Genomic DNA, 115343 nt, shown 5'->3' on the forward strand with positions numbered 1-115343 from the left:
AGGCCCGCGTCGATCAGCCGCCAACACAGGTCGACGTCCTCCCCGACCCGCATGCCGTCGTCGAAGCCCTCCCCCAGCATGTCCACCCGCGCCACCACGCAGGCCGAGGACGCCCAGGAGACGGGCGTGCCGGGGTGCACAGGCGCCGGATGTGCGCCGAGGTCGAGGGAGGACCGGCCGTTCTCGTACCGTTCGATCCAGGTCGTGGCGGTGGTGGGCAGGCCGGTGATGCGTGGTACGGCCATGGCGACCCGGGGATCGGCGAAGTGCCGTAGCAGGGTGGGGACCGTGTCGGCGTCGAGCACGATGTCGGAGTCGGCGAAGACCACATACGGGGTGGTGACGAGCCGGAGCCCGGCGTTGCGGGCGCCGGCGGGTCCGACGTTCGCGGTCAGGGCGACCAGCCGGGCGCCGTGCCGGGTGGCGACGGCGGCCACGGCCGCCGGGCGGCGTGAGGCGTCGTCCACCACGATCACCGGATGGTCCGTGCCGATGCTCCGCAGCAGCCGGTCCAGTTGGCGCGGTCGGTCCCGGACCGGGATCACGACCGTGCAGCGGGGGTCCGGGGGTGCGGGCAGCGATGCGGCCACGGGGTGGGCCATGCGGCACGCGAGCAGCCGGTCCGCGAGGAGCGCGCTCGCCGCGCTCCGTACGGGGATTGTCCGGTCCACGAGGAGCCGCCGGGCCCGCGGTGTCAGCCGCAGCAGCCGGGTCGGGAACCCGCCGAGGAGAGCCCTGCCCCCGTCGACGACCCGGGTGTGCCGGTCCAGTTCGACCAGGAAACCGATGGGAAGTGTCATGGGTCCACCGCCTCCGGGCGGGCCGGATCGCCGAGACGGCCCCGGTCGTCGCAGGTCCACGCGCTGATCCGGCCGACGGTTGCGGACACCATCGCTGCCATCGCCCCACGGCCCTCCTCGGCCGAGGCACCGGCGGGATCGCCGAGCACACCGGAGGAGGAGACCTCGCGGACGCCCCGGGCCATCAGCTCCGGCAGGAGGACGGAAAGTGGCCGCGTGTCACCGGCGACAGCGTCGTCGAGGCGTACCCGGTCGGGTGTCAGGTACAGCAGCAGTGCGGTCTCCGCTCGGCCCGCGTGCGCGTCGCCGCCCGGTACCTCGCAGCAGATCCAGGCGGCGTCGTGGCCCTCGGCACGCAGCAGGCCGACGGCCGTGCCGAGGGTGGCCGTGTTGCCGCCGTGGCCGTTGACGAACACGACGCGGCCCGCCCACAGCAGCAGCGAGCGCGCCAGCTCCACGATGACCGCGTGCAGCGCCTCGTGACCGATCGAGACGGTGCCCGGGAAGTCCGCGTGTTCGCCGCTGGCGCCGTACGCGAGCGGCGGTGCCACCAGCGGTGGACCGTACGGTCCTCTGGCGAGGGCGTCGGCCGTCCGCCGGGCGACCGCGTGGGCGACCACGGTGTCGGTGTCCAGCGGCAGGTGCGGGCCGTGCTGTTCGGTGGACCCGACCGGAACCAGGACGAGCGCACCGGACGGTACGGCCGGCCAGACGGCGTCCGAGAGATCTCGCACGCCGGTGTCCTCCGGCATGCTCAGGCGACCGGTGATTCGAGGTGGGCCGGGACGGCCTCGGGCGGCACCGGGAGGTCCCCGCCGCCCAAGGTCAGTGAGAAACCCGGTGGTATCACCAGATCCCCGGGCCCCAACTCGTCGACGCCGGAGTGCCCGAGGCCCAGCACGGCCGAGTCGAGCCCGCCACGCAGGATGTCCAGCACGTTCTCGACACCGGCCTGTCCGTTCGCCGCGAGGCCCCAGAGGTAGGCACGGCCGATCAGCACGGCGCGGGCGCCGAGGGCGAGTGCCTTCGCCACGTCCCCGCCGCGCCGTATGCCGCCGTCGAGGAGGACCTCCACCTGGTGGCCGACCGCTGCCGCGATGGAGGGCAGGACCCGGATGACGGCCGGAGTGGTGTCCAGGTTGTTCCCGCCGTGGTTGGACACCGACAGGCCCGACACTCCGGCGTCGACGGCCCGTTTGGCGTCGTCCAGCCGGGTCACGCCCTTCAGGAGGAAGGGCCCGCCCCACTCCTCCCGCAGCCACTTGACGTCCTCCCAGGTCGGCGGCGTGGTCCGCATCCATTCGCCGTAGGCGCCGAAGAACGTGGGGGCGTCGCCGCCGGGTGGCCGCAGGTTGGGCACCGTGAGGTCGGGGACACGGCCGGACCTCGCATACCTCCACAGCCAGCCCGGGCGGGGCAGGACGTCGGGGGTGAGGCGCAGCGCGGTTCTCCAGTCGACTCGGTCCGGGATGGCCGGACTCCCCCAGTCGCGTCCGTGGGAGAAGGACCAGTCGAGGGTGACGATCAGCGCTTTGGCGCCCGCCGCCCTGGCCCGCTCCACGCGCTGCACCATCGCGTCCCGGGTACCGCTCCAGTACAGCTGGAAGAAGGTGTTCGGGTTGGCGGCGGTGACCTCTTCCACCGGTCTGCTCGCGAACGAGCTCAGGCCCATGATGACGCCCCGTCCGGCCGCGGCGCGTGCCACGGCCACCTCCCCTTCCGGGTCCACCGCCTGCACGCCGGTCGGTGAGATGAGCACGGGAAGGGCCGTCGGTACGCCCAGCACGGTCGTGGACAGATCGCGCTCCGCGTGGTGGCCCACGAGCCGCGGGGCGAAGCCCAGTTCGGCGAAGGCCGCGAGGTTGGCGTCGATCGTCCGCCCGCGCTCCGAGCCCGCGACGAGCGCGCCGTAGACCGTGCTCGGCAGTTTCTTCTCGGCCCGTCGTTGTGCCTCGGCGACCGATTCGAACCAGGGGTTCCGGCGTCGCATCTGCCACTCCTCGGAGATCGGGTCCTCAGGTCAGTCGGAGCCCGGCCAGCGGGTCCTGGGCGCAGTCGCTCACCGGAGGCCGGGCCGGGTCCTCGCGGCGGGTGAGGACGAGGTCCACCGGCCGCGGGCGCCGGGAATGGTCCGCGGACGGGCGTGGACGGCCGCCCCGGCCCGCGAGCGCCTGCTCGCCGTGTCCCTGCACGCACTCGGGATCGGGGCCGTCCAGCGGAAGGCCGGTGAAGAACTTCGCGGCCATGCATCCGCCCTTGCAGGTGTCGTAGAACGCGCAGGAGGCGCAGGCTCCGCCGTGCTGCGGGGCGCGCAGCCGCCGGAACAGCTCGGAGTTCCGCCACACTGCGGCGAAGCCGCCCGTCTCGCGGACGTTGCCCGCGAGGAACTCCTCGTGGAGGGCGAACGGGCAGGCGTACACGTCGCCGACCGGGTCGATCAGGCAGACGACCCGCCCGGCACCGCACAGGTTCAGGCCGGGGAGCGCCTGACCGTAGGCGGAGAGGTGGAAGAAGGAGTCTCCGGTCAGCACGTTCTCGCCGTGGGCGAGCAGCCAGTCGTACAGCTCGCGTTGCTGCGCGGCGGTCGGGTGCAGGTCGTCCCAGACGTCCGCGCCGCGTCCGGAGGGGCGCAGCCGGGTCAGGCGCAGCTGGGCTCCGAAGCGGTCGGCAAGGGCCTTGAAGTCGTCGAGCTGGGGGATGTTGTGCCGGGTGCAGACCACGGAGATCTTGAAGTTGCGCATTCCGGCGGAGGCGAGGTGCTGCAGCGCCCGCAGCGCCGTGGCGTACGAACCGGGCCCGCGTACCGCGTCGTTGACGTCTGCCGTCGCGCCGTCGAGCGAGATCTGTACGTCCACGTAGTCGTTGCGGGCGAGACGCCCGGCGGTCTCGTGAGTGATCCGAACGCCGTTGGTGGAGAACTTCACCCCCACGTGGTGTGCCGTGGCGTAGTCCAGGAGCTCCCAGAAGTCGGGTCGGACGGTGGGCTCGCCGCCGCCGATGTTGACGTAGAAGACCTGCATGGCCTCCAGTTCGTCGATGACCGCCTCGGCCTCCGTCGTGCTCAGCTCCCGGGGGTCGCGTCGGCCGGAGCTGGACAGGCAGTGGGCGCAGGCCAGGTTGCAGGCGTAGGTCAGCTCCCAGGTGAGGCAGATCGGGGCGTCGAGTCCGTGCTCGAACAGGTCGACCAGCCGTGGCGTCCGGGGCGTGGGCCCGAGGGCCGTGGGTGCGGTGGTCATGTGATCCTTCCGACGAGCATCGACGCGTCGGCGAGTGCGGCCAGGGCACGGCCGTACCGGGCCAGTTCGCCCTCGTCGACGCCGGCGGCCAGACAGGCGGCCCGGGCCGTCCGGGCGTGGGCGAGGTGCTGTACGACCGCGAGCAGCCGGCGGTCCTTGAGGAAGGTCAGCCTTCGGGTGCCGAAGTGGTAGAGCAGCGCACCGAAGGGTTCGGGGCGCACCGAGACCTGCGGATGCAGGTCCCAGGCGCGGTCGAGGTCCAGCCGTGTCATCCGGCGACGCCTAGTAGACGCCGCACATGCCGTCGATGGAGATCTCCTCCAGGAGGTCCTCGGCCTCGATCAGCGCGGGCGGGGCACAGTCCTGGTCGTGCTCGGCGTCCAAGGCCGCCTCTTCGGGCACGGTGGAGCGGAGTTCGTTCATGCGACTCTCCCTCGGATGCGGGGAACCCAATGGCACTCGATGCCAAAACCACGGCGGTCCGCACCGCCGACTCGTCCGGCACACCTGACGCTAGGTCACCGGTACGCCGGGCGCCCGAGGCTGTCCCGGTCAGCGGGACACGCCACCGCGCACAGAGGTCGGTGCGTCTTCAATCACGTGTTCATGAGGCGGACGGAGCACCGGGCCGGCCGGGCAAGCGGCGCGGACGTCATCGTGGTGGGTGCCGGCGGCAGCGGTGCCGCTCTCGCGGCACGGCTGAGCGAGGACGCCGGCCGCACCGTGCTGGTGCTGGAGGCAGGCCCAGTACCGCGCACTTCGTCGGCGTTCGCACCCGAGTTGCTGGACGCACGGCTCGTGCCCGGCGCCCAGCCCGGGCACCCGGCCGTCCTGCCGTACGACGTACACCTCACCCCGACGCGTCCGTACACCGTCGTCCGGGGGCGCTGGCTCGGCGGCTCGACCACCGTCAACGGCGGGTACTTCGTTCGCGCCCGGCGGGCTGACTTCGCACGCTGGGCGGACGTGGGCGGCGCGGTCTGGTCGTACGACCGGGTGCTTCCGTTTCTCCGCGCTCTGGAGTCCGACCTCGACCACGGTGCCGACGCACTGCACGGCGGCCACGGGCCGGTACGCGTCCGTCGCACGGAGCTCCGCCATCCCGCCGCCCTCGCGTTCCGGGCGGCTGCCCATCGGCTGGGCTTCCCCGCGGAGCCGGACAAGAACGCCCAGGACCCGCCGGGGTTCGGCCCGGTGCCGTCCAACGCCGTGGACGGGGTACGCGTCAACACCGGCATCAGCTACCTGCTCGGCGCCTTGGGCCGCCCCAACCTCCGGGTGGAAGGAGACAGTACGGTCCGCAGGGTCATCGTCGAACGGGACCGCGCCACCGGCGTGGAGGTCGAGCGCCATGGGCACCGCAGAGTGCTCCGCGCCGGCGAAGTCGTGCTCTGCGCGGGGGCGTTCCGCTCTCCCCAGCTGCTGCACCTGTCGGGCATCGGGCCTCGCCGTGACCTGGAGGCCCTCGGGATCGCCGTCGTCAAGGACGCTCCCGCCGTCGGAGCCCGGTTCGGCGACCATCCCCAGGTGGTCCTGGAGTGGGTGCCCCGGCGCCCCCTGGGGGTGTCCTCCGACTCATGGCTCGGCGGAGTCCTGCACCTGAGCTCTTCGGACGGGAGCCATCCGGGCGACCTGGAGATCCTGCAGTCCCTCGTCCCCATGGCCGGGCTGACCCGCGGGAAGGTGTCCGTCCCCGGCGCGCCTCTGGCGTTCCTCGTCTCCGTCCAGACACCGCGGCTGAGCGGCCGGATGCGCACCCGTTCCGCCGATCCCGCGACACCTCCGAGCCTCGCCTACGGCTATCTGGCGACCGCGGCGGACCGGCGGCGGATGCGCGAAGCGGTCCGCGCCACTGCCGAGTTGGCCGGCACGAGTGACTTCGGGGAGGTCTGCGGGGGTCTCACGGAGCCGATGGCGGCGGTGCTGGAGGACGACCTCCTGCTCGACCAGTGGATCCTCGGGCATCTCGGTACAGCGCATCACACCTGTGGGACGGTCCCTCTGGGCCCCTCGGACGATCCCCGGGCGGCGGTCGACCCCTACGGCAGAGTGCACGGCGTCGACGGTCTGCGTGTCGCGGACACCTCGATCCTGCCGACGCCGCCGTTGCGGGGACCGGCGGCCACCGCCGTCCTCGTCGGCGAGGTGGTCGCCGACGCCATGCGGCGCGGTCTGTCCTGAACCGCCTCGGCGTACACGGACGCGACGTCGCGACACGATCGGCACTACGCCCGCAGGGCCGCCTCCCCGTATCCGGCGGCAAGTTGCCGGATGGCCAGATCCAACAGACCGCACAGATCGGCGTCCTCGTCGCTGAGCCACTGCTCGTACGCGGCGACACACGCGGCCAGGACGGTACTGCCGATCAGCCGGGGCAGCAGGTCGGACACGGGCCGGTCCAGGCGCCGCGCGGCGAACCTGGTGACGAGCGCTCGCCATGACGCGTAGCGCACGGCCGAGTCCGCCTGCAGCGTCGGCACCCGCAGGATCAGCGTCATACGCTGCCGGTGCCAGGGCACGACGGCCGGGTCGAACCGGTTGAACTCGACGACCGCCTTGCGCAACGCGTCCATCATCGGCACCTATCGGCCTGCGGAGCGCCGGTAAGACCAGGAGCGATCCCGGCACAGCGCGAAGAAACAGGAAGCCACGGATTCCCGACCGGAAGCCGTGTCGCGTAGCGGCACAGCAACCAGTCAAGGAAGGCCAGAATCCTCGCCCTTCGGGGCGAGGAGCATGTCAATTGAAGGTCGTGACCCGCCTGCGGAACTTCCATACGTCACCCACGCGGACCAAAGTGTCCTCGTAGGTCCCGACGAGTTGGACGGCCCAACCCTCCTCACCTCGGACGAAGAACACCAGGTTGCTGCTGGCGGTGACCACGTCTCCGGGAGGGGAGGTCAGGAGGGTGTTGCCGACGAGGTGCAGCTGCGGAGCCTGCGGCGTGAACGCCGCGTAGGCCTTGCCGATGGCCTCCCGGCCCTCGAAGGTGCCCTGACCGGTGATCTCGGCGACGCCGTCCTCGGTGAACAGGTCGGGGATGGCCTCGGTGCGGCCCGCGTCGATGGCGTGGGCGTAGGTGGCGATGGCGGTCTGTACACCGGCAAGGGTTGCTTCGGCGGAAATGGTCATGTGTCTTCTTCTCTCCCAGGGTGAATCGATGGGCGGAGTGGGTCGAGGCGGGGAGCTAGTGCCGCGGCAGGCAACGTTTGCCCGTCAAGGAGCGGCGTCCGGTGCGTGCTCTCGGCGTGCCGGCCGGAAGGCCCCGTCGACGGACCGGACGTACTTGGACTTTCGGCCGGTGCGGCGAGTGGGGGCACCGCCCACGCCCTTGAGGCAGTGGGGGAGCGTGCCGGGCGTCGCGACGGGGCGAACGTTGCCCGTCGCGGCACTAGGCCTGGTAGGTGGTCCTGCGGCGGTGCAACAGCCACGTGCCGTCGACGCGGCGGAAGGTGTCGTCGTAGCGGCCCACGAGCTGTGGTGCCCAGCCCGGCTCCGCGCGCAGGAAGAAGACCACGTCGCTCACCGCCGTGGCTTCGTCCTCGGCGGCGGAGGTGACGACGGTATTGGTCACGACGTGCAGCTGCGGCCGTGTCGGCGCCCAGCCCTTGAAGGCCTCCCGGATCCCGTCCTGACCCTCTACGGGATCCATGCCCGGTACTTCGAGAACTCCGTCGGGCGTGTACAACGCGACGACCTCATCGGTACGGCCGGCGTCCTGCGCCTGGGCGTGGGCCCCGATCACGGCCCGCACACCCTCCGCGACCCACGCCTGTGTGGCTTCGCTCATTCTCTCTCCAAGGTCGGACGGGCCTGCGCTCGGCAGCAGCACCCCACCACTTCTTTCGACCACTCAGTCTATTACTGCCACAGGGGGAAAAGGGAGAGGTCATTCGCATTAAACCCAACTCATTGACCGATCGGTACAATCTGAATAGCATGCCCACGGCTGTCACCGGGACTGTCGCCGAAGGAGGCGTAATCGTGACGAAGCGTTGGAAGCAGCGTCCGCCGGGCTCGACGTGGGGCGACTGGGGTGACGACGACGAGCTGGGCCGCATCAACCTGCTGACCTCCGAGAAAGTCCTCCAGGGCGTGCGCGAGGTCGAGCACGGAATCAGCTTCAGCCTGAGCCTGCCGCTCGACTATCCCGGCGGCTCGGCCATGAACCAGCGACGCTACCCGCCGATCCTGAGGCCCACCGAGGACCTGGCGCACAAGCAGGACGTCTTCTACAACGTCGTCGCACGTGAACAGATCTCACCCGAGCTCATCGACGTGTGGTCCGACGACGTGGTCACCCTCTGGCTGCAGTACTCGACCCAGTGGGACTCCCTCGCCCATCAGGGCGCCGAGTTCGACACCGGCGGCGACGGGGTGGCCGAGCCCGTCTACTACAACGGATACCGCGCGGGCACCGACATCGTCGGACCACGGGAGGACGTCAAGGGCGACGGCAGCGGGAGCCTCAGCCACGCCCGTCACCTGGGCATGGAGCACATGGCAGAGCACGGCGTGCAGGGCCGGGGGGTCCTGGTCGACCTGGCCCACCACCTGGGCACGGGCTACCAGGCGGTGAATTTCAAGACGCTTCAGGACATCATGGCCGCGGACAACGTCGTCGTCGAACCCGGCGACATGCTGCTGCTGCACACCGGTTTCGCCACCCAGATCCTCGCCTGGAACAAGTACCCCGACCCCGTGGCGATCCACCAGACCGCCGCCTACCTGGACGCCGACGACCCTGCGCTGCTCGAGTGGATCACCGAGTCGCAGATCTCGGCACTGGTGGCGGACAACTACGCCGTCGAAGGCGTGGCTGTCACACAGGCCCAGGGCCCGCACACGCTGTTGCCGATCCACCACCTGTGCCTGTTCAAGCTGGGCGTCCCCCTCGGCGAACTGTGGTACTTGCACGAGCTGGCCGGCTGGCTGCGCGAGCACGGCCGCAGCAGGTTCCTGTTGACGGCTCCCCCGCTGAACCTGCCCGGCACCCAGGGCAGTCCGCTGACACCGGTCGCGACCGTCTGAACCACGGACTCGACCGGGGTCCACCGTGGGCCCGACCAGTCCTGCCCGAGCGGCCGGGCCCACGGCGGACGTACGAGCGGCGACCCAGATCCCGGCGGGGGACCTTCTGACCCGTCGACAGCTGCGGGAAACCGGGGAACTTCGTTACGTTGTAGGGTTCGTGGAGATCGGATACCCGGTCCTCGAACCGTCGGATGCGTCACTTGCGGCGGTACATTTACGCCAGGTCGTCCACGCGTCCGGAACCGATGCCGGCGTGCTGGAGCACTGGACCCGTAGGCCCGGCGCGCCCTTGCCATGCTCCGACAGACGGTGCGGGCTTGAGCCGACGGGTTTCCATGGTCTAATGTACCGATTGGTCCAGTAAAAGCGAGCGGCGCCCCGTGGTCCGCTTCCCCCGGATATACCGAAAGGCATCCGACGTGGGCACGGGAGTCGATTCCCATCGACATGTCGCCCCATCACGCGGGGAGTGAATCCATGCCACGACCGCCAGGCCATGGACCGGGCTTCGAGATCAGACGCCAGAAGATCATTGACATCGCGGCTTCCCTGTTCGCTCAGCAAGGGTACGCCGCGACCTCCATCAACGACCTGGGGCGCGCGGTCGGGCTGGCCAAGGGAGCCCTGTACTACTACATCGGCTCAAAAGAGAACCTGCTGGTCGAAATCCAGTCGCGAGTCATGGGGCCGTTGCTGTCCCGCGCGCGGCAGATCGCGGACCTCGACGTGGACCCGCTGCTGCGCCTGCGTCTGCTGTCGGAGTCGCTTCTGACGATCATCTTTCGCAGGCTCGACCACATCTGGGTCTACGAACACGACTATCGCAGTCTCAGCGGCGACGAGCTCAAGACCCTGCTCGCCCAGCGTTCCGACTTCGAGCAGTTGATCTCCGAAATGCTCTCGCAGGCCATGGAGCAGGGCATGTTCCGCACCATGTCGCCCCGGTTGGCCACCCTCCAGTTCCTCAACCTGCACAACCACACGTACCAATGGGTGAAGCCGGACGGGCAGTGGGACGCGCAGTTCCTGTCCCATGAGTACTGCGCGACCCTGTTCCGCGGCTTCGGCGCGCCTGATCACGCCCTGCCCAAGGTCGAGAAACAGGCACAGGAGTTCAAGCGCGACCAGCCCGGGCTGCCCCTCGACCCCGAGGCCGAGTGGGAGCCCACCGTCGGCCGATGACAGGCGCGCCGGGCGCCTCGCCGAGCGCACGGCGACCGAGGCGCAGCCGTCGATCCGCGCGTCGGCGTGGTGGGCGAAAGCGCGAGCGGCTGCCCCCCACCGCAAAGTCGACTCGCCATGCCGAGCGGATGCCACGGCAGGAAGGCATACGGCTGCCCTCGTCGCAGATCCACGGCTGAACGGGCAGCACTCGCGGCGCAGTCGACATTTCGAAGCGTCTGTGCCGCACCGGCCGTACGGTCCGGGGGCCACCTCGATACCGCACATCTACGGATCACTGTCCCGACGTTGCCCGCCGGACCGGTGCGCCGCCCGTCGAGCATCATGATTCCCGGATGATCGGCGATCTCACTGGTCGTCGGCGGCCACGGGCCGGATGGCGGAGGGGAACTCGTCAGGGTCCGCGTCCTCGAGGAGGAGCCGCGGTTGTGGGAGCCCGCACGGGCGTCCCCCTCGGAAGCCGGGAGTGCCGGTGCGGGACGCGTCGTCCCGCACCGGTCGTAGCGCGCCTCCTGCGGCGTCAGTCCTCCCGCAGCGAGGCACACAGGCCGCCGTCGACGACGATGTCGACGCCGTTCACGAAGCTCGCCTCGTCCGACAGCAGAAAAGCCGCGACGGCGGCGATCTCCTCGTACCGGCCGACGCGGCCCAGTGGCGTGCGCTCGATGAGCTGTCGAATCGATGCGTATCGTGCCGCCTCCAGCCGAGTCTCCGGGGTGTCGATCGCACCCGGCGACAGCGAGCACACGCGTGCGCCCACGGAGCCGAACCGTACGGCCTCCGCGCGGGTCAAGCGGTGCACGCCGTACGTGGCCCACGGGTACGCCCAGGCCGGATCCTCGACCGCGGGACCGACCACCTCCCGGATACGGTCGAGGAAGTCCTCCTGCAACGGATCGTCCAGGACGGCCGCCACCGCAGGATCGGGCTCGATGTGCGCGATCAGCGGAGACACGGAGGCCAGGTAGACGAACGCCGTACCGGCCGTGGCGAGTGGCCGGAGCGTCTCGGTGAGCAGCGCCGCCGCGACGAAGTCGGCCTCGATGATCCGGCGCCAGTCGGTTTCCTCGGGCGGGATGCTGTAGGCGTGCGCGACGGCCCGGAGCGTGCCGGTCTCCCTGACCCGGTCGGCGAGCCGGGCGAGGTCCTCCCGGTCGGTGACATCGACCGCGAACGGCTCGACGAGGGCCCGCTTCCCGTGACCGGACAGGTCCTTCGCGACCGCGGCCAGCGCCGCTTCGTTCCCGTCGACGAGCAACAGCACGTCCACCACGTCGGCGAGGCGCCTGGCGCATGCCTCTCCCGTCCCGCTGGCGGCGCCGGTGGCGATACCTACCGTGGTCATGCGTCACTCCTCATTGAAGACACTTGTCACTGAGGACGAGTGTCTCCCAGGCGGCCGGGTCCGGAACACCCGTTCACGACGTGCAGAGGTCCTTCAGTTGGTCGGCCGCCGCGTCGATCTTGCTGCTGTCCGGGTCGGTGTCGCCGTTCAGAATGGCCTTGTTGTAGTTCGCGACGGCCTTGTTCAGATCATCGACCGCATCGCCGACCTTGTTGTCGTCCGTCTTGTCGTTGATCTTGTCGAGATTCTTCTCGATGGTGTCGATGGACTTCTGGGTCCGCGTGGGATCCTCGATCGCGTCCGCGCCCGCTCTGTGGATGGCGGCGACGCTGTCGGCAATGGTGTCGGCGCTGGAGAGGCAGTCCAGCGAGTCGTCGAACTCGCAGCCGGCGGCGAGTGTCGCGGTCAGCGCGACAGCGGCTGCGGCGGTGGTGACGGCGGTGATGCGATGGCGGCGGCGTGCGGTCACGGGTGGATTCCTTTCCTGGCACCGTCCGGTGCGTGACGGTGGAGTCGGTGGTCGGGTGGACGTGGGTGGCAGTTCGCAATGCCAGGACCGGGCTCCGGTCCCTACGTGCTGGTGACGCGGGTGTCCGGTACGGGCCGACCGGCTTCGCCCCTGGCCCTGTGGCGGCCTGTCACCAGCCCTCCGAGCGCTCCCAGCGCGACCAGGCCCATCGCGGCGGCCGTTTCGACAGGAACGCGTTGATCCCGGGCTTCTTCGCGATGCGTGTACCCGTCAGCAGCGACACGGCGGCGCCGGCGAACGTGGCGACGTTCTTGTCCGGGCCGTCCAGGACCGCGTCGGCTCCTATGGAAGCGGCCGTGCCGACCGCGAAGAACGACCAGAGCAGCAGGTCGGCGACCAACGACTTCAGGGTGGCGAACAGCGACTTCGGCTTCATCGCATTCCTCGGGTGCGGGGAGCTGGGAGCTCCCGTGGTCTGGGCCTCCCACGATTCCGTCGTTCACCGGTCGGGACACGGGAGCGGACTCCCGAACCGAGGGTGTAGCCCACTACACCCTCGGACCGCACCGGGCAGATACGCGACGGGCACCCGATCGGCAGCCGGTTGCTCCCCTCACGGCCTCCTCAGGCCATGCGTCCACGAGTCGCCGGCGAAGGCAGCGGAGGGGCCGCCGTGAGCGGGCAGCCCCTCCCCGGCTCAGCGGGCCCCGACGGGCTACGTGGAGAGCGACTCGTCGGCCGTCCCAGCGGTCGGGACAGGCACCTTTCGGCTGAGCTTCTCGCCCTCGACATCGATGTTCGGCAGCAGCCGGGCCAGCCACTTCGGCAGGTACCAGGCCCGGTGGCCGAGCAGGGCGAGGATGGCCGAGACGATCGCCTCCTTGGGCGCCTCGCCGTGGACGTACGCCTCACGCATCCGCGAGACCAGGAAGACCTCGTAGTCCATCGCCAGGCCGAAGACGATGCCCACCAGGAAGATCGGCATCATGCTCATGATCGGGCCGGTGGACTCCACACCCAGGAGGTCCGCGCCATGACCCTGCTGGAGGACCGCGACAACCGCGCCGAGGGCCGCGAGACCGAGAGCAGGAACCCGAAGGCCGCCTTCAGAGGCACCAGCAGGGAGCGGAAGACCAGCAGTAGGAGCACGACGGCGAGCGAGACCACCACCGCGAGATACGGCACCAGCGAGGCCTGCACCTTCTCGGCGACGTCGATGTCGAGGGCGGTCTTGCCGGTGACCTCGAAGGACACGCCCGCATCCTTCTCGATGCCGGGGCGCTCGTCCCGGATGGCCTTGACGAGGTCCTTGGTCTTCTGGTCGGTCGGACTCGTGGCGGGCGTGGCGGAGAACACCGCGGTGTCACCGGCCTGGTTGAAGCGGGCGGCCGAGACGGAGACGACGCCCCTGGTGGCAGTGATGTCCTTCGTGATCGTGGCCACGTCCGCCTTCGGGTCGTCGGAGTCGTTGGCGTCGACGACGATCGTCAGGGGGCCGTTGAAGCCGGGGCCGAAACCCTCGGCGAGCGCGTCGTAGGCGCGGCGCTCGGTGGTGGAGGTCGGCTTGGCCTCGTCGCCCGGCATGCCGAGCTGAAGGTCCATCACCGGCGTGGCGACCGCGCCCAGGCCCACGACGCCCAGCAGGAGCACCGGTAGGGGAGCCATGATCCCGGTCATGCCGACGGCCACGCCGATGATCGCGGCCAGCAGCGGCAGACCGGCGGCGGCGAGGGACCCGAACGTGATCAGCAGAACCACGGCGGCGACGGCGATGCCGATCACCTCGGCCGGTCCGCCGGCCGCGGGCTGAGTCGCCAGCGCGTCGCCGCCGACCTCCACCCGCAGACCCGCCTGCCGGGCCACGGCGATGGCGGACTCCAGGTGCTTCTTGCTCGCGTCGGTGAGGTCGTCGGCCGTCGCCTTGAAGGAGACGGTCGCGTACGCGGTCGTACCGTCCTTGCTGACGGCCTTGGCCTGGAAGGGGTCGACAGCGGCGGCGACCTGGGAGCCGTCGGCCGCCTCGTCGACAAGCTTCTCGATCGCGGCCCGATTGCCGGCCGCGGTCACCTTCTCCCCGCTCGGGGCGATGAACACGATGCGCGCACTCGCCGCGTCGGCCGTGGTCCCCGGGAAGCGCCGCTCCATCAGGTCGAACGCCTTCTGGGACTCGATCCCGGGCATCGTGAAGCCTTCGTCGGCGGCTGCGGGCGCCCTGGACGCGGCGAATCCCACGGCGCCCAGCACCGCCACCCACAGGACGACGACGAACCATCGCCATCGAAAGGCCACACGGCCCGACACATCCCTTTTGTCGAAGCTCCTGCCATCAAGGCCCTGACCTGTACTGATGCCGGGTCGAGGGCGCCGTGACCGCCCCACGGAGACGAGTCGGCGTCCAGGGCATTGCCGTATCCGCTCCCCTTCGCATACGGTTCAATCAGCTACCTAATTTCACCAATCTGTATACGTAACCCGATGGCCACGGACGGCCCGGAGCGCCGAACCATCTCCGAGGGCCGCGCTCCCCCGAGAAATGGCCGAGAGAAGGGTGTGACGAGTGCAGGCAACAGAAAGTCCGTCCCGGTGAGCGGGACGCACGGAGAATCCCCCGTAAATCCCACGACAGCGGCCGAGTTGCGCGGACTCGGAGTCCGAACGATGTCGTCGGTCGTCAACACCACCCTCCCCGAGGACGCCGACCTGCGTGACGACGGTGTGGGTGCGGACCTCGTGGAGATCGGCCTGGTCAGCGTCTGGGCCGAACTCTGGGCGCGCGAGGGTCTGGCACGACGGGACCGCAGCCTGGTCACGCTGGGGATCCTGATCGCACTGGGCGCCGAGGACGAACTCGGAAGCCACGTCCGGATAGGACTGAACAACGGGCTGACCGAAGACGAAATCGCCGAAGTCCTGTACCACGCGGCCGGATACGCGGGCTTCCCCCGGGCCATGGCCGCACGGAAGACCGCCAGGAAGGCACTGGGTCCGGCACCCGGCGTGGCGAGGGGTGACATCCCGGCAGAACCGAAGCAGTAGCACCTACATGGAGTCCTGAATGACGTCATTGAACGGAAGAAACGCGGTCGTCACCGGTGGCGGCAGAGGTATCGGGCGGGCGATCGCCCTGGTGCTCGCCGCCCAGGGTGCGACGGTCGCCGTGTGGGACCTGGACGGCGCGGGGGCGCGCGAGACGGCCGACGCGATCGGCGAGGCGGGGGGCAAGGCGGTCGCGGTCGTCGGCGACGCGGCCGATGCCGCGACCGTCGTGGCCGCGGCGGAGCAGACGCACGCGGAACTCGGCCCGGTCACGATCCTGGTCAACAACGCCGGTATCACCAACTACGTGCCGTTCCCCGATCTCACCGAGGAGACCTGGGACCGGATGATCCGGATCAACCTCAAAGGCCCCTTCCTGGTCACGCGCGCCTTCGTAGCGGACATGTTGACGGTGGGGCACGGACGCATCGTCAACATCTCGTCCTCGTCCGCCCAGACCGGCGGTCCCGCGGTGTCCCACTACGCGGCGTCCAAGGGCGGGGTGATCGGTCTGACCAAGGCGCTCGCCCTCGAGTTCGCCGACACCGGCATCACCGTCAACAACGTGGCGCCGAGCCTCATCGACACTCCCCTGCTCCGGGAGGGATTCGATCCCGACGCGCTGGGCGCGACCATGCCCATGAAGCGGGCCGGGCGCCCCGACGAGATCGCCTACGCGGTCGCCTACCTCGCGTCCGACGAGGCCGGATACGTGACGGGACAGACCCTCAGCGTCAACGGCGGCCGCTACTTCGTCTGAGCGGCCACGAACAAGGCCCCGAACAAGGGACGACCATGACAGAGACCGTGCCGGACAGCGAAGCCACGGAGGAACCGCCGCAGTTCCCGGCGCCGAGGTCGGGCACCTGCCCCTTCGCTCCCCGAGCAACTGGCTCGCATCGAACTCCAGGTGGTCTTCAGCACCCTGTTCCGCCGCGTTCCCACGTTGCGGCCGGCGGCCGGTCCGGAGGGCCTGGCGCGCAAGGAGGACTCGCAGGCCTACGGCATCCACGAACTGCCCGTCGCCTGGCGACCGCCGGTCCCGCACGGCTCGTACGACAGACCTGAGAAAGGGAGGACCGCCATGACCGACGGCGGCTTTCGTGTGACCCGGCTGTACCACCCCAGCCATCATGTGACCGATCTCCGCGAGGCGGAGGCGTGGTTCGAGCGCGTCTTCGGGCGGCCCAGTCGGCCGATGGCCGAGATGATGCGGGGCGCCCCCGTCAGTGAGGGCTATCCGACGGACTACTCGACGTTCACGCCGATCAACGACGTCCTGTTCGACACGATCGACCCGAAGCGCTACGTCCTCCAGGGCGTCCAGCGCTACGCCTCGGTCGACAAGCCGCACCTGAAGGGGTTCGGCTGGTACGTCGACGGCATCGCGGACGCTTACCGCGCGCTGAAGGGGCTCGGTATCGGCATGGTCGGTCAGCTCGACGAGGTCGTCGAGGGCGACGATCCCCCGACCGCGCCCAACTCCCCGATGCCGATCTTCTTCACAGTGCCCGAGGACGCGGGCCTGCGCTACGAGTTCCTTCCGCAGATCCCGTTCCCGCTGGACCACCGGCTGGCCCCGGACTGGGAGTTGCCGCCGGTGTCCGAGGACGACCCGCTCGGCATCGAGCGCTGCGCGCACCACACCGTGCTGACCGACCGTGTCGACCGGGCCCTGCGCGTGGTGGTCGACGGCCTGGGCGGGACGGTCATCGACACGGGACGCAACGAGGTGCTGGGCGCGCAGAGCACGTACGTCCACCTGGCCGACGCGGTCTTCGAGTACGCGGTCCCCGACGACGGCACCCCGGCGTACGCCGACTGGGCCACCGGGGCGCCGAACGACACGTACCACTCGCTCACCTGGAAGGTCGCCGACCTCGACCGCGTCGCACGCCATCTCGACGCACAGGGCGTAGGGGTGCGCACCCGCACGAGCGACACGCTCGTCACCGATGCCGCGACCGGACTCGGCATTCCCTGGGGCTTCACCACCAGGCTGACGGCCGGCGATCCGCGCAAGGGGTGAGTGACTTGGCAGTCCCTGCAAGCAACGGGAGCCGAAGCGCCGTCGACACCGACGTCGACCTGCTGGTCATCGGTGCCGGTGTCACCGGGATCCATCAGCTGAAGCGGGCCCTCGACGCGGGACTCACCGCCCGGCTGCTGGAGGCCGGCCAGGGGGTCGGCGGGGTGTGGCACTGGAACCGGTATCCGGGAGCCCGCCTCGACTCGGAGAGCTACACCTACGGCTATCTGTTCTCGAAGGAGCTGTTCGAGGGCTGGGAGTGGCGCGAGCGGTTCGCCGGGCAGCCGGAGAACGAGCGGTACTTCAACTACGCCGTCGACAAGTTGGGCCTGCGCGGCCACATCCGGTTCGGCGCCCGGGTCAACTCCGCGCTGTTCGACCAGACATCGGCCACCTGGCTGGTGCGGACCGACGACGACACCGAGGTGCGGGCGCGGTTCGTGGTCGCGGCCACCGGTGTGCTGTCGGTGCCGGTCTTCCCCGACGTGCCCGGCCGCGAGGACTTCACGGGCGTGGCCCACCACACCGGCCTGTGGCCCGACACTCCCGTCGACTTCGCGGGCAAACGGGTCGCGGCGGTCGGCACCGGTTCGAGCGGTGTCCAGGTGATCCCCTCGATCGTCGCGGACGTCGCTTCCCTGACGGTCTATCAGCGGTCGCCGAACTGGTGCACCCCGTTGAACAACGAGCCGATCACGGCCGAGCAACAGGCCGAGCTCAGGGCCGATTTCGAGCAGTTGCGGGAGAACCTGAACGCCTCCGCGAGCGGGTTCCTGCACCAGCCGCGTGACCGTACGGCCTTCGAGGACTCGAGGGACGAACGGTGGGAGTTCCACGACCGGATGTGGCACAGCCCGGGCTTCGCCAAGGTGATCAGCCACTACGCCGACATGCTCACGGACAAGGCCGCCAACGACGACTGGTGCGCCTTCATGGCCGGGAAGGTCCGCGGCATCGTCAAGGACCCGGCGACGGCCGAGCGGCTCATCCCCACCGACCACGGCTGGGCCGGGAAGCGGCCGCCCTTCGTCACCGGCTACTTCGAGGCCTACAACGATCCGAAGGTGAGCCTGGTCGATCTCCGGGAGAACCCGCTCGTCCGGGTCACGGAGACCGGGATCGAAACGTCCGACGGACTGCGCGAGTTCGACGTCATCGTCTGGGCGTCGGGGTTCGACTTCGGCACCGGCGCTCTGAACCGGATGGGGGTGCGCGGCCGCGGCGGGCTGGCTCTGGAGGACTACTGGGCCGACGGGCCGCGGACGTTCCTCGGGCTCATGAGCCACGGCTTCCCGAACTTCTTCTTTCCCGGAGGGCCCCACGGTGCGGCCGGCAACAACCCGCGGTACGCCGAGGACCAGGTGAACTTCGTCGCCGACGCGATCGAGTACCTGCGCGATCACGGCCACCGGGTGATCGAGGTCCCCGCCGACACGGAGGCGAGCTGGAACGCCATGGTCGCGGAGCTCGCCGCGTATTCCCCCTTCGGCGAGCACAGCTATTTCTTCGGTTCCAACATCGCCGGGAAGCCCCGGAGTTTCCTGCTGAATCCCGGCGGACGCCCGAAATTGCGCGAGTTCATGGGCGAGGTCCTCCAGTCGAAGTACTCCCGCTTCCTTTCCTGAACCGGAAGGCATGGTCATGCGGCAACACCTATTCGACGATCGCGTCGCGGTGGTCACCGGCGCCGGGCGAGGGATCGGGCGGGCCTACGCCCTGCTCCTCGGTGAACTGGGCGCGAAGGTCGTCGTGAACGACCTGGGCGGCACGATGGAGGGCTTCGGTTCCGACGCCGGTCCCGCCGAGGCCGTCGCCGCGGAGATCAACGATGCCGGCGGTACGGCGATCGCCGACACGAGTGACATCTCCACGGCGGACGGCGGCCGACGTCCCGTCGCGGCCGCCGTCGAGGCGTTCGGGCGCATCGACATAGTCGTCAACAACGCCGGCAACGTACGGTTCGCCGGACTGCCGGACATCGACGCCGCGAACATCGAAAGCCACCTGGCGGTGCACGTCCTCGGGGCCTTCCACACCGCACGCGCCGCCTGGCCGTACATGCTGGAGCGGAACTACGGGCGGGTCGTGCTCACCGGCTCGATCGGGATGTTCGGACTCCCGGACAACCTCGGTTACGCCACCGCGAAGGCGGCCATGATCGGGATGGCCCGCAGCATGGCGGCCTCGGCCCGCAGCCACGACATCAAGGTCAACGTGATCGCCCCCAACGCCATGACGCGGATGGGCGGCGGCCCCTCGGAGGGCATGGACGCGCTGCGCGAACAGCGCCACCCCGGTGGCGGCGTGATGGATCCCGCTCTCGTGGCGCCCATGGTGGCGTATCTCGCCCACGAGGCGTGCGACGTGAGCGGCGAGGTGTTCCTCGCCGGAGCCGGACGTTTCGCGCACCTCTTCGTCGGCGTCACCGAGGGCTATCTGCCCGCCGACCCGCTCAAAGTCACGACCGAGGACATCGTCGGCAACCTGGACCGGATCAAGGACCACGCCGGATACCACGTTCCCAGCGACCTCATGGAATGCGTCAGCCGTTACATGGCACATCGGCAAGGAGAAGAGGGAGAAGCGTGAGCTCAGAGAAGGTCTGGCCTCATCACGAACTCGGCAAGAAGCTCAACAACTGGGGTCGTTGGGGAGACGACGACGAGATCGGCACCCTGAACTTCGTGACCCCCCAGAAGCGGATCGAGGCCGCGCAACTCGTCCGCACAGGCAAGGCGTTCGACCTGGGCATGGCGTTCGACAGCAACGGGCCTTTCAAGTCCGGGGGTTTCCGTAACAACCCGATCCATGTCATGACGCTGCTGCCGTCCGACACCGCGTTCGCCCAGGACGGTCTGATCTCCGCCGACGACATGATCGTCACCGGTCTGCAGGCCGCCACCCAGTGGGACGGGCTGGCGCACGCGGGCTACGGCGGCACCTTCTACAACAACGTGCCGGCCGCCGCGGTCAACAACTTCCAGGGCGCCAGCCGCAATTCGTTCCACAAGGCCGTCGACCGGCTGATCTCCCGCGGGGTCCTGCTCGACATCGCGCGGTTGAAGGGCGTGGACCGACTGGAGGACTCGTACGAGATCACGGAGGCCGACCTGCTGGCCGCCGAGGAACGGCAGGGCGTGCGCGTCAAGTCAGGCGACATCGTGCTGCTGCGCACCGGCTCCTACCAGTGGTTCCTGGAGGGCGACCGCGAACGCTTCCTCGGCAACGCCCCCGGGCCCTGCCTCGACACCTGCAACTGGCTGTACGAGCGCGAGGTCGCGGCGCTCGCGATGGACAACCACTCCGGCGAGGTGTGGCCAAGTCCCGTCAAGGGCGCGACGATCCCGTTCCACCAGGTGGTGATCCGGGACATGGGTCTCACGCTCGGTGAGATGTTCAACTTCGAGGAGCTGGCCGCGGACTGCGAGGAGGACGGCGTGTGGGACATGCTGTTCTGCGCCCCGGGGCTGAAGGTGACGGGCTCCGTCGGCTCCCCCATCACTCCGATCGCCATCAAGTAGGTACGGCCGTGCCGGAATTCGCCGAGGTGAGTGCGGGTGTGCGGGCGACGATCGCCGCGCACGCCCAGGCCCAGGACGAGGGCCGTACCGAGGACATGGTCGCGCTGTACCTGCCGGACGGCGTGGTCGAGATACCCGGCTTCGAGCCCCTGGTGGGTGCCGACGCCATCCGTGAGGCCTTCTCCCGCCCGGGGTGGCGGCCGGATCCGGACAGGCCGCGGTGCCACCTCGTCGGCGACACACTCCTGACGGAGTGGGACGACCGCACGGCGAAGGCGACCAGCGACGTGGTGATGCTCGTCCGCGCCGGTTCCACCTGGTCCGTCGCCATCGTGGCGCGCTATCACGACACGTTCGAAAAGTCGGCGGGGCGTTGGCTGCTGCGGCGCCGGGTGGACGAGTACGTCGGCGACGCGCCCTGACCTCGGTGGATGGCAAAAGGCCGGCGCGGCCGCGTGTCCAGCGGTCGCGCCGGTCTCGTCTCACAGCCTCGTCTCACAGCCTCGTCTCAGAGCTGGACGACGATCGTCTTCGTCGCGGTGCAGCTGTCGAGGGCCTCCACGCCCTTCTCCCGGCCGTAGCCGGACTTGCGGAATCCGCCGAACGGGAGTTCCACGCCGCCGCCCGCACCATAGGTGTTCACATAGACCTGGCCGGCCTCCACTTCGGCGGCGACCCGGTGTGCGCGGCTGAGGTCCCTGGTCCAGACGGCGCCGAGCAGGGCGTACTCGGTCCCGTTCGCCAGGGCGACGGCCTCCTCCTCGGTCGCGAACCGCATCGTGGTGACCACGGGCCCGAAGATCTCCTCCTGCGCGATCGGCGACGCCGGGTCCACGCCGTCGATCAGGGTCGGCATGAAGTAGGCGCCGTCCGTCATGCCTTCGGGCTCGGCCACCGAACCGCCGAAGACGATCTCGCCGGTGCCGGCTGCCTGCACATAGCCGCGGACCCGGTCCTGCTGCTTGCGCGAGACGAGCGGGCCGAGGTCGGGATCGTCGAGGCCCCGGCCCATCGTCACCTCGGCGAAGTGACCGGCGATGCGTTCCAGCAGTTCGGCGTGCACGCTCTCGTGGACGAGCACCCGCGACCCGGCGGAACAGGTCTGTCCTGCGTTCTGGAGGATCGCGCTCGCCGCGACCCGGGCTGCCTTCTCGACGTCGGCGTCGGGGAACACCAAGTGGGCGGACTTGCCACCGAGTTCGAGGGTCACCGGTGACACCCGCTCGGCGGCGGCCGTGGCGACGAGGGCACCGACCCGGGTGGAGCCGACGAAGCCCAGGTGGTCGATGCCGGGATGGGCCGCCAGCGCGGCACCGGCCTCGGCACCGAGCCCGGTCACGACATTGAACACGCCTTGCGGCAGCCCGGCCTGGACGGCGAGCCCGGCCACGGCCACCGCGGTGCGCGGTGTCTCGTCGGCGGGCTTCACCACGGCGCAGTTCCCGGTCGCGAGGGCGGGTGCGACACCCCGGGCGAGCAGTTGCAGGGGATAGTTCCAGGCGAGGATGTGACCGGTGACGCCGTGGGGTTCCCGTCGTGTGTACACGTGCAGGTCGGGGCGAAGGGGCAGACTCAGGCCGTAGTACGAGTCGATCGCGCGGCCGTAGAAACGGAAGTAACGGGCGCACACCCGGGCGTCGTTGCGTGCCTGGGTCAGGGGTTTGCCGGAGTCCTCGCTCTCCAGCCGGGCGAGTTCCTCCGACCGGCTCTCGATCAGGTCGGCGAGCCGACACAGCAGGTCGGCGCGTTGTTCCGGTGTCGTGGTGCGCCACGCCCGCTGTGCCGCGCGTGCCGAGGCGACCGCCCGGTCGATCTGCTCGGAGGTCCCTCTCGACACCTCTCCGAGGGACCGTCCGGTCGAGGGGTCGATGTTCTCGTAGACCTCGGGTGTTCCGACCGAGACCCCGTCGATGAAGGACTCGGTGACCTGGCCCAAGTCCCTTGCGTCCACATCGAGTTGACTCATTCAGGGCCTCCCGCCGCCGTGGCCGGATCACCTCGTCCGGCATGTGTGTTCTGGTTCCTGGTGTCTCTGCCCGGGTTGGGGATACTCGGGCCTCAGATCACGCCCTGCTCGGACAGTTCCCGGCGCCGGTCGGCGTCGAGGCCGAGCAGTTCCCCGTAGACCTCGTCGTTGTGTTCGCCGAGTGCCGGGCCCAGATGGCTGATGCCGCCCTGGGTCGCCGAGAACCGGGGCACCGGCGCCTGCACCCGCATCGCCCCGAGCTGGGCGTCCGGAACGGACGGGTAGACGTCTCTGGCCACCATGTGCGGATCGGCGAGCAGTTGCGCGGCGTCGTAGACGGGGGCGGCGGCAACACCTGCCGCCTCGAAGACGGCCATCGCGTCGTCCAGGGTGTGGGCCACGATCCAGTCGGCCATGATCGCGTCTATCTCGGGGGCGTGCCGCAGGCGTTGCTGGGCCTCGGCGAACCTGGGGTCCTCGGTCAGTTCGGGACGTCCTACCGCCTGGAGGGCGCGCTTCGCGATCGTGGGCGCGCTGCCGGACATGGCGAGCCAGTGTCCGTCCTTCGTGAGGTAGACGTTGCGGGGTGCGCTGATGTCCCAGCGGTTGCCGGTTCTGGTGGGGATGCTGCCCAGTTGGTCGTGGGTCAGCACCGACTGTTCGAGCAGCCGTGCCAGCGGGTCGATCAGGTTGACGTCGACGAGCTGGCCGTCGGCTCCGTGCACGTCACGGTGGTAGAGGGCCATCATCACCGCGTAGGTGGCGGTCAGCCCCGCCACGCCGTCGGCGAGCATGAACGACGGGAGGGTCGGGGGGCCGTCCGGGCTGCCGGTGAGGCGGGCGAAGCCGCTCATCGCCTCGCCGAGGGTGCCGAATCCGGGGCGGTCGGACTTCGGCCCACCGGCCCCGTACCCGGTGACGTGCACCATCACCAGGCGGGGGTTCTCCGCGGCGAGACTCGGATAGTCCAGGCGCCACTTGCGCAGGGTCGACGGTCGTAGGTTCAGCACCACGACGTCCGCCTCCCGGGCCAGCCGGCGCAGCAGGTCCCGTCCGGTCTCGTGGCGCAGATTCAGCGTGACGCTCTTCTTGTTGCGGCCCACGCTCTTCCACATCAGCCCGACGCCGTCCTTCTGCGCGCCCCACTGCCGCAGCGGGTCGCCGCCGTCGGGCTGCTCGATCTTGATCACGTCCGCGCCGTGCTCGCCGAGCCAGGTGGCGATCAGCGGTCCGGCAGCGAGGGTGGCGGCATCGAGGACACGGAGTCCGGCCAGTGGTCCGTCGCTCATGGTTGCGTTCCCTGCCTTTCCTGTTGGTCGTCGTCTCGTGCTGCTCCGGGCGAGTTCCGCGCGCGCTGCCGCGCGAGGCAGCCAGGTCACGTTGGCGGTGGGCTTGCCTCGGTCGGACGTTCGGGCCTGTGTCCGGCGTACGGGACACGGTCGCGGGCGGAACGCCCGGCTCCCCCCGCCGGGCCAACCGCACCGGCCGTGTCACGTCGCCCACTCGACGACAGCCCACGCTAACCGGCATCGGGCACCAGCCCCGGATTCGATCCCGCTCAGCGGACACAGCACATGACTCCCGCCGCGGCACTTCCTAGGTTGCTCGCAGGGGTTTCCCGGCATCCAGGCCGCTACCGGCGGCGCCGCCACTCCGCCCTCGGGCGTACGACACACGAGAGGAGCGAACCATGCACACCGACTCGGCGTCGATCACCCGGCTCGCGGCGCAGCAGGAGATCACGGAGGTGCTGTACCGGTACTGCCGTGGTCTCGACCGCATGGACCGTGCACTCGCCGACACCGTCTGGCATCCCGACGGCACGGCCGACTACGGCCCCGACTACCGGGGGCCCGCCGCCGGCTTCCTCGACTTCGTCTGGCCCTACCACGCCCAGCTCGCCGGTCATTCGCACCTGGTCTCCAACGCGCTCATCGACGTCGACGACGCTGCGGGAACAGCGGCCAGCGAGACCTATGTGTCGGTGTGGCTGCGCACTCGCCCGGCCGACGGTCTCGTCACGGACCTGTTCCATCGCGGCCGGTACGTCGACCGCTGGTCACGCCGGGCGGGCGTCTGGGCCATCGACCACCGAGCGTACGTCGGTGACCTCTACCGCGAGGTGACGCTCTCCGCCGAGGCCACCGCGCCGCCCTCGGGGCGCCGGGACGACACCGACCCTTCCTACGAGGTGTTCCGCTGACCTGAGGGAGCGCAACGCCGGGGCTCGCCCCGGCGCTGGAGCCGCTGTTGTGCGCGACGGGACCGGGGCACCCGTCCGCTGCCGCCCGCGTCCGCTCCGCCTTGCTCCCGTTGCCTCGCCCCTCGCTCACGAAAGGCCCCGATGTCCACGTCACGCAATGAGCAGATGACCCTTGTCGCGTTTCTCCAGGCGTCCAACGTGTCGGTGTATTCCGGCTCGTGGCGCTATCCCAGTGCGGCGGCGGACTACCTGGACGTGCGCTACTACCAGCGGATCGCACGCGTGCTTGAAGAAGGCATGTTCGACCTGATGTTCTTCGACGACCGGCTGGCGATGCCGACGATCTACGGCGACTCGCCGGCCGACGCCGTCCGCTACGGTGCGCGGCCCGTCAAGCTCGACCTGAGCACGGTGCTGGGCGCCGTCGCGGGCGCCACCGAGCACATCGGGCTGTGCGCGACCTACTCGACGACCTACTACCAGCCCTTCCACGTGGCGCGGACGTTCGCCACCCTCGACCACCTCAGCGGCGGACGGGCCGCCTGGAACGTCGTGACCTCGGTGAACGACGCCGAAGCGCAGAACTTCGGCCTGGACGAGCACATCGAACACGACAAGCGATACGACCGGGCCGAGGAGTTCGTCGAGGTCGTCTCGAAACTCTGGGACTCGTGGGAGGACGACGCCATCGTCGCCGACCGTACGGCCGGGATCTTCGCCGACCCGGAGAAGGTCCACGAAGTCGCCCACCAGGGCGAGTACTTCACCGTGCGCGGGCCACTGACCGTGCCGCGTACCCCGCAAGGGCGTCCGGTGATCATCCAGGCCGGGCAGTCGGGCCGCGGCCGGCTGTTCGCGGCCAGGTGGGCCGACCTGATCTTCACCTCCGATCCGAGCCAGGAGATCGCGCGCGAGCACTACCAGGAGCAGAAGGACCTGATCACCGAGGCCGGGCGGGACGCGGGCTCCGTAAGGCTGCTGCCCATGGTCTACACGATCGCCGGTGAGACGGAGGCGATCGCACGCGAGAAGGAGGCGCTCTTCCTCGACGAACTCGTGCATCCCATGGCGTCTTTGACGCTGCTGTCCGAGGTCACCAACCACGACTTCGCCGGCCACTCGCTCGACGACGTCGTCACCGACGAACTCATCGACTCGGTGTCCGGGATCCGCGGCCTCGTCCAGGGGATACGGCGGCACCTGGGCGACCGCGAACTGACCCTGCGCATGCTGGCGAACCACCGGGCCACCCTGCTCCAGGGCCCGCGGTTCGTGGGCACCGGGCCTCAGATCGCCGAGCAGATGGGGCAGTGGTTCGAGTCGCGCTCCTGCGACGGCTTCGTCCTGGCCGCCACCCACTTCCCCGGCGCCTTCGAGGACTTCGTCCGGCTGGTGGTGCCCGAACTCCGCCGCCTGGGGCTCGTCCGGAGCGAGTACACGGGCCGGACCCTGCGGGAGAACCTCTCCCTCGACCGCCCGGCGAACCTGTTCACACAGGAACGGCACGACACACGCGCCTGACCGTGGACGAGACCTACCCGAGGAGAGACCAGGACACGATGAACACACCTCCGTTGCGACGCTCGGAACTGGCCACCCCCGCCTCCAACGACCACATGTTCGCCAAGGCGGCCGCCTCGGACGCCGACCTGGTCTTCCTCGACCTGGAGGACGCGGTGGCCCCGGCGCTGCGCGAACAGGCCCGGGGCAAGGCCGTACAGGCGCTCAGCGAGTACGACTGGGGCAGCACCGTTCGTGCGGTGCGGATCAACGGGATCGACACCAGGTGGGCTCACGGAGACATCATCGAGGTGGTCGAAGGGGCCAGGGAGAACCTGGACACCATCATCGTCCCGAAGGTCACGGCCGCACGGGACGTCTGGTGGGTCGACGTGCTGCTGAGCCAGCTGGAGGAGAGGCTCGGACTGGGCAAGCGGATCCGGCTGGAGGTCCTCATCGAGGACGTCGCGGGAGTCGCGCACGCCGAGGAGATCGCGACCGCGAGCCCACGTCTGGACGCCGTCATCTTCGGCGCGGGCGATCTGTCGGTGTCACAGGGCGCGAGGGTGGACACCAACTTCCGTCCGCGTGAGCCGTATCCGGGCGACTTCTGGTACTTCGCGCGGATGCAGGTGCTCACCGCGGCGCGCATCGCGGGCATCGCGGCCATCGACGCCCCCTACCCCGACTTCCGTGACCCGGCCGGTTACGAGGAGGACGCACGATCGGCGGCCTCCTTGGGGTTCAACGGCAAGTGGGCGATCCATCCTTCGCAGATCGGGATCGCGAACCAGGTCTTCCGGGCGACGGACGACGAGGTCAGACGTGCCCGGCGGGTCCTGGAGGCGTATCGGGCCGCCGAGGCGGAGGGCCTCGGGGCGACCAGCGTCGACGGCCAGCTGGTGGACGCCGCGCATGTGAAGCTCGCGGAAGTCGTCCTCGCCCAGCACTCCGCCGTGACCGACTGACACAGGTAACGGAGCCCTTGCGGCATCTCCTCGGCAGGAGATGCCGCCTGGCTGCGTGGATCGCGACGGGTCGTACGAACTCAGTGGTAGAGCGACAGGGGAACCCGGGCGACGATGCCGTCGACATCGCCACCGTCGCGCGCGTCCGACCAGGTGACGTAGGCGTACTTGCCGTGGACGAGAATCCGCGACCATTCGTCACCGCCGCTGCCGAGGAAGGTGTACGGCTCGCTCGTCCGGTTGACCTTCACCGTTCGGGGGAAGGTCTTCCCGCCGTCGAAGGAGACCGTGGAGTAGGTGTCGACGAGCCCGTCGGCCACGTGCCGCCACATGATGCCCAGCGTTCCCTTGGGACCGAACTCGATCCAGGGCTTCGACGCGCCTGGTGCCGCGACCACGGTCGGACCGGTCCAGGTCCGGCCCGCGTTGTTGGTGACGTACACCTCCAGGTTGTCGCCCCGGGGCAGCAGAAGCGCGAACCGGTTGGTCCTCGTGGGATCGGCGGTGACCCAGGGGATCGGGTCCGACGTCAGCAGCCTGGTGTCCGGCACGAGGTCGCCCGAGGGCGGCGCCACCTGAACTCCCTGGCTGTCGGTGACGGGGAACGCCGTGAAGGTCTTCCCGTCGTCGCGGCTCACCTCGAACACGGGGTTCACGGGCTGGACCGAGACCCCGCCCACGACCACTTCAGAGGTCGCGGTGGCCAGCACGCCGTTGTGCACGGCGATCTGGTTGCCGAAGGGCTGGTCCGGGAGTTCCTCGACCGGGGTCCAGGTCAGGCCATGGTCCTTGCTGACCGTGACGGCCGACGGTCCGGGCTCCCCGACCGGGCTGGCGCCGACCGCGTAGACGTAGTCAGTGGCCGTGTCCACCCTCAGCCGGGGAGTGGCGGCGCGGACGGCCGGCGTGTCGACGACGTGCGACCAGGTGCGGCCGCCGTCGGTCGACCGGGCGACACCGAGTGCGTTCGGGACCCCGTTGCAGGTACCGGTGATCGGTCCGGTCGGGTCGTCGGGGCAACCCAGCTGGTTCCAGGCGAGGTAGAAGATCCCCTTCGAGTCGACGGCCAGGTACGGGTCGCCGCACTGGGGGTTGTCGCCGGCCGGCCAGGCCGTGCGGGTCCATGTCCTGCCGCCGTTGGTCGAGAACGCGGCGTAGCACTCCACCCTCACGAGTGCGGCGCCGTTGACGATGTGGTCCGTCGACGCGTACACCAGGTTCTCCGGGTTCTTGGGGTTGACCGCGACGACCGGCTGACCGTTCACCCGGTCCGGCGTGCCGGGGGTCGCGTCGACCTCGAAGCGGCCACCGGCCGGACTTGCCTGCGCGCTGGTCACGAGGAGGGGCACGGCCACCATGGCGGCGAACAGGCCTGCGCCGAACACTCTCACCCCTCTCCTCACCCGCGCGCGGAACGACTTCCCGGTCGCCGTCACACGACGCGTCGCCCAGGGCCGTTCGGGTAACTGTGGGTCCGTACTCGCTGGTGGGAAGGATCCGTGCGGTGATCTCATGCCTGCTCCCTAGGAGGATGTGATGTTCGTGCCTGCGTGGTGTGGATCGCGCCGCCCGGCACGAAGCAGACCTCGTCGCCGTCGAGGGCGAGTCGGCCGTAGTGCGGGGCGGGGAAGTGGGCGGGAAAGAGGAACGCGTCTTCGTCCAGCGCCCGTCGCACGAGTGCGCGCCGGGTGGCGACGGCCGTCTCCAGGTCGTCGCAGCCCGGCAGGTGCAGTTCGGGTCGGGTCAGCTGGACCGGGTGGTGGAAGGCGTCTCCGGTGAAGTACGCCCGGACGCCCGCGGAGTCGAGCGCCAGCACCGCGTGACCGAGGGTGTGGCCGGGTGCGTGCTCGACGGTCAGGCTCGGCGAGATCTCGTACGGCAGCGGCACGACCCTGGCCAGACCCGCTGCGGCGACCGGACGTACGCACTCGTCGAACACGTTGGGGCTGAAGTCGTTGGAGTGCGGGGGCCTGGCCGTGTCCCACCGCCGGTATTCGTCCGCCGCGAACACGTAGTCGGCGTTGGGGAAGGTGGGCACCCATCTCCCCTCGCTTCGCCGGGTGTTCCAGCCGCAGTGGTCGTGGTGGAAGTGGGTGCAGAAGACGATGTCGACCGCCTCGGGCGACACACCCGCCGCCGCGAGCCGGTCCAGATAGGGGACGTCCAGTCCGTCGAAGTAAGGCCCCCTGCCGGTGCGGCCGTTACCGGTGCACGGATCGACCAGCACCGTGCGGCCGTCCACCCGCAGCACCCAACTGTGGTTGGAGAACAGGAAGTTCATCGTGGCCCGGTCCAGGAACCCGCTGGGCAGCGGGTCCACGCGCCGCGCGATGAAGGCCTCGTCGCCGGTCAGGAAGGTGAGGGAGACCGGCAGGGTGTGCTCCTCGACCCGGTCGACCAGGGCATGGCCCAGGCTGAGTGTCCGCAATGTCGTCATGCCTTCGGTGAGTGTTTCTCGCGGTGGCGGGCGGTCGGCCGTCAGCCGAGGCGCTCTCGCGCGTCGGCGGGAGACTGACGCACGGCATCGCGCAGAAGGCCGGCGAGCCGGTCGGCGGGGAGCGGGGCACCGGGGCAGCCCAGGAACCACCTCATGACGTCCGCGTCCCCGGTCGCCCCCGCCGGGCGTTCGGGCAGGTACGGCTGGACGTAGACCGCCGTGTTGGGCTCGCTGCGCCAGCTCTCCGACAAGGGGCCCAGGTCGACGGCGTCGTAACCCAGGACGTCGAGCAGCCGGATCGTCTCCTCCTTGGCGGCGGCGCTGTTACCGGCCACGGGCAGCGCGCTGCGGTCCGCGGCGCCGGCGGGCCGGGCCAGGATCTCCAGCCGCCGGAAGTCGATGTTGTTGAACGCCTTGACCACCCGCGCCCCGGGAAGGTGACGCTGCACCAGCTCGCTGGAGGTCAGCTCGCGGGAGTCCAGCTCCGCCAGGGAGCCGTCGCGCTCGGGGTAGTAGTTCATGGTGTCCACCACGGTCTTCCCCGCGAGGGCGTCGGCGGGCAGCCGCCGGAGCGCGCCGAGGGGGACGGTGGCCACCACGATGTCGCCCTGGCGCGCCGCGTCCGCCGCCGTTGCGGCCCTGGCGCCCTCTCCCCACTGCGCCACCGTGTCCATGAGCGTCTGCGGGCCGCGCGAGTTGCTCACGACCACGTCCAGCCCGGCGGCGAGCGCCAGCCGGGCCAGCGCCCCGCCGATCCGTCCGGCTCCGATGAGCCCGAGGGTCTTCGTCACTTCCCTGTTCCTTCCTTGCGCGCCGTTCAGCGAGGGCCGAGCGGTGCCTCAGTAGGCGATGGCGACGTGGAGGGCCGACTCGCGGTCGCCCGCCGTCTCGATCGCCTCGATGATCCGGTCGAGCTCGAAGGTGTGGGTGATGATGGAGGCGAGATCGAACCGTCCGCTCTCCATGATCTTCATGACGTCTACGACGTCCTCGGGCCGGTAGCCGCCCGGTCCGATGATCTCCTGCTCGCCGTAGGCCAGCCGGACCAGATCGACGGCGACCGGCTTGGGATGGACGGCTACCGCGCCGATGCGCGCGCCGGACTTCGCCATGGACTGGATGGTGGCGAACAGTTCGTCGGGCCCCGCCGCCTCGACGTAGATGTCGACGTCGGGGAAGGTCCCCAGCAGGGTCTTCACCTCACCGAACACCTCACCGGCTCGCCTCCGCAGGTCCTCCCGCGCGGAGTTGCAGGTCACGAATCCGAGTCCGGCGGCCTTCTCCAGACGCAAGTCGGACAGGTCCACCACCATGACCTCCGCGGCACCGAGGCTCTTCAGCGCCACCGCCGCGCCGATCCCGATCGTGCCGGCGCCGAAGACGATGGCCTTCTCCCCCTGCTGAGGACGGCAGCGACGCACAGCGCGGTGGGCCACCGTGAAGGGCTCGATGAGTCCGGCCACAGGTGTGGGGATCCGGTCGTCGACCTTGAACACCTGCTCACCCACATGGCAGTTCGGGACAAGGATGTACTCGGAGAAACCGCCCAGGCATCCGGCGCGACTCGGGTCGCCCTTGGCTGTCAGCGGGTAGGGGTAGACGCGGTCGCCGACCGACAGGCCGGTCACCTCACTGCCCATCTCGGCGATCTCGGACACGACCTCGTGGCCGAACTGCTCGCCCTTCAGGATCTGGTGCGCCCCGGGACCGTGCCGGTAGACCGACACGTCCGAACCGCAGATGCCGGCGTGCAGGTTGCGCAGCAGCACGTCCCGCGGACCGCAGGTGGGTGTCTCCAGCTCGGTGAGGGTGATGTCGAACGGTCCGTTGTAGATGGCGGATTTCATCGTGAGGTCCTTCCGGTCCGGGAGGGGGCACCAGGTCTCCCCGTGGTGATCAACGCGAGGGTGCTGACGGCACCGGGGAGTCACGGCTCGCGAAAAGCTAGGGCGGTGGGACCTCGCGCCGAGGCCGGTATCCCGCTGGGCGGACTACTTTGTCCGCGGGCTCCGGGCCGGCACCGGTGCGCTCAGTCGCCGCGCAGTGTCCCGGCCAGACCCCCGTCGACCAGGATGTCGGTGCCGGAGATGAACGACGCCTGGTCGGAGGCGAGGAAGGCGACCACGCCGGCGATCTCGATCATCGTGCACTCACGGGCGAGCGGGGTCCTGACATAGAGATCGTGCTTGACCGGACTGCGCGCGAACTCGAACGCACCCATGGGGGTGGCGATGAGCCCCGGAGAGAGACTGACGATCCGCGCTCCCCGCTGTCCCCACGTCCATGCCTCACGTCGACACAGGGACAGCAGACCGTATTTGGAAAGCTGGTACGCCATCGCGGAGGTGCGTTCCTCCTCGCCGAGCGCCTCCTTGAGACGGGTCGCCGTCCGGGCGTCGTGCGGGTCACGCAGTACGGCCTCGACAGCGGCGCTCGGCGTGACGGTGTGCGCGGCGAGGGACGCGATGAGGATCGCCGCCGCGCCGGGCTCCGCGCAGGGCAGCAGCGCGCGCGTGACGAGTGCGGCTCCGGTGAGGTTGACCCGCACGATGCTCTCGAAGTCCGCCGCCGACGGGGACAGTCCGGCGACGTGCGCGAGCCCGGCGAAGCCTCCTCGCCGCTTCACCTCCTCCGCAAGCTCCAGGACCGACTCCGGCCGCGTGATGTCACAGTCCACCGGCTCGGCGTCACCTCCCTCGTCGCGCATTCTCCGCGCGACCTCGTCCGCCTTGTCCTTGTCGATGTCCACGATGAGCAGCCGGTGCTGCTGCCCGAGCCGTCGCGCCACCGCCGTGCCGAGGCCACCGGCCCCGATCACCACCGCAAGACTCCAGTCCGGCCGCTCGCTCGTGCCGAGTTCATGCATGTCCACGCTCCGCCTTTCCAAGGCCCGGCGTCCGACATCCCCGCCGGGGCAGGGTGCCGACGGCCAGTGTGGTCACCGACGGATCGTCGCCCGTGGGCGTGTCCTGAAGCGGGAAGTGGCACGCGACATACTGGTCCGCGCGCACCTCGCGCACCTGCGGCTCGCTGACGGCGCACAGGTCCTCCGCCCTCGGGCACCTGGTACGGAACCGGCAGCCAGACGGAGGCGCCAGGGGTGAGGGGATGTCCCCGTCGAGCGCGGGTCCGGCGAAGCCCCGGTCGGAGTCGATCAGCGGAACCGAGTCGAGCAGGGCCCTGGTGTACGGGTGGGCGGGCCGCTCGTACACCAGGTCGGCGTCACCGAACTCGCACACCTTGCCCAGATACATCACCATGACGTCGTCGCTGACCGCGCGGACGACGCTGAGGTCATGAGCGATGAACACGACGGTCAGCGCGTAGGCGGCCTTGATGTCCTCGATCAGGTTGAGCGTCTGGGCCTGCACGGAGACGTCGAGGGCCGACACCGGCTCGTCGCAGATCAACAGCTTCGGATTCAGCGCCAGGGCCCTGGCTATCGCCACCCGCTGTGCCTGGCCACCTGACAGCTGACGAGGCATCATCTCGGCGAACCGCTCCTCGGCGAGCCCCACTTGGGCCAGTACGGTGGCAGCCCGCTCGGTTCGCTCGGCGACCGGCATACCTCCGATCACCAGGCCTTCCTCGACGACGTCCCGGACCCTGCGGCGTGGGTTCAGCGAGGCAACCGGGTCCTGGAAGACCATCTGCATGTCACGTCGGAGCGTGCGCATCCGCTGTGGGCGGGCCTGGTCGATGCGCTCGCCGTCGAACTCGATCGTGCCGCCGGTCGCGTGGTCCAGGCGCAGCACGGCCCGGCCCGTGGTCGACTTGCCGCAACCCGACTCGCCGACGATGCCGAGGGTCTCGCCGGGCAGGACGTCGAAGCTGACCCCGGACACCGCCTGCACGACCCCGGCGTCGGTGGCGTACTCGACGACCAGGTCCCGTACGGTCAACAGGGCGCCGTCACCCCGGAGATGGGCGTCCCCGCTACCGGCCATCGTGGCCCCCCGTCACCGGCGGTGTGCCGGGCGCGTCGACCGGAACGCAGCACGCGACCCGGTGGTCGTGTCCCACGGAGGTCATGACGGGCCCCGGCACACCGCACTCGGTCCGTACCGCGGTGCAGCGGGGTCGGAATCGGCAGCCCGTCGGCGGTGCGACGGGATCCGGCAGTATGCCGGGGATCAGGCGCAAAGGGGTGTGCCGTTCGTGGTCGATCGTGGGAACCGCCTCCAGCAGGGCGTGGGTGTACCGGTGGCGCGGTGCCGCGAACACGGTGCGCGTCGCCCCGTCTTCGGCCAGGCGGCCCGCGTACATCACGGCCGTACGGTCGGTGCGTCCGGCCACCACGGCGAGATCGTGGCTGATCAGCATGAGGGCCGTGCCCCGGTCCCGCTGAATGCGGCGCAACAGGTCGAGGACCTGGCGCTGGACGGTCACGTCCAACGCCGTCGTCGGCTCGTCCGCGATGACCAGGTCGGGTTCACACGCCAGCGCGATGGCGATCATCACGCGCTGGCGCATGCCCCCGGACAGTTCGTGCGGGTAGCTGCGCAGCCGACGCTCCGGGTCGGGCACGCCCACCTCGACGAGGAGATCGACGGCCCGCCCGCGCGCCTCCGCGCGCCCGACGCCGAGGTGCCGGCGCATGCCCTCGGTGAGCTGCCGCTCCACCCGTACGACCGGGTTGAGCGACCCCCCCGGGTCCTGGAGCACCATGGCGACCTGGGCACCCCAGATCTTCCTGCGCTCGCTCTGGGACAGGGTGAGCAAGTCCCGTCCCCGGAAGAGGATTTGACCGCTGCACCCCGCGCCCCGCGGCAGCATGCCCATGATCGCCTTCGCGGTCACCGACTTGCCCGATCCCGACTCCCCCACGACGCCCAGCGCCTGTCCGTGCCCGATGGTGAGGGAGACGTCGTCGACGGCCCGTACGACACCGCGCGGCGTCCCGATGTGGACCCGGAGATCGCGGACTTCGAGGACCGGGTCGATCGAGTCGGTCGGGTCAGCCCGGTCGGCCGGGTCGCCTAGTGCTTGATCCACAGGTCCTCCGGAAGCAGCGAGCCGAACCCGTACTGGGTGAGGCCGCCGACGTTCTTGCCGGAGATCGCGCTGCCGGCGCTGCGCAGGATCCAGAGCATGGGGCGCAGTGCCACGAGCCGCCGCTGCACGGTGTCGTAGGCGGCCTTGCGGTCCGCGACGGTGGTCGCCGTGCGGCCCTTCAGCAGGGCCTGGTCGAGCTGGGCGTCGTTGATGCCCGTCATGTTGGTCGGCGAGTCACCCTGGAACGCGGTCCAGAGCCTGGGCTCCGGGTCGTTGAAGGCGGCGGACGACACCACGGCGTCGAAGTCGTGCGAGGTCTGGAGGGGAATGAACTCCGCGTAGTCGACCACCTTGATCTTCATGGTGACGTTCTTGAACTTGCTGAGCTGGGACTGGATCGACTCCGCCTGGGCCTTGTTCTCCGTCGACGCGGTGGTGGTGAAGGTGAACGAGACGGGCTTGCCGTCGGCCGCGATCTCGTTGAACAACTTCTGCGCGGCGGCCGCGTCGGGCTTGCCCACCGGGATGTCGGTGTAGAAGGGCGAGGACTTGCGGAACACCGTGTCGACGGTCTCGCCCGTCCCGTCGTACACCGAGGCGTTCAGGGCGTTGAAGTCGATGGCGTCGGACAGCGCTTCGCGGGCCCGGATGTCGTTGAACGGCGCGCGCCGGGTGTTGAGGGCGAGGTAAGTGCCACCGCTGAGCGGGGACGTCGTGGTCGGCAGCCCCGCGTCGGACGCCTTCTTCAGGTTCTCCCAGTTCTGTTCGATGGCAAGGTCGGCGCCGCCGCTGATCACGGTGTTGACGCGCTGTGTCGCGTCGAGGGCGACCGTCAGGGTGAGCTGGTCCAGGTAAGGCTTGGGCGCGTCCCAGTACTTGGGGTTCTTCACCAGCACCATGGCGTCCTGCCGGCGCCACTCCTTCAGCGTGTACGGTCCGGCGCCGACGGGGTGTGCGTCGTACGCCTTCGCCCCCTTGCCGAGCGCGGCCGGTGAGGCGATCCAGTTCATGGACGTGGTCACCACGGACTGGGCGAACTGCGCCATGGGCTCTGCCAGAGTGACCTTCAGCGTCGTCGCGTCGACGCTCTTCGTCGACGTCACCAGCGAGGCATCTGCTTGGTACGGGGACGCGGTGGCCGGGTCGCGCATGCGGTCCCAGTTGTACTTGACGGCGGCGGCGTTGAGCGGGGTGCCGTCGGAGAACGTCAGCCCGTCACGCAGCTTCAGCTCGAAGGTCTTCCCGCCGTCCGAGGAGCTGAAGGACTTGGCCAGGGAGCCGCGGATCCTCCCGGACTGGGGATCGTCCGTCAGCAGGGTGCCGTAGAGCGCGTTGCCGACGATGGCGCCGCTGACGAAGTTGTTGCCCATCTGCGCGGGATCGAGGGTACGGAGTTCGCTGAGGGTGAGGACGCGGGCAGACCCGCCGGCGACCGGCTTGCCCGTCGCCCCGGTCGATCCCCCGGCGCTCTTCCCGCCGCCGCCCCCGCAGGCACCGAGCAGGAGTGCGGCGGTGGCTGCGGCAATCGTGGTGAGGCATCTGGTACGGATCATCGTTGACCCCTTGTCGTGGACGTTCGGGAAAGCCGGCCGGCCCGAGGCGGGCACGGGCCGGACCGCGTCAGTCGTGCAGACCGCGGTCGAACCGGTGCCGCAGGTGGTCACCGGCCTGGTTGAGGGCGAACACGGTCAGGAAGATGAACGCGGTGGGCACGAAGACGAGGTGCGGGTAGTCACCGACGGAGTCCTTGCCGTCGGAGATCATTCCGCCCCAGCTCGGTGAGGGGGGTGGGATGCCCATGCCGAGGAAGCTCAGTGAGCCCTCCGCCACGATCAGCGCGGCCATCACGACGGGCAGGTAGGCGCCCAGCGAGGGCAGCAGGTTGGGCAGGATCTCCCGCGCCAGGATGCGCCGCCTGCTCGCGCCCATGTTGCGGGCGGCGGTGATGAACTCGCGGGAGGCCCAGGACAGGGTGTTGGCTCTGGCCAGCCGGACGAAGGTAGGGACGACCAGCAGGGTCAGCCCGATGAGGATGGTCGACACGCTGGGGGTGAGAACGGCGGCCAGCGCGAGCAGGAAGATCAGGGGCGGGAACGCGAGCATCGCGTCCGCGATCAGTCTGATCACCGAGTCGGTACGGCCGCGGAGATATCCGGCGACCATGCCGAGTACGGTCCCCACGGCCGAGCCGATCAGACCCGCGCCGGCTCCGACCAGCAGCGAGACCCGAGCGCCGTGGACACAGCGGGACAGCAGCGAGCGGCCCAACTGGTCGGTGCCGAGCAGAAGATCGAACGAGTCGGGACTCGGTGTCTGCCTGGGCAGGCCGACGGGACGGTCGTACGGCGCCAGCGGAAGGACGTCGGCGAACACGGCCGCGAGGACGATCACGGCGAGCCAGGTGTAGGCGATCCCGACGAGGATCGACCGGGTGCGGTGCACGGCCGGGACGGAGGGCTCCGTCCCGGCGCCGTCGCCGGTCCCGGTGTCCGGTCCCGTCGTGACGGTGCGCTGGACGCTCGTCATGCCGCGACCGCCTTTCTGACCCGCGGATCCAGCCAGTGGTAGCTGAGGTCCACCAGGGTGTTGACGAGGACGTACGCCACGACCACGAAGACCACGATTCCCTGGACCGAGACGAGGTCCCGGGAGACGATCGAGGAGACGACCAGCTGGCCGAGGCCGGGCAGCGAGAACAGGATCTCGACGACGACGGTCCCGCCGATCAGCCGGCCGAGGTTGATGCCGGCGAGGGTGATCAGGGAGAACGACGACGGCCGCAGCGCGTGGCGGAACATGACGTAGGCGGGGCTCATCCCCTTGGCCCGGGCGGCGGCGATGAAGTCCTCGCGCAGGGTGGAGATGAGATCCGCCCGCAGCGCCCGGTGGAAGGCCGCGATCTCGGTCAGGGCGATCGACACGGCCGGGAGCAGGGCGCCGCGCAGGTTCGCTCCGAGGCCGTCGGTGCTGATCCGGGCCCATCCGCTGACGGGGAGCCAGCCCAGCTTCAGGGAGAAGACGTAGATGAGGACGGGGCCCGCGATGAAGGCCGGTACCGACAGCAGCACCGACGAGAGGGCCGTGGCCCCGCGGTCCGCCCCGGACCCTTCCCGCGCCGCGGAGACGATGGCCAGGAGCACGGCGACGACCAGGGACAACGTCAGTGCGATGGCGGCGAGTTCCAGCGTCACGGGCAGCCGGGACAGGACCGCGTGCGTGACCGATTCGTTGGTGATCGGCGAGGTGCCGAGATCGCCCGTGACGGCGTGTCCGAGCCAGTCGATGTACTGATGCCAGAGGGGTTGGTCCATGCCGAGTCTGGCGTTCAGTTTCGCGACCGCCGCCGGTGTGGCGTTCTCTCCCAGGATGACGGAGGCGGCCGATCCCGGCGCCAGACTCAGCAGTGCCACGGAGCCCATCGTGACCAGGATGATCACGGCCAGGCTGCGAAGGACCCGTTTCGCGGTGGTGAGCACCATCCGACTCGCTTCCTTGGGAGACGTAGGTGACGTGTGGTCGTCCGGTGAGGTGTGCGGCCGCGCCGCGGTGGGTGAGATCGGTGCGGGCGGAGGGCCGGGAACCGGCCCTGAGCCGGCTCGTTCGCGTACCGCCACACCGGGGTTGGCGCGATGGGAGCCCAGCATGGTGACCGGCCTGAACCGGTTGGCGGCGCGTGTCCGCTCAACGGAACAGATTGTCGGCACCTTGTCGGCACCGCCGGGGCCGGCCCGGCGGGGTCAGTGCGCCGGGACCACGTGCTGCGTGCGAGGTATCTCCCGTTCGCGTGGCGTTAGTTCGGCGAGTCGGCCGGGGACGGTCGGCCGTGGTGTGTGCTGCTGTTCCCGGAACCGCTTCACCCGGGCGACCGACGCCGTGGCCGAGAGCACCATGTCCCCCCTGGTCACCCTCTCGACGGCGGCAAGCAGCTCGGGCGGGTCGGTGCCCTTGCCGATAAAGCCGTTGGCGCCACCCAGCATCGCCTCGACGACGTACTGCTCGGTCTCGAACGTGGTCAGTACGAGGATCTTCACGTCGGCGAGCGAGGAGTCGTCGCGAATCGACCGCGTCGCCTGGAGTCCGTCGGTCCGAGGCATCCGGATGTCCATGAGCACCACGTCGGGTACGTGGGCGCGTACCAGCGCCAGGGCCTCGTCACCGTCCGAGGCTTCCCCGACGACCTCGTACCCCGGGCTGTAGTCCAGCAGCAGCCGGAGGGTGCCGCGCAACAGGGTCTGGTCGTCGGCCAGGACCACCCGGATCGTCACCGCACCACCGTCTCGGTAGCGGCCAGGGGCCGCACACGGCCGGTCTCATGGAGCGGCAGGACAGCCGTCACCAGGTATCCGCCGCCGTGGACGGGGCCGGCCTCGCACGTTCCTCGGACGGCCGCCGCGCGTTCCTTCATGGACAGCAGTCCCCGGTGTGTCCCCACCCCCGCGGCGTGGGTCGACCGCGGGGAGGTGCCGTTCCGCACGTTCAGCACCAAGGCACCGACCCCCCACCGCAGTTCAACCTCGGCCGTGTCGACCTGCGCGTGCTTCTGCACATTGGTCAAGGCCTCCTGGAGGATGCGGAAGGCCGTGACGTCCACGGTCGCGGACGGTCTGCCCGGCTCACCGCGCTACCGCACGTCCACCTGAAGCCCGGCAAGCTTGAACGACCTGGTCAGGTCGTCCAGCAGGGACAGGCCCGGCATGGGCTGGTGGGCGAGCCCCGCCTCGGTGCCGTGGCTGAGCGCGCCGACCGTGGTGCGCAGTTCCTGCAGGGCGACCTTGGCACCGTCGCGGATCTGCTCCAGCAGGCCGTCCGGACGCGGCACGCCGGCGTTTTCCAGATGCACGCCGACGCCCGCCTGCGCATGGATCAGAGTCAGCTGGTGGGCGACGATGTCGTGGAGGTCGCGGGAGATCCGGACCCGTTCCTCGGCGACCTGACGCGCGGCTTCCTCGGCCCGTGTCCGCTCGGCGCGCTCGGCCCGCTCGCGCAGGGCCGCCACCACGGCACGCCTGCTGCGCACGGCGTCACCGACCGCCGCGGCCGCGACGATCCACGCGGCCGCACCGAGCCGCTGCGGGTTGACAGGCAGTTCGGACTGGAACGCGAGCACGGTCACCGCGACCCAGGCCGCCGTCAGAGCGGCGGTCGCCCACGCACCACGCCGGCCCGTCCGCAGGGCGACCGTGTAGACGGCCACCTCGATGGCCGGGAGCATGACGTCGAGAGGGCTGCCCGCGGCCTGGTTCACGACCGACAGCACCAACACCACGGCGAGGGTCGGAACGGGAGCGCGGCGCCGCATGAGCAGCGCGCAACTGCCGGCGACGATGAGGAGCACATGTCCGGCATTGAGTCCGCCGAGATCGCCCCGGTCGATCACCAGAAGGGTGAGCAGTCCAAGTACGGCAGTGATCACCGCAGGCATCCACGATGCCACGGCCGGACGACCCGCCGCGCGTACGTTCGGAATACCTGCATTCACCTTTGAAGGGTAGAGGGAGGGCGGCAGGCTCACGTCCCGCACATGCAGCAGTAGATGTACTGCGATCGCGGTACACGGTGCGGTGACGCCGCCCGCAGGGACAGCACCGGACGGACGCCGGGCAGGCGTGGAACCGATTCAGCGGCGGCGGTTGGCAGTCTCGAGAGCGGGATCGACGGCGCGAGCATCACGCGGTGTTCGCGTGCGACCAAGGGGCAACGACAACGATCCGATCGATCCTCAGCCACACCGAGGACAAGTAGCGCACCCGGGCACAGTACGACCCAGCCGCGACACCCGACCAGCTTGACGACCCATTGGAGCTTCTGAGACGAATCCGCTCGACCTGGTCGGGTACGACACTGTCGACATAGAACCGCGCGCTGGCGGCTGGTGCTTCGAGCCGACCACCCGCTCTCCATACAGACGTATCCGCCCACGTGTCCCTTGGGGCTGACGGACGACGAGGAGACGATGCGTTGGTTTCTTGAAGAGCCCTGGCGCCGCACTGTCCGCCGAGCCGGTTGGGCACGGGTGCGCACCCTGCGCCAGCAGATCGCGCTGCGCTACAGACCCGGCCTGCTGGCCGACCGTGGCCTTCCCAAGTTCACGTTCCACTGAGCGGGCATCTCTCGGCTCAGGCCTGTCATCGCCGATCACACTGCTGGCACGAGCGGAGTCCGGTCGACGCCTGTCGCACCTTGTTCGATACCTGTGGCAACGCGGACAGCTGGACCGGAGCGCACACGCCGTCCGAGCAGAAGGCAGGTCATGGCGAATGACCTGGCCCCGCACGTGAGCCGGCTGAACACCACCCAGTTGGGCAGCGTCGTCGGCGGGAGGACCCGGAACAAGGCATGACAGCACCGTCGCGTGGCTGCTCAAAGACGAGGCCGGCATCACAGGGGCCCAGCTGCCTCCGGGCACAGGGCTCTGCGCCCGTCAGCCGATCATTGGAAGGAGAAACGATGCCTGAGAGCCTGGCAGGAAAGGTCGCCTTCATCACCGGAATCGCCCGGGGACAGGGGCGGGCCCACGCCGTGCGGCTGGCTCAAGAAGGGTGCGACATCATCGGCGTGGACATCTGTGCGGACATCCCGACGATGACGTACCCGAACGCCACACCCGACGATCTCACCGAGACGGTCCGGCTGGTCCAGGAGGAGAAACGACACATCGTCGCGCGGACCTGCGACGTACGCGACTTCCCCGCCCTGCGGACAGCGTTTGAGGAAGGGTTCGCCGAGTTCGGGCGCGTGGACATCATCATCGCCAACGCCGGCATCATCAGACTGGGTGACGAATCCGACGACTTCCTGGCGGACTGGAACGACGTGATCGACGTCAACCTCACCGGCGTATTCCACACTGTCCGAGCCGCGCTTCCAGCGATGCGCGCCGGCTGGCGCGGTGGCTCGATCGTGATCACGAGCTCATCGGCCGGACTCAAAGGCACACCCTCGCTCAACACCAGCGGGATGGCCTACACCGCCGCCAAGCGCGGCCTCGTCGGACTGATGCAGAACCTGGCGGGCGCTCTCGCCCCCGAGTGGATCCGCGTCAACACCATCCATCCGACGGGGGTGTTGAGCGGCATGAGCCAGAACCCGGCGATGGACGCCCTCATGGCCCAGGCCGCCGTGGGCGAGAACAATCTCATCTCCGGCATGCAGAACGCCCTGCCCATCGACATCCTGCAACCCGAGGACGTGGCGAACGCTGTGGCCTACCTCGTCTCAGAACAGGCGCGATTCATCACGGGCATCCAGTGGCCCCTCGATGCCGGCTTCACCATCCGCTAAGGCCACCGGCCCGCTCTGTCCATCACGCCTTCGGCAGAACCGCACACCACCCACTGGCCCACGCCACGCGCTCAAGCAGCCCGGCAGGCCCCCCAGCCTCCCCAAGGAATTTTCGGCATGGAGACCCCTCAATACTTCGAAACCTTCCCCGACTTCGCCTTCGAGCGCACGCAGAGCGGAGTCCTCACCCTACGGCTGCACAGTGCCGGCGAACCGGCACTGCTCAGCTCCCGCCTGCATCGCGATTTCCCGCGTGTGCTCAGCCAGATCGCCGACGATCGAGCAAACAGGGTCCTCGTCCTGACCGGCACCGGCGATCACTTCATGACCGAGATGGACCTGACCGAAGATCGTCAGGCTTTCAAACCCCTCAACTGGGACGAGATCTTCTGGGAGGGACGCCAAGTACTACGGGCCTTGGTCGACCTTCCCATGCCCATCGTCGCAGCCATCAACGGTCCTGCCACGATCCACTCGGAATGGGTCCTGCTGGGCGACATCACCATCGCCTCGCAGACCACGCACTTCCAGGACCTTCCGCACCTGGGTGGCGAGGTCGTGCCGGGTGACGGGATCCATGTCGTATGGGAAGAGCTCTTGGGCATGAACCGGGCCCGCTACGCGGCCCTGACCCAGCAAGTGATCCAGGCCGATGAGGCGCTGCGGCTCGGTATGGTCAACGAGGTGGTTCCATCGTCCGAAGTGCTCCCCCGAGCCATCGAGCTCGCTGAGTCACTCGCTGCCAGGCCATCGCTACTGTTACGGCTGACACCGCTGGCCTTGCGGCAGCGACTGGCGAGGCGGCTGGAAGAGGGCACGACCCTGGGCCTGGCATTGGAAGGCCTGTCCATGGCCGACAAGCCTTACCAGAACTGACGATCAGCTGGACAGCCGCAGGCAAGAGCCCGGACTACCAGCGGAAGCCTGGGAAGAGCCCTCACACGGAGTCGTTATTGGACGCAAGACAGCGGAAGAAGGTGCGACAGCCGATGCCGGCCGCGGACATGATGTCGTCGACGGTCGTTCAGTCGAATCCTCGCCGCGCGAACAACTCGAAGCCCAGGCCTTCGAGTGCGGCCCGCGAGGTCACCCTCGGCCGGCCCGCCCTGGCAGGCCCCGATGAGACCTGGGCCCGGAGGTTCGCCGGGTTGCCGGTTGGGACGGGTGGCCCGGTGTGCTCTCGCCGCGGTAGGGGCACGATCATCAGCCTGGCCGCGGCTGAGGCCGATCCGCTCCTATGACCGCGGTGTGCTGTCCGAGCGCCACATGGTGAGACGAGGGTGCCCCGGCAGTTCGGCGCGGCCGGTGGCCCACAACAGGGTGAGCCAGGGATCCGCGCCGCCCGGAGCCTCTGGAAACAGACGGGCGAGCACCCGCGAGCAGAGAGCGGAGGGCGGAGGGCGGGGTCCAGGCAAGCCCGAAGCCTTCCGCCAGATCGTGCATGTGTACCAGCGTCTCTTGCACCCCCAGCGCCGCGAAGCCTTCGGGGTCCGAGACCCCGGCGGCGTGGTGGGCGCGGACCCGGGGCGGCGTGGTACGCACCACGGCGACCAACAGCGCGCCGCACGCCTCCAGCACCTGCACCAGGCCGGCCGGACCCGCATCACGGTCCGCGAAGAGGAAGACCGCGGGTCCGTCCGGCCTCTTCTGGCTCAACGCGATAGGCACATGGGTGTCCAGCGGCGGGCTCTGCGGCCCCAGCTGCACGGCGTAGTAGAACAGGTCGTTGGCGAGGTGCTCGACGGTCTCCCAGCAGTCCCACTCCAGCGAACCGGCCTTACCGCCCCACCCCTCCGCGGGTGCGTCCTGAAGAATGCCCACGGCAAGCCGCACGGCAAGGTCGACGTCGTCCGCGGTGACGGGAGACAGGACTGATCCGGTTTCGCTTGATCGGGACATGGCAGCACCGTATCCCGAGGGAAGAGGGCAACCCCTTCCAGCTAGCAGAACGAGACGCCGACGTGGCCGAGGTCGTACGGGCGCTTGGCCAACTCCAGAGCGTGCTCGTCAAGGGTGAGGCCAGTCGTGTCTCAACGCTCACTAGGCCGCGGCCCTTCAGGTCGTTGAGGGTGTCGCGGGGGTGGTGGTCGTACTTGTCCGCTGGGCACGGCATGCGCCACAGCGGGTCGTCGAGGCTGTGCTGATCGTGGCACGCCCTCTGGCGGCACCGGCGCGCATCAGCACAATGAACGACAGGACCGGGCTGGACCGGTCGTGGACGGGGGCGGGAGTTCGAATGGAGCCGGACGGCATGGGGCTGGAGCTGTCGGAGGCGATCGCCGCAGTACGAGCGGGGCTCGTCGGGGCCAGGGCCGAAGGCGCGGGCAGCGAGGTGAGGTTCGTCCCGGAAGAGGTGGTCCTCGACTTCTCCATCGAGCTGCGTCGCAGCAGAAGGGCTGGCGGCGGAGTGAAGGCCTATGTGCTGTCGGCCGACGCCGGGGGCGAGTCGGCGGGGACCCGTACGCAGCGCATCAATGTCCGATTCCGCGTGACGGACACGGAAGGCGGGGAGCTGCCGGTGGGCGATCGAGTGGGCCGGGATCGACCGCGTCGGCCTGGAGGTCACTGAGCCGGGCCCGTCAGGACCGAACGCGGCGACGGGCCGGACGAGTGAAGAGCAGGATGGGGGAAGAGACGTGACCTTCGACGCGTCGTCAGTCGTGGAGGTTCTGGGGGAAAGCGGCTCCTACGGATCTGGGTACGAAGTGGACGCCGGCCTGGTACTCACCGCGGGCCACATCCTGACGGACGGTGTGCCACGCCGCGAGCCGACCTCGGCGCAGATCCGGTTCATGCAGGAGGGCGCCGACTGGGTGCGGGCCTACGTGATCTGGTACGACGACTGTCTGGACGCCGCGCTGCTGGCTGTGGCCACGGACCGTTCGTTCACCGCTCCGGTCCGCTACGGGGAACTGACCGGGGCCGATCCGCAGCACCCCGTCGCTTGCGGGGTGGTCGGCTTCCCACAGGTGCAGGCCACGCGGCACGGGCGGGACCCGATGGGCGTCTCGGGAACCGTCGACGCGTCGACCCAGAGGTTTAGCCGCCGATACCAGATCGAGCTGACTTCCCTGGAGAACCGCAGGGACTGGAGTGGTATGTCCGGCGCGGCCGTCTTCTGCGGGCCGCTGCTCATCGCCGTGATACGCAGCGTCCCGGAGGGCTTTCACGCGGCGCGGGTCAACGCCATACCCGTCGGTCAGCTGCTGCGGAGCGCCGCTTTCCGCGGAGCTCTGTTCGGGACGGGGTGTGTGGAGCCGGTCCCCGGACGGGGCGAGCCGCACTCCGCTCTCAGGGCGCCGTGCAACCCGGAATGCGAGGTACCCCCGCTTGAATCCGTCGAGCTGGAGCCCTTGCTGGAGGCTCCTCCCCGACCCGGCCCGCGGGCCCTGACGGCGCCGCACGAGGGCGGGCCGTCGGTCTCCTACCTCCTCCACCCGCGCGTTCGGACGGTGCCGTTCATCGGGCGGGGCCCCGAACTACGCTGCCTGAGAAGGTGGGCCGATTCGGCCCGCCCATTCGACGCCATGACGGTGACGGGTCCGATGGGTGCCGGAAAGACACGGCTCGCCGTCGAGCTCGCGCAGTGCCTGGGCGACGACTGGGTCACCGGCTTCCTGAGGACCGAACCGCCCCACGCCTCGCCCCGACCGGCGCTGCACCCACTCACCACCAGCGCCCGCCCGCTCCTGCTGGTGATCGACTACGCCGAGACCAGACCGGCCTGGCTGGGGCTGGTGCTGCGCACAGTGGCGGGGCACCGCGGCCGGGCGCGAGTGCGGCTGCTCCTGCTGTCCCGGGTGGCAGGCCAGTGGCAGGACGATGTCCTGCGACAGTGCGAGCACCTGGGTTTCCCCGCCGACGCGGGCAGGACCCTCCGGCTGGGGACGTTGGAGCCGCACGACCACGAAGCGACGGTCCCGCCCCTGAGCGAGGCAGCGCACGCCTTCGCGCGCCGACTGTACATCCACGTTCCGCTCTACGAACTGTTCGAACCACTCGTCGACGGGCTGCTTCCCGACAGTCCGCTCGCGGATCCGTTCTCCCTCAGCCTGGCGGCCTGCGCGGCCGCGATCAGCGCGTTCGAGGGAGCCGCCCCAGGCCACGCGGCACTGACGTCTCCCTACGAGGTCGTCCTGGCCAGAGAGGAGCGGTACTGGATGCGCGGCGCCGACGCATCCGGGTTGGCAGGCGACCGCGAGACCCTGCTACTGCTCCGGACGCTCGTCGTCACGCAAGCCCTGTGCGGCGCCCGGAACAGGCTCGAGGCGGCGGCCGCGGTCAGGGCGGGCCGGAGTGCGCACTACCGGCATTGGGGGGCCGATCAGCCGAGGCCCGACCAGCTCAGGACGCTGCACAACCTCCTGGGTGACCTCTACCCCTCTCACGACGCCGAGTGGGGCCACCTGGGCCCGCACGCCCTATCCGCCCACCTGATCGACTCCGCCGAGCGCCACGATCGCGGCCTGACGCAGTCGATCCTCACGGCTCCGGGGCTGGCCCGCGACCAGCGCCGACGGGGCCTCGAAACCGTGCTGCTGGGCGCCTCCCACCGTCCCGGCCTCACGGGTCTCGCGCACGAGGTCGCCGACGCTCTGGACGAGAGATTGCCCCCCTGGTTCACGGAGGAACCGCAAGGGCCAACCATTCCCGAAGCCGATCTCGCTCCACAGGATCGGTTCGACAATGAGATCGACCTCTTTCCCGACACCGGCCCAGACGGACTGCCCGGCTTCAGAAAGGGACCGGGCGACTCGGACGTTCCCCCCGGCCCGGACCTCGGGTTCTGAACACGTCGGCGCGGTGACGCCCGCGCGACGTGGGTGACACACCGCTGATTTCAGGCTCCGAGGGTTCCAAGAACCCACTGGGCACCATGACGAGCCGAATAGCAGCCCAGCCAGTGCCGCGCACCGACACCTCTTCAGGGCGAGCGCCGGGGCAGCGAGTCAAAACCGCAGCCGTCCCTCTCTCACCACCGGCTTCAGCCACGATAAATATGACTAAGAATCCGCAGACAAACACACGGAATTCAAGGTCACCGTACGACCGCAGTGATATCCCCCAGATGTAGCGGCAACAGTCCGCTCCCGAATACGCAGGCGCGCACTCCAGGCGCGGGACAGGCGGCTACCCTGCCGTCACTCACCCAACGAAGATTGCCATTTCTCGACCCGAACTGCGGGCCGCCGAAGCCGCCGCCCCTCCGGGATGGCACCGAGAATCAGCTATCCCCACATAACTGACACAGTTCGGTGTACCTCACGAGACCGGGCCCACCTGCGGATCGGTGCAGGACAGCTGGACCAGGTCAGGCTCAGCGTGCGCGCGGACACTGGCGGGGCATTTGACTACTCGTCAGTAGAGTCAGCAAAAGGTCGGCAAGTGTCTGATCAGACCTGGTCACAGACGCCAACACGCGCACGTCGCACTCCGGCCCGAGCCGATCACCACGAGGCGCACCCCTCTCCTGAGCCGCTCCTGCCCAGGGGACGCCAACCACGCCTCACGGATTCCCCGAAGCAAGTCCCCTCCATCCAGCCGTTCCAGCCGTCTCCGACTGTTCTGCCGGGAACCCCCGACGCAGCTCACGACGAGGGCCGCGCAGCCATCGAGTCGCAGGTCAGCGCGCTCACCGGCATTCGCGACCGCTTCCGCCAGCTGCCTGTCGGATCCACCGTCGACATCGCCACGTGACGCCCCAGGCTCAGTTGGACCAGACCAATCCTGTCCGGATCGTTGACATGTACGGCACCCGCCGCAATTCTGAGAGCGCTCTCAAAGAGAATCGGACAGCTTCACTCCGCCGGAATCCACCTCGTTGGAATCCCCCCACCCAAGGAGAGAGCGAGTGACCAGAAGGCTCAGGAGTCTCAAATGGCGCGCCCTGGCGATGGCTGCGGGCACCGTCACCACGGCGCTCCTCACGTTCGGGGCCCCCTCCGACGCGAACGCGGCCGTCCCGGCGACGATCCCACTGAAGTTCACGAACATCCCCAGCAGATTGAGTGTCTCCGCAGGTCAGGCGACCACACAGCTCTCGGGGTCAGCAAAAGGTCAGCATCGTGACCGGAGGACTCCTCAGGAAGCATCACGCCGCACGCCAACCCTGCTTCTCACCCGGCCAGTCCCATGTCCAGCAGCTTGGCGGCCTTGCCTATCGAGCCAGGCATGAGGTGACGATAGGTCTTGAACGTCACGTCGATGCTGCTGTGCCCCATCCACTCGGCAACATCGGTGATAGGGATGCCGTTAGATAGACAGTTCGACGCAAAAAAGTGCCGAAAACCGTAGATTACCATACCCTCTGGAATATCCACCTCTCCAGCTCTTTTGATCTTCCGCCACTGGCTATCGAGATAGTAATACGGAAAAGCCCTTCCGGGATCCACCGAATGCCTGAGAAGGTAACCGTCCACGGTTCCATACCTGCCCGCGTACCACTCGATGGTTTCTTTTACCCGAGCCGGAAGGGGCACGTCACGATACTCCCCAGCCTTGCGATGCTTGAGCCGCCCATATTGCCTAGTGGTCTGGTTCACCTGCTCCGTGATGCGATACACATTGTCGGCAACAATGTTGTTCATGTTTACCGCTGCCGCTTCCCCATTACGCATCCCGCATCCACTCATAAGGTCCGCGATCAATAGAAAGAAATCGCTGCCTGCCGTGCGTATCTCTCTCAGCTGCGCCACAGAGGGAATCACAGCGCGTTCCGGGCTGTATTGAGGAGGTTTGACACCTTCCAACGGGTTCTCGTCGAAGATGCCCAACCTACAGGCGTCGAGGAGGATTGCCTTCAATTTGTCGTAGGCATTGGACTGGGCCGCCAGGCCAGTAGCACTCCGCTCCATCGCCCGGATGAAACCGTCCACAACCTTATGGTCGAACGAATTCATCCGGCGACTGCCTAGCACTGGAAGAATGTGATGCTCAAGGAGGGAGTCAATATGTCGCATGGAGGCCGGGGCCAGGTCCCGCTGTCCGACCTTCCATTCTGCGGCATACTCCTCGAACCGCATCGATCCATACTTCTGAATACGCTCAGCCTTGCCCTGACTCCGAGGCGCCTCTTTCCTCTGCGCATACACCTCCATCAGCCGCAAAATGGCTTTATCTTGGGTCGGGAACCCCGACTCCACTGTTTACTTCCCCGCAGAGTTGCGGTACCTAATCTTGTAGAAATGGGGGCACCTGGACCACTTCGACTTAGGGTGCTCGCATTCCTTGAAGAAAATACCCATTCCCCTTATAAGGGTTTTGGCTGCCAAAGTTCTACTATTCTCCCATCACTAACCGACTAGTTTCCCTCAGCAGTCTGTATCCAGCCGATACAATTAGCCAATTGATTGCCGAATCATAGCGGCGGCAGCACATTCAGCCGATTCGCTGCTGTTCAATCCACTTGAGGACCTCGGTGGTCTTGAACTGCAGCTTCGCGTTCCTTCCGTTGCCGAATTTGTATCCCTTGAGACCGCATCGCGGGGCGTCCCGGTAAACCCAAGTGAGGGACATATTCAGAAAATCCGCGGTCTGTTGTGCATCCATGAAGTGCTGTCTCATATAGCCTCCCGGCCGTCTACGGTGAAGACACGGCTAATCGAATAGGCATCGAGTCGCCAGAGAACTCGCCCCCATCAACCGATCAACGTCGGCCCACGCCAACTCCACCGCCAAGCACAGCCGGTGCGGACGACATCCATGGTGTGGAGGATCGCCGGTTTGGCTAACCGGGGATCATCGGCTATATAGGGCTGCCGCGTGCACCACACCGCCCGGCTTCCAAGCTGAACGACTGTCAGGAGGCCAACGGAGACGAGCGGACGGCAGGCACCACGTCGTCCGTATGTAGGGCGTGGAGGCTGTCGCCAGTAAGGCGCCTGAGGCCGCGGACGACCACTCCTACGCGGGCTCCGATGGACACAATCGACGTGTCGGAAGCGGCGACCGGGGGGCGCGACGTGCGCGAGGGCGGCTCAGGTCGCGATGCTATCCGCGTTGAATATGGTCCTCCGCAAAGGGACCGACCGCTCAGACGCACAGGCACAACTCCTTCGGTCGACACGTCGACTGAGCTGGTTCTTCCGGGGTGTTGTACGTTGACATGTTCCCGGACGCGGTTCCAGTCCCTTCGGGCTATTCCGTGTCTGCCGTGAGCGATCACTGCCAATTGACGGCCTAGTACTCCAGCCGGACTTCTGTATTTCTCCTGGTCAACGGCCTGGCGGTGGGGAGTCTAGCGAGGTTTTGGCATGGGTGGGACGGTCTTGGGCCGACTGTCCCGCCAACGAGTATCCGCGCCGCATGTAATGACAGTGCGACGAGCAGTCCGTTGTCGTGCTCCACGATGTACCGACGAACACCTGGGACCTGGAACTCGAAGAACTCTTCCTGCAGACCGGAGCCCGCTTTTGCCGTGTAGAAGCCCGGCGGCGGATGCGGGACTACGTCCGCGGACTGCTCGGCCCGGTAGGCCGAAAGAACAGCTGGCAGCTCGCCGAATACGCCGGCCACGCCACCCCGCACGGCCTGCAGCACCTGCTCTCCCACAGCCGCTGGGACGCCGACGACCTGCAGGCCTACGTGGCCGAACAACTCGGCTGTGCAGAAGGCGTGTTGATCCTCGACGACACCGGCTTCGTGAAGAAGGGCACCACTTCCGCAGGGGTGCAACGCCAATACTCCGGCACGGCCGGGCGGACAGAAAAATGCCAGATCGGTGTCTTCGCCGCCTACGCCACCACCCGCGGCCATGCCCTGATCGATCGCGAGCTCTACCTGCCCAAGTCCTGGACAGGCGACCAGGAACGCTGCCGAGCGGCCCGCATCCCCGAACCTTCGCCACCAAGGGCGAGCTGGCACGCGACATGATCTTGCGCACCCTGGCCTCCTGCGCCTCCCACCGCCGGCCCCAGCGGCGCATCGTCCGGCATCCATTCCGCCGCCCGGCACCTCCCAATGGCCCACGGCCCACCTTACCGACGCGCCGAAGACAGTCAGGGACAGAGCAAGAGCTCGCATCCGATCGACGCACACCGGGGCGGCGTCCCAGCGCGCCAAGAAGCACCCCCGGCCCGGCCATCGTTACCATGAAGCAGGAGCCTTGCCCCCATCAGGAAATGGGATACCCCCGATGCCCCTCCCCACCCAGACACCCGTCTTCCAGTACTCCCTGCACAACATCGCTGTGTCGGTGTCCGACCTCGATTCCTCCGTCGCATGGTGGGAACGCATCTTCGGCCTGCAGGTCGCGGCGCGCAGCCGCTTCGAGACGATCAACGCCGACGTCGCCTTCATGAAGGGGGCCGGCTTCCAACTCGAGCTCCTGCAGGTTCCCGGCTGCTTCCGCATCGACGAGTTGTTCGCCGAGCCGCCCGAGCACGTCCTGCCCATTGGAGCCAAGAGCCTGGTCTTCCAGGTCGACGACCTCGCCACCGTCTCCCAACGCCTCAAAGACGAGGGCGTGACCATCCTCTGGCGCGAGCAGGACCTCGGCGACGGCAGCGTCTCCACCGCCATCCGGGATAACGATGGCAACGTCATCAACATCTTCCAACGTGGCTCCGCCCCCACGCCTTGACAGCGAGATCCCGCGGACGGCTGCCATCGTCGCCTCCCGGACCAGGTGCATGGGCCTCGCTCGTTCGGCGTAATGGGTGCGGATCGATTGCAGGGCCTTCGTTGATCAAGCTGCGCGTGTGAATCCCTCCTGGTAGCGGGCCTGATCGACGCGCTGGTACTCCTGCTTGAGGTGGAAGGAGCAGTAGTCCTCGAAGTCTCCGGGTTCCTCCCCCTAACTGGTTGACGCGCCCCAGCACCACAGGGACGGTGCCTGGCGGGAAGGATCCGATAATCACGCTCAGGATCCCCAGTGCCACCACCTCGTCCGTCGTGGTGATCGCCACGACCGCGGCGGCTTGAACTCAGCGGTCTCGTCGGTGATACCACCCCGCTCCATCGCCAGCCGGGTAAGTTCGACCGGCGTGTTGATACCGAGCTTGGCAAAGATGTGCTTCATGTGCGTGTTGACGGTATGCACGGACACATAGAGACGCTCAGTTATGGCCCGCGCAGTTCACTGAGGCGCTCCACGCCGACCTCGGCAAGGGCCCCGTGGAGGCACACCGCACCGAGATCGACTACGCCGTCCGCGAGATCGACTACATCCTGGCCCACCTCGACGACCGGCTGAAGCCCCAACCCCGGGGACGTGCCCGAACAGTTGGGGACGGCCGAGGCCTGTACGCAGCTGACGCCACTGGGCGTGGTGCTGGCCATCGCACCGTGGAACTACCCGCGTCACCTCGCTGTCGTGCCGCTGGCCGGGGCGCTCGCGGCCGGCAACACCGTGGTGGTCAAGCCCAGCGAGCTTGCGCCCGCCACGTCCCATTTGCTGGCGCGTCTGCTGCCCAACTATCTGCACCCGGACACGGTTGCCGTCGTGGAGGGCGGCCCCGCGGAGACCACGGCCCTCCTGGAACAGCGCTTCGACCACATCCTGTAGATCGGAAACGGCGCAGTCGCGCGCACCGTCATGGCCGCCGCGGCCCGCCACCTCACCCCGGTCACCCTTGAACTCGGCGGCAAGTCACCGGTCTTCGTGGACCGCGACACCGATGTGCAACAGGCCGCCTTGCGGCTGGTGGCGATCAAGTTCATCAACGCCGGGCAGACCTGCGTGGCGCCGGACTACGTCCTGACCGACCGGCAGACCGCCCCGGAACTGGAAGACGCCCTCGCCAAGGCCGTCCATGCGGCGTACGGCTCCGAGCCCGCGCTCGCCGCGGAGTACGCGAGGATCGTGATCGACCGGCACTACCGGCGCCTGGTCGGGCTCCTCACGCCGGGCCTCATCGTCACTGGTGGTAACCACGACGCCACGATCCGGCTCACGGCCCGACCGTGCTGGCGGAGGTGGCGCCGGACGCGCCCGTCATGCAGGAGGAGATCTTCGGGCCCATCCTGCCCGTGTTGACGGTCAAGGACCTCGATGAGGCGATCTCCTTCATCAACTCCCGGCCCGCCCCGCCGGTCGTTACGCCTTCAGCGACAACCCCGCCACCCTGGAGCGCCTGCTCGCCAAGACCGCCTCCGGCAGCATCGCCTTCGGCGTGCCCATGGCCCAGTTCCTCGTCCTCGAGCTGCCCGTCGATGGTGTGGCAGAGAGTGGTCTGGGCAGCTACCACGGCCGGCACAGCGTCGTCACGTTCAGCCACCGGCGTTCGGTGGTGGCGGCCCAGCCCTGACGTCAGGGCGTGGATCGGAGATTGCGGGGCCCTGCGGTGCGCAGGGCCCCGGATCTCACGCGGAGCCCTCGCCGAGCACGGCGAGGAACGTCTCGTCCTCCACGTAGATCTCGAGAGCGCTGATCAGGCCGTCGGTGATCTGCCAGATGTGAACTTCGTGGGAGTCGAAAGGACGGCCGTTGGCGCGGACGGTGCCCCGGGTGCGTCCCACCTGGACCACACGGTCCCCGGCCTGGTAGACGGCCTCGGGCTCGACAGTGCTGCTGATGTGGGAGCTGACGGTGGTGAAGAACTCCCGAAACCCGGCAAGCCCCTGGTAAAAGCCGCCCCAGGGCAGCCTGTCGGACTGCCGGATGGTGATCTCCGGATGGACGAGCGCAGCCGCTGCCACCGCGTCTCCATTCCTGATCGCCTCATATGCCGCATAGACGACTTCCATGCCATCCCGCTTCATCGGTGCCCGTCTCCCTCTCTGTCAGGGGCCGGACGCGCCGGTCGCACGTCCGATCTCCGCCCAGAGTGATCGATCCGGCCCCCCATCGCTTCGGTCATTCGACTGAAGGGTCCACGTACGTCGCGATCAGGTTTGCCTTCCAGCCGGGCGGCGACCTTCTCGCCCGTGTCAGCTAGCCCGAAAGCCTGGTGCCTGGTCGCGCGGTAGGGGCCTAGGCGAGCAGGCGGGCCAGCGCCCCGTACGCGGACCGCAGCCGCTGCGGGGTGGCCGGCACCGCAGAGTCGTCCCAGGCAGCGCCTTTTCGGAAGACCAGGGCATCGGGCCGCTCCAATCCGCAGCCGCATGCACGCCCCTGGTGGGGGCCACAGCCGGATTACTCAAGCGGACTCACCGCCGTAATGGACAGACTGAGACCCCACACGAGGAAACTTCGCGGCCCCAGCACCGCGTCACTCGCCGCATGCATTCCGGCATGCGAGCCGCGCAGACGAGGCTCTTGTGCCCCTGTACGGGACCGCGCCCCGCCTCGTTTTCCGCCGGTTTCAGTCATATGACGGAAGCCATCCGTTCCGATCGCTCGCATCATGGACAGCAAAACACCTGCCCGTAGTGCGTCCAGAAGAGCACGGGAACAGGGCCAGCCGGAACACTGCCTCAACGCAAGGAGTAACTGACTGATGACCACCATGCGCGCTGTGCGAGCCCACAAGCGGGGCGGTCCGGAGCAGCTGGTCTACGAGAACGCGCCACGTCCCGAACCGGCCGCGGGCGAGGTACTTGTGGCCGTGCACGCCGCCTCCATCACGAACGGCGAGCTCGCCTGGGACGCCACCTGGACCGACAGCTTCGACGGGAGCGGCAGCGACCGGACGCCGGTCGTCCCCTCGCACGAGGTCAGCGGAGTCGTGGCGGAGGTCGGTCCGGGGGTAACCGGCCTCTCCTTGGGCGACGAGGTGTACGGGCTGATCCCCTTCACGCGTGACGGAGCCACCGCCGAGTACGTCACCGTTCCTGCGGACGTGCTGGCGGTGAAGCCGTCCCGGCTGACCCATGCCAGTGCGGCGGCCGTCCCACTGGCGGCCCTCACAGCCTGGCAGGCGCTGGTCGGCAAGGCCTCGTTGGAGTCCGGGCAGCACGTCCTGGTCCACGGCGGGGCCGGCGGCGTCGGCTCCTTCGCCGTGCAGATCGCCGCGGCGCTCGGCGCGCGAGTGACGGCAACAGCTTCCGCCCGCGACCGGGAATTCGTCTCCGGGCTCGGTGCAGACCAGGTCATCGACTACGCCGACGAGCGCTTCGAGGACCACGTGGACGGCGCCGACGTCGTGCTGGACACCGTGGGCGGCGACACGCAGGCCCGCTCGTGGGCGGCGCTGCGCCCGGGCGGCACCCTGGTCAGCATCGTGCAGCCCCCGAACCCCGAGGACGCCGCCTCACACGGAGCACAGGGGGTGTTCTTCGTCGTCGAGCCGGACCGTACCGCTCTGGAGTCCGTCACCGCGCTGATCGACGGCGGCCGCCTCACACCGGTCGTGGACCGTGTCGTCCCTCTGTCCGAGACCCGCGCCGCCTACGAGGCCCTGGAGACGGAGCACCCTCGCGGCAAGATCGTGATCCAGGTGGGCAAGGACAACAGCGCCCCCTGAATGCACTCTGCATCGATAGCGCCCGCTGTCCTCGACCGGGGAGCGGGGAGCGGGCGTGTCTTCGGCACACTGTTCGCGGAATCCGCAGCTCGGCGCGATCGCCGATCGTCCTGACTTCAGCCTTGACACGACACGCTCTCCGGGCTGCGGCACGCTCAGCCGTGCTGGATTCGATACTGAGCCTATGCGTGTCGAATACGCCCCTGAGACGATGAGCAGCGCGGCCTTCTACAAGTTCCTGACATCGGTCGTCATTCCGCGGCCGATCGCCTGGATCTCCACCATCACACCGGACGGAAGTACGGAGAACCTGGCCCCGCACTCCTTCTTCAGCATCGCCAGTACCGATCCCCCGATCGTCCAGTTCACCTCGATCGGCCGCAAGGACTCCCTGCGCAACGTCGAGGACACCGGGGAGTTCGTCGTCAACTTCTCATCCAAACCACTGCTGCATCTGATCAACGCCACCGCCATCGACTTTCCTCGGTCGGTCAGCGAATTCGACACAGCAGGCATCGAGCGCGAGGCCAGCAGGTGTGTGCGTCCGCCCAGAGTGGCCGCCTCCCATGTGGTTCTGGAGTGCCGTTCGCACACCACCCTGCGCATGGGCAACTCCACCCTGGTCTTCGGGCGGGTGCTCCACGCCGCGGTGGACGAGGACTACATCGTCGGCGGCCGGCCCAGCAGCGAGCTGCTGCGTCCGCTCACCAAGCTCGGCGGCGACGAGTGGGGCACTCTCGGCGAGGTCCTGCACTTGAACCGCATCCCTTACGAGGAGCCCGGCGCCTGCTGAGGGGGGAACCTCCGGCGAGGAGTCCGCCGCGTCCGACGTCGTCGTCACCTTTCCGCTCGACATCCTCTCCGGGAGGGCGGCTTCGAGGTTTGTTTCCGAGCCCTATCCGGCATCGACCAGGACCTGCTCGGGGTGGGGGCCGGTGTTCTGGGCGGACTGGTCGAGCATCGTGATGTAGTTCAGCGCGTCCGAGGGGTTGCAGGTCACGTCGGCAGCGGTGATGCCCTGGTGTTTCTCGTCCACGACAGCCTGGGCGTTGTAGGCCTGGATGTAGGCTCCGGCGCTGTTCTTCATGATCCGCGAGTCGGGGTCGGTGAAGTTGGCCTGCGCCTTGGGCTTGGGCCGGGCCTTGGATGCGGCCGCCTCGCCGACGTCGGTGACGGACCGCTCGTCGCTGGTGCCGGCACGCTCCTGACCGAGGCGTTCCTTCGCCTCGGCGTGTGCGCGGGCCTTCTCGGCAGCCTCGGCCTCGATCTGCGCGCGGGCGGCCTGCAGCTTTGCCAGGCGCTTCTCCCGCCGGTCCAGCTCGGCGGGCAGGTCCACCTCCTTGCCGTCGGCGCCGAAGGTCTCATCCTCGGCTTCGTCGGTGCCCTCCGCGTCGGCCAGCAGGCCCTGGGCCTCCGCCTCCAGCTGGGCGATCCCGGCCTCTATCCGCTCTTCCTTGTCGACCAGGCGGCCGGAGCTCATCGCCCTATGTTTGGAGGCGCTGGCCTCCAGTTTCGTGCCGTCCAGCGCGACGCGGCCCATCTTGACCAGGCCGAGCTTGGTCGCGAGTGCAGCGACTGGGTGAACAGGCCGCCGACCGCGACACCGCGTAGCCGCCGCATATAACGACCGTGTACCCGCCATGCGACCCGACGGCATCGACATGCCGCGGAGGCCGCTCCACAGGAGCTCGCGGACCGCATACGCGTCCGTACGGTCTCCACTCACACCACCCCTGACGAGCCGATGCCAGTCGTTCATGCGGTGGCCACCGGCGGGCACTGCTACGGCTGATAGCCGGCCCTCGACCGATCACGATCAAAGCGGCAGCTCGTCACCGACGACTCGCAGAGGTTCGCGGAGTCAGCGCACCAGCGCCGGGGTGTCTCGTCAACGGCGCTTCTGTGGGGCAGCAGTGCAATGCGGGTAGGGCGGGGTGGAAAGAACGTTCCGTATACTGAGTGTGTGTCGAAGTTGAGGAGTATGGCTGTGCCCGGTCGCCGGTCGGAGGCCCGTGAGCGGCTGTTGACCACTGCGAGCAGGCTCTTCTACACGGAAGGGATCCGGGCGGTCGGTGTCGATCGTGTCATGGCGGAGGCGGAGGTCGCCCGGGGCACCTTTTACCGCCATTTCGAGGGCAAGGACGACCTCGTACGGGCCTACCTCGAGGCCACGGATCAGCAGATCCGTTCCCGCCTGACCGCTGCCAAGGAAGAGGTAGGTGACCCCTCCGCCTTCCTTGAAGTCGTGGCGCGCGGTATCGGGGACGAGTTGTGCACCGCGGGCTTCCGAGGCTGCCCGTTCATCAATGCGGCCGCCGAGTACCCGGAGCGGGACAGCGTGGTCCACAAGGCCGTGCTGGCGCACCGGGCGTGGTTCCACCAGCTTCTTCAGGACGCCTTCCAACAGCTCGGTGTGGCGGACCCCAAGCGGTCGGCTGACGCCATGATGGTTCTACGCGATGGCGCGATGATCGCCAGCTACCTGGACGACGCGGAGGCGGCCGGCGTCACTCTGGTGCACGGCGCTGCTGCTCTTCTGGCCGCGGGCTGACCCGATTTGAGGGCGTATCCGGCGCGCGTGCCGCTGCCTGGAGGACATGGCTCGGCCTCCGCCCGGGTCGGTTGGGGGCGGAGGCCGACGAGTCGGGCTATTGGGCTATCGGGCGGTGGCAGCGGCCTGCTCGACGAGCTTCGTCACGGCCTTCGGGTTGGTCATCTGGGCGGCGTGCGGGGCGTTGAGCACGGTGGTGTGGGCATGTGCGCGCGATGCCATGAACTGTTCGGCGGCGGCGGGGATGGCATGGTCGCTGCGGGCAACGAGGTACCAGGAGGGGATGGTCTTCCAGGCGGGGGTGCCGGAGGGCTCGCCGAGGGCCTGCGCGGTGACGGGGCGCTGGGTGGCGGCGAGTTCGGCGGCGGCGGAGCGGCTGAGCCGGTTGCTGAGAAAGACGTCGCGATACTTGTCGGGCTTGAGGTAGAGGTCGATGGCGGTGGAGCCGTCGGGCTGGGTGATGGGTACGGCGTTGATCGCGGTGGGAACGGGAGCGTCGGGGTCGTCGCTGAGGTGGCTGCCGGGGAACTTGGCGCTCAGGGATGCAGCGCTTTCACCCTTGTCGGGGGCGAAGGCGGCAATGTAGACGAGGGCCTTGACGTTGGGGTTGTTGGTGGCGGCGTTGGTGATGACGGCGCCGCCGTAGGAGTGGCCGACCAGGATGATCGGGCCGTGGATGGTCTTGAGATAGTCCGCCAGGTAGGCGGCGTCGCCGCTGAGACTGCGCAGCGGGGTGGCCGGAGCGGTGACCGGGTAGCCGTCGGCCTGCAGGCGCTTGACGACCTTGCTCCAGCCGGCCGAGTCGGACCAGGCGCCGTGCACGAGGACGACGGTGGGCTTTGCGGCGGTCCGGGTGTGGGCGGAGGGGACGGCTGAGGCGGTCGTGGTCAGGCCGACGGCGAGGGCGATGCCGGCGGCGCCGAGGACGGCGAGGCGGGCGGGGCGGTTGTTGAACACTGGTTTTCTCCTTCTGTTGTGACAGGGCGGACGGGCGGTCCGCTGGTGGTGGCTGCGGGAAGGCTTCGCATCGGGGGGAGGCGGACGCCCCGCGCGACCGCGGGGGCCATACGCAAGAGCAGGTCAGGTGCGCATGGTCAGACGCGGCTGCGGATGTGATCAGCAGCCCAGTTGAGGGCGTAGTCGGCGACTTCCTCCCACCCGTCCTGGCCGATGATGAAGTGGGAGCGGCCGGGAAACTCCCGGTACTCGGTGACGGCCGGGGACTTGCGGTACAGGCGCCAATTGGCCTTGTTCACCTTCGGCGGCGCGATGTGGTCGGCCACGCCGGCGATGAACAGCAACGGCGCCCGTCGCCGGTTGCGGAAGTTGATTTTCGTCGCGGCGCGGGGATTGAAGTTGGCGAAGGCGCCCTGGAAGAGCACGTGCCGATCCGGGCACCTGGTAGCGCTCGTACGCGGCTGCGGATTCCTCTTCGCCGAGGGTGTTGGTGAAGCCGTAATGGAACTGCCTCGGCGTCAGCGCGATGGCCTTGTTCTTGTTGGCGGGGTTGCCCAGGACCGGCCAGGCCGACTTCAGGGTGGAGAACGGCAACGGGAGCACGCCCTTGACGGGGGCCGAGTCGATGGCGACGCCGGCCCTGCCCAGACCCCGGTCCAGCAGGATCTGCGTGATGGCGCCGCCGAAGGAATGTCCGATGATCACGGGCGCCTCGTCGAGGTTGCGGATGACCTCCTCGTAGCGGGCGACCACCTCACGCAGCCCCACTCCCGCCACCCGCGCCGGGTCGCGCCTAATCTCCTCGACCTCGCCGTCAAGGCCCGGCCAAGCGGGGGCGATGACGCGGTGGCCCTGCGCCTGGTAGCGCTGAGCCCACTTCTCCCAGCTGCGCGGGGTCATCCAGAGCCCGTGGATGAGCACGACCGGGCCGGCCGCGCCTGTAGGAGTGCCAGTCATCCCAACCCCAATAGATAGAACGTTCTGTCCATTTATACCTAGCGTGGTTGCCCCAGGCAAACAGGGACGGTGTGTCTTCGGCGACATGTCCGGGCGGGCCACCGCTTCATGAGAACCGGCGCTTGCACATCTGAGGCAAACCGATCGGCGGGCGGCGCCCGACGCAGAAGCGCGCAGCGCCCAGTGGAGGTAGCTCCACGGAGAGCATCCCGTTCACCGCCGAACACTCGCGCGATGCCATGGCCTGGCCCAGCGCCCAGTGGTCTGTGGTCTGTGGCACACCCGGCCGCGATCGCGTGGCGGGCCGCGAAAACCGGTGAGTCGATCACCGTTCTGTCACTCGACCCCGCGCTGTACGCGGGTACGGGCGTCACGCCACTCAACCCAACCCGAGCGATGACGAGGCGTGTCCTCTCATGGTGCCGACGGCCGCACTACGGCATCGAGGCCGCGCTCGCCTCCGACCGTCGGGCGCATCCGGGCCGGTCGTCCAGGAGCTGCACCGACGGTGATTCATGCAGGAGCAGCGACTGGCCGGCGACGGTCTCCGCGGGCTCGGGTTCATTCACAAGCGGAACTCGGCTTGCCAGAAGGGGTAATTCAAGGCGATCCACAACACCGCAACGCCCTCCACGCCGGAGAAGTCGAAGCCGTGCGCGACCGGGACACCGTGGCCGTCGGGCAGCCAAAGTGGGATCTCGTCACCGTGGAGGTCCGCTGTCGGCGCTTCGGTCGCGGCCAGCAGAACTACGCGGCTTTCACCGACGCCTACGGCCGAGACGTCACGCGCCGGCCCGGCTACCGCACCCTGGCCGCGAGCCGCGGATGATCACGACGAACGCCAGGAAGGTCCACCACGCCCCGAACAGCTTGAAGGAAGCTGTGCGGCGCGTGGGCGGTCTCCGCCGCCAGGACGCACACCTTCTCTGGACCATCCTCTGCCGACCGAGGACACGAGCGGGCACCACACCGGGTGGGGTTACGGTGCCCTGTTGTCGGCCGAACGTGGCGGCGGTCGAGAGGCGGTTGACCCACGGGGTGGCGTCGGCGCTGGTGTGGGCGAGGGAGCCGGCCGGGGTCTCGGGTGATGTGGAGTCCATCCCGTCCGCGGACGGGATAATCAAAGAGTCGGCGACCGTCGGGTTGGTCTTTAACCCGCCGGAGGCGCTCTCGGTCGGCTTGTCGGTGAGCCTGGACGGGGTGTCGGTCGGCTTGTCCGTCGGCTTCCCGGTGGGCTTCGGCATGGTGGCGGCCTTGGCATTGGTGATGGTCACAGTGACCGGGGCGCCCGGCCTAGTGAGCTGGTCCGGAGATCCTGTCGCAGTAGCGGCAGATCCGGTCGATGATCTGGTCGGCTGTCTTGGTCCAGCGGAACGGGCGGGCCTGTTCGTTCCAGACCTCGATCCATTTCTCCAGGGCTGCCTGGAGCGCGTCGACTGAGCAGAACACCCCGCGTTCCAGGCAGCGGCGCTGCAGTTCCGCGAACCAGCGTTCGTCGGGTAGGACCGCTGCATTGCTGCAGCGGTCCCCCCTCAGAACCGGCCATGCCCGTTTCCGAGCAACCGGCTCAAGCAAGCCCCATGGGCTCGCGGGCGGACAGAAGTGCTGGCCTGCGGCCGGTGTCGGTGGTCAGCCGACGGTGGCAGTGGGTGTGGATCAGACGTGGGGCTGCGGTTTTGTCCGGCTTGTCGTTGCCCGCATCGGTGGTGATCGCGTGTTTGCGGATCGCGGTGCGGGTGACCTTGAGCCACTGCTCCCACTGGTTGGGGGTTTGTGGCTCGTGGTCGGCGTGCAGCAGCAGCCCTCCGCAGAGTGGGCATCGGCCGTCCTGCTTCTGCAGCAGATGCAGGGTGCCTTTGCCCAGTGGGGGTTTGCCGCGGCGTCGCCGCTTGGCCCAGAAGTCGGCCAGGGCGGGATCGTCCGTCGACGCCGCTCCTGGCACCATCCGGTGCCGGACGATCGGCGTCCAGGCGAACTTGTAGAGGTAGAAACCGCTGGCGCGGTCTCCGAACACCCACCTGTCCTGCCTGAACGGGTTGAACATGCCGAAGTACCGGGCGGTCACCCAGCGCATCGACTTGTTCGGGTGGGAGAACTTGGCCCACTTGTAGACGAGTCTCCACACGTAGGCGTCCAGCGAGTTGAACGCCCGCTTGGACACCCCGATCCGGTAGTAGGCAGCCCAGCCCTTGATAATCGGGTTGAGCTTGGCGATCACCGCGTCGGCGTTGGCCCCTCGCAGGGCCAGCACCTCGGTGGCGAGCCGTTCCCGGATCCGCCGCAGGGCCGCGTTACTCGGCTTGGTCAGCAACTTGCCGCGATAGCGTCGGATGTTGAACCCCAGAAAGTCGCAGCCCTCATCGAGGTGGACGACGCGCGTCTTGTCCTCGTTGAAGGCCAGTCCCCGGGGCGCGAGCCACGCGGCCAGCCGCGCTTTGACCTGCTCGGCCTGTTCCTGTGAATGGCACAGGGCGAGAAGGTCGTCGGCGTAGACGACCAGAACCGGGGAATCGCGCGCCAGGATCGCGGCATCACTGCCGAGAGTCTGGTAGCGGACTCCAGCGGCCTTTCCCATTCCATGCAAGGCGATGTTCAACAACGCGGGACTGATCACCCCGCCCTGGGGAGTTCCCTCCACTGTTGGGGTGAACCAACCTTTCTCGACCACGCCCGCCTTCAGCCATCCGGCAATCATTCCCCTTCCGGGAAAGGTGCCCAATGTTGTGAGCAGGTGATCGTGGTCGATTCGGTCGAATGCCGCTGTCAAGTCGGCGTCGAGCACCCACAGGCGTTTGGCGTTCTTGCCGCTCGCCGTCGTGTGGATGGCCACGATCGCGTCATGGCAGCCACGGCCTGGACGGAAACCGTAGACCTTCGGCTCCAGCCGTGCCTCCCACTCGGGTTCCAGTGCATTCAGTGCCAAAGCTTGAAGGCATCTGTCAGCGATCACAGGAATTCCGAGTCCGCACTGTTTTCCATTCGCCTTGGATATATACACCCGCTTGACGGGCTTGGGCTTCCACGGGGCCGCGTCATGCTGCATCCAGTCGGCCAGTTCGGCCTTTCCCTGGGGCAGCAGCACGACTTTCCCGTCGATGCCCGCCGTCTTGCGGCCAGCATTGACCTCCGTGACCCGCCGCACACTCGCGAGTGTGTTGGCGCGGGAGCGGAGCATCAACTTCTGCAGATTCCTGACCTTGGCCAGGTCTCCTGCCTGCGATGCCGTGAAGATGCGCTGCCGCAGACGCCGTACGTCGTCCTCGACCCTCCGCCAGTCGATCGACGGCCAGTCGGTGATCTCGTCCTCCGGTCCGTTCGCCACGGTGACGGCGGTCGCTGCGGCTTGCGCCGCCCCGGCCGTTTGTGTCGTCATGGCGTCCAACTTGCCCTTCGGTTCCGGTGTCCTCGGTCATAGTTTCTTCACAGGCTCACCAGACCCACGTCAGCACCCTTTCAGGTCGGGGCATCGTCCCCTATCCGGCCAGTTATACGGGAACCGCTGACGGAGGTGTCGGCATGTGGTTCCCGGTTTCCTGCTGCCTTTCAGCGACCGGCATTCGCTTGCTGGGTCTTCCTGCACCCGCTGGAGAGTTGGGCCTTCCTTGCGGTTGACTTACCAGGCCAGAACTGCTTTGCCTGGACTCCATCGGGGTTGTCACGTTCCGCATGAGAGAGATGCTGCCGGGGAGGGTGCCCTCTGCACCCCGGGGACGGCGGTGCACACCCGACCAGTCAGATTTCCCCGGCCGGCGCCTGCCGCTTTCCAACGGCCAGTCCCTATCTCCCGCTGGAACAACCCATCGGCGGGAGTGCTCATGACGAGGCATCATCAAGGGTTCATTCGCATTCACCCGTCCGGCATTTCCCAGCCTGTAACCCCCGGATGGAACGAGGATCCTTGGGCAATTCCTCAGGCTTCGCACCCCGCGATTACTCGCGACGCACGCTGAGGCGGGAACGAGCCCTGCGCACTGGCTCGGGTCCTACACCTTCGACATCAGTCGAACCTCCTCGGTGATTCCCACTCTTCTCAAGCGACTTCGTGTCGCACTACCTGGTTGATCCACGACGAGTACGTGGGTGTGAAGTGCAGAGCGAATCGTGGGTGGGCCACCAGCCATTTGTGCACGACCGGCGCCTTGTGCGCGGAGAGGTTGTCGCAGATCACGTGGACTGCCAGGCCGGGCTCCACCTTGTGGTCGAGCAGGTCCAGGAAGTCGCGGAAGTCCTCGGCGGCGTGACGGGCGGACACCTTGCCGATCACTTTCCCGGTGGCGGTGTCCAGCGCCGCGAACAGATCGGTGGTGCCGTGCCGGATGTAGTCGAAACTGCGCCGCTCGGGGACACCCGGCAGCATCGGGAGCACGGGTGCGGTCCGTTCCAGTGCCTGGGTGAGTCGGCGGCGGGGATTTCACCCGCCGCCGCTCTCAGAACCTGAGGCGACCCCTGTGGTGTGGACACTCTGACAATGGATCTTGCAGATCCGAGGGAAGGTGTCCTGGTGGGACGTAGGTCTCCGTATCCGGTGGAGTTCAGGAACGATGCCGTCGCGCTGTACCGCGCGGCGGGCGGGAAGCGCACGTACGCGGCGGTCGCGGCGGATGTCGGGGTGACCGGCGAGACCCTGCGGAGCTGGGTGCGCCAGGCCGACGAGCACGCGGGCCGTGATCACAGCAGCGGCGAGCAGAGCGCGGAGAGCCGGAACGAGGAACTGGCCCGGCTGCGCGCGGAGAACGGCCGGCTCCGCAAGGCAGAGAAGGAATGGGAACTCGAGCGGGAGATCCTGCGCCGGGCAGCCGCCTATTTCGCGAAGGAGATGAAGTGAAGACCCACCGCTGGGACTTCGTCTCCGCCCACGCGGAAGTCTTCGGCGTTCAGCGGATATGCCGGGTCCTGCAGGTCTCGCGCTCGGGCTACTACCGGTGGCTCGCCGGTGCGAAGGTCCGTCGAGAGCGGCAGGCCGCCGACGACGCCCTGCTCGTGGAGATCCGGGAGATCCATACCGAGCACAAGGGCACCTACGGAGTCCGGCGCATCCATGCCGAGCTGCGTGGCTTCGGGCACACCATCAACCGCAAGCGCGTCGAGCGCCTGATGCGCCGGCACGGTATCGAGGGCCGGCACCTGCGGCGCCGCAAGCGCACCACGGTCCCCGACCGGCTTGCACCACCGGCCCCGGATCTCGTCCAACGCAACTTCTCCGCCAGACAGTTGAACGAGAAGTGGTGCGGCGACATCACATACGTCCAGGTCGGCGGGACGTGGCTGTATCTCGCCTGCGTCATCGACATCTGTTCACGCCGGGTGCTCGGCTGGTCGATGGCCACGCACATGCGCACGGAACTGGTCATCGACGCCCTGGAGATGGCCGTGGCGACCCGCGGCGGCCACGTGGGCGGGGTGATCTTCCATGCGGACAGGGGCTCGCAGTACACGTCGGCCGCGTTCGCGCAGGTCTGCAACGGTTTCGGGATCCACAGGAGCATGGGCCGGGTCGGCTCGAGCTACGACAACGCCCTCGCCGAGTCGTTCTGGCAGGGACTCAAGAGGGAGACGATGTACCAGAGGCTGTTCTCCACGATGCCTCAGGCGAGGCTGGAGATCTTCCAGTGGCTCACCTACTACAACGCCCGCAGGCGCCACAGCGCCCTCAACTACCTCTCGCCAGTCGAATTCGAACAACAACAGCAGAGAGCACGTAAACTCACACTCGCAGCATGAACCCCCGTGTCCACACTCCGGGGGACACCTCAACCGTGCGTAAACCTCTCGGCTTACACGGCTCCCATCGTCCAGTCGTCCACGGTCACGGCTTGACGAGCTTCCAGTGGGCGAAGAGTCCTGGGAACCGTCTCGCATGACGGCCCAGCGCCTCTCGCGCCCGCGCTCGCTTATGCCGGAACCGCTTGTACTTGCGGACAAGCCACCGCACCAGATAATCGTTGATGCGGTTGAGGCTGGAACGCAACGCGGTCGGATGGAACCGACCGAAGTAGTTGATCCAGCCCCGCACGACCGGGTTGATCTCCCGGGCGAGCTGCTCCAGGGTCGTGTCACTGCGCAAGTGCAGCCGCCAGCGGCGGATCTGCACTCTGATCAGCTTGGCGGCCTCGTCGCTGACGCCCGGGTTGAAGCCGAAGAAGTACTCTCCGCGCTTCGTCCGGAGCCTGCGCACGCGAAACCCGTACCCCAGGAACGTGAACGAGGTGTGCTCAGCCGAGCCGCGCCTGTTCCTGTCCTTGCAGTACACAATGCGGGTCTTCTGGGGATGCAACTCCAGGCCCCCGCACTCGGCCAGCCGCTCGGCGATGGCCTGGCGCACATGATGCGCCTGAACCTCGTTGCGGCAGTGGACCACCACGTCGTCGCAGTACCGTTCGAACTGGATGCCGGGGTGCTCCCGGCACATCCAGGCATCGAACGCGTAGTGCATGAACAGGTTGGACAACACGGGTGAGACCGCTGAGCCCTGCGGGCTGCCACGGTCCCGGGCGAGCAGGCTGCCGTCCGACCGCTGGAGCGGGGCCTTCAGCCACCGCTCCACATACAGCAGGACCCACCGCTGGTCGGTGTGGTGGGCGACCGCCTTGAGGACAAGGTCATGATCGAGGTTGTCGAAGAAGCCCCGGATGTCCATATCGATCACCCAGTCCGTTCTCCAGCACCGTTCCCGGCACGCCGCGACCGCATCCAGTGCACTCCGCCGGGGCCTATAGCCATAGGAATCCGGGTGGAACACAGGCTCCACCAGCGGCTCCAGCACCATCGCCACCACCGTCTGCGCGATTCTGTCCGCGACCGTGGGCACACCGAGGACCCTGACCCCGCGTCCTCCCGGCTTGTCGATCTCCACCATCTTGACCGGCGGCGGAAAGTAGCAGCCCGACGACATGCGATTCCACAGCTTGTAGAGGTTGCCCCGCAGGTCCGCCTCGAACTGCTCGATCGACTCGCCGTCGACGCCCGCCGCACCCTTGTTGGCCTTGACCCTCAAGTACGCCTCGAACACCAGGTGTTTCGAGATCTCAAACGACTTCGATCCGCTTGCCTGGTTCATCCCGGGCACTCCGGTTGGCCACCAAGCAGACCCGGACGATCCGTCCCCTTCGCTCCGCCCGCGTTACAGGGCCTCATCGCTACTACGAGACGGTCCGCCCCCGTGCCCCGCATCGGTACTCGACCCCTCGCGGTTTTGTCCGCTTGAGGTTCTCCCTCTCGCCACCGGCCCAACGGGCCGGCCGCAGTATCGGGGCGACAGGTTCCCACGTTCCGCACAAGAGCCCGGGCCAGGCTCGCGCCGCCTCCATGCCGGACGCCGTCCGGGCAGTCGGCAGGCTCCCCCCGGACTTGTCCCGGAGCCCAGATCATGCCCCGGTTTCGACGCCACTGAGAAAATTTACGACACGTCATCAGCGGTTCGCTCACGCTCGCCTTCCTGACCCATACCTGACGCGATCACTGCCGCGCCTTTTGCCGCAGCGCTCACCACGACCGGCACTTAACCGGCGCAGCCTGCGGTGGTTTGGAGCCTCCCCCTGCAGGGCGACCCCGGAGGACCTACCTCCATCTCCTGCACAGCACCGCTTCCAGAAGCAGTTACATCAACGCCTCCTTCAGCGTTCGTGGCACACGATCTGTGGTTTCTCGTCGACCGAGAAGACCACCGCGTTCGCCGGCGGGGCCAGATAGAGCCCGACCACATCCCGGATCTTGTCCAGCAGCAACGGATCCGGGGAGATCTTGAACGTCTCGGTACGGTGCGGCTGCAGCCCGAATGCCTGCCAGATGCGGTGCACACTGGTCGGCGAGATACCCACCTGGCGTGCCAACTCCCGCTTGGACCAGTGCGTTCCGCCATCAGGCACCGCTTCCAGCGTCCGCACCACCACCTCCTCGATCTGCGCGTCGGTGATGGTGCGCGGCACCCCGGGGCGCGGCTCGTCGGACAAGCCGTCGAGCCGCTCGGCCAGAAACCGGGTCCGCCACCGGCGCACCGTCTTGCGGTCGGTCTCCAGCCGGGCCGACACTGCGGTATTGCTCAGCCCGTCCGCGCAGGCGAGCACGATCGCGGCCCGCTTGGCCAGGCCCTGCGCCGTCGACCGGCGCCGGGCCCAGTTCCGCAAGATCGACCGCTCATCCCCGGACAGCACGAGCGGCTCCAGCCTGGTGTCCCCCATGCCTCCAGGACACCGCCCACAGCCACCGCACGACTGGCAAACGCCCGAATCTGAAACGGAAAGCAACTCACGAGGCGAGACCAGAACTCAAGACCGGGACACTAGCGGTGAAAGTCTTCGTCAGCTTGTAGAGGTCATAGCCCTCGGGTGCCTTGACCTGCTTGACCCAGAACTCGGCCTTGCGGCTGGGCACTGGGAGTTCGCCGGGGGGCGGTGCCGTTCGGTCCGGTGGTGAGTGTGAGCAGGGTCTTCTCTCCGCTGCCGATGTTCACGGTGGCGCCGGGGGTAACGATGACGTCCTGGTCGGTGACGACGGCGTGGAGCGGGCTGCCCGAGGTGGTCCCCTTCAGTCGGTATACGCCGGGGACAAGGCCGGTGAAGGTCAGCTTCCCCTGGGCGTGGGTGTTGCCGCTGCCGGACTCCTGGCCGGTGACATCAAGGAGGACGAAGGCGGCGCCTTCGAGGACCTCGCCGGCCGGGTCGTTCTTGACGATGGCGATGCTGCCCTCGTCGGGCTCGGAGGTGTCGGCGACAGCGGCGGAGGGCGTCGGCTCGGTCGGCTGAGCGGTCGCGGTCGGGACCCAGGTGAGAGTGCCGGTCACCACCGCGGCGACGGTAACGGGAAGGCGGCAGGCAGGACTGATACGCAAATAGGAGCTCGTGAACGAAGAGGAGAATGACGAAGGGACTGCCGCTCGGTGCTGCGGAGGTTCAGCGGGAGCGACTGCCGCTGCGGGCGGTCGGCGGCGACGGGGCCCCGGGCGGTGCGGCCCGAAGGGCGCGACGGCGCGGGCCGCTTCCAGACACTGGGGAACCACACGGACGGGTACTGCTCGATGGCGGCACGTAGTCCGCCGGTGTGGGCGCCTTCCCATGGCGCCCAGTCAGGCCGGTCGCGGAATTCGTAGATCGTGCCGTACCCGGATTCCCGCGGGCTGCGGCCCCGGGCCGCGTTGCGGTGGTCGAAGGTCTTGTGATCCTCGAACCGCAAAGCCACGGCCTCGAGTTCACCGGTGTCCTGGTGCATGGTCGTAGGCCGCAGGCCGTCGTACTCGTCTGCGCGGATGGTCCGGGCGAAGTCGATCCGCAGCACCCGCGAGGTGGACGTACTGGGGCTCGTCCTCGTCAAGACAGACACCCCGTCCATGCGCCGGGCGTCGAGGCCGACGGCAAGGCGTACGGAGATCTCGCCGACCCCCACGAGGTCGCGGCGGGGCCCTCGCCCACCTTGCCGACGGCCCCACCTCGATCTACGGCAGCGACACCCCGACCGGCGGTTCCCAGTTCGGTGCGCTGAGCCGCCGCGACGCCGTCCTCGCGATGAGCCGGGGCGCGGCCGCGCGGAGCGACAACGGTTAGCGTCGCCAGGCCGGCTGGGCATGGCGGGGCCCGACGTCGGATCTGCGGGATCGAACCCGCGCGCGCATACTCATTGGTGGTGACGCCCCGAAGGCGGTGCACCCTGGGGCCACGGCGCCGGGGTGAGCCACGTCGGACAGGAGTAGTGCCGTGATCCGAGAACGCTCTGTCCTGCGTGCTCTGGCCGCAGGCATGGTGGCCGCGACCGCCGCTGTCGCTCCCACAGCAGAAGGCGCGACGGCCTCAGGCATAGAGCGGCCCACACCACGCCCTGCGCAGACCACCTCGCCCTCTGAGACAGTCAGGCTGCTGATCGAGAAGGCGCTACCCAACGTCCCGGGCAAAACCTTCACCACAGCGATCGTCGACTTCCCGCCCTCCGCACGCGCGGCACCACATCGCCACGGCAATGCATTCGTGTACGCCTATGTACTCGAAGGCAGGGTGCTCAGCCGGCTCGCGAACGAACCGGTCCACACGTACCACACGGGCGAGAGCTGGGTCGAACCGCCGGGTGCCCACCACTTGCTGACGGAGAACGTCAGCAAGTCGGAACCAGCGAAGCTGCTGGTCGTCTTCGTGTCCGATACAGGCGCTCCGATCAAGATCCCTGATCCGGCGGCAACTCCGTGAGCTTGGCGGTGGCGTACCAGCCCGGGGCTCGATCGAGGTGCCGGCCTCCAGCCGCCATCGGGCGTCACGGGTCCACATGCACATGCCGTCATGCATCTCGCGGAAGCTGGCACACACCTGTGTCCACGATGAGTCGCGCCGCTCCTGGCAGTTTTGGAACGGTCCGTCGAGCTCACCAGGGCCCCGTCCTGCACCACCAACTTGCTTACGACTCGGTACGCGATAGTCAGGGGTCTCCGCGGGATGGGATGGGCCCTGGCGATCCTGCGAGACTGCCGACATGACTGGCATGATCGTGGTCAGTGACTACGACCCCCGATGGTCCGAGCGGTTCGATGAGCTGCGGCAGCGACTGGCTCCTCACGTCGCGGATCTGGCTGTGTCCATCGAGCATGTCGGCAGTACGGCCGTACCCGGTTGCGCCGCCAAACCGATCATCGACCTCGACATTGTGGTGTCCGAGGAGGCCGTCATACCCGAGTTGATTTCCCGGCTCGCTGGGCAGGGCTACCGACACGAAGGTGATCTGGGGATTCGGGGGCGGGAAGCCTTCCAGGCCCCTCCTGCGGCTCCCGAACATCATCTGTACGGCGTGGTCGCAGGCTCAAAGCCCCACCTTGATCACGTCCTGCTCCGTGATTACCTGCGTCAGCGGCCCGATGAAGTCCAGCGCTATAGGGCGTTGAAGGTGGCCCTGGCGCAGCGGTTCCGTGCCGACAGCGAGGGCAGGACGGCCTACTCGACGGCGAAGAGCGCTCTGGTGGAGGAACTGCTCGCGAAGTCCTACGCCGCTGGGGCCGCCAGCGAAGCGTGACGTGAGGCGGACCGCACGGGTTGGTGATGTTGTGACGCATTACCGGGCCCGTGCGGCCTTGTCTCATCCTGCCTTCTGTGGCCTTGATCGTGCACATCTCGGCGATTTGATCGATGAGTTGGCCGATCCGTGGACAGCCCGGTGCGAGTCCGCACTGCGCGAGCGCAGAGGCGGCGACCGCCGACGGGCTGCCGGAGCAGGGCCGGACCGCAAACTGGTCTTCACCGACCGGGTCCTGGTCACCGTGGTCTACCTGCGCCTGCAACTGCCGCACGCGGCACTCGCCGAGCTGTACGGCTGACCCGCCCCACTGTCACCCGCGCCATTCACGAGATCCGGCCGCTGCTGGCCGCTCGCGGCTCCGCTGTCCCCGACCGGCCCGGCATCCGCCTGCGCACCCTGGCCGATGTCTTCGCCTATGCCGAAGCCGAAGGTGTCGAGCTACGCATCGACGGCACCGAGACCCAGGTCCGCCGCCCCAAGGCCGGGCGCCCCGGCCGCAAGCATTCGTCTCCGGCAAGAAAAAGCAGAACACCGCCAAGACCACGACCATCGGCGACGGCTCGGGGCGTTTGCTGTGGTCCGGAGCCGACCGACCCGGCCGGATGCACGACCTGGGTGCGACACGAAGGCGCACGCAACGAGCGGCTGCGCGGAAAGGAGGCCGACTGATGTCGGCAGCGTAATCCCAGGCCAGTGTCCGAGTGCCTGTCCCCACCCCGGCATGCGTCGCTGGTAACGGCGGGGTGTGAAGCCCCGAGAAAAGCCCAAGGACCACCGAACCATCCGGTGGCCACAGGCGAGGGGAAGACCGGACGGGTGAACGCGAGCGAACCCTCGATGATGCTTCGTGATGCATCACCTCGGTTGATGGAGTGCACCACCGGGGTTCAGGACCCGGCCGGTTGTGAGGCGGCATGCGGCGGCTGCGGATTTGGTATCGGCCGTGTGGACACCGCCGTTCCCGGAGTAGAGACCCTGCTGGCCAATTCACATGACCGGCTTCGGTGATCTTGTCTTCGTGCGAGGCGGTGGCAGGCACATGCTGCGCGGGGAATCGGAGCGGTGGTCCTCGATGTCCTTGTGGCCTCGGTCGATGCGTGAGATTCCTGAGCAGACCCGTCTGGTCGCTCGTGCCGCGTTCCCGCGTGGGTCGCTGGCGATGCGGGTGCGGGACTCGCTGGGCGCGGTGTTCTCGGATGCGGAGTTCGCTGGTCTGTTCGCCCGGCGTGGGCACCCGGCGCTGTCGCCGGCGTTCCTGGCGATGGTGTCGGTGCTGCAGTACGCCGAGGGGCTGACGGACCGGCAGGCGGCGGACGCGGTACGCGGGCGGCTGGACTGGAAATACTGCCTGGCCCTGGAGTTGAACGACTCCGGGTTCGATGCCTCCATGCTCAGTGAGTTCCGCAGCCGCCTCGTGACCGGCGAGCACAGCGATCGCCTGCTGGCCCGGGTCCTTCAGGTGCTGTCCGAGCATGATCTGTTGGGGCCCGGCGGACGGCAGCGCACCGACGCCACCCATGTGGTCGCCGACATCCGGCTGTTGAACCGGCTGGAACTTGTGGCCGAGACGATGCGCGCCGCGCTGGAGGCTCTGGCCGCCGCGGCTCCGGGCTGGCTGGCCGCCCATACCGTCCTGGACTGGTGGGACCGCTATGCCCGGCGGGCCAGTGACTACCGGCTGCCGCAGGCCCTGCCCGCCCGCGACGAGCTGCTGCGCACCGTCGGACAGGACGGCTTTTGCCTGCTTGAGTCCGCCTACGGTGGCCGTGCCCCGGACTGGCTGCGGGAGATCCCCGCGGTGCAGGTCCTGCGCCAGGTGTGGGTTCAGCAGTACTACCGCGATCACGTCGGCCGCTGCGGAGCGCGGGAGGCCAAGGACCTGCCCCCGGGATTGTTGTCGATCGGCAGCCCGTACGACGCCGAGGCCCGCTACAGCATCAAGCGGGGCATGGCCTGGCGCGGGTACAAGGCTCATTTCACCGAAACGTGCCCGGATGACCGGCCCCGGCTCATCGTCCACGTGGACACCACTGAGGCCAGCCTCGCCGATGTCGAGACCACTCCCGCCCGGCACACCGCTCTGGAGGCCGCCGGCTTCAAGCCGGACCAGGAACTCGTCGACGCCGCCTACGTCAGCATCGACCACATCCTCACCGCGAAGCAGCACGGCATCGAGCTGACCGGACCGCTCCCGCCGGACTCGGGCTGGCAGGCCCCCGATCCGGACGCCTTCGACCGCACCCACTTCACCATCGACTGGGACAACCGGCACGTCACCTGCCCCAACGGCAAGCGGAGCTGCTACTGGCGAGAGGCGAGCAGCCGCGACCAACTCCCCATCGTCCAGGTCACCTTCCGGCTCCTGGACTGCACCCCCTGCCCGGACCGCGCCCGCTGCACCCGTTCCGCACACAATGCCCGCGCCATGACCTTCCGGCCCTGCGGACAGTTCGAGGCGCAACAGCGCATCTGTGCAGATCAGGCCACCGACGGCTGGAAGGAGCAATACGCCCTGCGGGCCGGGGTGGAGGGCACCATGGCCCAGGCATCGAGCCGCTGTGACGTCCACCGAGCCCGCTACCGCGGACTCGCACGCACCCATCTCCAGCACGTCCTCGCCGCCACCGCCCTCAACCTCGTCCGCACCGACGCCTGGCTCGCCGGAATCCCCCCTCGCCGGTGCATGGACCTCGCGTCTCACACGACTCCACACCACCCTGGCCGCCACCATGTGAATTGGCCAGCAGGGTCGATCAAGGGGAAGCTTCACCGAAGCCTTGCCCCTCGCCCGGGAGCACCTGGGAACACCCGGTGCCCACAGCCAACCTGACTACTCATCGACTCCTCCGCGGCGACGGCCTTCCGAACGACACAGCATTTATTAGGTCATCCGCCCAATATTTAAGTCGTACCTCGATCAAGAAGAATTCCTGCTCAGTACGGTGTGCCGCGGTGTACGCGGTACCGCCTGAGGAGGCATCGATGGACGTGCCTGCCGATCGGTTGGGCAGCGGGCCCGGTGAGAGTGAAGGTCTTTCGCCGGCCGGATTCCGGGATGCCGGGACCGAGGAGGTGCCCGCGGAAGACCGGGGGCGTGACAACACAGAAGGCGACGGGAAGGCGCAGAAGTTGGACGATTACGTCCCCCTGTGACCTGATGTCCGGCCCTGGCCAGGAATTCGCCACACAGGCGGGCGAGCCGCGCGTGGACCGGTGCTGAGTCCCCGGGGTGCCGGGGCCCGCACTCATGTCGCAGTCGTTCGGCTCCCGGATGAATTGCGAAGTGCCGGCAATGCCGGGTTGTTGATCTTTTTCAGTAGGGGACGGCTGTTCTGCCGATCGTGGCTGCCTGCCGTCGCCCGATGACAGAGGAGGACGTTGTTGTGAGGGACTCCCTCATGGGCCGCACGGACCGGGATCTGACGTCCCGTTCCGGTGCCGGCCGCCGACTGCGCGGGCGGGCCGGATGGCTCCCGCGCATACTGGCGGTCACGGCCACCACCGCACTGCTGGTCGTGGACATATCCGTGGCGACCGCCTCCGCAACCGATTCCGGCACCGCGGCACCGCGGGTTTCCAAACTGTGCTCGCAGCCATCCTCGGCCGGCCATATGCAGTGCCTCTCGGAGGTGGTGCAGAACCCTGGCACCGCCAACGGTCGTGCCACCGCGCCTCATGGCCTGAAACCGGCCGATCTGCTGAGTGCGTACAACCTGCCCGCGGACGGCGGCAAGGGCGCCACCATCGCCGTCGTCGACGCCTTCGACGATCCCCAGGCCGCGGACGACCTCGCCGTCTACCGTGCCCAGTTCGGCTTGCCAACGCTGGCGCCCGGCCAGTTCCGCAAGGTGAACCAGCGTGGCGAGGAGGGTAATTACCCGGCTCCCGACGTCGGCTGGGCGGGCGAGATCTCGCTCGACCTCGACATGGTCTCCGCCATCGCCCCCAACGCGAACATCCTCCTGGTGGAGTCCGACACCAACATGTCGAACGACCTGGGCGAGGCCGTCGACCGGGCGGTCAGGATGGGCGCGACCGAGGTGTCCAACAGCTACGGCGGAATCGACCAGGACCCCGCCGACGACGGCGGTTTCTCCAAGCACTTCGACCACCCCGGCGTGGCGATGGTGGCCTCGGCAGGTGACTCCTCCTACGGCGTGTACAGCCCGGCCAGTTTCCCGAACGTGACCTCGGTGGGCGGTACCTCCCTGGTCAAGGATCCCTCCACCGCTCGTGGGTGGAGCGAGTCGGTCTGGCACAACTCCTACGGCGGCACCGGTTCGGGTTGCTCCCGCTTCCAGGCCAAGCCGTCCTTCCAGCTGGACACCGGCTGCGACAAGCGCACCGTCGCCGACGTCTCCGCTGTCGCCGACCCGGTGACCGGTGTCGCGATGTACGACAGCTACGGAAACATCTTCTCCGGCGGCAACTGGGGTCAGGCCGGCGGAACCAGCGCCTCCGCCCCGATCATCGCCGGCACCTACGCCCTGGCCGGCCGACCGGTCGTCGACTCCTACCCGAACTCCTACCCCTACGCCAAATCCGACGCCTTCAACGACGTCACCGACGGTTCCAACGGGGAGTGCAGCCCCGCCTACCTGTGCACCGCCGGCCCCGGCTACGACGGCCCCACCGGTCTGGGCACGCCCAACGGTCTGGCGGGAGTCACCGCCCCGTCGCACGGCGAGATCATCGGCACCGTGACGGACGCGGCCACCCACCAGCCGATCTCCGGCGCCAAGGTGACGGTGGGCAAGGTGACCACCTACACCGACAGCAAGGGGCAGTACGACCTCGCCCTGCAGGTCGGCAGTTATGACGTCTCTGTCACGGAATACGGCTACATACGCGGTTCCGTCACCGGTGTCGCCGTCGCCCAGGGCAAGACCGTCACCAGGGACTTCAGCCTGAGTTCCGCCCCGATGACGACGATCAGCGGCACCGTCACCGACGGCTCCGGCCACGGCTGGCCGCTGTACGCGAAGGTCGACGTCGACGAGGGCATTCCGAGCGGGGCGGTCCACACCGACTGGCAGACCGGACGCTTCACCGTCTCGGTGTCCCGTGGCGAGTCCCACACCCTGCACGTCACCTCGGACATGCGCGGGTACCTCACCCAGGACGCGCAGGTCACGGTGGGCGACCGGCCCGTCCGGCACAACATGCGGCTGAAGGCCGATCCCGCGCCGGCAGACGATGCGGCCGCTCTCGGCTACAGCCTGCGGCACACGGACTACACGCAGACCTTCGACGGCTCCTCCCTGCCCGACGGGTGGACCACGTCCGCCACCTCCGGTCCGGCGTGGGCCCTCAGCACCGATCCCGTCTACAGCCCGGACGGCAACGCCCCCATCATCGTCGGCGGCCACGCGGCTCTCAAGATGAGCAGCCTCCTTCAGAAGGTGAAATCCTCGCTGATCAGCGGACCTGTCAAGGTGGAGAACGCCGGTCGACAGGTGCTGGCGTTCGACGAGGAGCTGGTGTCAGGCCAGGCGACGGTCGAGGTCAGCACCGACGATGGCGCGACCTGGACCGAGGTCTCCAGGAACCACGGCGACACCGCCGGCACCGCGCATGAGGAGGTCGTCCTTCCCGACGCGGTGCGCGGCCAGACGGTCAGGTTCCGCTTCACCTACACGGCGAACACCGATGGCGCGGCTTACGGGTTCGGCTGGCGGATCGACAACGTCCAGGTGGTCACCAAGGACCTCAGGCTCGTTCCCGGAGGTCTGGTCGCCGGGGTCACCACGGACATCAACACCGGTGCCGTGCTCAATGACGTGACCGTCTCCCTGGCCTCGAACCCGCCTCAGACCGATTTCTCCCGCCCGCTGGGCACCGGCAAGCCGCTGCAGGGCTTCTATACCGTGTTCGCACCGAGCACCGGCAAGACGCGGCTGAAGGCCGACCTGTACCCGTATGCCACCACCACTAAGAAGATCACGGTGGCCAAGGACCACCTGGTGGATGGAAGCATCGCGCTGAACGCCGGCCGTCTCTCGGTCAAACCCGGCGCGGTCAAGGTAACCGCGGACTCCAGCCGCACCGTGCGCCAGGACGTCACGCTGGCCAACACCGGTACCGCCCCCATCACCGTCGCCATTGGTGAGAGCTCCGGTGCCCCGGACTCAGCCGCGGCCTCGACTCCCACCCGGCTCGTCCCCACCACGACCGCAACGGATTCCCTCAGCCAGCTGCGCGGCATCAAGGAGCAGGCCAAGCTGACCAAGCTCCTGCCCGGCGCGGCACACAGCCTCTCCGCTGCGGCCGCCCACGCGGCCCCGACCACCTCGGGCTCGTCGCAGGGCTCCATCGCCGACGTGCCGGAGTCCCTGCAGTACAACGTCGCCGACACCGACGACGGCACTCTCTACGCCGGCTTCGGCCTCGACAGCGCGTCCCTGTCGTCCAAGGACCTGTACGCCTACTCCCCGACGACGGACACCTGGAGCAGCAAGGCTCCGGCCCTCAAGGCCACCGCGTCGCCGGCGCACGCGTTCATCGGCGGCAAGCTCTATGTCACCGGCGGCTTCGACCTGAACGAACCGTCCTTGATCGTGCCCGTGACGCAGGTCTACGACCCGGCCACCGACACCTGGACCAAGGGCAGCGACGACCCCGCACCCACCTCCTCCAGCGGCAGCGCCGTACTGGACGGCAAGCTCTACGTCGTCAGTGGCATCAGCACGGACATCGCGCTCACCAGCAGGGTCGAGGTCTACGACCCTGCCAGCGACACCTGGTCCCGTGCTGCCGACTACCCACTACAGGTCCAGGACGTGTCCTGCGGCACCATCAGCGGCGTGATCTACTGCGCCGGCGGCGGCACACCCCACCAGCAGTCGAAGGTGTTCGCCTACGACCCCAAGACCGACACCTGGACCCCCAAGGCCAGCCTGCCCCACGCCCTGCTCGGTGCCGCCAGCACCGTTGCCGACGGCAAGCTGCTCGTCGCAGGCGGAATGACCTTCACGACGGACGGTGGTCTGGCAACCACCAACCAGGCACTCGCCTACGACCCCGGCACCAACCGCTGGACCCCGCTGCCCAACCTCTCCAACCCGCGCGCCTGGGCCGCCGGCGCTCTCGGCTTCTACGTCATTGGTGGAGAGGCGAGCGAGTCCTCCGTCACTTCGGCCGAGCAGATCTCCGGCTATGACCACATCAAGCCGCTCGACCTGCCCTGGCTGCACGAGGACAAGAGGCTCGTCACCATCGAGCCCGGTCACCGTGCGACCGTCCGCGTCGAGCTGAACCCGGGGCAGGCAGGCGCCGGAAGCCATCCCACCACCGTGACCGGCGGCCTCACCTTCGCCGCCGACAGTCCCTACCTCGCCCCGAACCTTCCCATCACCTTCACCACCAACTGCAAGCACAGGCACGGTTGCTGACCCAGGCACCCGACTCCTGAGCACGACAGCGGTCCCGTCCGGCACACGCCGGGCGGGACCGCCCCGTTCCAGCCCGGCGTTCCGATTCCCGACCGCCGCCCGCGCACCGCAACACCGGCCCCACGACATCGGACAGACGACACCCGACAGACGAAACCGGGCAGACGGCACCGGCAAAGCGCCCCCGGCTGACAGGTGTCAGTGCCGGGGCAGGCATCACCGCTCGGCCGGCTCGATCCCGGCCTGGGTCGCGCGCACCGCCAGCACGGTGCGGGAGGTCGCACCGTACTTACGCATCACCGAATTGAGCTGCGCGGCCACCGTCTTGGGCGACCGGAACAACTCCTGGGCGATCTCCGGATTGGTCAGCCCGGCAAGCATCAACCGGAGCACCTGGAGCTCCCGAGGGGACAACTCCCCGCCGTAACCGCGCCTCCCCGGGCGGGCGGACCCGTCAAGTGAGCGCAGCGTCCTGTCGAGTCTGTGCGCATCGCCCTCCGCGCCGAGCGCCGAGTACCCCCGCCGCACGTCGGCCAGTGTGGAGTGGCCCATGGCCTGCTCACCCGTGCTCAAGAGACCGAACGCCTGCCGCTCGCGGGACCGCAGCGCGTCGTACGGCCGAGGGAGCGCAGCATAGGAATCAGCCGCGGCAGCCCAGTACCCGACCGACTCGGCCACTTGTCCCATCCCCTCGGCCAGCGAAGCACGGCAGGCGTCCAAAGCAGCCAGCGGACCGGGAGCGTCGAGCCCGCCCAGCCCTTCCTCGAACGTGTTCACCAACTGCCGTGCCTCGGTGAGGAGACCGGCTTTCACCAGAGCGTCGACCCGCACCGGCGCGATGCTGCCGCCCCAGAGCCACAGCTCCTTGCTCGCGACGACCCGCATCGGGGCCTCGGTCAGTTCCAGGGCCTCGGCGAGGTTGCCATCGGCCAGACGCAGCCGGGCCAGTGCCGCGGCCGGTTCCAGCGGCATTTCCATGATCCCGAGACGCGTCCCCTCGCGGAGCACGGTCTGCAGAGCGCTCTCGGCATCCTGACGTCTGCCGTTCGCGGCGTCGTGCAGCCCGCCCACCAGGACCGCCTCCAGATGGACCTGCGGCTCCTCGCGGTACTCGGCCAGCGCCCCGGCCCGTTCGCTCAGCCGCTCCCACTGCCCGGTGCACCAGTCGAGATGGAGCAAGGTCACCAGCGTCATCTTCTCGATACGGCCGTAACCATGGAGCGACGCCATCTCCAAAGCCCTGTCCAGCCGTGCCCTCGCCTGGGCGAAGCGGCCCCAGCGCACCGCGACGCTGCCCGTGTTCATGGAGATCCTGGTCAGTTGCAGCTTCTCGGCCTGGGTGACCGCCTGCGCGGGCAGCAGCTCGACCTGCTCCCATCCCGACTCCTGGCCCGCCTCCAGCAGCGTCATGAGGCGGTCCCCCAGGAAGAGCAGCCGCTCGGATTCGGAGAACGGGAAGGAAGTGAGCAGCGCATCCGCCCGGTCGAGCCAGCGCAGATGCTCGGAGACTGTGAGCATCGAGGTATTGGGCAGGCTGAGCACCATCATCGCGTGAACGGCCGTGCCCGGATCGTGGCTCAGGTCGGGCAGCGCCCGCTCGAACTCCGCGACCCCAGCCGCGTACTCGCCCGCATGCAGCAGTATCCGGCCGAGCTGGCTGCGCACCGACGCGCGGTCCTGAACGGAGAGCGGCTTGTCCTCAAGTGTCGCGCGCAGCGTCCGGACCAGCTGGTCAAGGCCCGCATAGCCCGCGAGCGCCGGCATCTTCGCGGTCAGCCGCGCGACGGCCTTGGCCGGCAACTCCGGGTCGTCAAGCATCTCGTGCAGCAGAGCGGTCCCACTCTGGTGCATGCCGTCGGCAAGCGCGAGATCGGCAGCCTGCTCGGCGTAGTGCCACCATCGGGCGCGGTCCTGAGCCTCCCGGAAGTGGTGGGCGAGCCGTGTCACCGGCGGCGGTGTGACGCCCTCCAGGGCGAGCGCGGCCCTGCGGTGGAGTCGGCGGCGGGCGGCGGCGGGCAACTGGTCGTGCACGGCCCGCGCGGCCAGCGCGTGCCGGAACTCGATGCGGCCGGCACTGTCCTCGCCGAGGAGCCGGCTGCGGACCGCGTCACTCACCGCGTCCAGGGCCTGCCGTCCCTGCAGTCCGGCGACGGAGGCAATCGCGCTGTCCTCGGCCGCGACCGCCAGTACGGCGGCGGCGTGCAGGATCTCCTGCGCGGCTGGGGACAGCCGCGCCGCACGCTCCGCCACGGCATCGCGGATGGTCGGCGGTACGGTGATGTCCGTCAGCCTGCGGCGTACCCACTCACTGTTCGACCAGACCAGGTCCGCCCGATCGTGCATCAGCCGGACGCATTCCTCGACCGCCAGCGGAACGCCACCCGTGTGTTCATGCAGAAAGGCGGCGAAAGCCGGGGAGACATCCTCGTCGTCGAGCATGGACGACACAAGCCGGGCGGTCTCGGACACGGTCAGCGGCGCCAGGCCGATACGGATGTGGGCGACACCGCTGAAACGGCGGGAGGACAGGCGCAGCAGAGGTGAGCCCGAGGGCAGGTCCTCCGGTCGGTAGGTCAGCACCAGGCTGATCGGCCGGGATGCCTGTGAGACCAGAAAGAGCAGGAAATCCAGGGTCGCCTCGTCCGCCCAGTGCACGTCTTCGACAACCAGGACATCCGTTCCCAGGCGCTCCAGCAGCTCGGCCGACGCGCGGATCAGGCGATGGCGAACGGCCCCCGGACTACTCAGTGGCTCCGGAACCGGCGGCAGGTCCTCGACCCACTCAGGGAAGAACGGCCGCAGCGCGCCCGCGAGCGGACTGAGTCCCAACTCCGCCACGCCGTCGCAGACTCGGCGGAGCATGTCGACGATCGGGCCGAGCGTGGAGGCCTGGATGAACGACGGGCACACAGCGACCAGCGAGCGTTTGCCTCTGACCGGCTCCGAGGCCAGTGCGTCCAGGACCAGTCTGCTCTTGCCGATCCCGGCCTCGCCCTCCACCAGCAGCAGGCTGGGGGCTCGGCTCATGGCCTCGATCACGCGTGCCAGATCCGTGTCCCGTCCGGTGATACGCGGACTGCGGATACCGACGGCCGTCCGCTCGTCTTCCGCTGCTGCCTGCTGCTCCACCAATCGCGTCTCCGAGCTGTGGGATGTCCGTCGGTCCGGTTGTTTCCGCCGGTCTCGAGGATGCCGTCGGTACCGCAGCCGCGGGCTCTGGATCCGCTGACTGACGGGACTGTACCCCCGCTCAGCACTGGAGCCACAGCCAGTGAACTCCTTTCAGGACACAAGGCGTGCCGATCTCCTGTTCGTTGCGGAGTCGGGGGGTGCCGTCACCTCAAAGGCAACGACGTCCGCCGAGCCGTCGGGCCACGCTCCGCACGGTTCGCCAGTATCTCCACTACTACGGTCTCCAGTTCCTGGGAGTACGACCGGCGGCTGATCGCCACCGGCGCCCGGGCGCGGCCGTTGCGAACATTGGGCGCCCATTCTCGACCTGGCGGCCTGGCCGGTACCAGCACCTCCGTGACAAGGCCCACAAATATGCATCCAAGATGAATATTTTGTTAGGCTTGGGCTGCGCTCACCTTCCGGCGCATGCGGCCGAGGGCCCCGGCCCCGACGTCGAACCCGGAGGTCGCGGATGTTCCACCTCGTCCTCGCCGCGATCGGCGCCGCACTCGTCCTGGAAAGGCTGTGACCGTGCCATCCGAACATGACCTCTCGGACCGCGACGATGTGTCCGCCCTGGTCACCGAGTTCTATCGGCGAGCCTTCGCGGACCCGCTGATCGGGCCGATCTTCACCGACATCGCGCATATGGATCTCGCCGCCCATCTGCCCGTGATGTGCGACTTCTGGGAGACGGTGCTCTTCCGGGCGGGTCTCTACCGCCGCAACGCCCTGCGGGTCCATGTGCAGTTGCACCGGCTCGCCTCGCTGGAGGCCGAGCACTTCGCGCGTTGGCTGACACTGTGGACAGGCACGGTGGACGACCTGTTCAGCGGCGAGAAGGCCGAGCTGGCCAAGCTCCAAGCCGAGCGAATCGGCGGATCACTGCTGCGTAGGGTCCATGGCGCGGACGCCGGTGAGCTGGTCACCTTCCACCACCGCCCGGTCATGCCCCCGGCCCCGACCGGCCTCGGGCCCAAGCCGGCCCAGGAGATGTGAACGGCGGCAGACCGTCCGCGCGCTCGCCAGCTGCGCCCGCCTCGCCGACTCCTGGAAGCCGAACCCGACCTGGACTCACTCTGCTGCTACCCGCGCCTGCTCGCCTGGGAGCTCACCCGCCTCCCCAAGGGCAAGCGCGTCACGCCGGTCGTCCTGCTCGACACGTTCGAGGACACCTGCGACTGCACCCGCCGGGGCCTCGATCACCTCCGCTGGATCATCACCGCCCCCGACCGGCACAATCCACAGACCACAGAGCGCCTGCGCCCCGCCCTCGTGACATCGGCTGAGGCCGCGGCGACGGCGGCCTTCGACACCTGTGCCGCGGCCTGGCGGGAAGCGCTGCTGAGCGTTGACGACGCCGCACCGGACACTGTGGGGTACGGCTGACACCCCATGCCCCGCACACATTTGACGCGGGACACGGAGGTATCCCCTCTCTCCGTCGCTCGGCAGCCGCCCGTTACGGTGAGGTGCCCGATGTGGCCGAGACAGGAGAAACGTATGAGCAGTCCCCCGGCCGCCGCCGCGCCGTTTGACCAGTTCCTCGAGCAACTGGACGCCGGCATGGCAGCCTCCCACCTCGACAGCGACTCGGCGATCAGCCCCGACCTGCCGTCCTGGCTCCGACAGGTGATCGCTGTGCTGTACGACGGCCAGGATGCCGCCGCCGCGAAGGGCTGGGCTCTGCGCGTTCATGGCGAACTGGAACGCCTCGGTGGCCGGGTGCCCCTCGCTGTGGTGCACGACTGGCACGCCCACGGCGTCGTGCCGATGCTGGTCGAGGCGAATGCCCGGCACGGCGGGTCGGCGGAGCCGCAGCAGGTGGTAGGACGGTTGCACACCCGTGCGCTGGCGGGCGAGCACATCTCGAAGGGCGAGTGGAACGCGGCAGTTCTACCGGCGCTGCGGGATGTCTACCGCCTTGCCTACGCCTACGCGGACGCCTTCTCCAAGGCCTATGCCGGCGCCCACGCGTACGCGATCGACAACGACTACGGCGAGGAGCGGGCCGACGAGTTCGCTCGTACCTACGCCGAGCTCAACACCACCGCCAATGCCGCGTCCTTCGCTGATGCCAACGCCCTGGCGCACGCAAGTGCGGTGGCGGACGCCTTCGCGGCGGCGGATGCACAAACCTATGCCGAAGCCTGGCCGTTCGCCCATGTGCAGGTCTATGCCCACGCCTGCGCCCACCAGAACGGATCGGCGGCCGACGGCCGGACGGCCGCCGAGGACGGGCGGCTCCGGGCGGCTTACCGACACCTCGCCGACCGGCTCACCGACAGCCTGGCCCGGGCCGCCGCCTGAGCTGGTCTGTCCGCTCCGGGGGCCGGTGCCCGCTCTGTGGCACCGGCCCCCGGGCATCGTCCCGTCGCCGCTTCGACACCCTCACCTGCGGTGGCCGGCGGACTCCCGGGGTTGCGCCGCTCAGGCCTGCGGCGGCCGGCCCTTGATGGCGACCCGCTGTCCGTAGCGCGCGTGCGGGTAGTAGTCCCAGATGGCGTGGTGCTGGACGCAGCGGTTGTCCCAGAACACCAGTGTGTTGGGGGTCCAGCGGACCCGGCAGCTCAGCATGGGCCTGCGCGCGACCACGTCGAACAACATGTCGAGGAGCGCCCTGCTCTCGTCGCCGGACAGCTGCACGATGTGCGAGGTGTAGGCCGGGTTGACGAACAGCAGCTTGCGACCGGTCTCAGGGTGGCGTATCACCACCGGGTGTTCGTTCCTGGGCAGGACATAGCCGGCCGGCGGGGTGTGCCCCTGCCAGGCGACGGCGTCGTCATGGATCGCGGTCAGGCCGTCCAGGAAAGTCCTCATGGCCGGCGACAGCAACTCGTAGGCGAGATGCATGTTGGCGAACATGGTGTCGCCGCCGGTGCCGATCTCCGGGGTCCGGGTGATGTAGAGCATCGACCCCAACGCGAGTTCGGGGTTGGAGGTCCCGTCGGCATGCCATCCGTGGCCGTCGACGTCGGTGGAGTCCTTGTTCGCGCTGATCTCCAGGATGACCGGGTCGCGGTCCTCGGTGACGGCCACTGGCAGCGGGCGCAGTTCGCCGAAGTGGGCAGCCACCCGCTTGTGTTCCTCGGCCGACAGCACCTGGTCTCGGAAGACCAGTACATGGTGCTCCTGGAAGGCGCGCCTAATGTCCGCCAGTTGCTGGTCCGACAGTTCCCGCGACAGGTCGATACCGGACACCTCGGCGCCGATGACCGGGGTCAGCGGATCGATCGTGAGGGTTTCGTAGACCGTCTTCGGTCTCGTGGTGATGCGTTCGAGCGCATCGAGTACGAACTGCTCCATGTCATCCTCCTGTGGGGGGTCGGTACCACTCGCCGCACTCCGTGACGGGGGCGAGGGCGGTGGTCTGACGGCGGACCTGTTTCACAGTCCGCGCGCCAGCAGGTCAGCCAGGATCATCCGGCCGAAGGCCAGGTTGCCGTGGATGGTGTCGTTGGTCTCGCACAGTTCGGGGCGCTGGAAACCCGTCTCGTCGGTGGACCGGCGGCGCAGGTCGACGACCTCGGTGCCGAGTTCGAGGAGCGCTCGGCGAATGGTGTCCTGCGCCGCCATGAAGACCTCTGGATCGGAGTGCTCGGGGACCCGCTGAGGCGGCATCACCGCGAGGACGCGGAGCCCGAGTTCATGTGCCAGGCGGTAGAAGTCGAGAGCGCCGCGCGTCATGGCTCGGACTATGCCGTCGAAGAGCCGGCTCGACAGGAAGCCCGGCGGGAACTCGCCGCGGACCCGGTAGGCCTGCCAGTTCTCCAGAGTGGCGATGAAGTGGGCGCTGAAGCCGAGGGTCGACACCAGCGGGACGGTCAGCCCGCCGAGGCCGGATACGCCCAGCTCATCCAGGAAGCCTCGGTAGTACCGGTCCGCTTCGGGCTTGCGGAACACCACGTCGTCCTCGCGGACGTCGAAGAACTCGGCGGTGAACTCGCGTCCGGCGCCGATCGGGCCGCCATGGAAAGGGATGCCGGCCTGCTTCGCGGCCCGGCCGATCGGTCCGGCGTGTGAGTCGCCCAGCAGCAGGAACCTAGCCGGCGTTGTAGTAGTCGAGTACGGCGTCATCGCACCAGAAGTCCTCTCCGTGGGCAGGCGCGGCGCCACGGTCCCGCCGCGGTTCGGCCGGGCGCTGGGCGAGTGCGCCGAAGAACTGGCGCATGACGAAGGCGACACCTTCCGGCGTGACGGTGCGCAGGTTGGGCTCGAAGAACGCCGCCTTGAAGGGGAATCCGGTGATGATCTCGTACGCGGGGAAGTAGTCGATGTGGTCGTGCTCCTGGGCCAGTTGCCCGGCGACGGCCCGCAGCACGGACTTGGAGTAGGTGGTGGCTGTCAGCGCGTGGCCGCCGGTGGCGGTGGCGGTGAGCGGCACCGGCGACACGGTCAGCAGGACGCGCAGCTGCGGATTGGCGGCGCGAGCCAGCTCGACGGCGGCTGACAGATCGCGGTACACCTCGGCGAAGGTGAAGTTGCAGAAGGCGTGCCGTTCGGTGTCGAAGGTGCCGCGTACGGTGCCCGGGCAGGCCGGGTAGACGGTCCCGTCGGCCCGGTTCTGCCATGCCTCGGTCAGGCCCAGGGTGAAGATGAGGCAACGCGCGTCGGCGAGGGCGCCACGCATCGCCGCAAGGGTGGCCCGGCGGGCGGCCAGAGTCGCCTCGGCGGAATCGTAGCCCTCGGGTTCGACGGAGGGGCGGAAGGGGTCGAAGAAGCGCCCGCCTTCGCTCCATACCTCATCGGGCGGTGCGGCCTCACCGTAGGCCCAGGACAACCACTGCAGCAGGGCGGCGGCGGTGTAGATGTTGCCGGTACGGAACGAGAACACGCCGTAGTGGCGGGCCTGGCGCTCGGCCTCGGTGAGTCCTGGCGGGGCCGGCTCGGCGTCACGCCAGTTCATGCCCTGGTCGAGCAGGGCGCGGCCGATGTGGCGAGCGAAGCAGGAGCCCGCGGTGAGGACGGGATCGTCCTGTCCGAGGGAGAACTTGGGCGTCCAGAGGTCGCCGATGGCGGTCGGTTCCGGCTCGGCCACGGCGGTGCGCCAGAACGAGCGGGGTGACAGGGACTCATACGGGTTCATGGTGGTTGCCTCGGCTCATCAGTGACGCGGCCCGCGGCCGGCGCGGCCGACCGCGGGGGCGGCCACGGGTCGGCCGGTGGGGGCGGTTCGGTGGACGGGCTCGGTGACCTGGTCGCCGGCCCCGGAAAGCGGGGGCGGACGGCGGTGGCCCGTGCCGCCGGACGGGCCGGAGCGGAGGCCGACGGTGGTCACGTGGGGTTCCTTCCGGGGGCGCGTCAGCGGGTTTCGGGGACGGGTGGTGAGGCCGCGTTGACGGCGTCGGCCACCGCCTGGACGTGCGGCGAGCGGACGATGTCGTAGTGGGTGGTGTCCAGGACCTGGCAGACCACCGGCTTGCGCAGGTGCTCCTGCCACAGCCGCTGCTGCTCTTCGGTGGAGCCCAGCGCGGGCAGCCCGGCGACGTGGCGGCTCGCCAGCCACAGTCGGCTGGGTGTGTCGGCCAGGCGGGGCGGGTCGTACTGCGCCATGGCGGCGAGGTTGGCCCGGCAGCAGTGCGCGAGCCGCTCCGCGTAGTCCTTCGCCTGTCGGCCCGCGGCCGCTTGCGCGCCGCCCTGCCCCAGCTCATGGGCGAAGACGGCCTGGAGCTGGGTCTCGTCGTAGTTCTGGAAGCGCGGACCGGAACCAGGTGGTGGCGGGTCGATCAGGAAGAGTCCGCTCTCCGGGCGACCGACCGTCTCCCCCTCGGCGGCCATGGCCAGGGCGACCCAGGCTCCGAAGGACCAGCCGGCCAGTTGTCGGCGCCACTCGCCGTGCGGGAAGTGCTCCTCCAACGCGGCGCGGTAACGCCGGGCCCGTTCCGCTATCGGCCGGTCTCCCGACGCGGGGTGTCGCAGTGCGGGGTCGGCGATCAGGCACACGGTGAGCCGCGGGTCGAGCGACGACACCAGCGTGCGGTAGGCCTGGATGTCACCGCCGACCGGATGGATCAGGCACAGCAGGTCGCGTCCGGTGCCCTCCTGCCACACCTCCACGGTCACCTGGTCCCCCGTGGTCATGGCGGGGGATGCCGGTTCACCCACCCGCGCGAGCACCTCCGCCAGGCTCACCCGGTGGCTGAGCTGGGAGAGTTCGAGGTCGATGCCGAAACTCCGTTTCACCTCGCTGATCAGGTCGAGCAGGGTGAGCGAGTCTGCGCCCAGGTCGTAGAGCGAGGCGTTCGGGTCCAGCTCCTCGAGCCCGAGCCAGCGGCACAGGTACTCGGTGAGCTCCTGGGCCGCCGAGGCCGCCTCGTCGGCGGGGGCCACGGGCTGTGCCGGTTCTTCGGACGGCGCCGCGTAGAAGTGTCGGGCCTGCTCCAGCGGGGTCGTGGACACCAACAGCTGCGGCAGCTGCAGACGCAGGGCCCGCTCGAACAGCCGCGCGCCCTCCGCCGCCCCGAGGCCGACCGCCAGGTGGGCCTGGTGGCGGGCGTCCGACTGCAGGGCCCGCCGGGCCATGCCGACCTCGTGCCAGATGTCCCAGTCGATGCCCAGCCGCAGCGTGGTCTCGGCCGGGTCGGCCTGGTGGCGGGCGAACCCGTCCAGCAGGCCGTTGCCGGCTGCGTAGTCGAGCTGTCCGACACCGCCGAAGAGGGCCGACATCGACGAGCAGTACGCGGCGAGGGCCGGCCGATAGCGCCTGATCAGCGACTCGACCAGCAGGGCGCCGTGCAGCTTCGCCGCGGTGGCCTGTCGCATCGCTTCGGCGTCGCGCCGGACGATCAGGCCGCCGGCCGCCACGCCTGCGGCGTGGACCACGCCGTCGAGCCGGTCGGTGTTCCGCTCGATCAGGGCCAGCACCGCCTGCGGTGTCTGCTCGGCCAGGTCGGCCTCGATCACCTGGACGCGGTCGGCCCACCGTTCCAGACCGGCCGGCAGGGACGGCCGCCGGGCCAGCAGGAGCACCCGGGAGTCGGTGTGCTCCAAGAGCCAGGCCGCGATGCTGCCGCCTATGCCGCCGGTGCCACCGAGGATCAGGTGCACGCCCTGTCGGGCGGTGAGGACGGAGGGCGCCTGCCGGGCGGGCGGCGCCACCGGCAGCAGGGTCGGCTGCCACCAGTAGCCCTGCCGCAGTGCCAGCCGCCGGGGCAGGCACGCGGGGGCGTCCGTCTGGGCCAGCGCCGACGTCAGCAGCGGTGCCCAGTCGGCCAGTTCGGCTCCGGGCAGATCCAGCCAATGGCCCTCGACGGCGGATTCCTGCGGTACCACCTCACAGGCTCCGGCCAGCAGGCCCAGTTCCGGCCGCTCCACGGCGCCTTCCACGGGCTGGGCCCGGTGCGAGAGCCACCAGACACGCGTTCGTGCCGCTTCCGGTCGGCCGGCCAGTGCCTGGATCAGCGCGGCAGGGGTGTCGAGGCAGGCCCAGCGGGCGCGGGCCAGTGTCTCCTCGCCCACCGTCCCGTCGACCGCCAGCGGCAGTGCGTGCATCCAGTCGATGCCTGCCCGGCCCGCGTCGCCGGATGTCCCGGCCAGCGCGTCGAACAGCAGCCTGAGCGAGTCCGCGTCGGCCGGGTCGACCTGGTAGGCGTCGTCCGCCAGTCGTGCGAAGGTATCGGCCGCGCTGACCCGTACCACCCGGGCGTGAGTCGCCCGCAGGAGCCGCATCGCCCCTTCCGCCAGCGGCTCGGCGGTCATCACCACCAGCAGGCCGCGGGTGGGCGATCCGCTGCCGGCGGGGACGGCACGGCGCAGCCGTACCCAGTGCGGCTGGTGCAGCCACTCGGCTTCGGGCAGCGGCTGGGGATGCCCGTCGAGGGCCGGAGAGGCCGGCTCGGCCGCCTGGGCGGCGCGCTGGAAGTCGTAGTCGGCGAGCTGGAAGGCCGGCGGCGGGAAGTCCCACGGCGCCTGCGCCGGTCCGGCCGGCCAGTGGATCGAGCGGCCCGCCAGCCAGGCGTCGGCCAGTTCCTCGGCCGTACGGCCCTCGGCGGGGCAGGTCGACTCGTCCGGTGCCACCTCGACGCCGGCCGCCGTCCGCAGCCAGGCCACCGCGGCGGCGGCGTCCGGGCAGACCGCCGCCATCCGCCAGCGGCGCGGCGGGCGGCCGGCCTGCAGATGCCGCAGCACCTGGCCGTAGGCCTCGGGCCGGCCCTGAAGGTAGTCGGCGATGCGGGAGGCGTCGCTGTGCAGGGCCTCGGCGCTGCTGCCGGACAGGACCAGGCAGGGCACGGTGGTGGAAGGTTGCGCCGGGCCGTCGGTCTTCTCCAGCAGCAGATGGGCGTTGGTGCCGCCGATGCCGAAGCTGCTCACGGCCGCCACGCGTGGCCGGTCCGCGGGCCACGGCCGGGCCTCGGTCGGGATGTAGAACGGCGCCAAGGCGCCGATCTGCGGGTTGACACGGTTGAAGTCGACGTTCGGCGGGATCACCCCGTGGTGGACCGCCAGGGCGGCCCGCACCAGCCCGACCACCCCGGCGGCGGCGCCCAGGTGGCCGATCTGGCTCTTCACCGACGTCAGCGCGCAGTGGTCGGAGCCGTCCAGGTCCAGGGCCTGGCGCAGTGCGTTGACCTCGACCGGGTCGCCGAGCTGGGTGCCGGTGCCGTGCGCTTCGACATAGCCCACGTCGGCTGCGGCGCGCCCGCTGCGCCGCAGCGCGGCGCGGATCACCTCGCGCTGACCCGCAAGCGAGGGCGCGCTGTAACTGAGCTTGTCCGCGCCGTCGTTGTTGAGGGCCGAGCCGGTGACCACGGCGTAGACGGTGTCGCCGTCGCGCCGGGCGAGCCGCAGCGGTTTCAGCACCACCACGCCGACGCCACTGGCGCCGACGGTGCCGCTGGCGTCGTCGCTGAACGGCCGGCAGTGCCCGTCCTTGGAGAAGATGTGCTGCGGCCGGTAGCGGTAGCCGTCGGTCAGCAGGGGGTCGACCAGCACTCCGCCCGCCAGCATGACCTCGGCGTCGCCCTGGCGCAGCAGGCCGGCGGCGAGGTGGACGGCCACCAGAGAACTGGCGCAGGCGGCCTGCACGGTGAAGGCCGGTCCGGTCAGGCCCAGTTGGTAGGCGGCCTTGGTGGCGAGGAAGTCCTTGTCGTGGTGCAGCGCCATCTGGAAGCCGTCGGGCAGCTGTGCCGGATCGGCCTCGCGGAGCATGGACTGGAAGTAGGTGTTCTCGCCGCAGGCGGCGATCAGTCCCACCCGTTGCCGGAGCGGGTCGGAGATACCGGCGTGTGCCAGCGCCTGGACGCAGCTCATCAGCAGGTGGCGCTGCTGAGGGTCCATCAACCGGGCTTCCTGTCGCCTGATGCCGAAGTGCTCGGGGTCGAAGGCCAGCAGACCGGCCATCTGACTGCGGGCACCGACCAGACCGTCGGCGGCGTCGAAGTGCACCATGCCGCGTCCGCCGGTCTCCACCATGTGCCAGAAAGACGCCAGGTCACTGGCCCCGGGCAGCCGTACCGCCATGCCGATGACGGCGATCGGCTCATCGGCCGTGCTGCCCGGAGTCGTGACCGGGGTCTCGTCCGTGGGCTGCCCCGCCACGATCGGCCGTCCTTCCAGGAAGCGGGCCAGCCGGCTGATGGTGACGTGCTCGAACAGATCGGGAATGGTCAGCGGCAGGTCGTGTTCGGTGGTGCAGCGCAGATGGAAACGCATCAGGTCGAGGCTGGAGGCGCCGGCGTCGAAGAAGCGTTGGCCAGGCCCGACCGGTTTGCCGATCACGGTCTCGAACAGCTCCGTCAGCCGCGCCTCCAGAGGGGACAGACGGGGCGCGGCTGCTCTCTGCGGGCGCAGTTCCTCACCCGGTACGGTCAGCGCCCCGCGGCGGTCCAGCTTGCCACTGGGGGTGCGGGGCAGTACCTCGAGTCGGCGGAAGCGGTGGATCCGTACGTAGGACGGCAGCAGCGGCGCCAGGTGGCCCGCCAGCTCCTCCGGAGTGGGGCACTCGCCGCGGCACTGCACACACGCCGCCAACTGGTTGCCGTCGCGTACGACGACCGCATTGACGATCTGCGGATGTTGCAGCAGTGCGGCCTCGACCTGGCCGAGCTCAAGCCGGTGACCGCTCAGTTTGATCTGCTGGTCGTCCCGGCCCAGATAGTGCAGCAGGCCTTCACGGTCGAAGCGGGCCCGGTCGCCGGTGCGGTAGAAGAGCCCGCGGCCGGGCAGTTCGACGAAGCGGGTCCGGTTGAGCTCGGCGTCGCCCAGGTAGCAGGGCGAGGCGACCGGCCCGCCGATCAGCAGCCGGCCGGGGCAGCCCGGTGGTACGGGCTGGTCGGCCTCGTCGACCACGAGCAGCCGGGCGTTGGCCACGGGCCGCCCGATCGCCGGCCGGGTCGGCCACAGCGCGGGGTCGCCGTCCAGGCACAGGCTGCTGACGACATGCGTCTCGGTCGGGCCGTAGTGGTTGAACAGTCGTGCGCCGGGCATCCCGGCGAACCATCGGCGGATGGCGTCGGTGCACAGCAACTGCTCGCCGGCGGTGATCACCTCACGCAGCCGCGAGGGGTAGCGGCCGAGGTGGACGGCGTGCTCCGCCAGGAGTTGCAGTGCGACGTAGGGCATGAAGATGCGTTCCACGCCGGCTGATTCGAGCTGCTCCAGCAGTGCCGGCGCGTCCTGCCGCCAGCCGGGCCGGACCACGTGCAGGCAGCCGCCACCGCACAGCGTGCCGAAGACCTCCTGGAAGGAGACGTCGAAGGACAGCATGGAGAACTGCTGGGTGACGGCGGGCGCGGCCAGACCACCGGATTCGCTCTGCCACTGCAGCAGGTTGCACAGGGTGCTGTCGGGCACCTGCACGCCCTTGGGAATGCCGGTGGAACCCGAGGTGAACAGGGTGTACAGCGGCCGTCGGCCGGTGTGGGGCGGCAGCGGGGGCGCGACCGCGGTCGAGAGGCGGACCGGGTGACGCGGAAGGCCTTCCGGGGCGATCGCGTCGAGTGCGGACTCGCCGCCCGGTGGTACCAGGACGCACAACGGCTCGGCCTGGTCCAGGATCTGGCGCAGCAGGGCCGGCGGATAGCCGGGGTCGAGCGGCACGATGGTGATGTTGAGCCGCGCCAGCGCGAGCAGCGCCACCACGTGCTCGACCGAGGGTTCGAGGTGGAGCGCGATGCTGCGGGGGTGATCGTCGTCCGGCGGCAGCGGCCAGCGCTCGAGGAGTTCCGCGGCCAGCGCCGCGGCGTGGGCGTCGAGTTCGGCGTAGCTGAGGGTGCGCTCGCCGGCCACCAGCGCCGGTGCGGTGGGGGTCAGGCGGACCTGACGCGCGAAGCCTTCGGCCACCGTGGTCCAGGCCGGCTGCGCCGAAGGTCCGCGCCCTGGGTCGGGAAGGCCGCGGCGGTAGGGGGCCACCAGGTGGGACACCGTGGCGTCCTGGTCCTCGGCCAGCCGGTCGAGGCCCTGCCGGAACAGTTCGGCCATCGCCTGTGCGTCGGCGGCGTCGAAGTGGTCGTCGGAGTATTCCCACAGGCAGTCGAAGCCCGCCTCGTGCTCGACCACGGACAGCGTGAGCGCGCATTTGGCCTCGTCGGGCGTGAGCCATTCGGGGCGGGTGTCGCAGCCCGGCAATGCCAGCGTGGAGAAGTCGGTGTTCTCCAGGACGAACAGGAAGTCGAAGGGCGGGCCTTCCTGGCGGGATTCCCGGGCGGCCAGTACGTCCGCCAAGGCCACGTCCTGCCGGTCCAGCACGGTCTGTGCGAGGGCACCGTGGCGCAGCAACTGTGCGCGGAGCGCCTCGCGGGGCGCCACGTCCAGGGGCAGCAGCACGGTGTTGGCGAACATGCCGACACTTGCCTCGAACTCCTGCACCGGCCGGTTGGCGACCGGGCTCGCGATCCGCAGCCGCGAGTGGCCGGTCACGCCGTACAGGCTCCAGGCGAAGACGCCCAGCAGCAGTTGGAAGCGGGTGAGACCCAGCTCGGAGCAGAGCCGGTCGAGCAGAGCACGGCGCACCGGGTCGAGCGTCGTGTGTAGAAGCCGGCCTTCGGCTCGGGCCGCTGAGCGGATCGGTTCCAGCGACGCCGTCTCCTCTTCCTCCTCCGTCTCGGCGTAGTGGGCCTGAAGTTCGGCCTGCTGCGTGCGGTAAGTCGGGCGGGCGAACCAGTCGGCCTGCCAGAGGGAGAAGTCGAGCGGCGTGGGGACCGCCGGGTGTTCGCCTTCCTCGCCGCGCAACGCGGCCTCGTACTCCTCGGACAGCTCCCGGAAGAGCACGTTGAGCGACCAGCCGTCGACCGCGATGTGGTGCAGACTCAGCAGTAGTACGCCGCCGTCGCCCTGGGGCAGCCAGCCGGCCCGCAGCAGCCGCGGGTCGGCCAGGTCGAAGGGCATGGCGAAGAAGCGGCGGGCGTGGTCGTGCCAGTCGTGGTCGTCGTGAACTAGGTCCGCGGGTGGCCGCGTCCACGGGTCGTACGGCTCGGCCACCACCTGGCGCAGTTCCTCAGCCGTGGGCTCGAAGGCGGTTCTCAGCGCCGGGTGGCGTACGACCAGGCGCCGCAGCGAACGCCGCAGCGCGTCGCTGTCGACGGTGCCGCGCACGCGGAAGGGTAGTGCCACGTTGTAGGCGCAGGACTGCGGGTCCTGCTGCTGGAGCAGCCACAGCCGCTGCTGCTCGGAGGTGGCCGGTGCCGCGCGGGCGCCCGCCGGGGTGGGCGGTGCCGGGTAGGGTGAGGCGTCCGCGGCCCGGCCGGCCTCGATGGCGGCGGCCAGTTCCGCGAAGTCCGCCTGCAGGACCAGCCTCTGGGGCAGGTCGCGGTCCCAGCGCCGTCGCACCTCGAAGCGCAGGCGCAGGGCCTTGAGCGAGTCACCGCCGCATGCGATCCAGCGGTCGGTCGGCCGCAGCCCCGTCACGCCCAGCACCTCGCCCGCCAGCTGAAGCACCTCACGCTGCCACTCCGTGGCTTCGGTGGGCGGGCCGACGGCCTCGGCGCGCCGCCAGGGCTGGTGGTCGCCCCGCAGCAGAGCGGCCTGGTCGACCTTGCCGTTGGCGTTGAGCGGCAGCTCATCGACCAGGTGCACGTGGTGGGGCCGCATGTACGGCGGCAGGCCGGCCGACAGGTGACGGTCGAAGTCCTCGAAGGACAGGTCGTCTCCGAGCACCAGGTAGGCCAGCAGTTCGTTGACCCCCTGCGTCTCGTCGCGACGGGTGCAGACGTAGGCGTGCCGGACCGCGGGATGGGCCAGGATCTGCCGTTCCAGCTCACCGGGCTCGATCCGGAAGCCGCGGACCTTGACCTGGCGGTCGGCGCGCCCCACGTACTCGACGAGGCCGTCGGCACCGCATCGCACCAGGTCGCCCGTGCGGTAGTGCAGGTCCCGGCCGCCGTCATGCCAGGGGAGCCGGACGAAGCGGCGCGCGGTCTCGTCCGGCAGGTTGCGGTACCCGGCCGCCAACGCCTCGCCCGAGAGGCACAGTTCGGCCGTCTCTCCGGGCGCGGCCGGTCTGGTGCCGTTGACGACCAGCAGCGCCGCGGTACCCGGCAGCGTCCGCCCGATCGGTACGACGTCCCCGTCGAAGTCACGCGGGATGGGATGACACAGGGCGAAGGTGGTGGTCTCGGTGGGGCCGTACACGTTGTGGAGCCGGGTGGAGCTGACAGCGTTGTCGCGGTACCAGCGGCGGATCAGCGGGGCGTTGAGCTGCTCACCGCCGACCAGTACCTGGCCGACGCCGGCGAAGCAGTCCGGGACTCTGTCGACCACCGCGTTGAAGAGCGCCACCGTCATGAAGAGCGTGTCGATGCGCCGGTGCTGCAGTTCGGCCGCGAGCAGCTCGGGCGTCTGCACGACCTCGTCACCGAAGATCACACAGCAGCCGCCGGTGAGCAGTGGTACCCACACCTCGAAGGTCAGGGCGTCGAACGCGGGGTTGGACAGGCAGGCGTAGCGCGCGCCCTCGGACAGCTCGATGTAGCCGGGCCGCGCCAGGCGCAGGACGCCGGTGTCCCGCACCTCGACGCCCTTGGGCCGGCCAGTGGTGCCCGAGGTGTAGAAGATGAAGGAGACCGGTGCGGCGGTAGGGGCCGGCGTGGCAGCGTCGTCGGAGGCCGGAACGGCTTCGAGCAGTGCGGCCACCGCCAGCGGCTCGACGCCGTCGGGTAGACCGTCGGGGATCGTCCCGCCGTGGATCAGGGCCACGCCGGCCGAGTCGGTGAGGATGTGGCCGCGGCGCTCGGGCGGGCTCTGTGCGTCGAGCGGTACCACTACCGCGCCCAGACGCAGGATGCCGAGCATGGCGCAGACCAGTTGCCAGGATCGGGGCAGGCAGACCACCACCGCCTGGCCGGGCCGCACGCCATGGCGGCGCAGGGCGTCGGCGACGGCGGCGCTGGCTGCGTCGAGTGCGGTGTAGTCGAGGTGCCGTTCGCCGTCGACGACTGCCGGGGCGGTCGGGGTGCGGCGGGCCTGGGCGAGCACGCTCTCGGCCAGTCCGGGGGCCTGTGACTGGACCGACGTGGTCGATACGGGTTCCATCATGCCTCCTGCGCCAGAACTGGCTCGGCTTGCCGGCCCTCGGGCGGCAGCGGACGGGATGCCGGCCTGCGGACCAGCTCGGATCCGAGCAGCGCGGCCACACGCAGCACCTCGGCGGATTCCAGGATTTCCCAGTGGTCGCAGGCGAGTTGCTCCACCAGGAGGCCGGCGTCGGCACGACGGCGCCAGAAGTCGCCGGCCTCTTGCACCGAGGCGGCGTCGAGCCCCTCGGTGGCCTGCAGCAGGACCAGCCGGGCCGACGTGGACGGCGCCACATAGTCGCGCGCGGTCAGCCGGTTGTGGTTGTAGACGCGGAAGTACCGGTCGATCTGGTCGTCGTCGATACCGGGGTACATGCCGTTGAACTTGACCAGCTTCTCGCGGAACTCGGCGATCTCCACCGGTTCGATCTCGGCGCGTCGGTCGGCCTCGTCGCTGCTGTGGGTGTCGAGAAGGACCACGCTCAACTCGGTGTGCCCGGACAGGGCCAGGCGGCGTCCCATCTCGTGGGCGACCAGGCCGCCGAAAGACAGGCCGGTGAGCACCAGCGGCCCGTCGAGCAGTGGTTCGATGAGCCCCAGGTAGTGGTCGGCCATGGCCTCGACCGAGGGCAGGAACTCTTCCCCGGGATTCAGCCCGGGAGACTGGATGCCGTAGACGCCGCAGTCCTCCGGCAGCGCCTTGGCCAGCGAGAGATAGCAGAAGGCCGTGCCGCCGCCCGGGTGGATACAGACCACGCTACGGCGGCCGTCGCCCTTGCGGAACTCGATCAGGCTGCCGGGGGGCTGGGCCGAGGCTCCCTGCCGTAGCCGTCCGCCCAGCGCTTCGATGGTCGGGTGCAGCATGATGTCGCGGATCGGCAGCGCCTCGCCGAACGATTCCCGGATGGCGTGGGCCAGTTTGATGGCGGAGATCGATGTGCCGCCGATGTCGAAGAAGTTGTCGTCGATTCCGATGTCCGCGTGGAGCAGCAGCCGCTTCCATATCTGATAGAGCGTCAGCTCAATGTGGTCGCGCGGGCTGGCGGTGTTGACCTGGGCCGGGTCGGCTGTCCGCGCCCGCTCCAGCAGCGACGCGCGGTCGAGTTTGCCGTTGGCGGTCTGCGGCAGCCGCGGCAGCTCGACGAAGAGCGACGGAATCATGTAGCCCGGCAGCCGCCGCGCGAGTGCGGCGCGCCATTCGCCGGCCGTCCACGGCGCGACGTCGCCCCGTCCGACCCCGGCCACCAGGCACGTCTGACCGGCCTCGTCGCGGTCGGCCAGTACCGCGGCTTCGAGGACGCCAGGCTGGTCGAGCAACGCCGCCTCAACCTCGCCGAGTTCGATCCGGAAGCCACGCACCTTCACCTGGTGGTCGGTCCGTCCGACGAACTCCAGCTGCCCGTCGGCACGCCACCGCGCCAGATCGCCGGTGCGGTACATACGTGTACCGGGCAGGCCGTACGGGTCGGCGACGAACCGCTCTGCCGTCAGTCCGGGGCGGCCGAGATAGCCGCGGGCCACGCCCGCCCCGGCGACGTACAGTTCACCGGACACGCCCGGCGGAACGGGCCGCAGGCGTGCGTCGAGCACATAGACCCGGGTGTTGGCCACGGGCGTGCCGATGGGCGGAGTGACGGTCCCGGACAGCGGGCCGCTCATCGTGGCACAGACGGTGGTCTCGGTGGGACCGTACGCGTTGATCATGCGCCGGTCCCGTGACCACTGCCCGACGAGGGCCGGCGGGCACGCCTCACCCGCCACGACCAGGGTCGTTCCGTCCGGCAGGGCGTCCCCCGGCAGCACCGCCAACGCCGCCGGCGGCAGCGTGACATGGGTGACCGAGTGGCGGCGCAGCACCGTGGCCAGGCCCTCGCCAGGCAGCAGTTCGTCCGCCGGGGCCATCACAAGCCGCGCCCCGGACAGCAACGCCATGCACACCTCCCAGGTGGCGGCGTCGAAACTCGGCGAGGCGAACTGCAGCACCCCGCTGTCCGGGGTGACGTCCAGGCGCTCGGTCTGACTGGCCGAGAGGCTCGCGATGCCCGCGTGAGTGACGACCACGCCCTTGGGCCGGCCGGTCGACCCCGAGGTGTAGATGACGTAGGCGGGCGATTCCGGCCGGAGCGGGGCGCCGCGCTCGGTATCGGTCAGGTCGGTCGCGACCGGGTCTGCGGCGTCAAGGCCGGACGTGTCCGTCGGGTGGTCCGTGTCGGTCGCCGTCGCAGGGTCGACCGCGCCGACGACCGCGCTCTGGATATCGTCCAGGACGAGCAGGCCGTTCGTGACGGGCAGGGTGTGCGCGGTGGCCGCGTCGGTGAGGACGCAGACGGGCCGGGCGTCATCGAGCATGTAGGCGATCCGCTCGGGCGGATAGTCCGGATCGACCGGCAGATAGGCGCCGCCGGCCTTCATCACGGCCAGAACCGCCACCAGCCACTGCACCGAACGGGGCAGGGCCACAGCCACCACCCGCTCGGGCCCCACTCCCGAACCCACCAGATGGCGGGCCAGCCGGTTGGCCCGTGCGTTGAGCTCCGCGTAGGACAGCGAGAGCGCACCGAATTCCACCGCCACCGCCTGCGGAGACCTGCGCACCCGCTCCTCGAACAACTCCGGGAAGCAGGCGGCGGGGACGTCACGCGCGGAGTCGTTCCACCCGTCCAGTATCTCCACGCGCTCCTGCTCGGACAGCAGCTCCAGCGCGTCCACCGGATGGTCCGCCGCGGCGGCCATCAGGGTCAGCACCTGCCGCAGCTGCCGGCAGTGACGCTCGACCGTCTGGGTGTCGAACAACGCGCCGGCGTAGTCCAGCGTCCCGACGATACGGTCGCCCTCCTCCCCCAACGACAACGCCAGGTCGAACTTGGCCGCGGTGTACGGCGGGTTCAGCGGCGCCACCTCGATGTCCGGCAGAGCCAGCTCGCCACCCTCGGTGTTCTGCCAGGCGAACATCACCTGGAACAACGGTGTGTGGGTCAGGCTGCGGGCCGGATTGACCGCTTCCACCACCTGCTCGAACGGCAGGTCCTGATGTGCCAGCGCCGACAACGTCACACCGCGCACCCGTTTCACCAGCTCGTCCACCGTCGGCGCGCCGGCGAGGTCGATCCTCAACGCCAGGGTGTTGACGAAGAAGCCGATCTGCCCTTCGAGCTCGGCACGGCGGCGATTGGCCGTCGGTGTGCCGATCACCACATCGGTCTGACCCGACCAGCGGGACAGGACCAGCGCCCACCCGCTCAGCAGGGTCATGAACAGGGTGCTGCGGCTGCGTCGGCTCAACAGCTTCAGCGCGGCGGTCAGCTCCGCGTCGAATTCGAGTCGGAGCTGCCCTCCCCCGTAGTCCTGCTCGGCCGGACGCGGCCGGTCGGTCGGCAGGTCGAGCAGGATCGGTGCGTCCGCCAGGGCATCGCTCCAGTAGGCGGTCTGACGGGCCGCCTCGCCCTCCGACAGCCACTGGCGTTGCCAGGCCGCGTAGTCGCCGTACTGGATCGGCAGGGGCGGCAACGGATCGGCCGTCTCCTGGCTGAACGCCGTGTACAGCTCACCGAGTTCGCGGGTCAGCACACCGGTCGACCAGCCGTCCGAAATGATGTGGTGGGCGGTCAGCAGCAGCACGTGCCAGTCCGGCGCCATCACCACCAGACGGCCGCGGACCAACGGGCCCCGAGCCAGGTCGAACGGCGCGGCGGCCTCCTCCTCCTGCAGGTCGACGCACTGGGCCTCCGCGTCGGGCCGGCCGGACAGGTCGTGGACGCGCAGAGGGAATCCCCGGTCGGGCGGGTCGATCTGCTGGAATGCCTCACCGGCCACGGCGACCAGACGCGTACGCAGTACCTCATGGCGGGCCACCAGCCTGTCGAGCGCACGCGTCAGCGCACCGCGGTCGAGCGGCCCCCGCAACTCGAACGCCATCGGCATGTGATACGCCTCGCTGGCGCCCTGCATCTGCGCCAGGAACCAGAGTCGCTGCTGCGAGAACGACGACACCAGTGGCTCCGACCGGCTCACCGCCGGGATGGTCGTGGCGATGGTCTGTTTCAAAGGGGCATCCGGACGGGCGGAGGTCAAAACGCGGAACGTCTGGTTCGCGGGCAAGGCTGGTCTTCCCCCTCGGCGGGACGCCTGTGGTGAGGTTGATCGTTTGGGAGGCCGACAGAGCGGCGGAGTCGGTCCGAAGGCAGGACGACAGTCTCGGGTGCCGGATTCACGCGTCGAGAAGTACTGTCCGGGGGCTGGGGCCATACGGTCGCGGCGGCCGCAGGAAGTGGATGCTCCAGGTGCCGTGCGGACCGGGCAGTTCTCGACGTGGTGTCACACGCTGCTTCCCACAGCGGCGAGGCGCGGCCCGGTGGCGAAGCGCCGCCGGTCGCCGGGGTGGTGCTGGGCACGGAATGCCCCCTCGACGCGGGCTCCCCACATCGGCTGCCCCAGCGCGGCACCCGGGAGGGCAGAGGCGCGTGAAACGGCCGGAACGCCAAAGGGGGCGCCCGACGTGTGCTGCGCGGATTCGCGGTGATCACGAGGGTACGGTCGTACCGTCGACCGGTGGCGGCATGCCCACCGTGTTGGGGTGGCCATGGTGCTGACCGCCTCCTCAGTTGTGATCGGACCCACAGATCCCTGAACGCGAACCCCTCGGGTTACGACGTTCCGGACTGCTTGACCGCGATCATTGGCCGACCGTCGATATTCAGGCAATCGTTCAGCGAACGAAGGTGCCCAAAAGTACAGAGGCCTTGGGACTTCCAGGCAGGAGGTGCGGTGACCGGAGAGTGCGGTCCTTCATCGGACGCTGGTGACCGAAGGGGTTGTCGCGGTCGGCACAGCCCAGGGGCGAAGCGGAAGATTGCACGATGCGGCGGTGATCAGGCAGATTGAGCTCTCCGTCGGCTCGGGGTCGCACCCAGCCGCAGTCCCCGGGAACGCTTCCCACCGGGACCTCCCACGATGGTGACAGGATCTTTTCGATGCCCGATGCTCCTGCCCGCCCGCATGTCTCGATCCAGAGTCGACCGGATCCGCGCCCCGCCTCCGCCGCGCAGAGCGCTGTCTGGTTCAACGAGTTGCTGGAGGACTGCGGTGCCGCGCACCACCTGCCGTTCGCCGTGCACTTCCACGGCGACGTGGACGTTGCGGCACTGGACCGCGCGTGCGACGCCGTACTGAGCAGGCACCAGGGCCTCAGCGGAGCCTTCGAGGACCGGGCCGGAGCGCCCTTTCTGGTCCCCGCCTCGGCCCGCCCCCGGCTGATGGTCGAGGACGAGAGTTCGCAAGCCACACAAAGGCATCTTCTCGCCCCGTTCGATCCGGCCCGGGGGCCGCTGGGCCGCCTGGTGCTGCAGAGGATCGGACCACGCGAGCACCGTCTACTGGTCGTCTTCCACCAACTGGTCTTCGACAGGCGGTCCGTGGAGTTGTTCGTGGCCCATCTGGCGGCCTTCTACCGCGCGGAGGTCGAAGATCGGAAACCTGAACTGCCCGCACTCTCGATGGTGGAACAGGCAGACGGCGAGGAGGAGCGGATCGCCGCCGCGTTGCCTCTGGCGCAGCGGTACTGGACGGAGAACCCGTTCGACGACGAGTTGGTGCTTCCCGGTCTCGACCGGACCGCGTGGGGAGCGCGGCCCGGCGAGTCGATTGAGTTCCGGGTACCCGCGGAACTGCGGAAGCAACTGACCGACGTGGCGGACCGGATCAGCGTGTCCCCGTACGAATTGCTTGTCGCGTCCGTGCACGCCGTACTGTTCCGCTATGGCAACGCCGCACCGGTCACCGCGCTCGACATCGACACGCGTACCCCGGACCAGCACGAACGTATCGGTGCCCACGTCAACGAACTGCCCTTCTCCTCCTCCCCTCATGGCGACATGCCGTTCTCGGACTTCGTCCGCCTGATCAGGTCCGGGCTGCGAGAGCTCCACCGGGTCCGCGACGTCCCCCTGGGACGTATCAACGCAGGCGTGAAACCGGGCCTGGCACTCGTGCCGGTCCATCTGACCTATCACCGAGGGGCCACCGCCCCGCACTTTCCCGGGGCCGAGGCCACGGTGGACCGGCGCTCGCTGGAACGCACCGTCCGCCACACCCTGCACATCGCCCTGCTCGACGGCCCTGACGGGCTCGACGCGGTACTCCAGTACTCGCCGGAGTCGGTCACACGACGCAACATCCAGAGCATGCGCCGGCACTGGCTGTCCGTACTCACCCACATCGCGAGCGCGCCCGGGACCGCGCTGGCCGAACTTCCCCTGCTGGGCCGGGAAGAGAGCGACAGCCTGCTCGTCGACGGGAGTGGCACGGCCGTCGACCTTCCCCGACAGACCGTCCCGCAGCTGTTCGCGGAACAGGCCGCTCGCACTCCTGACGCCGTCGCCGTCATCCACGCGGACCGGCAGCTCACATACGCGCAGCTGGACGCCGCCGCGGAGCGGCTCGCGGGCCGGTTGCGCGGCAGGGGCATCGGTTCGGGAGCGCTCGTCGCGGTGCGGGCGAGCCGAACGGAGCGGCTCCTGGTCGGCCTGCTCGGAGTCCTGAAGGCGGGTGCGGCGTACGTTCCGCTCGACCCGGAGTACCCGGCGGAACGGCTCGACTTCATCACCGGCGACTCCTGCGCCGTACTGGAGTTGGGAGACGCCGAGCTCTCAGCCGTCACCGAGGACACCGGCGAGCCGGACGAGACGGCCACCGCGTCACCGGCGGCCGTGCCGAGCGACCTGGCCTATGTGATCTACACCTCCGGTTCGACCGGCCGTCCCAAGGGCGTACAGATCGAGCACGGTTCGCTCGTCAACCTGCTGCTGGCCATGCGCGACCTGCTCGACGCCCGGCCGGGCCACCGCTGGTTGGCGTCGGCATCGGCGGCGTTCGACATGTCCGTGCCGGAGCTCTACCTCGCCCTGGTGACCGGCGGCACGATCGTCATGGCGAGCGAGACCCAGACGCGTGAGGGAGCGGCGCTGCGCGAGCTGATCGCCCGGCATGAGGTCACCCACATGCAGGCGACCCCGACCGGCTGGTCGATGCTCTTGGACGCCGACTTCAACGCGCCTGGGATCACCGCGATCACCGGGGGCGAGGCACTCACTCTGACGCTCGCTCAGCGGCTGCGCCCGAAAGTCGACAGACTCGTCAACCTCTACGGGCCGACCGAGACGACGGTCTGGTCGATGGCGGACGAGATCGGTCCCGAAGCCGACCAGGTGACCATCGGCCACCCGCTGGCGAACACCCGGGTGTACGTGCTCGACGAGCGCCTGACGCCCGTACCGCGTGGCATTCCCGGCGGCCTCTACATCGCGGGGGCCGGTCTCGCCCGCGGCTACCTCCGCAGGCCCGAGCTGGACCAGGAGCGGTTCCTGCCCGATCCGTTCGGGGCGCCGGGCAGCCGTATGTACCGTACCGGCGACCAGGTGCGCCGTCGCGACGACGGACGTCTGGAGTTCCTCGGCAGGGTCGACGACCAGATCAAGCTCAGGGGCTACCGGATCGAACTCGGCGAGATCGAGTCCCGGCTCCTCGCGGTGCCCGGGGTGAACCAGGCAGCCGCCGCGGTACGAGACGGCAGGCTGGCCGGCTACTTCGTCGGCGGTGTGGACGCGGGCGACCTACGGCGCGCACTGGCGGCGTCGTTGCCGGCGTACATGGTGCCCGAGGCGTTCGTCGCCCTCGACGCCCTGCCTGCCACACCGAACGGCAAACTCGACCGATCGGCGCTGCCGTCCCCGCCGGAGGCGGTCGCCCTACCCTCGGCAGACAGCGGGAATGCCCTGGCGACGGTACGGCAGATCTGGTGCGAGGTGCTGCGGATCCCCGAACTGGGCGACACCGAGGACCTCTTCGACCTCGGCGGCCACTCGATCACAATGACCCAGATCTCGGCCAGGATCCTGGACCGGCTGGGAGTCGAGGTCCCGCTGCACGCCTACTTCGACGCCCCGACCGTCGAGGGCATGGCCGCGGTGGTCGCCGACCTGCACCCGCAGATATGACCGTCACTGCCGAGGCCCGCCCGTACCGCGGTACGGGCCTCGGCAGGGCACAGGCGCCGTCTCAGCCTGCGAACTCCGCTTGGGCCACGCTCTTGGGACGCATGTCGGTCCAGTGCTCCTCTATGTAGTCGAGGCACACCTGGCGAGGCGCCGCTGGGAGGGTCACGGACCACCCCGCGGGAACGGCGCCATCGACCGGCCACAGCGAGTACTGCAACTCGTCGTTGACCAGGACGAGATACTGGGCATCGGACTTCTCGAACGGGTTACTCATCGCTGTTCTCCGAGCTCGGGGGTCACAGGTCACGGACGGAGCCGTCCGCTTCAACTGCCGGACCGCGACACGGCCTATGTCGGCGGCGAGACAGGGTAACCGACCGGCGCGGCGGGTGGTGGAGGCGGCGCGGGTGCCGGTGCGCAGAAACCGACTCAGCCTGCCACGCAGTGGTGGACCGCACCGTTCGGCCCTCCAAGCCGGCGGCACCGATCGACGAGATCCACCCGATGCCCTTCCCCGATTTGAGCGGACCCTTGCTGCTCTTCACGGAGAGTAGCGGGGCCCCGACGCGTTCCCGGGCGCTGAGGAGGCCCGACAGTGCCGTCCGGGCGTCCCGCCCCGGCCGGGGTGGGCATCGCGGGGAGGGCGCCCGACGCGAGGGCCGGCAAGGCTCCAGGCCGTCCCGGTTACGCAGCACTGAAGGCAAGTGGTTGATCGTTGAACTTTATCGGGTAGAGTGAAGAAATCGAGGCGGGACCAATGCCGCCCCGCTCCTAGGCCACCCGGATGTCGCCGTCGGCCGGATCACGGCACGCGAAGTTCACTCTGGGTGACTCATCACACCTTCATGCCCTTGCGACCGCTCCATGTCCACATCCCGGTTATGGAGCGGTCAATCCTGAACTCCTGGGAAGAGAACCATGCCTCACCTGCTCCACATCGACTCCAGCTCCCGCTCCGCCGACTCCGTCAGCCGGCGGATCAGTGCCCGGTATGTCGACGCCTGGCGTCAGCAGAACCCCGAGGGCACCGTGACCTACCGGGACGTGACCGTGAACACGCCGAACTTCGTCTCGGCGGACTGGGTCACCGGCGTCTTCGCCCCGGCCGAGTACCACACCCCGCAGACCAGGGCCGCGGTCGACGCGTCCTCCGTGCTCATCAGCGAGGTGGAGGCCGCCGACGTGCTGGTGCTGGGTGTGCCGATGTACAACTTCAACGTTCCCGCGACCTTCAAGGCGTGGATCGACCAGATCGCCATGGCGGGCCGCACCTTCGCCTACGACGAGAACGGCCCCCGCGGCCTCCTCGGCGGCAAGAAGGTCGTCATCGCCCGCGCCTCCGGCAGCGACTTCAGCAACCCCGCGTTCGCCCCTATGGACTTCCATGCCCCCTACCTGCGCGGCATCCTCGGCTTCCTCGGCATCACCGACGTCGAGTTCATCTCCGTCAACGGACAGACCCCCGAGCAGATCGAGGCCGGACTCACCGAGGCCGACCAGGCCATCGCCGCGTCCCTCAAGGCTCTCTGACGACGCCGAGGAGAAACAAGGAATACGGACCGTCCGGCGCGACGGCCGAGAACACGCTGCTCCCGCAGCGCGCTCCCCTCGGCCGCCGTGCCGTCCGGCCTTTCCAGTACCGCGACAGGCGACGTGTGCCGGCGACAGGGCGAGCGTCGCCTGTCGCGGTACCGGCGACCGGTCAGGCGACAGACCGCGCGATGGGACGGTTCCGAACCGCCCGTCCGCAGGGTGGCCAAGAGCACAGGTGAGGGCGTCCAGCCGAAGGCCGCGGAACGTCGTACTCGGATCCTTCGCCACGCCTCGGACGTACGGAAGTGCTCGTTCTGATGGCCAGGCGTCCATAAATTCCGCCGGACCCGTTAGTGATCGACTGCTTCCGGGAAGTATCGGCGCTCTTCCGCTTGTGTCTCATGCCGTCAGCGCGCCTGGCCCTCGTGACACCGGCAGTGGCATGAAGACGAGGAGTTCATGAGACACGAAGGCGCAGTCATAGGCCGCGAGCGGGAGCAATCCGCGCTGGCCGAGTTCGTGGACGCGCGGGACGGCCGGGCACTGGTGCTCCGGGGCGAGGCCGGCATGGGCAAGAGCGTGCTCCTGGACCAGCTGGCCCGGTATGCCACGCAGCGCGAACACCATGTGGTGCGAGCCATCGGGGTCGAGACCGAGTCGGAGTTGCCGTTCGCCGGTCTGCACCAGGTCCTGCACCCGCTGCTGCCCCGGGCCGGCGAGCTGAACGACGATCACCGCGCGCTCATCGAGACGGTGTTCGGCCGGCAGTCGGGCACGGTGCCGTCGGTGATGACGCTGGGTGTCGCGGTGCTGGATCTGCTGGCACTGATCGCCTCCAAGACGCCGCTGCTCATCATGATCGACGACGGGCACTGGTTCGACGCGCCGAGCGCCCAGGTGCTCTCCTTCATCAGCCGCCGCCTGTCCGGGGACGTGGTCCGGATCGTGATCGGACTGCGCGAGGAGATGGAGTCGCCGTTCGACGACGTGGGACTCCCGGAGATGGAGCTGACCGCGCTGTCGGAGCAGGCGGCCGGCGAGCTGCTGGACGCCGGCTTCCCGGGGCTGAGCACAGAGGTCCGCCGTGCCGTACTGGACACCGCGGGCGGCAACCCGCTGGCCTTGGTGGAACTTCCACGCAGCGCGTCCGGTATCGATGGCGACGCCACCTACCGCGGCGTGCCGAACGCGCAGCCCCTTCCGCTCTCCCGTCGCCTGGAGCGCATGTACCGCAGCCGGGTCGAGGACCTTCCCTCCAGCGAGCGCGGGGAACTGCTGCGGGGCGCCCTCGACGGCATCGAGACGGCGTCGGCACCCCGCCGGGTCACAGCGGCCCGGTATCGCATGGAGAACGTCGAACGCGCACTCGCCCAAGGCCTGGTGACCATCGACGCCGAGACCTACGAGTTCGCCTTCCGTCACCCGCTGGTGCGCTCCGCGCTGGTGCAGATGGCGACGCCCAACGAACGCCGGGCAGCACACCTGGCCCTCGCCGAACTGCACCAGTCCGACATCGAGCGCCGGGCCCGCCACCTCTCCGCGGCCACGGTCGACCCGGACGAGGCGGTCGCGACCGAACTGGAGGAAGCGGCCGCTTCGGCGACCCTGCGCGGTGGTGCGGCTACGGCCGTCACCTGGCTGACCCGCGCGGCGGAGTTGAGCCAGCACTCCGAGGAGCGGGCCAGACGGCTGGCCGAAGCCGCCTTCACCGCGAGTCAGGCCGGGCTGCTGGACCGGGCGCAGCGGCTGAGTGACGAGTTCGTCCGCAACTCGCAGAGCTCCCAGGCGCCGGCGGCGGCGATCACCTCCGCCTACGTGATGCTCTACCGCACCGGCGATGTGCGCTCCGCACACCGCATGGCCGGCGCGGCGCTCGACGCGCTGCCCGCCGATGTCTCCCCGGAGACGGTGTCCAGGCTGGTCAACGTCCTCCTCTCGGCGAGCATGTTCGCCGCCGATCCGGCGCTGTGGCGGCGGACGGAAGAAGCCATCGACACCTTCGCCGAGCATCTGGACCCGCTGACCGTGGTGCACCGCGACTCCTGGGGAGACGTCGCCCGGCGCGGCACCGGGCTGGCCAAGCGCATCGAGGAGGCTTTCGCCCGGCCCACCGATCCAGAGCCGTGGGAGGTGATGCGGCTCGGTGTCTCGGCATACTTCGTCGACACGCTCGGCGACTTCCGTTCGTACCTGCACCGGGTGGTCGACCGCGAGGAGGACAGCGGGGCCTTCACCAACTACATGACGCTGCTCCAGCTGGTCATGCTGGACCAGATGTCCCTCGGGTCCTGGGACGCGGCGGAGGAGACCGGACGCCGTGGCCTGGAGCTCACCCAGACCCACGGGTACGAGTTGTTCGCCCACCAGTTCCGCGGGTTCCTGGGTCTGCTGGCCGCCTGGCGCGGGGACGGCGCGGGGGCCCGGGAGCTGCAGACGGCGACCGACGCCTGGGCCCGGCCGCGCGGTATCGGCAATTTGACCCAGTACGCGGAGGCCATCGGCACCGCCGCCGCGCTCAGCGAGGGTGACTACGAGTCCGCGTATGTCTACGCTTCGGGCATCACCGAACCGGGCAGCTTCACCCCGTACTCCGCACAGGCCCTGCGGACCCTGCTCGACCTGGTGGAGGCGGCCCTGCACACCGGCCGGACCGGGGAGGCACGCCGCCATGCGCTGGCCGCCCGGGATCTGGGACTGCCCGCCGTTTCTCCCCGTCTGTCCCTGCTCACCCAGGGTGCCCTGGCGATGACCGCGGAGGAGGACGAGGACGCGGGCACGCTGTTCGACGAGGCTGTCGGGCATACGGCCGCACCGGCCTTCCCCTTCGAACACGCCCGGATCGAACTGGCTCACGGCATGTGGTTGCGCCGCTCCCGGCAGACCCGCGCGGCACGGCAGACGCTGGCCCGCGCCGCAGCCACCTTCGAGCGGATCGGCGCCCGGACCTGGGCGGAGCGGGCCAGGGCGGAGATCGGCGCGACGGGCGCCGTGGGCCGGGTCTCGACCGAAGCCGCGCTCACTCTGACCGCCCAGGAGCGGCAGATCGCCGAGCTGGCGGCCAGTGGCATGAGCAACAAGGAGATCGGGACGCAGCTGTTCCTGTCCCCGCGCACGGTGGGGTCGCACCTGTACCGGATCTTCCCCAAGCTCGGGATCACCTCGCGTGCGGCACTGCGGGATGCCCTGCCCCAGGAGGAGACCGTCTCCGAGTGAGGGGGCCCGGCCCGCGTCCGGCAGCCGTGATGGTGCCGGACGCGGGTCGTACCATGTCGGGCGGGCAGTCATGGGGTGAGTCACGGGTGCAGTCACCGAGGGAGCATTGAGTTCCCGGCCGAGTAATTCGACTGATCCGAAGGGCACGACTGTCGGACGAATCTAGAGACATCGCTCAGCGCAACCGGCGCAGAGAGACCGCCTCAAGGAGCTTCCCATGTCCGACGACCGCACCCCCGTCGTCTTCATCCACGGTCTGTGGCTGCACGCCTCCTCCTGGAGGCCCTGGGAGGAGCTGTTCACCGCCCACGGCTACCGCACACTGGCCCCCGGCTGGCCCGGTGAGCCTGACACGGTGGAGGAGGCCCGGGAACACCCGGAGGCGGTGGCCGACCGCGGTATCGACGACGTCACCCGGCACTTCGCCGAGATCGTCTCCTCTCTCGACCAGCCTCCGGTGCTCATCGGTCACTCGTTCGGCGGGCTGATCGTCCAGAAACTGCTCGGCCAGGGCATCGGGCAGGCCGCCGTGGCCATCGACCCGGCACAGATCAAGGGCGTCAAGCCGCTGCCCTTCGCCCAGCTGCGGTCCGCCTTCCCCGTCCTGGACAACCCGGCCAACAAGCACCGCGCCGTCTCCCTGTCCCGGGCTCAGTTCCGCTACGGCTTCGGCAACGCCCTCGCCGCCGAGGAGTCGGACGCCCTCTACGACCGCTACACCATTCCTTCGCCGGGGCGGCCCCTCTTCGAGGCGGCGTTCGCCAACTTCAGCCGTCATTCCGCGGCCCACATCGACACCGCCAACAACGACCGCGGCCCGCTGCTCCTCGTCTCCGGCCAGGAGGACCACACCGTCCCCGACGTCGTGACCCGCGCCGCGTACAAGCTCTACGGCGACTCGACAGCGGTCACCGACCTCAAGCAGTTCGCCGACCGTGGCCACTCGCTGACCGTGGACGCCGGCTGGCCCACGATCGCGGAATTCGTCCTCGGCTGGCTCGCCTCGCAAAACATCTGCCCCAGCACCACGGCCACCCTCGCCTGACTGTTGCCGTCCCCTCCCCCACCCACCTTTCCCACCTTCGTCCATGCACAGCGGCGTCACGTCCGGGCCGAGTGCCGGCCCGGACCTCACTGAGGAACCAAGGTCACATCATGAAGAAGAAGGTCCTGCTTCCCGCTCTGGCGGCCACCGCCGTCGCCGCCGCCCTGGTCACCACGACGCTTCCCGCGTCGGCGGACGGCTCGACGGCCAAGCCGACCACGGCGTCGAGCAGCGCCGCTGGGCACACCGACCCGGGCGGCGAGAAGGTCCCGGCCGGATTCACCGAGCACCGGACCAAGGTCGGAGACGTCAACCTCGACTACATCGCCGGCGGCCACGGCAAGACCCTGGTCCTGCTGCACGGGTACCCGCAGACCTGGTACGAGTGGCGCAAGGTGCTGCCCGAACTGAGCAAGCACTACTACGTCATCGCCCCCGACCTGCGCGGCGCCGGCCGCAGTGACGCGCCCGCCACCGGCTACGACAAGAAGACCCTCGCCGACGACGTCCACGGGCTGCTGGTACGCCTGCACCGGGACAAGGACGTCCGCCTGGTCGGCCATGACATCGGCACCATGGTCGCCTACTCCTACGCCGCCGCCCACCGCGAGGACGTGACCAAGCTCGTGCTGAGCGAGGCCCCGATCCCCGACCAGAGCATCTTCAACTGGCCCGCGCTGACCCCGAACGGCCCCGGCCTGTGGAACTTCGGCTTCTTCAACGTCACCAACGGCCTGCCCGAGCAGACGGTCCGCGGCCGTGAGACCCAGTGGGTCGCCGGCTTCAGCGACATGCTGGAGCACGAGAAGAGCGGCATCAGCCGCAAGGACGCCTCGGTCTACGGCACCTATCTGAAGGATCCCGCCCACCTGAGCGCCAGCTTCAAGTGGTTCCGCACCATGAACCAGGACGTCGCCGACGACGCCGGCTACGCCAAGAACAAGCTCCCCATGCCGGTCCTCGCCGTAGGCGCCCAGTACAGCCTGGGTGACCTCGTCCCCGACCAGGTCCGCACGTACGCCACCAACGTCAGCAGCGCGGTGGTGCCGAACTCGGGCCACTGGATCTACGAGGAACAGCCCGCCGCGGCCACCAAGATCCTGCTCGACTTCCTGGGCAGGTGATCGGGCAGCCGACGTGGGCAGCCGGGCCGTGCGGGCCGGGCTGCCCACGGCCGCCTGGTTGCGGGGATCTTTCCCCTGCGCAGCGCCTCCCGGTCACGGGGGTCCTTGGTGAGGTCCCGCCGCGCGCAACTGCTCATACGTCGCTTGGGGGTTGGCGCTGAACTCTTTCGAGAGGGCACCAACCCTTGCGACCCGCCGTGAGACCGGACCGGCATACCGCCCCGCTCGGTGACGGACTCGCGTCACCGTGGCCGGCACGTACCGTATCCGGGCTCTCCTGGAACGTCGAAGCAGTTGAACGAGTTGTGGGTGCCGCCGACAGAGGGGGTTTTCACGGCCACGGCCCAACTGGACGGGGTGCCGCCGCAGCCGATGTGGAGGGAGTAGTGCTCCGAGGTGGGAAGGGTGTACCAGTAATCGGCGTTGGAGCCGTCACCGACGCCCTTCCAGGGAGACCAGCCCCGGCCCTTGGCGGCCTCGACCCAGACTCCCTTGACCGCCTTGCCGGAGGAGCACGATATCTGGCCGCTGACCTTGACCGGACCGCTCGGTGCGGGCTGCGACGTCTTCGGGGACGTGGACGCCTTCGTGTCTTCCACGTTCGGCGCCTTCGTCGTCGATCCCGTCGAGGTCCCCCTCGTCGACGAACCCGTCGACGCCTCCTTCGTCGACGAACCCGTCGGGTCCTGCCCGCCGAGTGAGCTCTCCGTGGACCCCGGCTTCCCGGTACGCGATGCCTTCGCGCCGGTTTTCAGAAGCCCGGACTCGGGGGTCGGCATCGGCGGCTCCACCTCCGTCAACTGGGTGACACCCTTCGGTTCGGGGGCCTCGATGCCTACCAGTTGTTTGTGGATGTGGCCCGGCCCGGAGGCGAAGAGCATCGCCCCGCCTGCGCACCCCGCCGCCACCGCGATGCTCGCCAGCACGACCCGTCGGTTGTAGCGGTCCAAGCGTCCCGTCCGACGCTGTATCAGGGGATTTTCCTCAAGGGCATCATTCATGGTCGATATCTCTCGTCTGGAGGGTTGGGATACCGGTCAGCAACTCGCCGAACACGTCGGCCACTTCGTTGGTTGCGATAAAAAGTCAAGCAGCGGGAAAAGACAGCAGCGGCTGAGCACTCCCCGACTGCGGACACCGTCGTGAGGGAAGGTGCACCTCCTGGTGCGGGCCTGATCGTGTTCATCTCGTCATGTGCAGTCCGCCGACGCAGCACCACGCGTCGCGGCGGAACGCTCTTGGCCCAACGAGCGCCGGACGAAAATTCAAAGAGCCCGTTCTGACCGACGTGCCACGTCAGCCGTTGATCGGCTGCACCCTGCCGCCGCTCGGAACAGCGGGCAGAGGTCCGGACATGCTATCGACGGCCAGCACTTCCAGCGCCATACATTTGCTCCCAGATGTACCTGAATTCACTGCGAGCCCCGATTTGGAAACGTTTATCAAAATATGTAATGCCAATGCCCTTTTCGTAAGCCATGAGGGCTTCATCGAAACTTCTATACCCGTTCCCGGCATCTCTGACGAACGTCGCGAAGTTCATGCTCCTCAGTTCTTCCGGCGGCAAATCCACGTACTGCGTGTGATGATACAGATCACGGCGGGCGAGACCGACGTGAATTCCGAGCTTCTTTATTGCGTCGACTATCCCGCGGTCCAGGCTGTGCCCGGGGGGCTTGTACAGGTCCTTGGGCGTGGATTTGACATCATGGACAACCGGGCTGACCATACCGCTGTCCGTGAGAACAAACGAGAAAGAGACGTGGAGGCCGTTTCCTAGCTTGGCTTCCCTAGGATTATGCAACTCGACCCCCTTCAGTCCCTCACGCGCGAGGCTCCCCAGATGGCCCTTTACGTAGAACTTGTCATTCCCACTAATGCCCTCATACTCATATTTCACCGTAGATTCGAATCTCCAAGTACCAGGGTTGCCCTGGTCAAAATTTCTTAGGTTCTCAGCGGCTCCCGCCCATTGCATCTGCCGATTAGCCTCGACCTGCATCCATGCCTTCTGGGCATCTTCGAGAAGCCACGGATATATCCCGTATCGTACCGCTCCACTTTCCTGGCGGTCGCGAGGAACTCCCATGTAATCCAGATATTTCGCCAGCGCCGCCTCGCCATTCCGCACAGTAAATTCGCCGTCCAGGAAACCCCGGATCGAATATCTGCGCAGGTAGTCCTCGCTTGCAAATTTGTAGTTATTCGCTATCTCGGGGTTCAACAGCACCACGTGCAATAGTTCCGGAGTCGACTTGAACACATTGGCCAGATGTGGAGTAGTTTCAAACAAACGCGGAATATGCGAATAATACCTACGGGCGAGCTGGTCCTGATCGAACTGATTCTCGATCTTTGTGAGCATGTCCGCCAACACGGGGTCGGTCCGAGATGCCCGCCCCCGTGATCCCATTTCTGCCTGCCGCCCGCCGTCAGTGTGTCTACGCTGCACACCTGTCGGGTACCCCAAATCCTTCAGAATGTCGAAATAATCGCGAGCGTGATTTTCCGTCCATCTATTCGCCTTCCCATCCAGCAACCAACGATCCACCATTGCCTGAGGCGACATATCACCCGGTTCCGGATGCCTGGTGGGCCACCCCGAAGCAAGGTCACCATATGACACGTGATCCCGCCATATCATTTCTATGGTCGCCACATCACGGTCGTGACCATAGTCCTGGGGGAGTTTCTTCATTTTCTGCCAGGCAATGTACTGCTGGTTCAGACGGCGCACCTGCGTCTCGGTCATTTTCCAGCCATGCTGATTGAAAATGTGCCGCTGCATTTCTATCACGTAGGGGTGGTCAGGCTTGGCCAGTACTTCTTGAAGTTGCCGCAAATCAGGCGGATTCCTGTCAGCGTCCATCATACGGAACAGCGCGCTGACCGCATCGTAGTGCGGAGGGCGAACCGAACTGTTCCCATACGCCTCGCGCCAGGAAACCAGCGGACCGTCCACCCTTCCCACTACCACCCCACGCAACGGCATCACGGTCGAATGCCGCCCGGCTCCATCACTTGTAGTCAGAGTAGAGAACTGGTGGGCCAGGTGCGTCGGATCGGAATCCAGCCGCCGAGCGGTGACTGGATTGAAGTCGGCCCGGTCGCGCACTCCGCCATGTTTCACCTCCAAGCCCATGAGGCGCACCAGATCTACGGCGTTCGCGCCGGGACGAGAAGTGAGAGGGGCCCCATTCGCAAGCCATATCTTAATCCTCCCGTCGAGGGAGATCACGCGCATATGGTCGTGCTCTTTATACAATTCATAAAGCTCGTTCACGTGCTTCAGATTGGGATCGCTTCCCCATTTTCCACGCAGCCCATTCACTTGCCGCCAAACGGCATAGTCGCGACTCATGCGCTGCATCTGCGGGACGGTGAACTCCCTCCTCGTGTGTTTCGTTACAATTTCCTTCACATCGAACAAAATGTGCGGCTTTGCAATCCTGTTCAGTCTTCGTTCGAGTACTGCGAAGAGCTCATCTGCATCCCAGTGTCGAATTCCGCCGGCGTCCGACCAGCCACCCCGATGATTTGGCGTCCCGAATTCACTGTAGAGAGGATCATGCCTCCCCCATGTCGGACTATCGGAAGGCGATATCGTCCGGGGGCTTTCCGCCATCGGTGCGGTCCCCTCTCCGCCCGTCCCGTTGCCGCTCCCTGGCGAACCGCCTCTCGACTGATGCGCCGACGAACCCGCCGGCCGCTGGCCGGATTGGGGCGCCCCGGCACGGGGGTCCCACGGCACATGCGTGTTGATGCGGCCCGGGTTGGGCGCAGCGCCCCCCCTCGGAGCCCTTGCGGCCGACCACCGTTCATCGTCGCCGTCGGACGCGTCAGGATGCGTGCGGGGCTCGGGGGCCGGCTCCGGGTTCCGAACAGCGGTCCTGTCGACAGTCAGCGGGTGGTCCCGCACCATCGCGGTGACATCCGTGGTGTCCTCGATGACTGCCAGGTGACGGTTCAGGATCGGTGTGAAGTCGTCTGCGTCGGCCATCAGACCGACGTCGTGCACCGCCGCGCTTTCCCTGCTCCGCCGGAAGACGAAATCGGTATCGTGCTCTTCGTCGCGGGCACCGAGGTAGTGAAATACCTCGTGGACCAGTTTCGCCGCGTACCGCGAATCATGCTCGCGAGAATCCAGGGTCCAGTTCCGCTGGTCCATCGGTTTCGAGTGATCACCACGGCTGACGGTGACCTGTTCCGAGTCCTTGGGGGCATCGCGGAACTCGACCGCGACGTGCAGCTGGTCACCCGAACGCGGCAACGCGAAACGGTCGTTCACGTGCTCGTCCAGTGCCTGTTGCACGAGTGCCTGCAGATGCTCGCGGTCCCCGGCTTGCGCGCCCTCACCCAACCGGACCGGCAGCGAGACCGTGTGATGACGCACCCAGGTCCCGTTCTCCGCCTGCACCCGACGTACCTCGGAACGGATCAGGGTCTGGTGTCCCGCCAACGTGCCCGACACCTTGCCCTCGGAATCGACGGGATTGATGGGATTGACCTTCGGATCGAACCGTTCTGTGCGCACCCGGCTGCCCCCGGCGGGCAGCCGGTCGCGCCACTGCCGCGCCTCGGCCGGCTGCTCGTGCCGCCGCGCGGCGGACACGTCCGCCCGGGCACGGG

The 115343-nt window shown here is 68.8% G+C and carries 83 protein-coding genes and 8 pseudogenes (2 of these 91 running past the window's edge); 40 read left to right on the plus strand and 51 right to left on the minus strand.

Annotated elements, in window-relative coordinates; genetic code table 11:
* The 6 genes in view from mftF to mftA are tightly spaced (at most 25 nt apart) and all read right to left on the minus strand, a layout consistent with a single transcriptional unit that may run on beyond the window.
* A protein-coding gene (gene mftF, locus OG568_RS04485; protein ID WP_329530377.1) for a mycofactocin biosynthesis glycosyltransferase MftF crosses the window boundary here: on the minus strand, window positions 1-800 show its 5' portion. 586 nt of this gene lie to the left of the window's left edge; only the first 800 of its 1386 coding nucleotides appear in the window; its start codon is at window positions 798-800; its stop codon lies off the left edge, out of view.
* The gene (gene mftE, locus OG568_RS04490; protein WP_329530378.1) at window positions 797-1534 is read right to left on the minus strand and encodes a mycofactocin biosynthesis peptidyl-dipeptidase MftE; all 738 of its coding nucleotides are present in this window, start codon (window positions 1532-1534) and stop codon (window positions 797-799) included. The genes mftF and mftE overlap by 4 nt, the downstream gene beginning before the upstream one ends.
* Window positions 1535-1554: 20 nt before the next feature.
* Window positions 1555-2790, minus strand: coding sequence for a pre-mycofactocin synthase MftD (mftD, locus tag OG568_RS04495; protein ID WP_329530379.1), 1236 nt, complete (start codon window positions 2788-2790; stop codon window positions 1555-1557).
* A 25-nt stretch (window positions 2791-2815) separates the two neighbouring features.
* Window positions 2816-4036 (minus strand): mycofactocin radical SAM maturase, encoded by a 1221-nt coding sequence (mftC, locus tag OG568_RS04500; RefSeq protein ID WP_329530380.1) that lies wholly within the window; start codon window positions 4034-4036, stop codon window positions 2816-2818.
* A complete protein-coding gene (mftB, locus tag OG568_RS04505) occupies window positions 4033-4308 on the minus strand; it encodes a mycofactocin biosynthesis chaperone MftB (RefSeq protein WP_329530381.1) in 276 nt (91 codons plus the stop codon). Before mftB ends, mftC begins: the two co-directional genes overlap by 4 nt.
* A 10-nt stretch (window positions 4309-4318) precedes the next feature.
* Window positions 4319-4459 (minus strand): mycofactocin precursor MftA, encoded by a 141-nt coding sequence (mftA, locus tag OG568_RS04510; protein ID WP_329530382.1) that lies wholly within the window; start codon window positions 4457-4459, stop codon window positions 4319-4321.
* Between the two features lie 183 nt (window positions 4460-4642).
* Between mftA and mftG the strand changes: the two genes are divergently transcribed.
* Complete coding sequence (mftG, locus tag OG568_RS04515; protein ID WP_329530383.1) at window positions 4643-6217, plus strand: mycofactocin dehydrogenase MftG; 1575 nt, start codon at window positions 4643-4645, stop codon at window positions 6215-6217.
* Window positions 6218-6261: 44 nt separating this feature from the next.
* Here the strand turns inward: mftG and OG568_RS04520 are convergent, their stop codons facing one another.
* The 3 genes from OG568_RS04520 to OG568_RS04530 all read right to left on the minus strand — a co-directional run bounded on the left by OG568_RS04520 (window position 6262) and on the right by OG568_RS04530 (window position 7826).
* Window positions 6262-6612 (minus strand): acyl-CoA-like ligand-binding transcription factor, encoded by a 351-nt coding sequence (locus tag OG568_RS04520; RefSeq protein ID WP_329530384.1) that lies wholly within the window; start codon window positions 6610-6612, stop codon window positions 6262-6264.
* 163 nt (window positions 6613-6775) lie between these two features.
* On the minus strand, window positions 6776-7168 hold the full coding sequence (locus tag OG568_RS04525; protein WP_329530385.1) for a nuclear transport factor 2 family protein: 393 nt from the start codon (window positions 7166-7168) through the stop codon (window positions 6776-6778).
* 259 nt (window positions 7169-7427) lie between these two features.
* Window positions 7428-7826: a nuclear transport factor 2 family protein gene (locus OG568_RS04530; protein ID WP_329530386.1), complete on the minus strand. Its 399-nt coding sequence runs from the start codon at window positions 7824-7826 to the stop codon at window positions 7428-7430.
* 194 nt (window positions 7827-8020) lie between these two features.
* Here OG568_RS04530 and OG568_RS04535 point away from each other — a divergent pair, with 194 nt between their 5' ends.
* The gene (locus OG568_RS04535) at window positions 8021-9067 is read left to right on the plus strand and encodes a cyclase family protein (RefSeq protein WP_329530387.1); all 1047 of its coding nucleotides are present in this window, start codon (window positions 8021-8023) and stop codon (window positions 9065-9067) included.
* Window positions 9068-9547: 480 nt separating this feature from the next.
* Entirely contained in the window at window positions 9548-10252 is a 705-nt protein-coding gene (locus tag OG568_RS04540; RefSeq protein WP_329530388.1) for a TetR/AcrR family transcriptional regulator, read from the plus strand.
* 520 nt (window positions 10253-10772) lie between these two features.
* Here OG568_RS04540 and OG568_RS04545 read toward each other — a convergent pair.
* The 4 genes and pseudogenes from OG568_RS04545 to OG568_RS04560 all read right to left on the minus strand — a co-directional run bounded on the left by OG568_RS04545 (window position 10773) and on the right by OG568_RS04560 (window position 14367).
* Window positions 10773-11597 (minus strand): SDR family oxidoreductase, encoded by an 825-nt coding sequence (locus tag OG568_RS04545; protein WP_329530389.1) that lies wholly within the window; start codon window positions 11595-11597, stop codon window positions 10773-10775.
* Between the two features lie 73 nt (window positions 11598-11670).
* Window positions 11671-12066 (minus strand): hypothetical protein, encoded by a 396-nt coding sequence (locus OG568_RS04550; protein WP_329530390.1) that lies wholly within the window; start codon window positions 12064-12066, stop codon window positions 11671-11673.
* Window positions 12067-12235: 169 nt separating this feature from the next.
* Entirely contained in the window at window positions 12236-12502 is a 267-nt protein-coding gene (locus tag OG568_RS04555) for a hypothetical protein (RefSeq protein ID WP_329530391.1), read from the minus strand.
* Window positions 12503-12781: 279 nt separating this feature from the next.
* Window positions 12782-14367: pseudogene (locus tag OG568_RS04560) on the minus strand (MMPL family transporter).
* Window positions 14368-14724: 357 nt separating this feature from the next.
* On the opposite strand from OG568_RS04560, the gene OG568_RS04565 reads away from it, so the two are divergent.
* The 7 genes from OG568_RS04565 (at window position 14725) to OG568_RS04595 (ending at window position 21074) form a co-directional block, all read left to right on the plus strand.
* Window positions 14725-15102: a carboxymuconolactone decarboxylase family protein gene (locus OG568_RS04565; RefSeq protein WP_329530392.1), complete on the plus strand. Its 378-nt coding sequence runs from the start codon at window positions 14725-14727 to the stop codon at window positions 15100-15102.
* A 19-nt stretch (window positions 15103-15121) separates the two neighbouring features.
* Window positions 15122-15862, plus strand: a complete 741-nt coding sequence (locus OG568_RS04570; RefSeq protein ID WP_329530393.1) for an SDR family NAD(P)-dependent oxidoreductase — start codon at window positions 15122-15124, stop codon at window positions 15860-15862.
* 150 nt (window positions 15863-16012) lie between these two features.
* The gene (locus tag OG568_RS04575; RefSeq protein ID WP_329530394.1) at window positions 16013-17131 is read left to right on the plus strand and encodes a hypothetical protein; all 1119 of its coding nucleotides are present in this window, start codon (window positions 16013-16015) and stop codon (window positions 17129-17131) included.
* Between the two features lie 5 nt (window positions 17132-17136).
* Window positions 17137-18756, plus strand: a complete 1620-nt coding sequence (locus tag OG568_RS04580; RefSeq protein WP_329530395.1) for a flavin-containing monooxygenase — start codon at window positions 17137-17139, stop codon at window positions 18754-18756.
* A 16-nt stretch (window positions 18757-18772) separates the two neighbouring features.
* Window positions 18773-19720, plus strand: coding sequence for an SDR family NAD(P)-dependent oxidoreductase (locus OG568_RS04585; protein ID WP_329530396.1), 948 nt, complete (start codon window positions 18773-18775; stop codon window positions 19718-19720).
* Entirely contained in the window at window positions 19717-20652 is a 936-nt protein-coding gene (locus OG568_RS04590) for a cyclase family protein (protein WP_329530397.1), read from the plus strand. Before OG568_RS04585 ends, OG568_RS04590 begins: the two co-directional genes overlap by 4 nt.
* 8 nt (window positions 20653-20660) lie before the next feature.
* Entirely contained in the window at window positions 20661-21074 is a 414-nt protein-coding gene (locus tag OG568_RS04595; protein WP_329530398.1) for a nuclear transport factor 2 family protein, read from the plus strand.
* Between the two features lie 86 nt (window positions 21075-21160).
* On the opposite strand, the gene OG568_RS04600 is transcribed toward OG568_RS04595, so the two are convergent.
* Window positions 21161-22618 (minus strand): aldehyde dehydrogenase family protein, encoded by a 1458-nt coding sequence (locus tag OG568_RS04600; protein ID WP_329530399.1) that lies wholly within the window; start codon window positions 22616-22618, stop codon window positions 21161-21163.
* A 92-nt stretch (window positions 22619-22710) separates the two neighbouring features.
* Complete coding sequence (locus OG568_RS04605) at window positions 22711-23907, minus strand: CaiB/BaiF CoA transferase family protein (protein WP_329530400.1); 1197 nt, start codon at window positions 23905-23907, stop codon at window positions 22711-22713.
* 401 nt (window positions 23908-24308) lie between these two features.
* Between OG568_RS04605 and OG568_RS04610 the strand changes: the two genes are divergently transcribed.
* The 3 genes from OG568_RS04610 (at window position 24309) to OG568_RS04620 (ending at window position 27289) form a co-directional block, all read left to right on the plus strand.
* Complete coding sequence (locus OG568_RS04610) at window positions 24309-24821, plus strand: nuclear transport factor 2 family protein (RefSeq protein WP_329530401.1); 513 nt, start codon at window positions 24309-24311, stop codon at window positions 24819-24821.
* Between the two features lie 141 nt (window positions 24822-24962).
* Complete coding sequence (locus OG568_RS04615; protein WP_329530402.1) at window positions 24963-26342, plus strand: LLM class flavin-dependent oxidoreductase; 1380 nt, start codon at window positions 24963-24965, stop codon at window positions 26340-26342.
* Between the two features lie 38 nt (window positions 26343-26380).
* Window positions 26381-27289 carry an HpcH/HpaI aldolase/citrate lyase family protein gene (locus OG568_RS04620; RefSeq protein ID WP_329530403.1) on the plus strand — a complete coding sequence of 303 codons (909 nt, stop codon included), beginning with the start codon at window positions 26381-26383 and terminating at the stop codon, window positions 27287-27289.
* Between the two features lie 80 nt (window positions 27290-27369).
* Here OG568_RS04620 and OG568_RS04625 read toward each other — a convergent pair whose 3' ends face one another.
* The 13 genes from OG568_RS04625 to OG568_RS04685 all read right to left on the minus strand — a co-directional run bounded on the left by OG568_RS04625 (window position 27370) and on the right by OG568_RS04685 (window position 40134).
* Window positions 27370-28674, minus strand: coding sequence for a sialidase family protein (locus OG568_RS04625; RefSeq protein WP_329530404.1), 1305 nt, complete (start codon window positions 28672-28674; stop codon window positions 27370-27372).
* Window positions 28675-28799: 125 nt separating this feature from the next.
* Complete coding sequence (locus OG568_RS04630) at window positions 28800-29726, minus strand: MBL fold metallo-hydrolase (protein ID WP_329530405.1); 927 nt, start codon at window positions 29724-29726, stop codon at window positions 28800-28802.
* 41 nt (window positions 29727-29767) lie between these two features.
* Window positions 29768-30517 carry an NADPH-dependent F420 reductase gene (locus tag OG568_RS04635; protein ID WP_329530406.1) on the minus strand — a complete coding sequence of 250 codons (750 nt, stop codon included), beginning with the start codon at window positions 30515-30517 and terminating at the stop codon, window positions 29768-29770.
* Between the two features lie 48 nt (window positions 30518-30565).
* Window positions 30566-31573 (minus strand): zinc-dependent alcohol dehydrogenase, encoded by a 1008-nt coding sequence (locus OG568_RS04640; RefSeq protein ID WP_329530407.1) that lies wholly within the window; start codon window positions 31571-31573, stop codon window positions 30566-30568.
* A gap of 182 nt (window positions 31574-31755) precedes the next feature.
* Window positions 31756-32592, minus strand: coding sequence for an SDR family oxidoreductase (locus OG568_RS04645; RefSeq protein WP_329536255.1), 837 nt, complete (start codon window positions 32590-32592; stop codon window positions 31756-31758).
* The gene (locus OG568_RS04650; protein ID WP_329530408.1) at window positions 32585-33673 is read right to left on the minus strand and encodes an ABC transporter ATP-binding protein; all 1089 of its coding nucleotides are present in this window, start codon (window positions 33671-33673) and stop codon (window positions 32585-32587) included. Before OG568_RS04650 ends, OG568_RS04645 begins: the two co-directional genes overlap by 8 nt.
* Window positions 33663-34721, minus strand: coding sequence for an ABC transporter ATP-binding protein (locus tag OG568_RS04655; protein ID WP_329530409.1), 1059 nt, complete (start codon window positions 34719-34721; stop codon window positions 33663-33665). The genes OG568_RS04650 and OG568_RS04655 overlap by 11 nt, the downstream gene beginning before the upstream one ends.
* Window positions 34706-36274 (minus strand): ABC transporter substrate-binding protein, encoded by a 1569-nt coding sequence (locus OG568_RS04660; protein WP_329530410.1) that lies wholly within the window; start codon window positions 36272-36274, stop codon window positions 34706-34708. The genes OG568_RS04655 and OG568_RS04660 overlap by 16 nt, the downstream gene beginning before the upstream one ends.
* A gap of 67 nt (window positions 36275-36341) precedes the next feature.
* Window positions 36342-37247: an ABC transporter permease gene (locus OG568_RS04665; RefSeq protein WP_329530411.1), complete on the minus strand. Its 906-nt coding sequence runs from the start codon at window positions 37245-37247 to the stop codon at window positions 36342-36344.
* Complete coding sequence (locus OG568_RS04670; RefSeq protein ID WP_329530412.1) at window positions 37244-38200, minus strand: ABC transporter permease; 957 nt, start codon at window positions 38198-38200, stop codon at window positions 37244-37246. The genes OG568_RS04665 and OG568_RS04670 overlap by 4 nt, the downstream gene beginning before the upstream one ends.
* Before the next feature lie 258 nt (window positions 38201-38458).
* Window positions 38459-38986 carry a response regulator gene (locus OG568_RS04675; RefSeq protein WP_329530413.1) on the minus strand — a complete coding sequence of 176 codons (528 nt, stop codon included), beginning with the start codon at window positions 38984-38986 and terminating at the stop codon, window positions 38459-38461.
* Window positions 38983-39312, minus strand: coding sequence for an ATP-binding protein (locus OG568_RS04680; protein ID WP_329530414.1), 330 nt, complete (start codon window positions 39310-39312; stop codon window positions 38983-38985). Before OG568_RS04680 ends, OG568_RS04675 begins: the two co-directional genes overlap by 4 nt.
* A gap of 30 nt (window positions 39313-39342) precedes the next feature.
* Window positions 39343-40134: a histidine kinase gene (locus tag OG568_RS04685; protein ID WP_329530415.1), complete on the minus strand. Its 792-nt coding sequence runs from the start codon at window positions 40132-40134 to the stop codon at window positions 39343-39345.
* Window positions 40135-40674: 540 nt separating this feature from the next.
* Between OG568_RS04685 and OG568_RS04690 the strand changes: the two genes are divergently transcribed.
* The 3 genes from OG568_RS04690 to OG568_RS04700 all read left to right on the plus strand — a co-directional run bounded on the left by OG568_RS04690 (window position 40675) and on the right by OG568_RS04700 (window position 42878).
* A complete protein-coding gene (locus OG568_RS04690; RefSeq protein ID WP_329530416.1) occupies window positions 40675-40821 on the plus strand; it encodes a hypothetical protein in 147 nt (48 codons plus the stop codon).
* A gap of 347 nt (window positions 40822-41168) precedes the next feature.
* Window positions 41169-42002, plus strand: coding sequence for a mycofactocin-coupled SDR family oxidoreductase (locus OG568_RS04695; RefSeq protein WP_329530417.1), 834 nt, complete (start codon window positions 41169-41171; stop codon window positions 42000-42002).
* A gap of 117 nt (window positions 42003-42119) precedes the next feature.
* Window positions 42120-42878 carry an enoyl-CoA hydratase/isomerase family protein gene (locus tag OG568_RS04700; RefSeq protein ID WP_329530418.1) on the plus strand — a complete coding sequence of 253 codons (759 nt, stop codon included), beginning with the start codon at window positions 42120-42122 and terminating at the stop codon, window positions 42876-42878.
* A gap of 359 nt (window positions 42879-43237) precedes the next feature.
* Here OG568_RS04700 and OG568_RS04705 read toward each other — a convergent pair.
* Window positions 43238-43901 (minus strand): annotated as a pseudogene (locus OG568_RS04705) (hypothetical protein).
* A gap of 352 nt (window positions 43902-44253) precedes the next feature.
* On the opposite strand from OG568_RS04705, the gene OG568_RS04710 reads away from it, so the two are divergent.
* Both OG568_RS04710 and OG568_RS04715 read left to right on the plus strand, forming a co-directional pair.
* Window positions 44254-44571: a trypco2 family protein gene (locus OG568_RS04710; protein WP_329530419.1), complete on the plus strand. Its 318-nt coding sequence runs from the start codon at window positions 44254-44256 to the stop codon at window positions 44569-44571.
* A gap of 67 nt (window positions 44572-44638) precedes the next feature.
* Window positions 44639-46792, plus strand: coding sequence for a serine protease (locus OG568_RS04715; RefSeq protein ID WP_329530420.1), 2154 nt, complete (start codon window positions 44639-44641; stop codon window positions 46790-46792).
* 1326 nt (window positions 46793-48118) lie between these two features.
* Here OG568_RS04715 and OG568_RS04720 read toward each other — a convergent pair.
* Window positions 48119-49144 (minus strand): tyrosine-type recombinase/integrase, encoded by a 1026-nt coding sequence (locus tag OG568_RS04720; protein ID WP_329530421.1) that lies wholly within the window; start codon window positions 49142-49144, stop codon window positions 48119-48121.
* A gap of 1228 nt (window positions 49145-50372) precedes the next feature.
* On the opposite strand from OG568_RS04720, the pseudogene OG568_RS04725 reads away from it, so the two are divergent.
* Window positions 50373-50887 (plus strand): annotated as a pseudogene (locus OG568_RS04725) (IS701 family transposase); the annotation flags it as partial.
* 248 nt (window positions 50888-51135) lie between these two features.
* Window positions 51136-51582, plus strand: coding sequence for a VOC family protein (locus OG568_RS04730; RefSeq protein WP_329530422.1), 447 nt, complete (start codon window positions 51136-51138; stop codon window positions 51580-51582).
* A 279-nt stretch (window positions 51583-51861) separates the two neighbouring features.
* Here OG568_RS04730 and OG568_RS61250 read toward each other — a convergent pair whose 3' ends face one another.
* Window positions 51862-52020, minus strand: coding sequence for a hypothetical protein (locus OG568_RS61250; protein ID WP_443077846.1), 159 nt, complete (start codon window positions 52018-52020; stop codon window positions 51862-51864).
* A 53-nt stretch (window positions 52021-52073) separates the two neighbouring features.
* On the opposite strand from OG568_RS61250, the pseudogene OG568_RS04735 reads away from it, so the two are divergent.
* Window positions 52074-53248, plus strand: a pseudogene (locus tag OG568_RS04735) (aldehyde dehydrogenase family protein); the annotation flags it as partial.
* Between the two features lie 55 nt (window positions 53249-53303).
* On the opposite strand, the gene OG568_RS04740 reads toward OG568_RS04735, so the two are convergent.
* A complete protein-coding gene (locus OG568_RS04740) occupies window positions 53304-53702 on the minus strand; it encodes a nuclear transport factor 2 family protein (protein WP_329530423.1) in 399 nt (132 codons plus the stop codon).
* A 677-nt stretch (window positions 53703-54379) separates the two neighbouring features.
* Here OG568_RS04740 and OG568_RS04745 point away from each other — a divergent pair.
* Window positions 54380-55345 carry an NADP-dependent oxidoreductase gene (locus tag OG568_RS04745; protein ID WP_329530424.1) on the plus strand — a complete coding sequence of 322 codons (966 nt, stop codon included), beginning with the start codon at window positions 54380-54382 and terminating at the stop codon, window positions 55343-55345.
* 184 nt (window positions 55346-55529) lie between these two features.
* On the plus strand, window positions 55530-56138 hold the full coding sequence (locus OG568_RS04750; protein WP_329530425.1) for a flavin reductase family protein: 609 nt from the start codon (window positions 55530-55532) through the stop codon (window positions 56136-56138).
* A 105-nt stretch (window positions 56139-56243) separates the two neighbouring features.
* Here the strand turns inward: OG568_RS04750 and OG568_RS04755 are convergent.
* A pseudogene (locus OG568_RS04755) lies at window positions 56244-56938 on the minus strand (IS5/IS1182 family transposase); the annotation flags it as partial.
* A gap of 394 nt (window positions 56939-57332) precedes the next feature.
* On the opposite strand from OG568_RS04755, the gene OG568_RS04760 reads away from it, so the two are divergent.
* Window positions 57333-57896, plus strand: a complete 564-nt coding sequence (locus tag OG568_RS04760) for a TetR/AcrR family transcriptional regulator (RefSeq protein ID WP_329530426.1) — start codon at window positions 57333-57335, stop codon at window positions 57894-57896.
* Window positions 57897-58001: 105 nt separating this feature from the next.
* Here the strand turns inward: OG568_RS04760 and OG568_RS04765 are convergent, their stop codons facing one another.
* Window positions 58002-58853 (minus strand): alpha/beta fold hydrolase, encoded by an 852-nt coding sequence (locus OG568_RS04765; protein ID WP_329530427.1) that lies wholly within the window; start codon window positions 58851-58853, stop codon window positions 58002-58004.
* Between the two features lie 159 nt (window positions 58854-59012).
* A complete protein-coding gene (locus OG568_RS61255; RefSeq protein ID WP_443077847.1) occupies window positions 59013-59897 on the minus strand; it encodes an alpha/beta hydrolase in 885 nt (294 codons plus the stop codon).
* A gap of 565 nt (window positions 59898-60462) precedes the next feature.
* Here OG568_RS61255 and OG568_RS04780 point away from each other — a divergent pair.
* Window positions 60463-60639, plus strand: coding sequence for a hypothetical protein (locus tag OG568_RS04780; RefSeq protein WP_329530428.1), 177 nt, complete (start codon window positions 60463-60465; stop codon window positions 60637-60639).
* The gene (locus tag OG568_RS04785; RefSeq protein ID WP_329530429.1) at window positions 60636-61250 is read left to right on the plus strand and encodes a hypothetical protein; all 615 of its coding nucleotides are present in this window, start codon (window positions 60636-60638) and stop codon (window positions 61248-61250) included. The genes OG568_RS04780 and OG568_RS04785 overlap by 4 nt, the downstream gene beginning before the upstream one ends.
* Window positions 61251-61377: 127 nt before the next feature.
* Here the strand turns inward: OG568_RS04785 and OG568_RS04790 are convergent, their stop codons facing one another.
* Both OG568_RS04790 and OG568_RS04795 read right to left on the minus strand, forming a co-directional pair.
* Window positions 61378-63183, minus strand: coding sequence for a reverse transcriptase domain-containing protein (locus OG568_RS04790; RefSeq protein ID WP_329536256.1), 1806 nt, complete (start codon window positions 63181-63183; stop codon window positions 61378-61380).
* Between the two features lie 672 nt (window positions 63184-63855).
* Window positions 63856-64200, minus strand: a pseudogene (locus OG568_RS04795) (IS630 family transposase); the annotation flags it as partial.
* A gap of 111 nt (window positions 64201-64311) precedes the next feature.
* Here OG568_RS04795 and OG568_RS04800 point away from each other — a divergent pair.
* Window positions 64312-65531 (plus strand): IS3 family transposase gene (locus OG568_RS04800; RefSeq protein ID WP_329530430.1). Its coding sequence is split into 2 segments (ribosomal slippage): window positions 64312-64567 and window positions 64567-65531, totalling 1221 coding nucleotides; the frame shifts between segments, so codons are not numbered across the junction.
* Window positions 65532-65616: 85 nt separating this feature from the next.
* Here OG568_RS04800 and ltrA read toward each other — a convergent pair.
* The 4 genes and pseudogenes from ltrA to OG568_RS04820 form a co-directional block, all read right to left on the minus strand.
* Window positions 65617-66867 carry a group II intron reverse transcriptase/maturase gene (gene ltrA / locus OG568_RS04805; RefSeq protein ID WP_329530431.1) on the minus strand — a complete coding sequence of 417 codons (1251 nt, stop codon included), beginning with the start codon at window positions 66865-66867 and terminating at the stop codon, window positions 65617-65619.
* A gap of 556 nt (window positions 66868-67423) precedes the next feature.
* Complete coding sequence (locus tag OG568_RS04810; RefSeq protein WP_329530432.1) at window positions 67424-67987, minus strand: IS630 family transposase; 564 nt, start codon at window positions 67985-67987, stop codon at window positions 67424-67426.
* A 103-nt stretch (window positions 67988-68090) separates the two neighbouring features.
* A pseudogene (locus tag OG568_RS04815) lies at window positions 68091-68637 on the minus strand (carboxypeptidase-like regulatory domain-containing protein); the annotation flags it as partial.
* Entirely contained in the window at window positions 68586-69116 is a 531-nt protein-coding gene (locus OG568_RS04820; RefSeq protein WP_329530433.1) for a hypothetical protein, read from the minus strand. The gene OG568_RS04820 and the pseudogene OG568_RS04815, both read right to left, overlap by 52 nt.
* A gap of 380 nt (window positions 69117-69496) precedes the next feature.
* Between OG568_RS04820 and OG568_RS04825 the strand changes: the two genes are divergently transcribed.
* The 5 genes and pseudogenes from OG568_RS04825 to OG568_RS04845 all read left to right on the plus strand — a co-directional run bounded on the left by OG568_RS04825 (window position 69497) and on the right by OG568_RS04845 (window position 78187).
* Window positions 69497-69979 (plus strand): cupin domain-containing protein, encoded by a 483-nt coding sequence (locus OG568_RS04825; RefSeq protein ID WP_329530434.1) that lies wholly within the window; start codon window positions 69497-69499, stop codon window positions 69977-69979.
* Between the two features lie 280 nt (window positions 69980-70259).
* On the plus strand, window positions 70260-70793 hold the full coding sequence (locus OG568_RS04830) for a GrpB family protein (protein WP_329530435.1): 534 nt from the start codon (window positions 70260-70262) through the stop codon (window positions 70791-70793).
* A gap of 31 nt (window positions 70794-70824) precedes the next feature.
* Window positions 70825-71422: pseudogene (locus OG568_RS04835) on the plus strand (transposase family protein); the annotation flags it as partial.
* A 467-nt stretch (window positions 71423-71889) separates the two neighbouring features.
* Window positions 71890-73626 carry an IS1182 family transposase gene (locus OG568_RS04840; protein ID WP_329530436.1) on the plus strand — a complete coding sequence of 579 codons (1737 nt, stop codon included), beginning with the start codon at window positions 71890-71892 and terminating at the stop codon, window positions 73624-73626.
* Between the two features lie 553 nt (window positions 73627-74179).
* A complete protein-coding gene (locus tag OG568_RS04845; RefSeq protein WP_329530437.1) occupies window positions 74180-78187 on the plus strand; it encodes a carboxypeptidase regulatory-like domain-containing protein in 4008 nt (1335 codons plus the stop codon).
* A 216-nt stretch (window positions 78188-78403) separates the two neighbouring features.
* On the opposite strand, the gene OG568_RS04850 is transcribed toward OG568_RS04845, so the two are convergent.
* Window positions 78404-81316, minus strand: a complete 2913-nt coding sequence (locus OG568_RS04850) for a helix-turn-helix transcriptional regulator (protein ID WP_329536257.1) — start codon at window positions 81314-81316, stop codon at window positions 78404-78406.
* A gap of 576 nt (window positions 81317-81892) precedes the next feature.
* Here OG568_RS04850 and OG568_RS04855 point away from each other — a divergent pair.
* A complete protein-coding gene (locus tag OG568_RS04855) occupies window positions 81893-82360 on the plus strand; it encodes a group III truncated hemoglobin (protein WP_329530438.1) in 468 nt (155 codons plus the stop codon).
* A 504-nt stretch (window positions 82361-82864) separates the two neighbouring features.
* Window positions 82865-83671 (plus strand): SpcZ, encoded by an 807-nt coding sequence (locus OG568_RS04860; RefSeq protein ID WP_329530439.1) that lies wholly within the window; start codon window positions 82865-82867, stop codon window positions 83669-83671.
* Window positions 83672-83791: 120 nt separating this feature from the next.
* Here the strand turns inward: OG568_RS04860 and OG568_RS04865 are convergent, their stop codons facing one another.
* From OG568_RS04865 to OG568_RS04890, 6 genes are all read right to left on the minus strand, one after another.
* Complete coding sequence (locus OG568_RS04865; protein ID WP_329530440.1) at window positions 83792-84667, minus strand: TauD/TfdA dioxygenase family protein; 876 nt, start codon at window positions 84665-84667, stop codon at window positions 83792-83794.
* An 81-nt stretch (window positions 84668-84748) separates the two neighbouring features.
* Window positions 84749-85438 (minus strand): hypothetical protein, encoded by a 690-nt coding sequence (locus OG568_RS04870; protein WP_329530441.1) that lies wholly within the window; start codon window positions 85436-85438, stop codon window positions 84749-84751.
* Window positions 85404-86447 carry a GSCFA domain-containing protein gene (locus tag OG568_RS04875; RefSeq protein WP_329530442.1) on the minus strand — a complete coding sequence of 348 codons (1044 nt, stop codon included), beginning with the start codon at window positions 86445-86447 and terminating at the stop codon, window positions 85404-85406. Before OG568_RS04875 ends, OG568_RS04870 begins: the two co-directional genes overlap by 35 nt.
* Window positions 86448-86465: 18 nt before the next feature.
* Window positions 86466-86639: a hypothetical protein gene (locus OG568_RS04880; RefSeq protein WP_329530443.1), complete on the minus strand. Its 174-nt coding sequence runs from the start codon at window positions 86637-86639 to the stop codon at window positions 86466-86468.
* 23 nt (window positions 86640-86662) lie between these two features.
* Entirely contained in the window at window positions 86663-95830 is a 9168-nt protein-coding gene (locus tag OG568_RS04885; protein WP_329530444.1) for a non-ribosomal peptide synthetase, read from the minus strand.
* Window positions 95827-99819: a non-ribosomal peptide synthetase gene (locus tag OG568_RS04890; RefSeq protein ID WP_329530445.1), complete on the minus strand. Its 3993-nt coding sequence runs from the start codon at window positions 99817-99819 to the stop codon at window positions 95827-95829. Before OG568_RS04890 ends, OG568_RS04885 begins: the two co-directional genes overlap by 4 nt.
* A 959-nt stretch (window positions 99820-100778) precedes the next feature.
* Here OG568_RS04890 and OG568_RS04895 point away from each other — a divergent pair.
* Window positions 100779-103799 (plus strand): non-ribosomal peptide synthetase, encoded by a 3021-nt coding sequence (locus OG568_RS04895; RefSeq protein WP_329530446.1) that lies wholly within the window; start codon window positions 100779-100781, stop codon window positions 103797-103799.
* Between the two features lie 61 nt (window positions 103800-103860).
* On the opposite strand, the gene OG568_RS04900 is transcribed toward OG568_RS04895, so the two are convergent.
* Window positions 103861-104073 carry an MbtH family protein gene (locus OG568_RS04900; protein WP_329530447.1) on the minus strand — a complete coding sequence of 71 codons (213 nt, stop codon included), beginning with the start codon at window positions 104071-104073 and terminating at the stop codon, window positions 103861-103863.
* Between the two features lie 644 nt (window positions 104074-104717).
* Here OG568_RS04900 and OG568_RS04905 point away from each other — a divergent pair.
* The 4 genes from OG568_RS04905 to OG568_RS04920 all read left to right on the plus strand — a co-directional run bounded on the left by OG568_RS04905 (window position 104718) and on the right by OG568_RS04920 (window position 110714).
* Window positions 104718-105329: an FMN-dependent NADH-azoreductase gene (locus OG568_RS04905; RefSeq protein WP_329530448.1), complete on the plus strand. Its 612-nt coding sequence runs from the start codon at window positions 104718-104720 to the stop codon at window positions 105327-105329.
* Between the two features lie 462 nt (window positions 105330-105791).
* Entirely contained in the window at window positions 105792-108545 is a 2754-nt protein-coding gene (locus tag OG568_RS04910; protein ID WP_329530449.1) for a helix-turn-helix transcriptional regulator, read from the plus strand.
* A gap of 217 nt (window positions 108546-108762) precedes the next feature.
* A complete protein-coding gene (locus OG568_RS04915) occupies window positions 108763-109590 on the plus strand; it encodes an alpha/beta hydrolase (RefSeq protein ID WP_329530450.1) in 828 nt (275 codons plus the stop codon).
* Between the two features lie 110 nt (window positions 109591-109700).
* Window positions 109701-110714 carry an alpha/beta fold hydrolase gene (locus tag OG568_RS04920; protein ID WP_329530451.1) on the plus strand — a complete coding sequence of 338 codons (1014 nt, stop codon included), beginning with the start codon at window positions 109701-109703 and terminating at the stop codon, window positions 110712-110714.
* A gap of 242 nt (window positions 110715-110956) precedes the next feature.
* On the opposite strand, the gene OG568_RS04925 is transcribed toward OG568_RS04920, so the two are convergent.
* The gene (locus OG568_RS04925; protein ID WP_329530452.1) at window positions 110957-111313 is read right to left on the minus strand and encodes a hypothetical protein; all 357 of its coding nucleotides are present in this window, start codon (window positions 111311-111313) and stop codon (window positions 110957-110959) included.
* Between OG568_RS04925 and OG568_RS04930 the strand changes: the two genes are divergently transcribed.
* Entirely contained in the window at window positions 111303-111656 is a 354-nt protein-coding gene (locus OG568_RS04930; protein WP_329530453.1) for a hypothetical protein, read from the plus strand. The two genes, OG568_RS04925 and OG568_RS04930, sit on opposite strands and share 11 nt — an antisense overlap.
* Before the next feature lie 415 nt (window positions 111657-112071).
* Here the strand turns inward: OG568_RS04930 and OG568_RS04935 are convergent, their stop codons facing one another.
* Window positions 112072-115343 carry the 3' portion of a WXG100-like domain-containing protein gene (locus OG568_RS04935; RefSeq protein ID WP_329530454.1) on the minus strand. It continues 2443 nt past the right edge of the window, so the window shows 3272 of its 5715 coding nt (coding positions 2444-5715); the start codon falls outside the window, past its right edge — the gene reads right to left on this strand; it ends in the stop codon at window positions 112072-112074.

This window comes from Streptomyces sp. NBC_01450 (assembly GCF_036227505.1).
GTDB lineage: Bacteria > Actinomycetota > Actinomycetes > Streptomycetales > Streptomycetaceae > Streptomyces.

Excerpts from the sequence above, each read along its gene's own strand:
- OG568_RS61250 (WP_443077846.1), bottom strand. The coding sequence starts at position 52,020 with ATGAAGCACATCTTTGCCAAGCTCGGTATCAACACGCCGGTCGAACTT.
- OG568_RS04840 (WP_329530436.1), top strand. The coding sequence starts at position 71,890 with ATGCGTGAGATTCCTGAGCAGACCCGTCTGGTCGCTCGTGCCGCGTTC.
- OG568_RS04600 (WP_329530399.1), bottom strand. The coding sequence starts at position 22,618 with ATGAGTCAACTCGATGTGGACGCAAGGGACTTGGGCCAGGTCACCGAG.
- OG568_RS04745 (WP_329530424.1), top strand. The coding sequence starts at position 54,380 with ATGACCACCATGCGCGCTGTGCGAGCCCACAAGCGGGGCGGTCCGGAG.
- OG568_RS04875 (WP_329530442.1), bottom strand. The coding sequence starts at position 86,447 with ATGAACCCGTATGAGTCCCTGTCACCCCGCTCGTTCTGGCGCACCGCC.
- OG568_RS04565 (WP_329530392.1), top strand. The coding sequence starts at position 14,725 with ATGTCGTCGGTCGTCAACACCACCCTCCCCGAGGACGCCGACCTGCGT.
- OG568_RS04585 (WP_329530396.1), top strand. The coding sequence starts at position 18,773 with ATGCGGCAACACCTATTCGACGATCGCGTCGCGGTGGTCACCGGCGCC.
- OG568_RS04645 (WP_329536255.1), bottom strand. The coding sequence starts at position 32,592 with ATGCATGAACTCGGCACGAGCGAGCGGCCGGACTGGAGTCTTGCGGTG.
- OG568_RS04860 (WP_329530439.1), top strand. The coding sequence starts at position 82,865 with ATGAGCAGTCCCCCGGCCGCCGCCGCGCCGTTTGACCAGTTCCTCGAG.
- OG568_RS04900 (WP_329530447.1), bottom strand. The coding sequence starts at position 104,073 with ATGAGTAACCCGTTCGAGAAGTCCGATGCCCAGTATCTCGTCCTGGTC.
- mftC (WP_329530380.1), bottom strand. The coding sequence starts at position 4,036 with ATGACCACCGCACCCACGGCCCTCGGGCCCACGCCCCGGACGCCACGG.
- OG568_RS04920 (WP_329530451.1), top strand. The coding sequence starts at position 109,701 with ATGAAGAAGAAGGTCCTGCTTCCCGCTCTGGCGGCCACCGCCGTCGCC.
- OG568_RS04640 (WP_329530407.1), bottom strand. The coding sequence starts at position 31,573 with ATGAAATCCGCCATCTACAACGGACCGTTCGACATCACCCTCACCGAG.
- OG568_RS04810 (WP_329530432.1), bottom strand. The coding sequence starts at position 67,987 with ATGGGGGACACCAGGCTGGAGCCGCTCGTGCTGTCCGGGGATGAGCGG.
- OG568_RS04525 (WP_329530385.1), bottom strand. The coding sequence starts at position 7,168 with ATGACCATTTCCGCCGAAGCAACCCTTGCCGGTGTACAGACCGCCATC.
- OG568_RS04615 (WP_329530402.1), top strand. The coding sequence starts at position 24,963 with ATGTCCACGTCACGCAATGAGCAGATGACCCTTGTCGCGTTTCTCCAG.
- OG568_RS04630 (WP_329530405.1), bottom strand. The coding sequence starts at position 29,726 with ATGACGACATTGCGGACACTCAGCCTGGGCCATGCCCTGGTCGACCGG.
- OG568_RS04750 (WP_329530425.1), top strand. The coding sequence starts at position 55,530 with ATGCGTGTCGAATACGCCCCTGAGACGATGAGCAGCGCGGCCTTCTAC.
- OG568_RS61255 (WP_443077847.1), bottom strand. The coding sequence starts at position 59,897 with ATGTCGCCGAAGACACACCGTCCCTGTTTGCCTGGGGCAACCACGCTA.
- OG568_RS04570 (WP_329530393.1), top strand. The coding sequence starts at position 15,122 with ATGACGTCATTGAACGGAAGAAACGCGGTCGTCACCGGTGGCGGCAGA.
- OG568_RS04730 (WP_329530422.1), top strand. The coding sequence starts at position 51,136 with ATGCCCCTCCCCACCCAGACACCCGTCTTCCAGTACTCCCTGCACAAC.
- OG568_RS04690 (WP_329530416.1), top strand. The coding sequence starts at position 40,675 with ATGCGTTGGTTTCTTGAAGAGCCCTGGCGCCGCACTGTCCGCCGAGCC.
- ltrA (WP_329530431.1), bottom strand. The coding sequence starts at position 66,867 with ATGAACCAGGCAAGCGGATCGAAGTCGTTTGAGATCTCGAAACACCTG.
- OG568_RS04865 (WP_329530440.1), bottom strand. The coding sequence starts at position 84,667 with ATGGAGCAGTTCGTACTCGATGCGCTCGAACGCATCACCACGAGACCG.
- mftA (WP_329530382.1), bottom strand. The coding sequence starts at position 4,459 with ATGAACGAACTCCGCTCCACCGTGCCCGAAGAGGCGGCCTTGGACGCC.
- mftG (WP_329530383.1), top strand. The coding sequence starts at position 4,643 with ATGAGGCGGACGGAGCACCGGGCCGGCCGGGCAAGCGGCGCGGACGTC.
- OG568_RS04660 (WP_329530410.1), bottom strand. The coding sequence starts at position 36,274 with ATGATCCGTACCAGATGCCTCACCACGATTGCCGCAGCCACCGCCGCA.
- OG568_RS04670 (WP_329530412.1), bottom strand. The coding sequence starts at position 38,200 with ATGGTGCTCACCACCGCGAAACGGGTCCTTCGCAGCCTGGCCGTGATC.
- OG568_RS04540 (WP_329530388.1), top strand. The coding sequence starts at position 9,548 with ATGCCACGACCGCCAGGCCATGGACCGGGCTTCGAGATCAGACGCCAG.
- OG568_RS04545 (WP_329530389.1), bottom strand. The coding sequence starts at position 11,597 with ATGACCACGGTAGGTATCGCCACCGGCGCCGCCAGCGGGACGGGAGAG.
- OG568_RS04905 (WP_329530448.1), top strand. The coding sequence starts at position 104,718 with ATGCCTCACCTGCTCCACATCGACTCCAGCTCCCGCTCCGCCGACTCC.
- OG568_RS04610 (WP_329530401.1), top strand. The coding sequence starts at position 24,309 with ATGCACACCGACTCGGCGTCGATCACCCGGCTCGCGGCGCAGCAGGAG.
- OG568_RS04830 (WP_329530435.1), top strand. The coding sequence starts at position 70,260 with ATGACTGGCATGATCGTGGTCAGTGACTACGACCCCCGATGGTCCGAG.
- OG568_RS04790 (WP_329536256.1), bottom strand. The coding sequence starts at position 63,183 with ATGACGACACAAACGGCCGGGGCGGCGCAAGCCGCAGCGACCGCCGTC.
- OG568_RS04915 (WP_329530450.1), top strand. The coding sequence starts at position 108,763 with ATGTCCGACGACCGCACCCCCGTCGTCTTCATCCACGGTCTGTGGCTG.
- OG568_RS04605 (WP_329530400.1), bottom strand. The coding sequence starts at position 23,907 with ATGAGCGACGGACCACTGGCCGGACTCCGTGTCCTCGATGCCGCCACC.
- OG568_RS04895 (WP_329530446.1), top strand. The coding sequence starts at position 100,779 with ATGCCCGATGCTCCTGCCCGCCCGCATGTCTCGATCCAGAGTCGACCG.
- mftD (WP_329530379.1), bottom strand. The coding sequence starts at position 2,790 with ATGCGACGCCGGAACCCCTGGTTCGAATCGGTCGCCGAGGCACAACGA.
- OG568_RS04910 (WP_329530449.1), top strand. The coding sequence starts at position 105,792 with ATGAGACACGAAGGCGCAGTCATAGGCCGCGAGCGGGAGCAATCCGCG.
- OG568_RS04620 (WP_329530403.1), top strand. The coding sequence starts at position 26,381 with ATGAACACACCTCCGTTGCGACGCTCGGAACTGGCCACCCCCGCCTCC.
- OG568_RS04885 (WP_329530444.1), bottom strand. The coding sequence starts at position 95,830 with ATGATGGAACCCGTATCGACCACGTCGGTCCAGTCACAGGCCCCCGGA.
- OG568_RS04520 (WP_329530384.1), bottom strand. The coding sequence starts at position 6,612 with ATGATGGACGCGTTGCGCAAGGCGGTCGTCGAGTTCAACCGGTTCGAC.
- OG568_RS04650 (WP_329530408.1), bottom strand. The coding sequence starts at position 33,673 with ATGGCCGGTAGCGGGGACGCCCATCTCCGGGGTGACGGCGCCCTGTTG.
- OG568_RS04700 (WP_329530418.1), top strand. The coding sequence starts at position 42,120 with ATGGAGACCCCTCAATACTTCGAAACCTTCCCCGACTTCGCCTTCGAG.
- OG568_RS04740 (WP_329530423.1), bottom strand. The coding sequence starts at position 53,702 with ATGAAGCGGGATGGCATGGAAGTCGTCTATGCGGCATATGAGGCGATC.
- OG568_RS04530 (WP_329530386.1), bottom strand. The coding sequence starts at position 7,826 with ATGAGCGAAGCCACACAGGCGTGGGTCGCGGAGGGTGTGCGGGCCGTG.
- OG568_RS04710 (WP_329530419.1), top strand. The coding sequence starts at position 44,254 with ATGGGGCTGGAGCTGTCGGAGGCGATCGCCGCAGTACGAGCGGGGCTC.
- OG568_RS04870 (WP_329530441.1), bottom strand. The coding sequence starts at position 85,438 with ATGACGCCGTACTCGACTACTACAACGCCGGCTAGGTTCCTGCTGCTG.
- OG568_RS04785 (WP_329530429.1), top strand. The coding sequence starts at position 60,636 with ATGATCACGACGAACGCCAGGAAGGTCCACCACGCCCCGAACAGCTTG.
- OG568_RS04665 (WP_329530411.1), bottom strand. The coding sequence starts at position 37,247 with ATGACGAGCGTCCAGCGCACCGTCACGACGGGACCGGACACCGGGACC.
- OG568_RS04695 (WP_329530417.1), top strand. The coding sequence starts at position 41,169 with ATGCCTGAGAGCCTGGCAGGAAAGGTCGCCTTCATCACCGGAATCGCC.
- mftB (WP_329530381.1), bottom strand. The coding sequence starts at position 4,308 with ATGACACGGCTGGACCTCGACCGCGCCTGGGACCTGCATCCGCAGGTC.
- OG568_RS04555 (WP_329530391.1), bottom strand. The coding sequence starts at position 12,502 with ATGAAGCCGAAGTCGCTGTTCGCCACCCTGAAGTCGTTGGTCGCCGAC.